This is a genomic window from Streptomyces sp. NPDC044002 (assembly GCF_056434525.1).
In genome coordinates this window covers 1-109,739 of the sequence record NZ_JBWKEZ010000009.1, presented here as the reverse complement: position 1 = coordinate 109,739, position 109,739 = coordinate 1, and the positions used below count along the sequence as shown (strand labels likewise).

At 73.6% G+C, this 109,739-nt stretch carries 109 protein-coding genes (1 of these 109 running past the window's edge); 54 read left to right on the top strand and 55 right to left on the bottom strand.

The window, feature by feature from the left end:
- Positions 1–62, bottom strand: partial view of a MarR family winged helix-turn-helix transcriptional regulator gene (locus AC07A6_RS09835; protein WP_478776730.1) — the beginning only. It extends 448 nt beyond the left edge of the window; the window shows 62 of its 510 coding nt (coding positions 1–62); its start codon is at positions 60–62; its stop codon lies off the left edge, out of view.
- A gap of 103 nt (positions 63–165) precedes the next feature.
- On the opposite strand from AC07A6_RS09835, the gene AC07A6_RS09830 reads away from it, so the two are divergent.
- A complete protein-coding gene (locus tag AC07A6_RS09830) occupies positions 166–1,116 on the top strand; it encodes an SDR family oxidoreductase (RefSeq protein WP_478776729.1) in 951 nt (316 codons plus the stop codon).
- Here AC07A6_RS09830 and AC07A6_RS09825 read toward each other — a convergent pair.
- The 3 genes from AC07A6_RS09825 to AC07A6_RS09815 are packed head-to-tail and all read right to left on the bottom strand — an operon-like array spanning position 1,107 to position 4,038.
- Positions 1,107–2,153: a helix-turn-helix transcriptional regulator gene (locus tag AC07A6_RS09825; protein WP_478776728.1), complete on the bottom strand. Its 1,047-nt coding sequence runs from the start codon at positions 2,151–2,153 to the stop codon at positions 1,107–1,109. The two genes, AC07A6_RS09830 and AC07A6_RS09825, sit on opposite strands and share 10 nt — an antisense overlap.
- Positions 2,135–3,145 carry an N-acetylglucosamine kinase gene (locus AC07A6_RS09820; RefSeq protein ID WP_478776727.1) on the bottom strand — a complete coding sequence of 337 codons (1,011 nt, stop codon included), beginning with the start codon at positions 3,143–3,145 and terminating at the stop codon, positions 2,135–2,137. The genes AC07A6_RS09825 and AC07A6_RS09820 overlap by 19 nt, the downstream gene beginning before the upstream one ends.
- On the bottom strand, positions 3,142–4,038 hold the full coding sequence (locus AC07A6_RS09815; protein WP_478776726.1) for a MurR/RpiR family transcriptional regulator: 897 nt from the start codon (positions 4,036–4,038) through the stop codon (positions 3,142–3,144). Before AC07A6_RS09815 ends, AC07A6_RS09820 begins: the two co-directional genes overlap by 4 nt.
- Before the next feature lie 188 nt (positions 4,039–4,226).
- Here AC07A6_RS09815 and AC07A6_RS09810 point away from each other — a divergent pair, with 188 nt between their 5' ends.
- Complete coding sequence (locus AC07A6_RS09810; protein ID WP_478776725.1) at positions 4,227–5,624, top strand: chymotrypsin family serine protease; 1,398 nt, start codon at positions 4,227–4,229, stop codon at positions 5,622–5,624.
- Between the two features lie 89 nt (positions 5,625–5,713).
- Complete coding sequence (locus AC07A6_RS09805) at positions 5,714–7,225, top strand: phosphatidylinositol-specific phospholipase C domain-containing protein (protein ID WP_478776724.1); 1,512 nt, start codon at positions 5,714–5,716, stop codon at positions 7,223–7,225.
- An 84-nt stretch (positions 7,226–7,309) separates the two neighbouring features.
- Here the strand turns inward: AC07A6_RS09805 and AC07A6_RS09800 are convergent, their stop codons facing one another.
- On the bottom strand, positions 7,310–8,098 hold the full coding sequence (locus tag AC07A6_RS09800) for an MBL fold metallo-hydrolase (RefSeq protein ID WP_478776723.1): 789 nt from the start codon (positions 8,096–8,098) through the stop codon (positions 7,310–7,312).
- Positions 8,099–8,182: 84 nt separating this feature from the next.
- Between AC07A6_RS09800 and AC07A6_RS09795 the strand changes: the two genes are divergently transcribed.
- A complete protein-coding gene (locus AC07A6_RS09795; protein WP_478776722.1) occupies positions 8,183–8,782 on the top strand; it encodes a CGNR zinc finger domain-containing protein in 600 nt (199 codons plus the stop codon).
- Positions 8,783–8,989: 207 nt separating this feature from the next.
- Complete coding sequence (locus tag AC07A6_RS09790) at positions 8,990–9,685, top strand: scabin-related ADP-ribosyltransferase (protein ID WP_478776721.1); 696 nt, start codon at positions 8,990–8,992, stop codon at positions 9,683–9,685.
- Positions 9,686–9,706: 21 nt separating this feature from the next.
- On the opposite strand, the gene AC07A6_RS09785 is transcribed toward AC07A6_RS09790, so the two are convergent.
- On the bottom strand, positions 9,707–10,591 hold the full coding sequence (locus AC07A6_RS09785) for an AraC family transcriptional regulator (RefSeq protein WP_478776720.1): 885 nt from the start codon (positions 10,589–10,591) through the stop codon (positions 9,707–9,709).
- A gap of 110 nt (positions 10,592–10,701) precedes the next feature.
- On the opposite strand from AC07A6_RS09785, the gene AC07A6_RS09780 reads away from it, so the two are divergent.
- Positions 10,702–11,820, top strand: a complete 1,119-nt coding sequence (locus tag AC07A6_RS09780; protein WP_478776719.1) for a serine hydrolase domain-containing protein — start codon at positions 10,702–10,704, stop codon at positions 11,818–11,820.
- A gap of 51 nt (positions 11,821–11,871) precedes the next feature.
- On the opposite strand, the gene AC07A6_RS09775 is transcribed toward AC07A6_RS09780, so the two are convergent.
- Together AC07A6_RS09775 and AC07A6_RS09770 are read right to left on the bottom strand one after the other, a co-directional pair.
- Complete coding sequence (locus AC07A6_RS09775) at positions 11,872–12,861, bottom strand: hypothetical protein (protein WP_478776718.1); 990 nt, start codon at positions 12,859–12,861, stop codon at positions 11,872–11,874.
- A gap of 103 nt (positions 12,862–12,964) precedes the next feature.
- Positions 12,965–13,414, bottom strand: a complete 450-nt coding sequence (locus tag AC07A6_RS09770) for a peptidase inhibitor family I36 protein (protein ID WP_125812901.1) — start codon at positions 13,412–13,414, stop codon at positions 12,965–12,967.
- Positions 13,415–13,624: 210 nt separating this feature from the next.
- Here AC07A6_RS09770 and AC07A6_RS09765 point away from each other — a divergent pair, with 210 nt between their 5' ends.
- On the top strand, positions 13,625–17,461 hold the full coding sequence (locus tag AC07A6_RS09765; RefSeq protein WP_478776717.1) for an nSTAND1 domain-containing NTPase: 3,837 nt from the start codon (positions 13,625–13,627) through the stop codon (positions 17,459–17,461).
- An 11-nt stretch (positions 17,462–17,472) separates the two neighbouring features.
- Here AC07A6_RS09765 and AC07A6_RS09760 read toward each other — a convergent pair whose 3' ends face one another.
- The 3 genes from AC07A6_RS09760 to AC07A6_RS09750 form a co-directional block, all read right to left on the bottom strand.
- Complete coding sequence (locus AC07A6_RS09760; protein WP_478776716.1) at positions 17,473–18,090, bottom strand: nucleoside/nucleotide kinase family protein; 618 nt, start codon at positions 18,088–18,090, stop codon at positions 17,473–17,475.
- Between the two features lie 31 nt (positions 18,091–18,121).
- Positions 18,122–19,444 carry a UDP-glucose dehydrogenase family protein gene (locus AC07A6_RS09755; RefSeq protein WP_478776782.1) on the bottom strand — a complete coding sequence of 441 codons (1,323 nt, stop codon included), beginning with the start codon at positions 19,442–19,444 and terminating at the stop codon, positions 18,122–18,124.
- Between the two features lie 87 nt (positions 19,445–19,531).
- Entirely contained in the window at positions 19,532–19,819 is a 288-nt protein-coding gene (locus tag AC07A6_RS09750; RefSeq protein ID WP_478776715.1) for a hypothetical protein, read from the bottom strand.
- 120 nt (positions 19,820–19,939) lie between these two features.
- On the opposite strand from AC07A6_RS09750, the gene AC07A6_RS09745 reads away from it, so the two are divergent.
- The 9 genes from AC07A6_RS09745 to AC07A6_RS09705 all read left to right on the top strand — a co-directional run bounded on the left by AC07A6_RS09745 (position 19,940) and on the right by AC07A6_RS09705 (position 28,188).
- A complete protein-coding gene (locus AC07A6_RS09745) occupies positions 19,940–21,193 on the top strand; it encodes a helix-turn-helix transcriptional regulator (protein WP_478776714.1) in 1,254 nt (417 codons plus the stop codon).
- Between the two features lie 136 nt (positions 21,194–21,329).
- Positions 21,330–21,743 carry a recombinase family protein gene (locus tag AC07A6_RS09740; protein WP_478776713.1) on the top strand — a complete coding sequence of 138 codons (414 nt, stop codon included), beginning with the start codon at positions 21,330–21,332 and terminating at the stop codon, positions 21,741–21,743.
- A 162-nt stretch (positions 21,744–21,905) separates the two neighbouring features.
- Positions 21,906–22,118, top strand: a complete 213-nt coding sequence (locus tag AC07A6_RS09735; RefSeq protein WP_362457409.1) for a hypothetical protein — start codon at positions 21,906–21,908, stop codon at positions 22,116–22,118.
- A gap of 562 nt (positions 22,119–22,680) precedes the next feature.
- The gene (locus AC07A6_RS09730) at positions 22,681–23,925 is read left to right on the top strand and encodes a TfuA-like protein (protein WP_478776712.1); all 1,245 of its coding nucleotides are present in this window, start codon (positions 22,681–22,683) and stop codon (positions 23,923–23,925) included.
- Between the two features lie 4 nt (positions 23,926–23,929).
- Entirely contained in the window at positions 23,930–25,060 is a 1,131-nt protein-coding gene (locus tag AC07A6_RS09725; RefSeq protein ID WP_478776711.1) for a YcaO-like family protein, read from the top strand.
- Positions 25,057–25,902, top strand: a complete 846-nt coding sequence (locus tag AC07A6_RS09720; RefSeq protein WP_478776710.1) for a class I SAM-dependent methyltransferase — start codon at positions 25,057–25,059, stop codon at positions 25,900–25,902. The genes AC07A6_RS09725 and AC07A6_RS09720 overlap by 4 nt, the downstream gene beginning before the upstream one ends.
- Positions 25,899–26,909 carry an NAD(P)H-dependent glycerol-3-phosphate dehydrogenase gene (locus AC07A6_RS09715; RefSeq protein WP_478776709.1) on the top strand — a complete coding sequence of 337 codons (1,011 nt, stop codon included), beginning with the start codon at positions 25,899–25,901 and terminating at the stop codon, positions 26,907–26,909. Before AC07A6_RS09720 ends, AC07A6_RS09715 begins: the two co-directional genes overlap by 4 nt.
- Before the next feature lie 75 nt (positions 26,910–26,984).
- Positions 26,985–27,341 (top strand): hypothetical protein, encoded by a 357-nt coding sequence (locus AC07A6_RS09710; RefSeq protein WP_362457394.1) that lies wholly within the window; start codon positions 26,985–26,987, stop codon positions 27,339–27,341.
- Positions 27,328–28,188, top strand: a complete 861-nt coding sequence (locus AC07A6_RS09705) for a hypothetical protein (protein WP_478776708.1) — start codon at positions 27,328–27,330, stop codon at positions 28,186–28,188. The genes AC07A6_RS09710 and AC07A6_RS09705 overlap by 14 nt, the downstream gene beginning before the upstream one ends.
- 304 nt (positions 28,189–28,492) lie before the next feature.
- On the opposite strand, the gene AC07A6_RS09700 is transcribed toward AC07A6_RS09705, so the two are convergent.
- The 6 genes from AC07A6_RS09700 to AC07A6_RS09675 all read right to left on the bottom strand — a co-directional run bounded on the left by AC07A6_RS09700 (position 28,493) and on the right by AC07A6_RS09675 (position 37,219).
- Positions 28,493–31,069 carry an acyl-CoA reductase gene (locus tag AC07A6_RS09700; RefSeq protein WP_478776707.1) on the bottom strand — a complete coding sequence of 859 codons (2,577 nt, stop codon included), beginning with the start codon at positions 31,067–31,069 and terminating at the stop codon, positions 28,493–28,495.
- Between the two features lie 2 nt (positions 31,070–31,071).
- Positions 31,072–32,232: a LuxE/PaaK family acyltransferase gene (locus AC07A6_RS09695; protein WP_478776706.1), complete on the bottom strand. Its 1,161-nt coding sequence runs from the start codon at positions 32,230–32,232 to the stop codon at positions 31,072–31,074.
- The gene (locus AC07A6_RS09690; protein ID WP_478776705.1) at positions 32,229–33,374 is read right to left on the bottom strand and encodes a GNAT family N-acetyltransferase; all 1,146 of its coding nucleotides are present in this window, start codon (positions 33,372–33,374) and stop codon (positions 32,229–32,231) included. Before AC07A6_RS09690 ends, AC07A6_RS09695 begins: the two co-directional genes overlap by 4 nt.
- 5 nt (positions 33,375–33,379) lie before the next feature.
- Positions 33,380–34,783 (bottom strand): MFS transporter, encoded by a 1,404-nt coding sequence (locus tag AC07A6_RS09685; protein ID WP_478776704.1) that lies wholly within the window; start codon positions 34,781–34,783, stop codon positions 33,380–33,382.
- The gene (locus AC07A6_RS09680; RefSeq protein WP_362457379.1) at positions 34,780–36,045 is read right to left on the bottom strand and encodes a phenylacetate--CoA ligase family protein; all 1,266 of its coding nucleotides are present in this window, start codon (positions 36,043–36,045) and stop codon (positions 34,780–34,782) included. The genes AC07A6_RS09685 and AC07A6_RS09680 overlap by 4 nt, the downstream gene beginning before the upstream one ends.
- 241 nt (positions 36,046–36,286) lie before the next feature.
- The gene (locus AC07A6_RS09675; protein WP_478776703.1) at positions 36,287–37,219 is read right to left on the bottom strand and encodes an AraC family transcriptional regulator; all 933 of its coding nucleotides are present in this window, start codon (positions 37,217–37,219) and stop codon (positions 36,287–36,289) included.
- Positions 37,220–37,342: 123 nt separating this feature from the next.
- Here AC07A6_RS09675 and AC07A6_RS09670 point away from each other — a divergent pair, with 123 nt between their 5' ends.
- Positions 37,343–38,026 (top strand): NAD(P)H oxidoreductase, encoded by a 684-nt coding sequence (locus AC07A6_RS09670; protein ID WP_362457376.1) that lies wholly within the window; start codon positions 37,343–37,345, stop codon positions 38,024–38,026.
- 96 nt (positions 38,027–38,122) lie between these two features.
- On the top strand, positions 38,123–39,349 hold the full coding sequence (locus AC07A6_RS09665) for a HEAT repeat domain-containing protein (RefSeq protein WP_478776702.1): 1,227 nt from the start codon (positions 38,123–38,125) through the stop codon (positions 39,347–39,349).
- Here AC07A6_RS09665 and AC07A6_RS09660 read toward each other — a convergent pair.
- The 7 genes from AC07A6_RS09660 to AC07A6_RS09630 all read right to left on the bottom strand — a co-directional run bounded on the left by AC07A6_RS09660 (position 39,335) and on the right by AC07A6_RS09630 (position 46,859).
- Positions 39,335–39,613: a hypothetical protein gene (locus AC07A6_RS09660; protein WP_478776701.1), complete on the bottom strand. Its 279-nt coding sequence runs from the start codon at positions 39,611–39,613 to the stop codon at positions 39,335–39,337. The genes AC07A6_RS09665 and AC07A6_RS09660 overlap by 15 nt on opposite strands.
- Positions 39,614–39,741: 128 nt before the next feature.
- On the bottom strand, positions 39,742–41,016 hold the full coding sequence (locus AC07A6_RS09655) for a vWA domain-containing protein (RefSeq protein ID WP_362457498.1): 1,275 nt from the start codon (positions 41,014–41,016) through the stop codon (positions 39,742–39,744).
- Between the two features lie 65 nt (positions 41,017–41,081).
- Positions 41,082–42,413: an AAA family ATPase gene (locus tag AC07A6_RS09650; protein WP_478776700.1), complete on the bottom strand. Its 1,332-nt coding sequence runs from the start codon at positions 42,411–42,413 to the stop codon at positions 41,082–41,084.
- A 154-nt stretch (positions 42,414–42,567) separates the two neighbouring features.
- Entirely contained in the window at positions 42,568–43,953 is a 1,386-nt protein-coding gene (locus AC07A6_RS09645; RefSeq protein WP_478776699.1) for a hypothetical protein, read from the bottom strand.
- Positions 43,954–44,084: 131 nt separating this feature from the next.
- Positions 44,085–44,924, bottom strand: coding sequence for a bestrophin-like domain (locus tag AC07A6_RS09640; RefSeq protein ID WP_386270879.1), 840 nt, complete (start codon positions 44,922–44,924; stop codon positions 44,085–44,087).
- 320 nt (positions 44,925–45,244) lie between these two features.
- Positions 45,245–45,550 carry a hypothetical protein gene (locus AC07A6_RS09635; protein WP_478776698.1) on the bottom strand — a complete coding sequence of 102 codons (306 nt, stop codon included), beginning with the start codon at positions 45,548–45,550 and terminating at the stop codon, positions 45,245–45,247.
- 151 nt (positions 45,551–45,701) lie between these two features.
- Entirely contained in the window at positions 45,702–46,859 is a 1,158-nt protein-coding gene (locus AC07A6_RS09630) for an acyltransferase family protein (RefSeq protein ID WP_478776697.1), read from the bottom strand.
- A gap of 188 nt (positions 46,860–47,047) precedes the next feature.
- On the opposite strand from AC07A6_RS09630, the gene AC07A6_RS09625 reads away from it, so the two are divergent.
- The 3 genes from AC07A6_RS09625 to AC07A6_RS09615 all read left to right on the top strand — a co-directional run bounded on the left by AC07A6_RS09625 (position 47,048) and on the right by AC07A6_RS09615 (position 49,446).
- Positions 47,048–48,301, top strand: coding sequence for an MFS transporter (locus AC07A6_RS09625; protein ID WP_478776696.1), 1,254 nt, complete (start codon positions 47,048–47,050; stop codon positions 48,299–48,301).
- 12 nt (positions 48,302–48,313) lie between these two features.
- Positions 48,314–48,976 (top strand): hypothetical protein, encoded by a 663-nt coding sequence (locus AC07A6_RS09620; protein WP_478776695.1) that lies wholly within the window; start codon positions 48,314–48,316, stop codon positions 48,974–48,976.
- 71 nt (positions 48,977–49,047) lie between these two features.
- Positions 49,048–49,446 (top strand): hypothetical protein, encoded by a 399-nt coding sequence (locus AC07A6_RS09615; RefSeq protein WP_478776694.1) that lies wholly within the window; start codon positions 49,048–49,050, stop codon positions 49,444–49,446.
- Positions 49,447–49,578: 132 nt separating this feature from the next.
- Here AC07A6_RS09615 and AC07A6_RS09610 read toward each other — a convergent pair whose 3' ends face one another.
- Positions 49,579–50,070, bottom strand: coding sequence for a metallophosphoesterase family protein (locus AC07A6_RS09610; RefSeq protein WP_478776693.1), 492 nt, complete (start codon positions 50,068–50,070; stop codon positions 49,579–49,581).
- A gap of 9 nt (positions 50,071–50,079) precedes the next feature.
- Entirely contained in the window at positions 50,080–50,754 is a 675-nt protein-coding gene (locus AC07A6_RS09605) for a TetR/AcrR family transcriptional regulator (protein WP_362457343.1), read from the bottom strand.
- A 164-nt stretch (positions 50,755–50,918) separates the two neighbouring features.
- Between AC07A6_RS09605 and AC07A6_RS09600 the strand changes: the two genes are divergently transcribed.
- Positions 50,919–52,127: an NAD(P)/FAD-dependent oxidoreductase gene (locus AC07A6_RS09600; RefSeq protein WP_362457340.1), complete on the top strand. Its 1,209-nt coding sequence runs from the start codon at positions 50,919–50,921 to the stop codon at positions 52,125–52,127.
- A 16-nt stretch (positions 52,128–52,143) separates the two neighbouring features.
- Here the strand turns inward: AC07A6_RS09600 and AC07A6_RS09595 are convergent, their stop codons facing one another.
- Together AC07A6_RS09595 and AC07A6_RS09590 are read right to left on the bottom strand one after the other, a co-directional pair.
- Entirely contained in the window at positions 52,144–52,851 is a 708-nt protein-coding gene (locus AC07A6_RS09595) for an SDR family oxidoreductase (RefSeq protein ID WP_478776692.1), read from the bottom strand.
- 166 nt (positions 52,852–53,017) lie between these two features.
- Positions 53,018–54,451 (bottom strand): alpha/beta fold hydrolase, encoded by a 1,434-nt coding sequence (locus AC07A6_RS09590; RefSeq protein ID WP_478776691.1) that lies wholly within the window; start codon positions 54,449–54,451, stop codon positions 53,018–53,020.
- Between the two features lie 198 nt (positions 54,452–54,649).
- Here AC07A6_RS09590 and AC07A6_RS09585 point away from each other — a divergent pair, with 198 nt between their 5' ends.
- Together AC07A6_RS09585 and AC07A6_RS09580 are read left to right on the top strand one after the other, a co-directional pair.
- Positions 54,650–55,006 (top strand): hypothetical protein, encoded by a 357-nt coding sequence (locus tag AC07A6_RS09585; protein ID WP_478776690.1) that lies wholly within the window; start codon positions 54,650–54,652, stop codon positions 55,004–55,006.
- Between the two features lie 113 nt (positions 55,007–55,119).
- The gene (locus AC07A6_RS09580; RefSeq protein WP_478776689.1) at positions 55,120–55,557 is read left to right on the top strand and encodes a DUF4259 domain-containing protein; all 438 of its coding nucleotides are present in this window, start codon (positions 55,120–55,122) and stop codon (positions 55,555–55,557) included.
- 187 nt (positions 55,558–55,744) lie between these two features.
- Here AC07A6_RS09580 and AC07A6_RS09575 read toward each other — a convergent pair whose 3' ends face one another.
- Positions 55,745–56,185: a YybH family protein gene (locus tag AC07A6_RS09575; RefSeq protein ID WP_478776688.1), complete on the bottom strand. Its 441-nt coding sequence runs from the start codon at positions 56,183–56,185 to the stop codon at positions 55,745–55,747.
- Positions 56,186–56,247: 62 nt separating this feature from the next.
- On the opposite strand from AC07A6_RS09575, the gene AC07A6_RS09570 reads away from it, so the two are divergent.
- On the top strand, positions 56,248–56,685 hold the full coding sequence (locus AC07A6_RS09570; protein WP_386270872.1) for a winged helix-turn-helix transcriptional regulator: 438 nt from the start codon (positions 56,248–56,250) through the stop codon (positions 56,683–56,685).
- 10 nt (positions 56,686–56,695) lie between these two features.
- Here AC07A6_RS09570 and AC07A6_RS09565 read toward each other — a convergent pair whose 3' ends face one another.
- Both AC07A6_RS09565 and AC07A6_RS09560 read right to left on the bottom strand, forming a co-directional pair.
- Positions 56,696–57,196: a nuclear transport factor 2 family protein gene (locus AC07A6_RS09565; protein ID WP_478776687.1), complete on the bottom strand. Its 501-nt coding sequence runs from the start codon at positions 57,194–57,196 to the stop codon at positions 56,696–56,698.
- Between the two features lie 7 nt (positions 57,197–57,203).
- The gene (locus tag AC07A6_RS09560; RefSeq protein ID WP_478776686.1) at positions 57,204–57,941 is read right to left on the bottom strand and encodes an SDR family oxidoreductase; all 738 of its coding nucleotides are present in this window, start codon (positions 57,939–57,941) and stop codon (positions 57,204–57,206) included.
- A 152-nt stretch (positions 57,942–58,093) separates the two neighbouring features.
- Between AC07A6_RS09560 and AC07A6_RS09555 the strand changes: the two genes are divergently transcribed.
- Positions 58,094–58,921 carry a helix-turn-helix transcriptional regulator gene (locus AC07A6_RS09555; RefSeq protein ID WP_478776685.1) on the top strand — a complete coding sequence of 276 codons (828 nt, stop codon included), beginning with the start codon at positions 58,094–58,096 and terminating at the stop codon, positions 58,919–58,921.
- A gap of 42 nt (positions 58,922–58,963) precedes the next feature.
- Here the strand turns inward: AC07A6_RS09555 and AC07A6_RS09550 are convergent, their stop codons facing one another.
- Together AC07A6_RS09550 and AC07A6_RS09545 are read right to left on the bottom strand one after the other, a co-directional pair.
- Complete coding sequence (locus tag AC07A6_RS09550) at positions 58,964–59,449, bottom strand: protein phosphatase (RefSeq protein WP_478776684.1); 486 nt, start codon at positions 59,447–59,449, stop codon at positions 58,964–58,966.
- A 292-nt stretch (positions 59,450–59,741) separates the two neighbouring features.
- On the bottom strand, positions 59,742–60,599 hold the full coding sequence (locus tag AC07A6_RS09545) for an SMI1/KNR4 family protein (RefSeq protein ID WP_478776683.1): 858 nt from the start codon (positions 60,597–60,599) through the stop codon (positions 59,742–59,744).
- Positions 60,600–60,658: 59 nt separating this feature from the next.
- On the opposite strand from AC07A6_RS09545, the gene AC07A6_RS09540 reads away from it, so the two are divergent.
- Entirely contained in the window at positions 60,659–61,078 is a 420-nt protein-coding gene (locus tag AC07A6_RS09540) for an SgcJ/EcaC family oxidoreductase (protein ID WP_478776682.1), read from the top strand.
- Positions 61,079–61,152: 74 nt separating this feature from the next.
- Here AC07A6_RS09540 and AC07A6_RS09535 read toward each other — a convergent pair whose 3' ends face one another.
- The gene (locus tag AC07A6_RS09535; protein ID WP_478776681.1) at positions 61,153–61,716 is read right to left on the bottom strand and encodes a hypothetical protein; all 564 of its coding nucleotides are present in this window, start codon (positions 61,714–61,716) and stop codon (positions 61,153–61,155) included.
- 134 nt (positions 61,717–61,850) lie between these two features.
- On the opposite strand from AC07A6_RS09535, the gene AC07A6_RS09530 reads away from it, so the two are divergent.
- Positions 61,851–62,579: a DUF2625 family protein gene (locus tag AC07A6_RS09530; RefSeq protein WP_478776680.1), complete on the top strand. Its 729-nt coding sequence runs from the start codon at positions 61,851–61,853 to the stop codon at positions 62,577–62,579.
- Between the two features lie 23 nt (positions 62,580–62,602).
- Here AC07A6_RS09530 and AC07A6_RS09525 read toward each other — a convergent pair whose 3' ends face one another.
- The 3 genes from AC07A6_RS09525 to AC07A6_RS09515 form a co-directional block, all read right to left on the bottom strand.
- Entirely contained in the window at positions 62,603–63,499 is an 897-nt protein-coding gene (locus AC07A6_RS09525; protein WP_478776679.1) for a hypothetical protein, read from the bottom strand.
- A gap of 101 nt (positions 63,500–63,600) precedes the next feature.
- Positions 63,601–65,058, bottom strand: a complete 1,458-nt coding sequence (locus tag AC07A6_RS09520) for a nucleobase:cation symporter-2 family protein (protein ID WP_478776678.1) — start codon at positions 65,056–65,058, stop codon at positions 63,601–63,603.
- A 371-nt stretch (positions 65,059–65,429) separates the two neighbouring features.
- On the bottom strand, positions 65,430–66,020 hold the full coding sequence (locus AC07A6_RS09515) for an XRE family transcriptional regulator (protein ID WP_478776677.1): 591 nt from the start codon (positions 66,018–66,020) through the stop codon (positions 65,430–65,432).
- Positions 66,021–66,729: 709 nt separating this feature from the next.
- Here AC07A6_RS09515 and AC07A6_RS09510 point away from each other — a divergent pair.
- The gene (locus AC07A6_RS09510; protein ID WP_478776676.1) at positions 66,730–68,391 is read left to right on the top strand and encodes a nucleobase:cation symporter-2 family protein; all 1,662 of its coding nucleotides are present in this window, start codon (positions 66,730–66,732) and stop codon (positions 68,389–68,391) included.
- A 132-nt stretch (positions 68,392–68,523) separates the two neighbouring features.
- Here the strand turns inward: AC07A6_RS09510 and AC07A6_RS09505 are convergent, their stop codons facing one another.
- A complete protein-coding gene (locus AC07A6_RS09505) occupies positions 68,524–69,516 on the bottom strand; it encodes an Lrp/AsnC family transcriptional regulator (RefSeq protein ID WP_478776675.1) in 993 nt (330 codons plus the stop codon).
- 417 nt (positions 69,517–69,933) lie between these two features.
- Here AC07A6_RS09505 and AC07A6_RS09500 point away from each other — a divergent pair, with 417 nt between their 5' ends.
- The gene (locus AC07A6_RS09500; protein ID WP_478776674.1) at positions 69,934–70,458 is read left to right on the top strand and encodes a carbonic anhydrase; all 525 of its coding nucleotides are present in this window, start codon (positions 69,934–69,936) and stop codon (positions 70,456–70,458) included.
- A 20-nt stretch (positions 70,459–70,478) separates the two neighbouring features.
- Here AC07A6_RS09500 and AC07A6_RS09495 read toward each other — a convergent pair whose 3' ends face one another.
- Positions 70,479–71,096, bottom strand: a complete 618-nt coding sequence (locus AC07A6_RS09495) for a TetR/AcrR family transcriptional regulator (RefSeq protein WP_478776673.1) — start codon at positions 71,094–71,096, stop codon at positions 70,479–70,481.
- 82 nt (positions 71,097–71,178) lie between these two features.
- Here AC07A6_RS09495 and AC07A6_RS09490 point away from each other — a divergent pair, with 82 nt between their 5' ends.
- On the top strand, positions 71,179–71,610 hold the full coding sequence (locus AC07A6_RS09490) for a DUF4345 domain-containing protein (protein ID WP_478776672.1): 432 nt from the start codon (positions 71,179–71,181) through the stop codon (positions 71,608–71,610).
- Between the two features lie 20 nt (positions 71,611–71,630).
- Here the strand turns inward: AC07A6_RS09490 and AC07A6_RS09485 are convergent, their stop codons facing one another.
- Positions 71,631–72,869 carry a GNAT family N-acetyltransferase gene (locus AC07A6_RS09485; RefSeq protein ID WP_478776671.1) on the bottom strand — a complete coding sequence of 413 codons (1,239 nt, stop codon included), beginning with the start codon at positions 72,867–72,869 and terminating at the stop codon, positions 71,631–71,633.
- Between the two features lie 371 nt (positions 72,870–73,240).
- Between AC07A6_RS09485 and rph the strand changes: the two genes are divergently transcribed.
- From rph to AC07A6_RS09465, 4 genes are all read left to right on the top strand, one after another.
- The gene (rph, locus tag AC07A6_RS09480) at positions 73,241–75,841 is read left to right on the top strand and encodes a rifamycin-inactivating phosphotransferase (protein ID WP_478776670.1); all 2,601 of its coding nucleotides are present in this window, start codon (positions 73,241–73,243) and stop codon (positions 75,839–75,841) included.
- A 298-nt stretch (positions 75,842–76,139) separates the two neighbouring features.
- The gene (locus tag AC07A6_RS09475) at positions 76,140–76,613 is read left to right on the top strand and encodes a hypothetical protein (RefSeq protein WP_478776669.1); all 474 of its coding nucleotides are present in this window, start codon (positions 76,140–76,142) and stop codon (positions 76,611–76,613) included.
- A 132-nt stretch (positions 76,614–76,745) separates the two neighbouring features.
- A complete protein-coding gene (locus AC07A6_RS09470) occupies positions 76,746–77,270 on the top strand; it encodes a hypothetical protein (RefSeq protein ID WP_478776668.1) in 525 nt (174 codons plus the stop codon).
- Between the two features lie 52 nt (positions 77,271–77,322).
- Positions 77,323–78,885: a hypothetical protein gene (locus AC07A6_RS09465; protein ID WP_478776667.1), complete on the top strand. Its 1,563-nt coding sequence runs from the start codon at positions 77,323–77,325 to the stop codon at positions 78,883–78,885.
- 7 nt (positions 78,886–78,892) lie between these two features.
- On the opposite strand, the gene AC07A6_RS09460 is transcribed toward AC07A6_RS09465, so the two are convergent.
- Complete coding sequence (locus AC07A6_RS09460; RefSeq protein ID WP_478776781.1) at positions 78,893–79,288, bottom strand: hypothetical protein; 396 nt, start codon at positions 79,286–79,288, stop codon at positions 78,893–78,895.
- Positions 79,289–79,386: 98 nt separating this feature from the next.
- Between AC07A6_RS09460 and AC07A6_RS09455 the strand changes: the two genes are divergently transcribed.
- Complete coding sequence (locus AC07A6_RS09455; protein WP_362457268.1) at positions 79,387–80,007, top strand: TetR/AcrR family transcriptional regulator; 621 nt, start codon at positions 79,387–79,389, stop codon at positions 80,005–80,007.
- A 26-nt stretch (positions 80,008–80,033) separates the two neighbouring features.
- On the opposite strand, the gene AC07A6_RS09450 is transcribed toward AC07A6_RS09455, so the two are convergent.
- Together AC07A6_RS09450 and AC07A6_RS09445 are read right to left on the bottom strand one after the other, a co-directional pair.
- Complete coding sequence (locus AC07A6_RS09450) at positions 80,034–80,582, bottom strand: DoxX family protein (protein WP_478776666.1); 549 nt, start codon at positions 80,580–80,582, stop codon at positions 80,034–80,036.
- Between the two features lie 124 nt (positions 80,583–80,706).
- Positions 80,707–81,315: a peroxiredoxin-like family protein gene (locus tag AC07A6_RS09445; protein WP_478776665.1), complete on the bottom strand. Its 609-nt coding sequence runs from the start codon at positions 81,313–81,315 to the stop codon at positions 80,707–80,709.
- Between the two features lie 75 nt (positions 81,316–81,390).
- Between AC07A6_RS09445 and AC07A6_RS09440 the strand changes: the two genes are divergently transcribed.
- A complete protein-coding gene (locus AC07A6_RS09440; RefSeq protein ID WP_386270854.1) occupies positions 81,391–82,008 on the top strand; it encodes a TetR/AcrR family transcriptional regulator in 618 nt (205 codons plus the stop codon).
- A 39-nt stretch (positions 82,009–82,047) separates the two neighbouring features.
- Here the strand turns inward: AC07A6_RS09440 and AC07A6_RS09435 are convergent, their stop codons facing one another.
- From AC07A6_RS09435 to AC07A6_RS09425, 3 genes are all read right to left on the bottom strand, one after another.
- Complete coding sequence (locus AC07A6_RS09435) at positions 82,048–83,871, bottom strand: vWA domain-containing protein (RefSeq protein ID WP_478776664.1); 1,824 nt, start codon at positions 83,869–83,871, stop codon at positions 82,048–82,050.
- Positions 83,868–84,929: an ATP-binding protein gene (locus AC07A6_RS09430; protein WP_362457254.1), complete on the bottom strand. Its 1,062-nt coding sequence runs from the start codon at positions 84,927–84,929 to the stop codon at positions 83,868–83,870. The genes AC07A6_RS09435 and AC07A6_RS09430 overlap by 4 nt, the downstream gene beginning before the upstream one ends.
- 106 nt (positions 84,930–85,035) lie before the next feature.
- Positions 85,036–85,614 (bottom strand): TetR/AcrR family transcriptional regulator, encoded by a 579-nt coding sequence (locus AC07A6_RS09425; protein ID WP_478776663.1) that lies wholly within the window; start codon positions 85,612–85,614, stop codon positions 85,036–85,038.
- Between the two features lie 108 nt (positions 85,615–85,722).
- On the opposite strand from AC07A6_RS09425, the gene AC07A6_RS09420 reads away from it, so the two are divergent.
- Both AC07A6_RS09420 and AC07A6_RS09415 read left to right on the top strand, forming a co-directional pair.
- Positions 85,723–86,034, top strand: coding sequence for an NAD(P)H-dependent oxidoreductase (locus AC07A6_RS09420; RefSeq protein ID WP_478776662.1), 312 nt, complete (start codon positions 85,723–85,725; stop codon positions 86,032–86,034).
- Complete coding sequence (locus AC07A6_RS09415; protein WP_362457246.1) at positions 86,031–86,354, top strand: DMT family transporter; 324 nt, start codon at positions 86,031–86,033, stop codon at positions 86,352–86,354. Before AC07A6_RS09420 ends, AC07A6_RS09415 begins: the two co-directional genes overlap by 4 nt.
- 89 nt (positions 86,355–86,443) lie before the next feature.
- Here AC07A6_RS09415 and AC07A6_RS09410 read toward each other — a convergent pair whose 3' ends face one another.
- Positions 86,444–86,800, bottom strand: a complete 357-nt coding sequence (locus AC07A6_RS09410; RefSeq protein WP_478776661.1) for a hypothetical protein — start codon at positions 86,798–86,800, stop codon at positions 86,444–86,446.
- 304 nt (positions 86,801–87,104) lie between these two features.
- On the opposite strand from AC07A6_RS09410, the gene AC07A6_RS09405 reads away from it, so the two are divergent.
- From AC07A6_RS09405 to AC07A6_RS09395, 3 genes are all read left to right on the top strand, one after another.
- Complete coding sequence (locus AC07A6_RS09405; protein WP_478776660.1) at positions 87,105–87,929, top strand: S1 family peptidase; 825 nt, start codon at positions 87,105–87,107, stop codon at positions 87,927–87,929.
- 167 nt (positions 87,930–88,096) lie between these two features.
- On the top strand, positions 88,097–88,993 hold the full coding sequence (locus tag AC07A6_RS09400) for a hypothetical protein (protein WP_478776659.1): 897 nt from the start codon (positions 88,097–88,099) through the stop codon (positions 88,991–88,993).
- Positions 88,994–89,226: 233 nt separating this feature from the next.
- Entirely contained in the window at positions 89,227–90,759 is a 1,533-nt protein-coding gene (locus tag AC07A6_RS09395; RefSeq protein WP_478776658.1) for an NHL domain-containing protein, read from the top strand.
- Positions 90,760–90,925: 166 nt separating this feature from the next.
- Here AC07A6_RS09395 and AC07A6_RS09390 read toward each other — a convergent pair whose 3' ends face one another.
- Together AC07A6_RS09390 and AC07A6_RS09385 are read right to left on the bottom strand one after the other, a co-directional pair.
- A complete protein-coding gene (locus tag AC07A6_RS09390) occupies positions 90,926–91,444 on the bottom strand; it encodes a hypothetical protein (protein WP_478776780.1) in 519 nt (172 codons plus the stop codon).
- 13 nt (positions 91,445–91,457) lie between these two features.
- Positions 91,458–92,606 carry a hypothetical protein gene (locus tag AC07A6_RS09385; RefSeq protein ID WP_478776657.1) on the bottom strand — a complete coding sequence of 383 codons (1,149 nt, stop codon included), beginning with the start codon at positions 92,604–92,606 and terminating at the stop codon, positions 91,458–91,460.
- A 409-nt stretch (positions 92,607–93,015) separates the two neighbouring features.
- Here AC07A6_RS09385 and AC07A6_RS09380 point away from each other — a divergent pair, with 409 nt between their 5' ends.
- Positions 93,016–93,735, top strand: coding sequence for a hypothetical protein (locus AC07A6_RS09380; RefSeq protein WP_385758152.1), 720 nt, complete (start codon positions 93,016–93,018; stop codon positions 93,733–93,735).
- Between the two features lie 70 nt (positions 93,736–93,805).
- Positions 93,806–95,656 carry an FG-GAP-like repeat-containing protein gene (locus AC07A6_RS09375; RefSeq protein ID WP_478776656.1) on the top strand — a complete coding sequence of 617 codons (1,851 nt, stop codon included), beginning with the start codon at positions 93,806–93,808 and terminating at the stop codon, positions 95,654–95,656.
- A 205-nt stretch (positions 95,657–95,861) separates the two neighbouring features.
- On the opposite strand, the gene AC07A6_RS09370 is transcribed toward AC07A6_RS09375, so the two are convergent.
- Together AC07A6_RS09370 and AC07A6_RS09365 are read right to left on the bottom strand one after the other, a co-directional pair.
- On the bottom strand, positions 95,862–96,530 hold the full coding sequence (locus tag AC07A6_RS09370; protein WP_478776655.1) for a response regulator: 669 nt from the start codon (positions 96,528–96,530) through the stop codon (positions 95,862–95,864).
- The gene (locus AC07A6_RS09365) at positions 96,527–97,630 is read right to left on the bottom strand and encodes a sensor histidine kinase (protein ID WP_386271149.1); all 1,104 of its coding nucleotides are present in this window, start codon (positions 97,628–97,630) and stop codon (positions 96,527–96,529) included. Before AC07A6_RS09365 ends, AC07A6_RS09370 begins: the two co-directional genes overlap by 4 nt.
- A 112-nt stretch (positions 97,631–97,742) precedes the next feature.
- Here AC07A6_RS09365 and AC07A6_RS09360 point away from each other — a divergent pair, with 112 nt between their 5' ends.
- Together AC07A6_RS09360 and AC07A6_RS09355 are read left to right on the top strand one after the other, a co-directional pair.
- Positions 97,743–98,453, top strand: coding sequence for an ABC transporter ATP-binding protein (locus AC07A6_RS09360; RefSeq protein ID WP_478776654.1), 711 nt, complete (start codon positions 97,743–97,745; stop codon positions 98,451–98,453).
- Positions 98,450–99,178, top strand: a complete 729-nt coding sequence (locus AC07A6_RS09355) for a hypothetical protein (RefSeq protein ID WP_478776653.1) — start codon at positions 98,450–98,452, stop codon at positions 99,176–99,178. The genes AC07A6_RS09360 and AC07A6_RS09355 overlap by 4 nt, the downstream gene beginning before the upstream one ends.
- Positions 99,179–99,213: 35 nt before the next feature.
- Here AC07A6_RS09355 and AC07A6_RS09350 read toward each other — a convergent pair whose 3' ends face one another.
- Entirely contained in the window at positions 99,214–99,774 is a 561-nt protein-coding gene (locus AC07A6_RS09350) for a TetR/AcrR family transcriptional regulator (RefSeq protein WP_362457211.1), read from the bottom strand.
- 153 nt (positions 99,775–99,927) lie between these two features.
- Here AC07A6_RS09350 and AC07A6_RS09345 point away from each other — a divergent pair, with 153 nt between their 5' ends.
- Complete coding sequence (locus tag AC07A6_RS09345; RefSeq protein WP_478776652.1) at positions 99,928–100,824, top strand: SCO6745 family protein; 897 nt, start codon at positions 99,928–99,930, stop codon at positions 100,822–100,824.
- A 71-nt stretch (positions 100,825–100,895) separates the two neighbouring features.
- Here AC07A6_RS09345 and AC07A6_RS09340 read toward each other — a convergent pair whose 3' ends face one another.
- A complete protein-coding gene (locus tag AC07A6_RS09340; protein WP_478776651.1) occupies positions 100,896–101,906 on the bottom strand; it encodes a quinone oxidoreductase family protein in 1,011 nt (336 codons plus the stop codon).
- A gap of 139 nt (positions 101,907–102,045) precedes the next feature.
- Positions 102,046–102,591 (bottom strand): helix-turn-helix domain-containing protein, encoded by a 546-nt coding sequence (locus AC07A6_RS09335; RefSeq protein ID WP_478776650.1) that lies wholly within the window; start codon positions 102,589–102,591, stop codon positions 102,046–102,048.
- Between the two features lie 132 nt (positions 102,592–102,723).
- On the opposite strand from AC07A6_RS09335, the gene AC07A6_RS09330 reads away from it, so the two are divergent.
- From AC07A6_RS09330 to AC07A6_RS09320, 3 genes are all read left to right on the top strand, one after another.
- A complete protein-coding gene (locus tag AC07A6_RS09330) occupies positions 102,724–103,221 on the top strand; it encodes a YbaK/EbsC family protein (RefSeq protein WP_478776649.1) in 498 nt (165 codons plus the stop codon).
- Entirely contained in the window at positions 103,218–103,997 is a 780-nt protein-coding gene (locus tag AC07A6_RS09325) for an SDR family NAD(P)-dependent oxidoreductase (protein ID WP_478776648.1), read from the top strand. The genes AC07A6_RS09330 and AC07A6_RS09325 overlap by 4 nt, the downstream gene beginning before the upstream one ends.
- A 115-nt stretch (positions 103,998–104,112) precedes the next feature.
- Positions 104,113–104,946, top strand: coding sequence for an NAD(P)H-binding protein (locus AC07A6_RS09320; protein WP_478776647.1), 834 nt, complete (start codon positions 104,113–104,115; stop codon positions 104,944–104,946).
- Positions 104,947–104,974: 28 nt separating this feature from the next.
- On the opposite strand, the gene AC07A6_RS09315 is transcribed toward AC07A6_RS09320, so the two are convergent.
- Positions 104,975–105,154, bottom strand: a complete 180-nt coding sequence (locus tag AC07A6_RS09315; protein WP_478776646.1) for a hypothetical protein — start codon at positions 105,152–105,154, stop codon at positions 104,975–104,977.
- A 70-nt stretch (positions 105,155–105,224) separates the two neighbouring features.
- Here AC07A6_RS09315 and AC07A6_RS09310 point away from each other — a divergent pair, with 70 nt between their 5' ends.
- The 4 genes from AC07A6_RS09310 to AC07A6_RS09295 all read left to right on the top strand — a co-directional run bounded on the left by AC07A6_RS09310 (position 105,225) and on the right by AC07A6_RS09295 (position 109,565).
- Complete coding sequence (locus AC07A6_RS09310) at positions 105,225–105,659, top strand: pyridoxamine 5'-phosphate oxidase family protein (RefSeq protein WP_478776645.1); 435 nt, start codon at positions 105,225–105,227, stop codon at positions 105,657–105,659.
- A gap of 111 nt (positions 105,660–105,770) precedes the next feature.
- Complete coding sequence (locus AC07A6_RS09305) at positions 105,771–106,295, top strand: protease inhibitor I42 family protein (RefSeq protein WP_478776644.1); 525 nt, start codon at positions 105,771–105,773, stop codon at positions 106,293–106,295.
- Positions 106,296–106,463: 168 nt separating this feature from the next.
- Positions 106,464–108,530, top strand: a complete 2,067-nt coding sequence (locus AC07A6_RS09300; protein ID WP_478776779.1) for a transglycosylase domain-containing protein — start codon at positions 106,464–106,466, stop codon at positions 108,528–108,530.
- Between the two features lie 99 nt (positions 108,531–108,629).
- Entirely contained in the window at positions 108,630–109,565 is a 936-nt protein-coding gene (locus AC07A6_RS09295; protein ID WP_478776643.1) for an alpha/beta hydrolase, read from the top strand.
- Positions 109,566–109,739 lie beyond the last annotated feature (174 nt).

Here is a 109,739-nt window from a genome sequence, read left to right as displayed (position 1 = left end):
TGCCAGGGATCGGGCAGGGCGGTGGGGTCCGTGATGTTCGGGGGGTTCGGGGAAGATGTCACAGCGCTAATATAACAGCGCTGTGATAAATCGAAGGTCCGCGGGAGCCGGAAGCCGGAAGAAAGGGTGACGGGAACTGTCACCTTTGGCGGGCACCGTGAAGTCATGGACAACGACACCCCCACCCAGGCCCCCACCCCGCTCACCGGCCGGATCGCCCTCGTCGCTGGAGCCACGCGCGGCGCCGGCCGCGCCCTCGCCGTGGAACTCGGCCGTGCCGGCGCCACCGTCTACGTCACCGGCCGCACCACCCGCGAACGCGTCAGCGAGGTCGGCCGCACGACGGAGACCATCGAGGAGACGGCCGAACTCGTCACCGCTGCCGGCGGCACCGGTATCGCCGTGCCCACCGACCACCTGGAGGAGGACCAGGTACGCGCGCTCGTCAGCCGGATCGACCGCGACCACGGCAGGCTCGACATCCTCGTCAACGACCTCTGGGGCGGCGAGCACCTGATCGCCGGCTCCGTCTTCGGCAAGAAGAGCTGGGAGACGCCCCTCGCCGACGGCCTGCGCATCCTGGAACTGGGGGTCCGCTCACACGTGATCACCGCGGCGCTCGCCCTCCCCCTCCTGATCCGCTCGGACGCGCCGCTGCACGTGGAGGTCACCGACGGGACCGAGCGCTCCAACCGCCGCTACCGCGAGAACCTCTACTACGACCTCGCGAAGAACGCACCGATCCGCATCGCCTTCGGGCTGGGCCAGGAGCTGGCGGAGTACGGCGGCACGGCCGTCGCCGTCACACCGGGCTTCCTGCGCTCCGAGCAGATGCTCGCCCACTTCGGCGTGACGGAGCGGAACTGGCGCGACGCCGCCGCCCAGGACCCGCACTTCGCCATCGCCGAGTCACCGCACTACCTCGCCCGCGGCGTCGCCGCACTCGCCGCCGACCCGGGCCGGGCGGCCCGCTGGAACGGCAGGTCCGCCTCCAGCGCGGACCTCGCCGAGGCCTACGGCGTACGCGACGTCGACGGCAGCCGGCCGGACGCCTGGGCCTACTTCGAGGACGCCGTGTACGGGGGCAAGGACGTCTCCGCGGACGACTACCGCTGACCCTCCTCCGCCCCGTACAGGGCGGCCAGGGCCTGCGCACGTTCGCGGAAGCGGGCGCGCAGGCCCGGCGGGGCCAGCACCTCGGCCTCCGCGCCCAGCACGCTCAACTGCTCGAAGGCGACCTCCTCCGACTCCACCGGCAGTTCGAGCGTGACGCGCCCGGCGGCGTCCGGCGCGCCCGCGGACGCCAGCGCCTCGCCCGCACCCGCCGGATCCACCACGGCCGGCAGGCGCCGCAGACCCGGCTCCGTCACCCGTACGGTGACGCTCGTACGCAGCAGCGCGCGGGCGAAGGCGGCGGAGTGCTCCTCCCAGTACGCGGCCAGGTCGAACGACGGGTCGCGGACGAAGGGCTCCTCGGCACCGGGAGCCGGCGACAACGCCGTGACGCGGTCGACCCGGTACGTCCGCCAGGTGCCGGCCCGGCCCGCCGCAGGTCCGCCCGCCGCAGGTCCGCCCGCCGCCGGTCCGCCCGGCACCCGGCCCACGAGGTACCACACCCCGGCCTTCAGGACGAGCCCGTACGGCTCCACCCGCCGCTCCACCTCCCGGCCGGGCCGCGCGTACGCCAGCAGGACGGTGCGGTCGGCCCAGACGGCACGCGCCAGTTCCGGCAGCAACTCCGGTGCCGACGGCTCGCGGAACCAGGCCGGGGCGTCGAGGTGGAAGCGGTGCACCGACGCCTCGGCCGCCGCCCGCAGCGAGGGCAGCAGCGTGGCCGACAGCTTCAGCCGTGCCGCGTCCGCCGCCCCCGACAGCCCCAGATCCCGCAGGGCGGCCGGCATGCCCGAGAGGTACAGGGTCTCCGCCTCGGCCGGCCGCAGCGTGGTCAGCCGCGTCCGGTACCCCGGCGCCAGCCGGTAGCCGCCGGTGCGCCCGCGCTCGGACCGGATGGGAACCCCGGCCTCCTGCAAGGCCTGCGCGTCCCGGATCACCGTACGCTCGGACACCCCCAACTCCAGGGCCAGGGAGGCGGCGGTCAGTCCAGGGCTCGACTGGACGAGGAGCGCCATACGGATCAGGCGGGCGGCACGCATCCCCCCATCCTCCCGGACCCGGCCGCGGGGTTCGCCCTCGCGCGGGCCAGGGCGAGGGCGCCCGGCAGGCCGTCGGCGACCGGGTACGGGGTCAGGGCCCAGGCGGAGAGGCGGGTGGTGAGGCGGGGCAGGAGCGGGCCTTCGGGGCCGATCAGGCCGCCCACCGTCACCAGCGGTTCGCCGCGCCGGGGGCGGAGCGCGGCGGCGCTCCCGGCCAGCAGGCCGGCGGCTTCGTCGAGGATCCCCTCCGCGACGGGGTCGCCGTCCGCGGCCGCGTCGAACACCACGGGGCAGAGCCGGGCCAGCCGGGCGGGTTCGGACGCGGCGCGCGCGCCGTCGATCAGGACGTAGCGCAGGGCGTACGGGTCCGCCGGTGCGGGCCCGGCGCCGAACGCGGCGGCCAGCCGGGGCAGCAGGACGGTGGCGGGCCCGCGCCCGTCCAGGCCGCGCAGGGCACGGCGCAGGCCCTCCCGGGCGATCCAGAAGCCGCTGCCGTCGTCGCCGGTGAGCCAGCCGCAGCCGTCCGCGGTGGCGGCCAGCGCGTGCCCGCGGATCCGGACCGCGGCCGCGCCCGTCCCGGCGACCAGTACCAGGCCGTCCGGCGGGGTCCCCGGAGCCGCGGCGAAGGCCACCTCGGAGTCGGCCATGACCTGCACGTCCGCGGCCCGTACGCCGTGCCGCGCGAGTGCGGCGTCCAGGGCCCGGCGCGCCGTGCCGTGTCCGCCGTCGCCCGGAGTGCCCGGGATGCCCGCTCCGGCGAAGCCCGCGACCACGCACCGCACCCGGGCCGCCCGGCCGCCGGCCAGGACCTCGCCGACGGCGTGCGCCAGGCGTTCCTCCAGGAGCCGTTCCGGGACGGAGCGCGCGTTGCCCGCACCGGCCGACGCCGTGGCGAGCGGCGGGCCGGCGTCCGCCGCGGCGACGGCCGCCCGCAGCCCGCTGCCCCCCGCGTCGATGCCCAGCACCAGCGAAGTCGGCGATGTGCGCGTCATCCGCCGGGTACCTCCTCCTGGGGCCGGGCGCGGTAGGGCCGGACGGCTTCCTGGGTGGCCGCCATCGCCTCGGTGGTACGAGCGTAGGTGCGCTGCGCCACCGCTATGTAGAGGACGTCGAGGACGGTCATCTGGGCGTGCCGTGCGAGGACGGCTTCGGCGCGGAGCCCGGAGGCCCGTACGCAGGTGGCGAGGGTGAGTTCGGCCTGGGCGGCCACGGGCGACTCGGGGTCGTTGGTGACGGCGATGGTGGTGGCGCCCCGGGAGGCGGCCTCGGCCAGCACCTCGCGTGCCTCGCGGGTCCCGCCGCTGTGGGAGAGGACGAGCGCCACGTCCCCCCGGCCGAGCACGGCGGCGCCGGTGAGCGCCACGTGCGTGTCGCTCCAGGACCAGACGGGCAGGCCGATCCGGTACAGCCGCTGCTGGAACTCGGTGGCCATGGTGGCGCTGCCGCCCACCCCGAACAGTTCGATCCGGCGGGCGGTGGCGATCCTTCCGGCGGCGACTTCCAGCACGGCCGGATCCAGGTCCTCGGCGGTGCGCGCCACGACGCCCGCCACCGACCGGGCCACCGCGGCGGCCACGCGCTCGATCGGGTCGTGCTCGTCTATGTCGGAGCCGATGTCGTCCCGCCACGTCCCCTGGGCGTCCCGGGCCTCCCGCGCACCCTTCTCCGCGGCGAGGGCGAGGCGGAGCTGCGAGTAGCCGGCCAGACCCAGCGTGCGGCACAGGCGGGTGATGCTCCCGGTGGAGACCCCCACCGCCTCGGACAGTTCGAGGATGGTCCGGGCCGAGGCGGCCGCCGGATCGTCGAGGATGAAGACGGCGAGGGCCCGCTGCGCTTCGGGAAGCGAGGCTTCCAGAGAGCGGATCCGGTCAACTATCTGGTCCATGAAGAAGAATCCTTCACCAGCGTGGCCTGTTCCTGTCAAGTCAGCCTTGACGTCCGGGAGTTCGGGCGCCCAGATTGCTCCCGCGGCGAGGAAAAATTGTTCGCCGCAGAAAGGGTCCTTCTGCTGCCGGCCGCACCGGTCGTGCAGAACTCTTCTCCATCCACCTCCGGAAGGCAGGGAGAAAGAACATGCCCTCACGAACTCCGTCCACGGCCCGCGGGCCCTGGCGCCACGGCCTGCGCGCCGGGGCCGTGGCCGTCGCCCTCTGCTCCGTGCTCGTCACGCCCGCCGGGGCCCAGAGCGCCCCGGTTCCGGCGCGCGCCGACGGCCCCCCGCCCGTTCCCGGCGCGCTGTCACGCGCGGACGCGGTACCGGGTGAAGGCTCCGCGGCCACCCCCGCAGGCCGCATGGCACGCTCCCTGGAGCGGCTCGCCGTACGCTCGTACGCCGACACCTTCAGCGGGGTCCAGGTGGACGCGGAGCACTCCGCGGTCACCCTGTACGTCACCCGGCCCGAGCGCGCGACCGCCCTGGTGGAGGAGGCCGGGCGCGAGGCCCCGGCCGGGGAGCGGGCCGGCGTACGGGTCGTCGTGAAGGCCGCCAAGTACAGCCGTGGGCAGCTGGCGGCGGCGATGGACCGGATCAAGGGCTCGGCCGAGGCCTGGCGCCGGTCCGGTGAGGTCGCCATCGACGAGTTCGGCCCGCTCGACGGCGGGGCCGGCCTGCGGGTCACGGCCGACCGGCCGGCGGTGGCGGCCGCACTGGTCGGGCGGCTGCTCGGCGAGCGCCGGAGCCCCGGCGAGACCCACTCGTACGCATCCGCCGTGACGGACGTCCGCTTCGAGGAGGCCCACCCCGCCCCCGGCCGCGACGACCCGCGGCGCACCGCGGGCGGCCGGGCGGCCGCCCCCTCCGGCCCCGGCGCGCAGGCCGCCCCGCGCAGCGACGCCACCCCTTCCCGCTGGAACGACAACGCCCCGCACTACGGCGGCGCCATCCTGAGCAAGACGCGCCACGAGTTCTGGTGCACCAGCGGCTTCGCGATGGACGTGCCGGGCTGGGGGCGGTACATGGTCACGTCAGGCCGCTGCGGCTCGCCGGGTACGTACCTCTACAGCGGCTTCAACGACGTGGGGCAGATCGTCAACGAGCTGCCGGACATCGACACGGCCATCATCGACACCGCACCCACGGGCGGGTCCGTCGGCAGGCTGTGGAGGCTGGACGACCAGAAGGACTACGTGGGCTGGCTGACGTCCCAGCCCGGTGACCAGGTGTGCCAGACCGGCGTACGGACCGGGTACCGGTGCGGGATGTACGTCGGCCAGCCGCAGCGGAAGTGGGTCAACGGCGCGTACGTCACGCTGACTCCCGCGTGCACCCGCGACGGATCCGCCGCGTACGCGGCCGACGACGAGGGCGGCCCGGTCTTCAGCTGGGCCTCCGCGTACGGGGTGAACAGCCACGGGATGATCAGTTCCGGGATGGGCACCTGGGACTCCTCCGGAACAGCCGCCACCTGCGTCGGCTACGTCCCGACGGGCACGATCCTGGGCGCGTGGGGGGCGCGGATGACCGCCCCGTAGCCGGGGGCGTAAGCGGAACGTCAGCGGAACGATAGGGGCGGCGGCCAGGGTGGGGTCCGCACCGCCGCCCGTACTCGCACTGGAGTGACATGTCCCGCACAACCCCCCATCCCGCCGGCGTCCGCCCGCGCCGGCGGTCCCGCCGGCTGGCGTCCCTGATGACGGCCTGCGTCGCGCTGGGCGCCGCACTGCTCGCGCCCGGGGCCGCCGAGGCGGCCGGGTCGACGCCCGAACACGCCTACCGCAACATCGGGCAGGCGGACCGGGCCGAGTGGATGTGGGGCATCGCGAGCGACACCCCGCTTTCGGCGATGTCCATCCCCGGGACCCACGACACGCTCTCCATCCACAACGGCCCCAACGTGCAGACGCAGGAGGACTGGGGCGACAGCGCGGCCACGCTGACGGCGCAGCTGGAGCGCGGCATCCGGGCCATCGACATCCGGGCCCGGGCCATCGGCGGCAGCTTCACGATCCACCACGCCGTGTACTACCAGAACGCCAACTTCGACGACGTCCTGACGAAGGCGCAGGCCTTCCTCCGTGCGCACCCGACCGAGTCGATCGTGATGCGGCTGAAGGCCGAGTGCCCGTACTCGGACGTCGGCACCTTCGACTGCGCGAACGAGCCGAAGTCGGTGACCCCGGAGCAGATGCGCTCGATGTTCGCCGGGTACGTGGCCAAGTACCCCGGCCTGTTCTACGCCCCTTCGGTGACGGGCAACGGCCGGGCGAACGTGCCGACGCTGGGCCAGGTCCGGGGCAAGCTGGTCCTGGGCAGCTTCGACAGCGTCGAGAGCGACGGCTACGGCATCAAGGGCTTCAACGACCGGAAGGAGGACCACTGGGCGCCGGACTCGGCCGCGCAGAAGTGGGACTACGTCAAGGCCAACGTCAACAAGGCGATCACCGGCTCCGCCAATGACATGTACGTGACGTACTCCTCGGCGTCCAAGGCCCCCTTCGGCCCGCTGCCGTCCGACTTCGCCGCGAGCGTCAACTACCAGCTGATGAAGCACCTCAACAGCAGCGCCGGCCGCGTGGGCGTCATCATGACGGACTTCCCGGGCTGGGGCCTGGTGAACGCGATCATCGACCACAACGACGACAACATGGTCAAGGGCGGCCAGCGGTCCATCTGGCTGGTCAACGCCGACAAGACGTACTCCAACAGCCAGTACCAGGGCCGGTGCATGGTGCGCGGACCGGAGTTCGGCTCAGGGGACGGTGGCCTGGTCACCCAGCGCGCGTGCCAGTCGAGCCCGCCCAGCAGCCACCAGTGGACCGCCACGAAGCCGGACACCTTCGACGGCAAGGGCTACTTCTGGATCAAGGCCGGCAACGGCCAGTGCCTGACGATGCCGTACAACAACGGCACCGCGCCGGCCGCCGGCACCCAGCTGTTCTGGTGGCCCTGCGAGACCCGCTGGTTCTCCGGCAGCCAGATGTGGAACGTCATGCCGACCAAGCTCGCCACCTCGACCGGCTCCCGTCCGGCCTACTACTTCGTCAACAACTGGACCGGCCTGTGCCTGTCCATGGACCCGGCCACGGCGTCCGCCTCGGGCGGCAAGGTGACCCAGGACGCCTGCCCGAGGTAGCACGAAGCAGCCCGAAGCAGTACGCCCCTTCCTTCCCGCCCACCGGCCGGGCGGCCTCCTCCCGGGGCCGCCCGGCCGCCGGCGTCAGCCCCGTTCGCCCAGGTCCAGGCGGTCGAGCAGTCCGGCGTCGGTGAACGCGGCGACCAGTTCGTCCCGTCCTTCGGTGAAGTGCCCCCAGCTGTCGTAGTGGACGGGCACCACCCGGCGGGCGCCGAGGAGCTTCGCGGCTTCGGCGGTCTGGGCGCTGTCGAGGACGATCAGCGCCCCGTCGAAGAGGCGGGTGAACCGGGGGGCCCCGGCGAACAGGACGGCGGTGTCCACCGGCCCGAACCGCTCGGCGACCTGCCCGACCAGTTCGAGGGAGGCGTTGTCGCCGCTGACGTAGACCGTGGGCAGGTCCTGCCCGGTGAGGACGAAGCCGACGACCTGGCCGGTGAACGGTTCGACCTCCTCGCGCACGCCCGGCCCGTGCAGGGCGGGCACGCCCGTGACCGTGACGGTGCCGCCGCCGGGACGGTCGAGGTCGACCGACTCCCAGTCGGCGAGCCCCCTGGCCCCCGCGCCCAGGCGCTCGCCGCCCCCGGGCGTGGTCAGGGTCAGGGGGACGCCGGCGAGCAGGGCGCGGCCGGACTCGTCGAGGTTGTCGGGGTGTTGGTCGTGGGAGAGCAGGACCACGTCTATCCGGCCGAGGTCGGCCGGGGCGGCCGCGGCGGGGGCCGTCTTGGTCAGCAGGCCGCCCGGCACGGGGTACTCGCGCGGTGCGTCGAAGGTGGGGTCGGTCAGGAAGCGCAGGCCGCCGTACTCGAAGAGAGCGGTCGGGCCGCCGAAGACGCGGACGGGCATGGACTCAACGGGCGTGCTGGTGTCAGCCATCTGAACCTCACGGATGAGTTGTTGGTTATCCGTGATGATCATAGGGGTGTCTCACGGATGCGCGCAACGCTTAACATGAGGTCCATGAGTGAGATCCCGGTCGGCGCATCCGTGCCAACGCCCGCGCCGGGGGCGGAGGAACACCTCGCCCTCGACTTCGTCAACAGCGCCGTCGCGCAGCCCGGAGGGCAGTTCACCGACCTGCTCGGCACTCCCGGGAGCGCGAACCGGTGGCTGACCGCACACGGCCTCGCGCCCGCCGACGCCGGGGTGCGGGAGATGTGCGCGGCGCAGCTGCGCTCGATGCGCGAGCACCTCAGGTCGCTGTTCGCCGCCCGGGCCGAGGGTCTCCCTCCCCTGCCCGCCGCGCTGGCCGCCGTCAACGACGCGTTGGGCAAGGCCCCCACGGCGGCCCTGCTGCACTGGGACGAGAAGAACGGCCCCTACCGCTCGACCCCCTGCCCCACCAGCGAGATCCTCGACCGCGCCCTCGCGGCCCTCGCCGCCGACGCGGCGGACCTCCTCACCGGCCCCGACGCCGAACGCCTCACCGCCTGCGCCTCCCCGCCCTGCAACCGCTACCTGCTGCGCCACGGCCGCCGCCACTGGTGCTCCACCCGCTGCGGCGACCGCGCCCGCGCAGCCCGCGCCTACGCCCGGCGCACCCAGCCGAAGGCAGGATGACGAACCGGCCGAAGACCGGATGACGAACCCGGCCGAACGTCGGACGACGAACCCGGCCGAACGCCCCGCGGCGCAGAAGCCTTTACCCGGTACGACTGATCCACCCGCACGGGTGGATCACCGTTCCGCGGCGGTCCGGCGGCGGATCCCCCGTCTATAAAGAGGGGGTTTCGCCCCCTGGCCGTTCGACTGATGGGTCGTCATCCAATGCCGCACGCCGTTCTGCGCCTCGCCGCCGCCACCGCCTTCCTCCTGTCCGCCGCCGTCACCCCGTCCGCCGTGGCCGCGCCCGCGGCGGACGACGACACCAGCGCCCCGTGCGGCCCGGTCGTGGAGTACCGGGCCTGGGACTGGTGGCGCACCACGACGAACACGGAGATCGCCCGCACCGTGGCCGCCACCTCCTCCAGCGAGCGCTGGCAGTGGCGCGAGGACGTCAACACCCTGTGGCGCGGCGACACGCGGGAGAACGTCGAGGAGATCTTCCGGACCGGCTTCACCCCGCGCGGCGACCAGCTCATCCCGCTCGCCGAGTACATCGTCAAGGGCGGCGGCCAGCAGAGCGCCCACCTCAGCACCAGCTGCGACCAGAGCGTCGCCAAGCGGTTCGCGACGTACGGGGCGGAGAAGACCGGCTGGGTCTACGAGATCTACGCGCCGGGCGGCATCGACGTGAACGCCACCGCGGCGGTGAACAACTACCAGTCGCCGTACCTCTGGAACAAGGAGATCGACTTCCCCGGAGGCGTGCGGGGCAACTACATCAAGGGCGCGTGCAAGTACCGCCTGACGGGCACCGACCCGGTGACCAACGAGAAGACCTGGCAGCAGCTCGGCTGCAAGGACAACGCCGACTTCGCGCCCTACAAGACCGCGCCGGCCGCGTACAAGCTGGCGAGCTGACGGCCCCGTTCACGCCTCCGTTCACGCCCCCGCGCCCCAGCCGGTCCGCTCCACCGGGATCCACAGCTCGGAGCGGGGCTCCCCGCCGGCCGCCACGGGCCCGGTCCGCAGGAGTTCCGGGCCCGGGCGGCTCGTGTACGGGTTCGAGGGGAACCACTGCGTGAACACGTCCCGCCACAGTTCCTGGAGCGCCCCCGGAAGGGGCCCCCGGCTCTCGAAGACCGCCCAGGTCCCGGCCGGCACGTCGAGGACGTCGAGTTCCCCGGCGGCCGTGCCGGCGGCGGCCAGCACGCCGATCCAGTAGTCCGCGAGGGCGCCCTCCTCCCGGCTGTCGGTCAGGTACACCGCCGCCGACAGGACCCCCTCCGGCTCCAGGCCGCCGGACAGCTCCTTCATCCGCAGGACCGCCCGCTCGTCCAAGCCCTCCAGGTGCGCGGCGGCGGCCTCGTTGGCCCCTTCGTGGACGAGCGGCACCCGGGCCTTCCTCCCGACGAACCGGAACGACTCCTTCTGCACGATCCGGTACCGCATGGCCGTACTGCCCTCGACCACGACGCGGAAGGACATGCGCGGCTGCGCCGTGAGCACCGCGCCCGTGCGCCGGGCCTCGCCGGGCCCGATGCCGTGCACCGACCGGAACGCCCGGGCGAACGCCTCGGCCGACCCGTACCCGTACCGCACCGCGATGTCGAGCAGCGTCGGCTCCCCGGCCGTCACCTCGGCCCCCGCGAGCGTCATCCGGCGGCGCCGCACGTAGACCGGGAGCGGCATCCCGGCGAGCGCCGAGAACAGCCGCCGGAAGTGGTACTCCGACACCGCGGCGATCCGGGCCGCCCCCGCCACGTCGACCTCCTGGTCGAGACGGGCCTCCAGATGGTCCAGCGCCTGGTTCAGCCGCTCCAGCACGCGTCCGCGTCCTTGTCCTCGTCGCAGAAAGAGTGTGACCGGCCCGCCCGACAGAACCGGTACGGGAACTGTCGGGTGCGAAGCCCCCGCGTTGCCGGAGGCTTCCCGCCATGACTGATGATGTTAGGGGAACCTGCCAGCCGCGGTTCGCCGCGGTGCGCGCCGCCTTCGCCGCCTCGCTCGCCCGGCACGACGTGGGCGCCTCGGTCGCCGTCCGCCTCGACGGCGAACCGGTGGTCGACCTCTGGGGAGGTCACGCCGACGCGGACCGCTCCGTCCGCTGGGAGCGCGACACCCTCACCGCCGTGAACTCGACGACCAAGAACATGACCGCCCTGTGCGCCCTCGTCCTGGCCGACCGGGGCCTGCTCGACCTGGCCGCGCCGGTCGCCGCCTACTGGCCCGAGTTCGCCGCGGCCGGCAAGGAGGGCGTGCTCGTACGGCACGTGCTGTCGCACAGCGCCGGGCTTCCCGCCCTGCCCGGGACGGCCTCGGCGCAGGACCTGTACGACTGGGACCGCGTCACGGCGCGGCTGGCCGCGCTGGCCCCCGCGTGGGAGCCCGGGACGGCCGCCGGATACCACGCGCTCACCTTCGGGTACCTCATCGGTGAGATCGTCCGCCGCGTCACCGGCCGCACCCTCGGCGCGTTCTTCGCCGAGGAGGTGGCCGGGCCGCTGGGCGCGGACTTCCACATCGGGCTCCCCGCCCGGCACGACCACCGCGTCGCACCGCTCCTGCCGCCGCCCGCGCTGACCGACGAGTACGCCGCCACCGCACCACCGGGAGCGGACGGCGTGCCCCGGGAGGCCGCCGGCCCGGTGGTCCGGGTCAAGGACGTCAACTCGGTGCCCTGGCGCCGTGCGCAGATCCCCGCGGTGAACGGCTTCGGCAACGCCCGCTCCGTCGCCCTCCTGCACTCGGTCCTGGCGAACGGCGGCACGGCCGGCGGGGTGCGGCTGCTGTCCGCCCCGGGGTGCGAGCCCGCCTGGCAGGAGCTGTTCCGCGGCGAGGACCGCGTCCTCGGGACACCGATGTGCTGGACGGCGGGCTTCGGCCGGTTCGGCGACACCTTCGGCTGGGGCGGCTGGGGCGGCTCGCTCGTGGTGAGCGACCCGGGCTCGCGGCTGACGGTGGCCTACGTCATGAACCGGATGATCGACCGGGACCGGCAGGAGGACGACCGCGGCATGGAGCTCGTCATGGCCGCCTTCGGCGCACTGTACTGACGGGGGCGGGGTGGGCGGGGACGGGCTGGGCGGGGCGGGGACGGGCCCGGGTCACGGCCGGCCCGCCGCCAGCTCCCTCAGGCGCCCGCGCTCCGCCTCCAGCTGCCGCCGTACGGTCTCCAGCTCGGCGGCCCGCCCCGCCATCGCGGTGTTCTCGTACTCCGACTCCACCGCGAACCACACCCCGAGGAGGTTCACGTCCCGTTTGCACTCCATGTCGGCCACCGCCGTGGCGCGTTCGTCCGGCCCCGCCTCCTGCGTGGCGTCCGGGCGCCAGCGGGCCGTGTCGCCCGCCGCCCCGAGCGGGTCGGCGTAGTCGTGGCCCTTGGCCTTCATGCACGCGGACCAGCGGGTGAAGGCCTCCCGGACCCGGGGGTCGCGGCGGGACCGCTCGTAGCCCTGCCGCTCGATGACGTTGACCGTCCCCCCGAACGCCCCCGCCCGCGACCCGTCGTTGAGAAGCGCACGGTCGGCCTCGCCGTAGCAGCCGCCGTCCGGCACCGGCCGTCCGCCGAAGCGCGGCCGTTCCCCGGACGCCGACGGCTGCCCGGGCCTGCGGTCGGCGACCCCCGTCAGCAGACCGCGCTCCTCGGCGGTCCGGGCGGGGGCGGCGGCGCCGGAAGTGCCGTCCACCCGCGCCTCGCGGTGGGCCGGGTCCACCCGGTACCCGTACCGGCGGGCCGTCTCCATGTCGCCGACGCCGTACCGGCGCGCCATGTTCAGCGGGTCGTACGCGGCGGGCGGCGGGGCCCCGCCGGTGACGGCCGGGTCCATGAACGAGGCGCCGTGGCGGCGCACGCAGTCGCGGACCAGGAGCCCGCGCAGGTACTCGGACAGGGCCCTTTCGGTGTCGGTGGGCAGATAGGCGCCGATGGGCAGGCGCAGACCGACGACGGTGCCGGCCGTCGGCGTCGGGACCGGCTCGGCCCGCACCCCGTCGGACGGCGCGGCCGTGCAGCCCGCGGCGGTCAGGGCGAGGGGGAACAGGACGGTCAGGACGGTCAGGGCGGACGCGCGCGGGCGTCGTCGGGAACGGGGCATGGGCACGGCTCTCCGGAAGGCGGTCGGGAGCCGGCCGCCCGCACGTGGGGCGCGGGCGGCCGGCCCGTTCAGGTGGTGCGGTGCCGGGTCGTCAGACCGGGCGTCAGCGGACCTCGTAGGAGGAGACCGTGTTGCGCATCCCGACGGCGCCCAGGTTCCCGCCGTACCACGCGGGGGTCCAGGCCACGGAGCCCGTCATGTTGGCGCCCGTGTACGTGTACAGGGTGTACGCCGTGTTGTTCTCCTGCGAGGCGGCGTTGTCGTTCACGCTCTGACCGCTGCCGGCCGAACCGTACTGGTCGCTCCAGAAACGGTTGTCGGACAGGTTGTAGTCCGTGAACGAGGTCTTGGCCCAGATGGCGCCCTCGGCACCGGGGCTGTAGTAGAGGCAGACGTCGCCGGTGCAGCGGTACGGGGACGTGGACACCTTCCAGCCCTGCACCTTCCCGCCGGCGGCGGCCGCGGGAGAGGTGGCGACTCCCGCCAGCGCCAGCCCCGCGGCGGCGACCGCGGCGGCCGTGGCCATCCGCCGCGACAGCTTCCCTCGTGACATGTGCGTTCCCTTCGTCGTCGGTTGCCCGCCGGCCTCCGTGGTCGGCCGGGCCCGCTTCCGATCCGACTCCAGCAGGGGCGGGATTGTTCATCACCCCTGTTCCGGGCCCCCGAACAATTCCGCCGGAGCTGACGCGAAGCCGCCTTGCCGCCCCCGCGGCGGCCTCCCTAGCGTGGAGGGACAGCGCGGGCCACGAGGGGGAGGACAACGGTGGGGCGCCCGGAGAACCCGGTGGATCCCGGCGAGGGACCGGTCCAGGGATTCGCCCACGAACTGCGTCTGCTGCGGCAGAAGGCGGGCGGCCCCTCCTACCGGGCCATGGCACGGGAGACCGGCCTGTCCGTCACCGTGCTCTCCCAGGCCGCCGCCGGCCGGCGCCTGCCGTCCCTGCCCGTCCTGACCGCGTACGTACGCTGCTGCGCCGGCGACGAGGCGGTGTGGCGCACCCGGTGGCAGGAGGTGTCGGCCGTCCTCGCGGCCGCCGTACCGGCCGGGGACGACGACACCGACGCCCCCTACCGGGGACTGCTGCGCTTCGAACCCTCCGACGAGCACCTCTTCTTCGGACGGGACCGCCTGGTCACCGGCCTGCTCGCCCTCACCGCCCGCCACCGCCTCGTCGTCCTCCTCGGACCGTCCGGCAGCGGCAAGTCCTCCCTCATCCGGGCGGGACTGGTGCCCCGCCTCAGACGCGCCGGACCGGGCGGACCCGACGGACCGGGCCGGCCGGCCGCCCTGCGCCTGCTCACACCCGGCGCCGGCCCGCTCCGCGACCACGCGCACCTGCTCGAACCCGCCCCGGGCGCAGGGGACACCTGGCTGATCGTGGACCAGTTCGAGGAGGTCTTCACCCTGTGCGCCGACCCGGACGAGCGCACCGGGTTCCTCGACGCCCTCGCCCGCGCCACCCGCCCGGACAGCCGCCTGCGCGTCCTGCTCGTCCTGCGCGCCGACTTCTACGCGCACTGCCTGCGCCACCCCCTGCTCGCCGAGGCCCTGCGGGAGGCCGGCCTGCCCATCGGCGCGATGCGCCCCGCCGAGCTGCGCGAGGCCGTCGTCGGACCCGCCGCCGCGGCCGGCCTCATCGTGGAGCGGGCGCTGACCGCCCGCCTGGTCGAGGAGGCGGCCGCCGAGCCGGGCAGCCTCCCGCTGCTGTCCCACGCCCTGCTGGAGACCTGGCGCCGCCGCCGGGGCCGAACGCTCACCGTCGAGGCGTACGACGCCGCGGGCGGCCTGCACGGAGCCGTCGCCCAGACCGCGGAAGCGGTCCACCGCGCACTGCCGCCCCGCCAGGCCGACCTCGCCCGGCGGATCCTGCTGCGGCTGGTCGCCCCCGGCGAGGGGACCCCCGACACCCGGCGACCCGGCACCCTGGCCGAGGTACAGGGCCCGTACGGCGTCGACCGCGACCGCGCACGAGCCCTCGAAGCCCTCGTCTCGGCACGCCTGGTCACCGTCGACGACCAGCGGGTCGACCTCGCGCACGAGGCGCTCATCACCGGCTGGCCCCGGCTGGCCCAGTGGGTGGACGCGGGCCGCGAGCGGCTGCGTCTCCAGCGCGACCTCACCCAGGCCGCGCACAGCTGGGAACGCGCGGGCCACGACGACGGCGCCCTGTACCGGGGCGCCCTGCTCACGGCCGCCGCGCGGGCCTTTGACGGCTTCGGGCAGCGCGCCGACCTCAGCCCCCTGGAACGGCGTTTCCTCGACGCCGGCCTGGCCGCCCGCGCCCGCGAGGAGCACCGGGCCCGGCGCGCGGCACGGCGGACGCGTGCCTTCACCGGAGCCCTGGTCGTCCTCCTCGTCCTGGCCGTGACCGCGGCCGCGACGGCATGGCAGCAGAACCGGTCGAGCGCCCGGGAGCAGGCACGCGGCGCGGCGCACCGGCTCGTGCACACGGCGGAGGGCCTGCGGTACTCCGACCCCAGGACGGCCCGGCTCCTGAGCATCGCGGCCTGGCGGATCGCCGACGCCCCCGAGACACGGTCCGCGCTCGCGGCCGCCGCCGCCCAGCCGGTCACCGACTCCTTCGCGGACCCCTACGCCGACGCCGGCCACGAGGTGTCGCTCGGCCGTGAGGGCGAGACCGTGACGACCGTCGACAGCACCCGGGTCCGGGTCTGGAACCTGGGCGGACACCGGCTGACCGGCACCTACCGGGCCGACGGCATCCGTCCGCCGGCGCCCGGCGCGTTCGCCGTCAGCCCGGACGCCAGGATGCTGGCCGTCGCCGCCGAGGGCCCCGCGGCCGGGATCCGGCTGTGGGACATCGCCGCCGAGCGGGCGGAGGGCGGGCCGCTGCCGGCCCCCACCCGGCGCGTCCCCGCGTTCGGCGCGGGCGGCCGGCTGCTGACCGCGGCGGGAGGGGGCCGCGCCCAGGTGTGGGAAGTGGGCCCGCGCCGCCTCGTCGTGGAACGGCCCGCGCCCGGCGACCTGCTGCCGGTGACCAGCCCGGACGGGCGGCTCGCCGTCTTCTGCGGCCCGGCCGGTACCGCGGAACTGTGGGACCTCACCGAAGGACGCGCCGTGCCCGCCCCCTGGCAGCCCGGGGACACCGCCCGGCACTGCACCCGCGGTCCCGGGCAGACCGGGCTCGCCTTCGGCCCCGACTCGCGGACCCTCGCCCTGAGCACCGGCAGCGAGCTGCTGCGCTGGGACCTCACCACGGGCGCGGCTCTGCCACGGCTGCGGGGAAACGACCTGGGCGAGCCGGTGTTCAGCGCGGACGGCCGCTTCCTGGCCGCCTCCGCCCCCGGCGAACTCCTCGTGTGGCGGCTGTCCCGTCCGGACCGCCCGGTGTGGCGGTACCGGCACCCCGGAGCCGTGTCGGAGCTGAGGTTCGACGCCGCCGGCCGGTTCCTGAGGTTCCTCGCCGGTGCCCGGTCCACCGACCGGGCGATGCCGGTCAAGACCGCCGACCTGCGGGCCGTGGCCGGGGCGGCCTGGGAGCCGGACCCGGCGGACGCCGCGCAACTGAGCGCCGACGGAAGGCGGCTGGCGCGCGCCCGCACGCAGGACGGCCGGGGCGTGTTCGAGATCCTCGACGCCGGGGACGCCGGGGACGCCGGCGGTGACGGCGGCGGAGATCGTGCCGCCGGCGGCCGCGTCATCGCCCGGCCGCCACCCCCGCCGAGGGGAACCACCGGGAGCGGACCCGACGGCCCCACCGAGGTGCTGTCGCTGAGCGCCGACGGGACCACCCTCGCCTACGGATACGGAACCCGCGACCCGTTCACGCCCGGCCCGACCGGGCCGCTGCGGATCTGGAGCGCGGCCGCCGCCCCCGGCGACACCGGTGAACTGCCCGTCCGGGCGGCCGTGTCGGGCATCCGGCTTACCCCCGACGCCCGGACCCTGCTGGTGGCCTCCACGGTGGACGGGGTACAGGCGTGGGACGTAGCCGGGCGCGCCCCGGCGCGTACGGTCGTCCCCGGCTCGGGCGAAACCGTCGTACCCGCCGACATCGCCGTACGGCCCGACGGCAAGCTGCTCGTCACCTCGCCCGACGAGACGACCGACCTGGAATCGGGGCGCGGCGTCCGGGCGGGACACGGCCGCTCGGACCGGCTCCGCTTCGCCTTCAGCCCGTCCGGCGGGATGCTGGCGAAGGCCGCCTCACCGGACGAGGTCGAGCTGTGGAACAGCCACGGCACCCGGATGACGGGCCGGCTGACCGGCCCGGACGACGCCGGGCGGGACGGACAGGACGCGGAACGCGTGACCGCGCTCGCCTTCTCACCGGACGGCCGCCTCCTCGCCGTCGCCGGCGAGGACGGCAGCCTGCGCCTGTGGGACGTCGCCGCCCGGCTGGAGCTGAGCGGGGCGTTCGCGCCGGCCGGCGACGGCATCCTGTCCCTCGCCTTCACCGCCGACGGCTCCGCGCTCGTCGTCGCCGGACGGCACGTCCCCCTCCGGCACGTCCCGGTCGCACCCCCCGCCCTCGCCGCGCGGCTGTGCGACGCGCTGCGCCCGGCGGCCGGCACCGCCCTGTCCCCGGACCAGTGGCGCGCGTACGTACCGGAGCTGGCGTACCGCGACATCTGCTGACGCGGCCCACCTCACCCGGGGTCGACGACGAGGTCGGCGCGGTGGCGGCCGCGGGCGACCAGCGCGGCGTTGGCCTCGTCCGACCGCGCCACCCACGCGCGCGCCCGCGCCGGGTCCTTGCCGTGGCGCACGTGCCGGCCGACGAGCCGGTCCACCCGCACGGCGTCGTCCGGGGCGAGGTACCAGGCCTCGTCCAGGAGGGCCCGTACCGGCGCCCAGCCCTCCGCGTCGTGCAGCAGGTAGTTCCCCTCGGTGATCACCAGCGGTACGGCCGGCCCGACGGGGATGCTGCCGGCGACGGGCTCCTCCAGCGAGCGGTCGAAGGCGGGCGCGTACACCACGCCCTCCCCGGGGGAGCGCAGCCGGCGCAGCAGGCAGACGTAGCCGGCCGCGTCGAAGGTGTCCGGGGCCCCCTTGCGGCCGGCCCGCCCCAGCCGGTCCAGCTCGGCCTGCGCGAGGTGGAACCCGTCCATCGGCACCACCATGGCCCGCTCCGGCCCGAGCGCCGCGGCGACCAGCCCCGCCAGCGTCGACTTCCCGGCCCCCGGCGGCCCGGCGACCCCGAGGATCCGCCGCCCGCCCCTGGCGGCCAGCGCACCGGCCCTCATGACAAGCTCCGTCGTCTGCACGCCCCCATCCTGCCCCGCGGGGCGGCCCGTTCTACTGGCCGGGGCGTCCGAGCTGGTGGACGCTCCAGCCGGCCGCGCGCCAGGCCTCGGGGTCGAGGGTGGTGCGGCAGTCGACGATCAGGGGGTCGGCGGGGCGGCCCACGAGGGCGTGGGGGCTGGCCTGCTGGTACTCGGGCCATTCGGTGGCCAGGACGACGAGGTCGGCGCCGTCCAGGGATGCGGGCAGGTCGTCGGCGTAGTCGAGTTCCGGGTTGCGGATCACGGCGGTGGCCACGGCCTGCGGGTCGTGGACGGTGACGGTGGCGCCGGCCTGCTGGAGGGCGTGTGCGAGGGCCAGGGCCGGGGATTCGCGGACGTCGTTCGTGCCCGGCTTGAACGCCGCACCCCACACCGTGACCCGAGCGCCCTTGACGGGGCGGTGGGTCAGGGCACGGGTGATCAGGTCCATGGCGACGTCGGTTCGGTTCTCGTTGATCTTCTCGGCGGCGCGCAGGAGTTCGGCGGCCCGGGTGGCGCCGAGCTGGCGGGCGGAGGCGGTGAAGGCGCGGACGTCCTTGGGAAGGCAGCCGCCGCCGTAGCCGATGCCGGGCCGCATGCCGCCGCTGCCGATGCGGGGGTCGATGCCGAGGATGTCGACGATCTGCGAGATGTCGCCGCCGGCGGCCTCGCACATGTCGGCGACGGCGTTGATGTAGGAGATCTTCAGGCCGAGGAAGGTGTTCGCCGCGCCCTTGGCGAGTTCGGCGGTCTGGGGGTCGGTGACGAAGAGGGGGACCCCGGCGTCCAGGATGGGGGCGTAGACCGTGCGGATCGCCTTTTCCGCCGAGGTGGTGGTCAGGCCGGCGATGAGGCGGTCCGGGCGCAGGGTGTCCTGCACCGCGTGGCCCTCGCGGAGGAACTCCGGGTTCCACACGACGTCCACCGCGTTGCCCGCCGGGGCCAGGCGCTGGGCGAGGGTGGTGACCTGGGCGGTGGTGCCGACCGTGACCGTGGACTTCCCGACGATCGTGCAGGCCGCGGTGAGGTGGGGGGCGAGCTGGCGGATCGCGCCGTAGACCTGGCCGGTGTCGTAGGAGCGGCCGTCGGCGTCGATGGGGGTGCCGACGCCGATGAAGTGGAGCTCCGCGAAGCCGGCGGCCTCGCGGATGTCGGTGGTGAACCGCAGGCGGCCGCCTGCGGTGTGGGCGGCCAGGAGCTCCGGGAGGCCGGTCTCGTAGATGGGACAGTCGCCGGCGTTGAGCCGGTCGACCTTGGCCTGGTCGACGTCCACACCGATGACTTCGTGGCCGAGTTCGGCCATCGCGGCCGCGTGCGGGATGCCGAGGTGCCCGCAGCCGATCACTGAAACGCGTATTCCTTGACTCTCATCCGGGGAGGGGCCCTGAGGAGCGGGGCCGGGGAGCAGGCACCAGAGGCTAGCGCCGTTCCCCGGCCCCGGAGTTCACGAGTTGTCGGCGCTGGGGTTCAGCAGCCGCTCCAGCTCGCCGATCGCGGTGGCAGCCGTCTGGCGTACGACGACGTCACCGGTCTGCGGTGCCTCCAGCGGGTAGGCGAACCAGGAACCGTCCGGACGGGGGAACCCCTCCGGGTCGACGAGGAACACCTTGAGCCCGGCCGCGCGGGCCCGCTTGGCCACCCAGCGCCGGTCGGCGTGGAGCCCGATCACGACCAGGGCCTTCGCGTCGGGGTGGAAGGAGACCGGCGGGATCCGCTGGTCGTAGCGGCGCATGAACTGCTCCTCGAACCCGGCGCGGGCGCCGAGCGCGGGAGAGGCTCATTTTCGTTCCCCTACACCGGTTCCCGGCCATACGCTGTGGAGATCGCTGTGGTCCAGAACGGAGCCTCGCCCATGCCCTCGTGGTCCTCGTACAGCACCGGCGAACGCATCAAAATCCTTCGGGGGAAGCGAATCTCCCAGGAGCAGCTCGCCGCCATGACCGGTCTTGCGCCGGCCACCATCCAAGCCGCCGAGCAGGACCGGCGACTTACCCTCCAGACCCTCATGAAAATCTCTGCGGCCCTCGGAGCGGACATCTCCGTCATTGAAGGCCAGCAGCCGCCCCGCCGCGCGATGGACGCGGACGACAGGATGATGATCCGCGCCCTTTCGGCAGCGGTCCACGACACGGCCGCCGGGATCCTGCCGAACGCCGCCGAACCCGCCACCCTCGAAGACCTCCGTCAGGCAACCGAGCGGTGCTGGGCGCTGTACTGGGACGGCCTCTACACGGAAGCCGGCGCCACGGTGACGCCGCTCTTGGTCGCTGCTGCGGCAACCCTGAGAGACCGGCCCGTTGACCAGCAGAGCGTCACGTGGGGCGCTGTCTCGGACGCGTACCGGATCGCTGCCTACGTGGCCAACCTGGTCGGCGTCCGTGACCTCGCGTACGCCGCGATCGGCCATGCCCGCGCGGCAGCGGAGAAGGGCCCGGACGGCCTCAGGTCGGCGCTGGTGGACTCCGGTCGGGCATGGGTTTACCTGCGTGACGCCCGGCTGGAGGATGCGGCGCGGCTGGCCGAGAAGGCTGCGGTGGACATCGAGCCGCGGTTTTCCAGCGCGACTCCAGAGGAGCTGGCAGTGTACGGCAGCCACGTGAACTTCGCTGCGGTAGTCGCCTCTCGTGCAGGAAACAAGGAGCGCGCGGGCGACTTCCTCTCCCAGTCCACCGCAACGGGGGCCCGCATGGGGGCCGAGCACCGTGCTCACGGCACGCTATTCGGCCCTGTCACCGCGATGACTCAGGCGGTGGACATCAACGTCGCGATGGGTCAGTCCGGCAAGGCACTGACTCTGATCGGCTCCATCACCGAGGGCGAGGAGGGGCATACCGCCCAGCTCAGCCAGGCCGCCCGGAACCGGTACTCCATGGCCAAGGCGATGGCCCAGGCCGACGCGAAGATGTGGGACGCGTCCCTCACGACGCTGGAGGACGCGCTCAGGGCTGCCCCGGAGTGGGCCCGCCACCAGACCTTGCCCGGTGTGATCGCGGAGAAGGTCGGGCGCCATTCGACGGCGCGCCTGGCCAGGGTTTCGAGGTTGATCGGCATCCGGCCACCTGTGGACGCCGGGTTCGCGGCGGCTGACCGCCGAACCGCCCTGTAATCCAGCGAACCGTACGGCCACACCCGGTCAGAGTTTCAACAGTCCTACGTCCCGTACGAGTTGGACGCAGCCATGTCGCGCAAGTCGTACGGGACGATTCTGTTGCTGACCGCCCGTCGGCGAGACCCTTTTGGGCATGAACCGAAGTCCTCAGACCCGCGAGCGGCGCCGGAACATCGCGGACGGCGCCCTCGGCCTCACCTGCGTCAGTGTGGCCGTATACGCCAACCTCACCAGCGCCTCCGAGCCATCCCCCTACAGGGTCCTCGACGCGCTCCGCCGGTACGCCGAAGCCAGCGACTGGACGGTGCGGCCCGACGCCGTCCTCTACGACATGGTCTCCGCCACCACACCACGTGAGAAGCGCTCGGCCTGGCCGGCCCTCGCCCAGCTCATCGAGGACCGGCAGGTGTCCGGGCTCATTGTCCCCGCCATCTCCCACCTGGCCTCCGGCGCGGCTGCGCAAAACAGTTGGCGGAACTGGCAGGATCGAAACGGCATCTTCGTCGTGGTCCTTCCGGACGTCCTGACGGCAAGGACCGACTCGTGACGGGGCGCGAGACTCGGGACGTGCTGTGCCTCGATATCCCTAACGGACCCGGACCCGGACCCGGACCCGGGCTCGCCGAGGTTCCGCAGCCCAGCGCCGACCTTCTCGCACGTGCGCTGGCTGGCTGGCAGCGTTTCCTCCTCACCACTCGGGAGGCGTCCGATGAGTGAGTGCTACGAGTACGTGCCGCACCGCCTGCTGCGCAAGCGCGTCCGCGACATCGCGTCCGGTGTGGAAGGCGAACTGATGGCGGTAATCAACGAGAACGTCTCCGACACCGGGATCGAACGCTGGGTGGAGCTGGCCTACATCCGCGGGGGATCCGGCCGGGAGTTCACCACCGACGTCGGCAACGTCGAGCCGGCTGGCCGATGACCACCGCACACCGGTCATTCTCCGCCGAGACCCGCCCGGCCGGCTGAGCGAGGGCGCCGCGTTCGTCGACGAAGGCGGCCACAGCCACCGAGGCATCGTGCAGTTCACCGCAGAGGGGAAACCCGCCCCCGTCAACCTTCACTCCGTGCGTGATCTTTGCGTCCCCGAGAGCGGCGTCATGGAATGGATCGTCGCCGACCACCGCGCTCTCAGCAACGGTTGGCACAGGCTTCTCGCCCCGGCCAGGGGCGGGCAGGTGGGCTCCTGGCCCGCGGCACCACCGGATACGGGCAGTCGGCCCGCACCGTTGTAGATCGGCAAAGGAGAATCCCGTGGAGCAGTCCAAGTCCGGCATCGCCGCCGCCAGCACCTCGGCGTCGGTAGAGGGGACCGAGGAGATCACCGGGCCCGTAGTGATCGCCGTCGACGTCGAGGACGAGGAGTAGTCCTCTCTCGCGTTCGCGTCCCGACTCGGGTGTCCCTCCCTTCTCGTCGGTCCCGTTTGGGTCTGGGGGAGGGGCGCCCCTCGCGTTTGCCCCGCCTGGAGGTTGCAGTGATTCACGTGTACGTCGGGCCTACGCTGTCGGCATCCGAGCCCGTGCTCGCCGCGCCGGGCGTGCGGGTGCTGCCGCCGGCGCGGCACGGAGACCTGTTCGACACCGCGATCCGCTGTGGCGACACGGTGGTGCTCATCGACGGGGTGTACCACCAGGCGCCGGCGCTGAGACACAAGGAGCTCCTGGCCACGATGGGCCGGGGCGTCGACGTGATCGGGGCGGCGAGTATCGGCGCGCTACGGGCGGCCGAACTGGCGCCGTACGGGATGCTGGGCGTCGGCAACATCTACAACGCCTTCGTGCGCGGGGAGATCGACGGCGACGACGAGGTGGCAGTCGGGCAGGCACCGGACGGCGCGTGGGACGCGCTTACCTGGCCGTTGGTCAACGTCCGGCACACCCTGGGGCTTGCACGGTCGGCCGGCGTCCTCGACAGTGAGCGGGCCTGCGGGCTCCTGGCGGCTCTGCGCGCGGTCTACTACCCGCAGCGCACGTGGGCCGCGGTGCGGGCGGTGTGCCGCCGCCAAGGCGAGGCGGAGCTCGCTGCATGGCTGACCGAACAGCGTGAGCGAGATCGGCACTTCGGTGACCTCAAACGCACCGACGCGCTGATCGCCGTACGCACCGCGCTCGACGGCATCGCAGCGAAGAAGCGGGCCGTCATCGAGCCGCAGGTGTGGGAGACGGCCTACTTCCGCCGCTGGTCCAACGCCGCCGCACGCGAGTGTGTAGACGGCCAGGTGCTGTCCACCGAGGACCGCCTCGTCTACCAGCAGGTCTTCGACCCCGCGTTCCGCCAGAGATGGGCGGCCTATCTCGAACACCTCTCCTGGCATCCCGCCGACGGCGGGCCGGGGCTACCGCTGGCCGAGCGGCTGGCCCAGGTCACCGGCGGCGACCTACCCGCTGACCGCGTATTCCACCCCACGGTCGACCTGCGCGACGGGCAGACCGTGGCGCTGCTGCTGGCCGGCGAGAGTGCGCAGGACCGGCAGGCGGTCGCCCGGTACGCCGATGCCCTCGCCAGGGCTCGCCGTAGCCGGCCCGGATTCTCCATGGAGGCGGTGCGTGACGAGGTGACCCGCGAGCTCCTGTTGCGGGTGTGGCGGTGTCCGGAGCGGGAGCTCGACGCGCAGGCGTCCGCGCGTGGGCTGGTCGGCGGGGCGCGTGCTGTCCAGGCGGCCAAGCGGCTCGTGCCCGGGTTCCTTGAAGAGATCGAGAAGACGGAGGCGGCCCATGGCGGGGGTTGATGAGATGGTGGTGCTGCCGGGCACGGTTCGCGCCCGCACGCCGGAGGAGACGTGGGACGCGCTCGCCGGACGGCTGCCGCAGTTCGGGATTACCCGGGTCGCGGACCTGACCGGTCTGGACTGCATCGGGCTTCCGGTTTTCACGGCGATCCGGCCCGCATCACTGACCCTGAGCACCTCGCAGGGCAAGGGCGCTACACCCCTGCTGGCGAAGCTTTCGGCGGTGATGGAGGCGATCGAGCTGTGGCACGCTGAGCAGCCGCTGCCCGTTGACGCGTACGGCCCGGCTATCGAGGTCGCCCCCGACTGCCCCGTGGCCGCGCTGCCGATGACCGCCGCGTACCCAGACCAGGCGCTGGCCCGGATGGTGTGGGAGTGGGCGGCCGGTACCGGCCTGGTGAGCGGGGCGAGAGTGCTGCTGCCGGTCGACCTGGTCCGCCGCCGCGGGCACCGGCCCCAGTGGGCCCCGGAAGTGCTGCGCGCGACCAGCACCGGCCTGGCATGCGGCAACAGCCGCGACGAGGCGCTGCTGCACGGCTTGTTCGAGGTGGTGGAACGCGATGTGCTGTATCGGGACGGGCAGGCGGGCGGGCTGCGGCGCACACTGCTTGACCCACAGACGGTCGACGACCCGCACGGTCGGGACGTGATCGACCGGATAGCGGCAGCGGGCATGGCGCTGGAGGTCGCGCTGGTGGACGGCCCGTACAGCCTGCCGGTGTGCGTGGCTTACCTGTGGTCGGAGGACTATCCGGTCGTCTTCGCCGGCGGCGGCTGCCACAACCTTCCGGGGATCGCGCTGACCCGGGCGGTGACCGAGGCCGCCCAGTCCCGGCTGACCGCCATCGCCGGGACCCGGGATGACCTCCCCAGCGACCCGGGCAGCTTCGACACCCCACCCTTTCACCCGCCGCAGACCGCGGGGCTCGCGCCATGGCCGGAGACGACGGCCCGCTTTACTCCGGCCCGCGGCGGCTTCGCCGACCAGGTCCGAACCGTGGCCCGGCAGCTCGCGTACGTCACCGGACATGAACCGGCGGCCCTGGACCTGTCCGCCCCGAACGGCCCCGTCCACGCCGTACAGGTCGCCTGCCCCGGAACCCGCTCACGGATCAGAAGGTCGATGCCCCGATGAACACCACCACCAAGGCCATGAGGGCGGCCGAGTACGACGCCTTCCACACCGCCCGCGCCCGCACCGATCTGGTCGCCCGCCTGTACGCCGAAGCGATGGGCGAGGACTACCCGGCCGAGGTCGCCGCCTCCAGCTCCTGCGACTGGCCCTTACTGGGACTCCTGGCCGGGCGACTGCGGATGCGTCCGGGCCAGCTCCTCGTGGACGCCGGATGCGGCGCAGGAGGCATCGGCTTATGGCTGGCCCGCGCCCTCGCTGTCCGCCTGGATGCCTTCGACCTCTCGCCCGTCGCCATCGCCCAAGCCACTTCCCGCCGCGCCCACTTCCTCGGCCCGGCCGCCGACCGCGCCCTCTTCCGCGTCGCCGAGCTGGAGGACACGGGCCTACCGCCCAGCCACGCCCACGGCATCGTGTGCGTAGACGCCCTCGGACGCGCCATCGACAGGGACGCGGCGGTTCGCGAGCTCGGCCGTGTCCTTGCCCCGGGCGGTCGCCTGCTCCTGACCCGGTCGTTGCGGCTCGGCGCCAAACCGGCCTGGGAAGAACAGGCCCGTGCCGCCGGGCTCACTGTGGAGCACGTGGACGAGCGACTTGCTGAGCCCGCGGCGTGGGAACGGGTCTACAGGCTGTGGATCACCCACGCCGATCGGCTGCGGCGCGAGCTGGGTGAGGCCCCGGCCGAGAACATGCTCCGCGAGGCACACCAGGTGCTCCCCACCCTGCGCGGGCGACGGGCCGTCCTGCTGACCCTGCGGCGCCCCGCGGATGCCCGTGCGGCACCCGACACGGCCGATACGATGACCGGGCCCGGCCGCCACCTTGACGTAAGGACCCCGCAGTGAAGCAGCACCACGTCCGTGCGGCAGTGTTCTCGGCCGGGTCCTGGGGAACCGCCGTGGGCAAGATCATGGCGGACGCCGGCACCCGCGTGACCATGCACGCCCGCCGCGGTGAGATCGCCGACACGATCAATATGACGCACCGCAACCCCGGGTACTTTCCGGACATCGAGCTGCCCCACAACCTGACGGCCACCACGGACCCGGCCGCCGCGCTGAATGGCGCGGACTTCCTCGTGCTGTCCATCCCCGCGCAGTCCCTGCGGGCGAGCCTCGCCGCCTGGACCCCGTACATCGGCCCGGACACCGTCATCGTCTCGCTGATGAAGGGCATCGAGATCGGCTCCGGCTTGCGGGCGAGCCAGGTCATCACCGAGGTGACCGGCATCCCCGCCGACCGGGTCGCCGTGCTCTCCGGCCCCAACCTCGCCGGGGAGATCATGAACGGCCAGCCCGCCGCCGCCACCATCGCCTGTCCTGACGAGGACGTCGCCCACCGTGTCCAGCACGCCTGCCACACCGCATACTTCCGGCCCTACACCAGCACCGATGTGACCGGATGCGAGCTGGGGGGAGCGGTCAAGAACGTCATCGCCCTCGCCGTCGGCATCGCCTCCGGCATGGGCATGGGCCACAACGCGCAGGCCATGCTCATCACCCGCGGCCTGGCGGAGACCACCCGGCTCGCGACCGCCATGGGCGCCCACCCGGCTACCCTCGCGGGGCTTGCCGGCCTGGGCGACCTGGTGGCGACATGCTCCTCCCCGCTCTCCCGCAACCGCACCTTCGGCACCCACCTCGGTCATGGCCTGAGCGTCGAGCAGGCGACGGCCGCCACTCGCACGACCACCGAGGGCGTCAAGAGCGCCGAGGCGATCCTCGCCCTGGCCCACACCCACGACGTCGAGATGCCGATCACGGAAGTCATCTCCGCCCTGCTGCACGAGAAGGTCACCCTTGACCAGGCTGCGGCCGCGCTGATGCAGCGGCCCCCCAAGCCCGAGCGCTGACCTCCGCGGACCCCGGCCACCGGGCCTCCGCCACCACGCACCTTCACCCTCCCCTGACACGGAGGTCCCTCGCCCATGCACGGATCCGTGCTGTCCGCCGTCCAGATCGCCGTCACCTGCGCCCTGGTGGCGTGGATGATCACCGGCTTCACCCGCCTGCCCGGCCGCTGGCTGCGCTGGAAGATGTTCTGCCGGGCCACCTTCACGATCATCACGCTCGCCGGCACCACCAAGGACGGGCGCACCGAACCCGTCAACGTCTACGACTACCTCTCCCCGGGCAGCTTCATCCTCGGACCGCCCCAGCTCCAGACGATCATCAACCACCTCACCCGCAGTGGCCGCTACGACCGGATCGACGGCCAAGGCCGCCTGCTGTCCGTGCACGGCGAGCAGCCCCTGGAGGTGGCGGACAGCCGTGTGGTTCTTTGACGCCCTCACCTCCGGATTCCAGCAGCCCACCGACCCCGGACGACTCCAGTGGTTCCGGATCATCTTCGGCACCGTGTGCACCCTGCGCTTCGCGCTCGCCCTCGGCCAAGGCGGCTGGGACCGCTTCGCCGCAGGCTCCCTCAGTGCCCACCTTGCCGAACGGCGTCTCGGCCCGGCCCGCGCCGGGCTCCTGATCACCCTCTACCGGCCCGCGCTCGTCGTCCGTGCGGCCGGTGCCCTCACCCTGGCTTTCGGCCTTGCCCCGCGGCCGGCGCTCCTGTTGGTCCTGGCCGGCGCCGCCATGGAACTCCTCTACCTCAAGAGTCCCAATGCCATCCGCTACACCCTGCTGACCGGTACCTGTCTGCTGTTCGCCGGCAACCTGGGCCACGGCCTGCACATCGAGCACGGCCCCAGCACGGCGAACACCTGGGCACAGTGCCTCCTCGTGCTGATCACCACTGACATCTACTGGAACAGTGCCTGGCAAAAACTCCGCAGCCGGCAGTTTCGCAGCGGTCTCTACCTCGCCCAGTGGATCCACACCTACACCGAGGTCAAAGAGCGGCTCCCTCACCAGCGCTTCCAGTACGCCGTCCCCACCTTCGTCCGTCGCCATGCGGGCAACCTCACGACCCGGGACATCAGCCTCTGGCGCGCAGCCGCAGCCGTCGTCATCACAGCGGAGATCGTGCTGCCACCCTCCCTGCTCATCCCGCAGACGATGCCGTACGCCGTCGCCGCCGGCATCGGGATGCATGCGGCCTTCACCTGCCTCAAGCCACGTCAGCTCATCACGTTCTCCGGCCTTACCCTCGGCACCTACACTGCCTTCGCCGCTGCCTAGCGTGGTGCCGACTCCGCTGAGGGCCGCCCGTACCCGAGAGGCCGCCCCTGGCTCCACCAGGACACACCCGGATCCTCGCAGGCCCGCCGAACTGGCCATGAAGCACACCGATGACCCGTGGAGAGAGCATCTCGATCAAGACCGCCTGCAGCCCATGGAGTACCCGACGTGGCCAACGTTGATGGATGGCCTCGTCCTGCACGGCGGCCACGACACTCGGTTCGGCGAGAGTGCGTGCCGGGCGTCGCGGGGCTGCGGGCACCTCCCCCAGCGGTGGCTGGGGGAGGGACCTTGTGGACGCCCCCTAGCGGCGCGCGTCCACCACCGCGAGGAGTTTGCCGCTGGTCGGGCTGCGGTCCAGGGAGGGGCCGGCGACCGCCTCGACCACCAGGTCCAGCAGCTGCTCCGAGACCGCCGAGCGGAGCTCCGGGTAGCCGGCCAGGAAGACCTCGCGCAGCCGCTCCGGATCCGTCGCCGGAGCCTGCTCCACCCGTACGGTCAGCCGCTCGCGCACGTCCGTGCGGTCGAGCCTGATCTGCATCTCGCCCCGCAGGCCACCCTGTTCCCCGGCCAGGGCCAGGAAGCGGCGGTGGTTGAGGAAGTACGTCGCCACCCGCATCACGTCCCCCGTACGCCCCATCAGCTCGAAGCGCGGCGCGTGCCGCCCGCACGGGCAGCGGCCCGGGACCTCCCGGCCGAGGTCGCCTATCAGGTACCGGCCCAGCTGCTGGCCGCGCCGGGCGTGCGTGCTGAAGACCAGCCGGCCCGTCTCGCCCGGGGCCGCCGGCCGGTCCTCGGCCAGGTCCACGATCTCCATCGTGTGCAGGTCGGCGTGCAGGTGGTGGACGCCGCCGGAGCTCTCCGCGCACTGGTAGCCCAGCGGGCCGAGGTCGGTGCTGCCGTAGGTGATCGAGCGGATGACCTCGATGCCGAACTCGGCCTCCAGCGTGCGCCGCTGCTCCTCGGTGAAGTGCTCGCCGCCGTAGAAGACCTTGCGCAGGCCCCCGTACGCGCGCAGCACGTCCGCCTCCGCGTGCAGCAGCTGCCACAGGTAGGAGGGCATGCCGAAGAGGGTGTCGGCCTTGTGGTCGACGATCGCCCGCGCCGTCGCCCGGTGATCGGGGCCCGCCGCCAGGGGGAGCTGGACCCCGCCGAGCCGTTCGAGTACGGAGAAGAAGCTGATGAAGCTGCCGTACATGCCGCCGCAGTAGAAGAGGTTCGCGGTGCGGTCCCCGACCGGGTCGTAGCCGGCGGCGAGCAGGCCCCGGGCGGCGGCGTGCATCTGGGTGTCGTAGTCGTCGTAGCTGAACACCGACAGGGCGGGGGCGCCCGTGCTGCCGCCGCTGCGGAAGTACAGCTCGGCGTCGGCCCGGCCCAGCTCCCGGGCCGGCGCCTGCACGTCCTCCTTGCCCAGCAGCGGGCCCGCCGGCGGCGGCAGAACGACGGGCCGCGCCAGGTCGTCGAGGCAGGCGGTGGTGGCGAAGAGGGCCGGGTCGGCCTGGACCGCGACGCGGCGGCTGTAGCGCTGGAGGGCGTAGACCCCGTCGTGCGGCTCGCCCGCGTAGCTCTCCAGCATGGCGCCGACCGGCGTGACGCGGGTGACGCCCGCGGCCAGTGCCGTGCGGGACAGCTCGGCGATGTCGGACGGGCTGCCCGCGAGGCCCGCCGTCTGCAGGTAGCGGCGCATCGGGCGCAGGGTGGCGATCAGCCGCTCGCGGGGCAGCGGCTTGACCCACACGCTGCGGTGCAGCGGCGAGGCGGTGAGCGGCGACCGGGTGTCGGCCATGACCCGCCAGGAGCCGTCGGGCGCGGCGAACACCCGGGTCAGGCCGAGGTGTTCCTCCAGCCGGGCCACCAGCTCGGTGGTGGTCACCTCGGCGGCCTCGGCGGGATCCGGCTCGCCCGGGGCGGCGTCGGCCGCGGCCGGCGGGCGGGCCGCGAGGACCGCGGCGAGGCGCTCGGCGAACGCGAACACCTCCCCCTCGTCCTCGGTGTCGAGGTAGACCACCTGGGGGCTGGAACAGGCCTGCTGCTCGTGCAGGCACACGTCGTCCGCGAGGGCGTCGAGCGTGCCGGCGTCCGGCCAGGCGTCGGCCGTCAGGTACGCGAAGGAGATCCGGTGTCCCCACTCCACCAGCCGGCACCCGGCCGGCACGTGCGCCGCGACCCCTTCGACGGCGCCCTCCCCGCCCCAGACGGCGACGGCGTCCGCGGGCGCGCACATCAGGCGCAGCCAGTCCTGCCGGGAGGACGGGAAGCGCAGCACGATCACCCGCGCGGCCAGCGCGCCGGTGGGGTCGAGGGCAGCGAGCTCGGCCATCAGGTGCTGGGTGAAGAGGCCGTCGGCACTGCTGGTCTTGAGGACGTTGACGTTCCCGGCGAGCAGCCCCTCGACGATGCTCAGCGGCGCGACCGTCGCGGCGTTGCCGGGGGCGATGTGCGCTACCAGGCCGACGGGTGCCCACGCCTCGTAGACCGTCTCGCGCGGATCGGCCCGGTCCAGCCGGCCGGGGGTCGCGCTGCCCAGCTCGCGGCGCAGCTTGCGGGTCAGCTCCCGCCGGTCCAGCAGGCCGCCGAGCTCGGCCAGGACGGCCGGGTCCTCCCCGGCGGGCAGCTGAGCGGCGAGCCGGGCGCGCACCGGGTGGGCCGGGTCGCGCAGGGCGCCGGCGAGGGCGTCGCAGGCGGCCAGCACGGTCTCGGTCTCCAGTACCGCGGCCAGTGCGGCCCCGACGGCGGCCGGCAGGGCGGCCAGGCGCCGCCCGGCCTCCTCGTCGCCGATGAAGTCGCCCTGCCAGTAGTGGTGGTGGTGCGCGCTGTCGTCGCCGTGTCCGTGTCCGTGTCCGGCGTGCACCGTGGCGTTCTCGGTCGTGGTCTGCGTCATGGTCACGCCATGCCCTTCATCAGTTCCGCTGCGGCCACCGCGCAGCTGCGGTTGCGGCTCACCCCGGCACGGCCGTGGACGGTGAACCAGGGGGTCTCCAGCTCGCAGCCGCAGGCGTCGCCCGGCCGGAGGGAGGCGAGGTCGCCCATGACCACGCTCTGCGCCGGCACCGAGGTGATGTACGGGGACACGAGGTGCAGGTAGCCCCGCTCCCCGTACGGCAGCGGTTCGAGCGTGCGCGTGGAGCGGATCGTCACCCGGGACCACACGGGGGCGTGCAGCCGGTGGTGGTCGCACTCGATGTACGGGATGCAGTGCTCCACCGACCCGAAGGTGTCCCGGATCCGCTCGCCCGGGATGCCGAGCTGCTCGGTGACACGGGCGTACAGCTCCTCCTTCTCGATGCGCCGGTCGGAGTGCCCCTTCCAGCCGCCGCCGAGGACGACGAGGGAGCCCTCGGGCAGGCGCAGCGGGGGCAGCCCCATGGCCCGCATCCGCTCCAGGGTGAAGAAGAGGAAGGCCGGGAAGCCGAGGATGCGGACCGGGGCGTCCTCCCGCTCGAAGCGGCGCAGCGCGGCGATGCAGCCGAAGGGGTCGAACTCGTGGTCGCCGCCGGTGTTGCGCAGGGCGTACTCGACGCTGCGGGCCGGGGCGAAGTCGCACAGGTAGTTGTCGGTGAAGGCGGTCCCGAGGTTGAGGGAGGGAGCCGGTTCGTAGCTGTAGAGGAGGTAGTTGACGTCCTGGCCAGGGGTGATCCAGCCGTTGCGCTCGAAGATCCGGGCGACCATGCGCTGGGCGGAGCGGATGGTCCAGTGGTCGAAGAACATCTGCGACTTCTGGCCGGTGGTGCCGGAGGAGGTCAGGTGCAGTTCGACGTCCTCGCGCGGGACGGAGAGCACCTCGTGCCGCTTGAAGAAGTTCGCGTGGACGAGCGGCGTCCGGTACGGCGCCGCCGGGGGAGACGCCGGGGGAGTCGCCTCGTACAGGGAGCGGAAGAAGGGGGAGCGCTCGGCGTGCCAGGCGTTGGTCTCCGCCATGGCGGCGGCGAACAGCTCGTCCTCCGCGGGCCCGAAGGCGTACGGGTCGGTCAGGTCGCACAGCTGCTGCACGTGCGGCAGGAGGGCCGGGTCGGGTACGGCGACCGGCGCGAGATGGGGGTTCATGGGGCAACCTCGGGAGTGGTGGGCAGGTGCGTCGACGCCCAGGCCGACAGGTAGCAGTCCAGATAGGGCTGGAGGGGCGGTTCGACGGCGACGCCGCGGAAGTCGATGCGCTCGCCGGAGCGGGACAGGACGGCGTAGTCGTGGAAGCCGTCGCCGTCCGCGCGCATCGCCGGGTAGACGGCCCCGGCGACGAATCCCTCGGCCAGGAACGCCGAGAGGACCTCGTGGTGCGCGAGCGGCACCAGGGCCTCGACGTAGCCGGCGCCCGCGCGGGCCAGGGCCCGGGTGACGGGTTCGAGGCAGGCGGCCGCGGCGGCCGGGTCGGGGTGGGCGGTCAGCAGGGAGCAGTACCCTCCGGCGCGGTTGAGGTACGCGTAGACCTCGAACCGGCCGTCCTCGGGGGTGAGCAGCACGTTCGGGGTGTGCAGCGGGTAGAACCACCCCTCGGCGCCCGGGAACCGCTCGCGGAAGCGGCGTCGTACGAAGGCGGGCGCCTCGATCATCTCCAGCCGGTCGGAGGCGGCCCGCGGCACGCGCTCCGCCGCTGCCGGAACGCCCCGCACCCCGGGGTAGCCGATGCCCAGCGCGGCCTCGGCGGTGCGCAGCAACGGCAGGAGCGGGGCGGGCACTTCGGTGACGGGGATCCGGCGGTCCAGCACCCCGGCGGAGTGACGCGCGTAGAGTGCGAGGCTCTCGCGGCTGCGGAGATCCACCGCGTTGGGCAGGATGCCCAGCGGGCGGAAGCCGTTGCGCGCGACCACCCGCTGCGGGCCGGCGCTGACGGTGCGCACGGTCGCGTACACCGAGTCCAGCCGCCCCGTGTCCAGCATGCCCGCGCACAGGGCCCCGGTCAGGGCGGCGGCCAGACCGCCCGAGCGGTGCTCGGGGTGCACGGCGATGCCCTCCAGGCGGCCGATGCGGCTGCCGGCCTCGCCGTGGATGGCGGCGGACGCGGTCAGGGCCCCAGTGGCGGGGCAGCGGCCGACGAGCCACAGGGAGTACGGGTCCTCGATGAGCCGGGCCATCTCGGCCGGGTCGGTGCCGAGGGCCACGGGGTAGTGCGGTCCGTACACGGCGTAGTAGAGCTGGCGCAGTTCGGCGATGTCCGAGCGGGCGGCGGGGGTGATGAGGGGAGTGGTCACGGTGCTCACCGCCCACCTCCGGCGGGACTGGCCGCGGGGGACTTCAGCAGGGCCAGGGCGCAGGCCGCGGGGACCAGGCCGGCGCCCTGCACCAGGCACAGGGTCCGCGGGGAGAGGAAGTCGCCGGCGAAGCCGAACGCCAGGGACGCCACCGGCAGGGAGGCGCCCAGCACGGCCTGCATCACGGCGAAGAAGCCGGGCTTGTCGGCCGGCGGCACCAGCCGCTGGAACAGGGCCACGAAGCGGACGCTGACGGCCCCGGCGCACCAGCCGGCCACGGCCAGGCAGCCCGCGGCGACCGGCCGGTGCGCGAACAGCCCCGGCAGCGCGAGGGCGAGGGCCATCAGGCCCAGGCACCAGGCGCCGGCGACCGTGGGACGCCCCGGTACGCGGGCGCCGGTGAAGGCGCCGGCCAGCGCGCCGGTGCCCAGGGAGGCCTCCAGCAGGGCCACGGTGCCGCCGCCGCCCGCGAGGACCGAGCGGGTGTAGAGGGGGATGACGACGAACACGGCGGCGGTGAACAGGTTCGCCGCGGTGAAGCAGACCAGGATCCGCCGTACGTACGGGAGTTCCCCGAGGATGCCGCGCAGCGTGCGCCGCCGCCGGGACGGGTCCGGCGCGTCGGCTCCGGCGTCCGGCGCGGCGGTGCGGAAGCGGGCGGCGGTGACGAGGAGGGCGGCGCCGAGGTAGGCGGCCGCACAGCCGGCGGCCAGCCCGGCCACGCCGGCCCGGTCGACGGTCAGGGCGCCGAGCAGCGCCCCGCCGAGGCCGGCCAGGGACTGGGTGGACAGCTCGAAGCCGGTGGCGGTCTCGATGTCGGCGTCGTCGACGAGTTCGGGCACCGAGGTGGTCAGGCAGGGGTCGAAGAACGCCTGGCAGGTCGCCAGGGCGAGACCGGCGGCGTACACGGCGGCGAGCGGCGGGCCGTCGGCGTACGCCCACAGCGCCAGGGCGCCGGAGGAGGTCCCGGCGAGGGCGGCGGCGGTCCGCAGCACCGAGCGGTGCGCGAAGCGGGCGACCGCCGCGGCCACCACGGGCGCCAGTGCCACGGCGGGCAGGGTGCAGGCGGCCATGAACAGCCCGGAGGCGAGCCCCCCGGCGTCCTGCACGGCGTGGGCGACGATCCACCAGGACACGCCGACCTGGAACATCCGTACGGCGGCCTGGGTGAGGACCTGGCCGAGCCACACGGCACCGAAGGCGCGGTTGCGCAGGACCAGCGGAAGGCGCCGCGGGCCGGCCCCGGTCGCGGTCTCCGTCACGGTCGCGGTCTCCGTCACGGTCCCGGTGACGGTCTCCGTCCTGGTCTCCGTCACGGTCCCGGTCGCGGCCCCCGTCTCGGTCACGGTCGCGGTCTCCGTCCCGGTCACGGTCCCGGTCTCCGTCACGGGCTGGGCGGTGGCGGTCATGCGGTCGGCCTCTCGTCGAGGACCCGGACGAGCTTGCCCGAGCGCGGGTTGACGGCGAGGTCGCGGTGGCGCACCCACTCCACGGACAGCGGGTGCACGAACCCGGCGCGCACGCTGTCCGGATACAGCGGCCGGACGTTCTCCAACTCCGCGACGACGGCCCCGGCCAGCTCCTCCCGGCCGTGCCGCTCCCCGGGGGCGGCCGCCAGCCGCAGGACCAGCCCGTCGCGGCCGTCCCAGCGGCGGACGACGAGCTGCATGCCGACCACGTCCCCCGCGGTGTCCGCCGCGGCGACGGCGTCCTGGGCGTCCTGGGTGTAGAGGGAGACGGGGCCCACCCGTACGCCCTCCTCGGCGCGGCCGAGTATCCGGAAGTGGCCGGGCCCGGTGCCGGTCCACTCGGCCCGGTCGCCCGCGGGGTAGCGGATGATCGGCATGAGGCGGCGGAACAGGCTGGTGACGACGACCCGGCCGGGCCGGCCCGGTTCGGTGACGGGCTCGCCGGTGGAGTCGTCGAGGATCTCGACGACCGAGTACGGCGTGAACGCGCGGTGCACCCGGGCGTCGGGGCCGGGCACGGGGCGGCCGAGCAGGCCCGCGTCGACGCTCGCGTACCCGACGGAACGGGCCTCGGCGCCGGGGAACGCGGTGGCCAGCAGGCGCCGCTGGTCGTCGAAGAGCGCCTCGCCGCCGAAGAGGAGCAACTCCACCGAGTCGAGCCGGACACCGGACGACACGACCTGCTCGGCGAGGCGGCACAGCGTGGTCGGCGTCCCGGCCAGGACCTGCGCGGAGAGGTCGCGCAGGGTGGGGATCGTGGACTCCGGCGGCGCGCCGCCGCCGATGGGCAGGCGGACGTTGTCCACGGGCGCGTGGGCGAGCGAGTCGAGGACGAAGAGGAAGCTGGCGTACAGCTCTCCGGCGTAGAAGAGGTCGGCGACGCGGTGTCCCGGGCGCAGACCCGCGTCCACGAGTCCCTGGCCGAAGGCGGTGACGAACGTGCGCCACTCGTCACGCGTGTAGACGGAGAACTTGGGGGACCCGGTGGTGCCGCCGGTCTTGTAGACCGTGGCCTCGCCGAGCGGGCCGGTCAGGACGCGGCTGCCGGGCAGGGTGTTGGCCGCCCAGAACTCCTGCTGGTCGACCACCGGCAGGTCGGTGAGGCGGTCGACGCCGGGCGGCAGGGACGCGTAGAGCTCCTGGTAGAAGGGCGAGTTGTGACGGGCGAAACGTATGAGGTCCGAGAGCTGCTGGGCGGACATGTGCCTTTGCCTAGGTGACGGGAGCGGGAAGGGAGCCACGGCCCACGGCGGGGTGCGGTGGGCGTGGTGGGCGCGGTGGGCGCGAGAACGGGGGACCCCCCGGCGCCCCGTCTCCTCACTGCGCGTCAGAACATGACGCGCAGTCACGATGATGAAACATCAGTGCAGCTGTCACCAAATTGAGCAAGGATTTCCGGCCAGCACGGCCATATCCATAAAAATTTCAAGCAACTGCCGGAACTCAAGCCGCCGCGGCGGCCCGGAACGTGCGCGGGCTCAGACCCCGGTGGCGCTTGAACGCGGCACTGAAGCCGAAGGCGTCGGCGTAGCCGACCGCCCTTCCGATCTGGGCGATGCTGAGGTCGGTGTCGGCCAGGAGCGCCTCGGCCTCGTCCATGCGGCAGGCGGTGAGGTAGGCGAGGGGCGGGCTTCCCATCAGCAGGGTGAACCGCTTGGCGAACAGCGCCCGGGAGACGCCGGCCCGCGTGGCCAGCGACGCCACCGTCCACGCCTCGGCCGGCCGGTCGTGGAAGGCCTGCAGGGCGGGGCCCAGGACCGGGTCGGCGAGGCCCCGGTACCAGCTGGGCGCGTCGGCGCCGGCCCGGTCGAACCAGTTGCGCAACGTGCACACCAGGGCCCAGTCGAGGAGCCGGTCCATCAGCGCCTGCGAACCGGCCGAGAGCTGCGCGGCGTCGGCGGCGGCCGTCTCCAGCCAGGCGCAGACCTCGGCGTCCTCCTTCACCACCAGGACGGGCGGCAGGGCCCGCAGCAGCCGCTCGTGCCGGTGGCCCGAGGCGCGGTAGGCGCCCACGATCAGCGCGGTCGCCTCCTGCGAATCCGCCCCCCAGCGGATGCCGCCGAGTTCCTCGCCGTCGCACTCGGCGCGCGGGCCGAAGCAGGCGATCTCGTACGCGGCCCGGTCGCCGGGGGCGCCGCCGGGACCGTCCGCGAGGTGGAACGGCGCGGAACCGTTCACGATGGCCGTGTCACCCGCGCCGACCGCCCGCTCGGTGCCGTCGGGCAGCAGCAGCGTGCCGCCGCCGCGCAGCACGCTGATCATCGTGAGCGGCGCGCCGTCGGCGAAGCGGATGGTCCAGGGCGCCGTCAGTACGGCGTGGCTGACGACCGAGCCCTCGGCCCGGATGCCATTCAGCAGAGAACTCAGAGGGTCCACGCAGCGCAGCGTAGACGATCTCCTATGTTCCGGAGCGTTTCTCCCATGGATCATCCACATCCCCGCGGCTGTACTGGACGTGTCCGAACGGAACACCCCCGCACCGAAGTTCAGGAGAACACCGTGACGCAGCAGCACGGCGGCGACGCCAGGACGGCCCTCGTGGTCGTCGCCCACCACCGCACCGACTCCCTCACCGCGCACACGGCCCGCCGGGCCGCCGAACGGCTCGAAGCCGCCGGGTACCGCATCGACCTGCTCGACCTGCACGCCGAGGGGTTCGACCCCCGGATGAACGTCTCGGACCAGCCGGACTGGGGCGACAGGGAGAAGGCGTACTCGGAAGAGACGCACGCCCACATGCGGCGCATCCTCGACGCCGACGTCGTCGTCGCCGTCTTCCCGGTGTACTGGCAGCACGTGCCCGCGATCCTCAAGGGCTGGATCGACCGCGTGTGGAACTACGGCTTCGCCTACGGCCGCAGCAAGCCCCGCCTCGCCGGCAAGCGCATGCTGTGGCTGGGCCTGGCCGGCGCCACCTCCGACGACCCCGTGGTGGACGGCATGCGGACCCTCCTCGAAACCAACCTGAGCGAGGGCATCGCCTACTACTGCGGCTTCTCCCGCTCCACCGTCGGCCTGCTCACCGACGCGGAGGAGCGCGCGCAGCGCTTCGACGCCGACGGCACCCTGCTGGTCGGCGAAGCGGTCGCGGGCGCCGAGCGGGAGGCCCAGTACGCCGACCTCGACCGGCGCGCCGGGGAGATCGTGGAACGGTTCGCCGCCGAGGAACTCGTGACGGCCTGAGCCTTCCCGATTCCCGCCGCGGCGCCGATGATGCGGGGCCGGCGTCGGCGCCGGCGGGGCGGGGGTGGTGCTGCGATGGAGTCCGGGCGGGAACCCGTGGATCTCGTGGACGCGGTCCGGCGGGGCGACGCGGAGGCCGTGCGCGCGCTGCTGGAGGCGGGAGCGGATCCGGACGCGCTCACCGGCGACGGCCTGCCCGTCCTGTGCCTGGCGGTCCGCGCCTACGACACCGCCGTCGCGGCCGCGCTGGCCGGCGGCGGCGCGGACCCGCACCGCGCCCTGCCGGACGGTACGACGCCCCTCGCGCGGGCCGTCGCCGGCGGCTCGCCGGCGATGACCAGGGCCCTGCTCGGGCAGCACCCGCCGCGGCTCCCCGGAGCCGGGCGGGAGCGGCTGCTCGCCTCGGCCCGGCACTGGCACCGCCGGGGCGCGGAGGAGGGCCTGCGCGCCGGGACGGCGGAGTACGGCCCCGTGCACGAGCGGTACGTCGCCGACGGCGACGGCGACGACGATGGCAAGGACGGGTACGTGGCCCAGCTGACGCTCGGCGGCCACACGGTCCGTGCCGGGCACGGCGCGGTCCTCACGGAGCTGGAGCGCGCCTTCGGCGTTCCGACGCCCGTGGGCGAACTGGCCGACAGGGCACTGGAGTACGGCGACGACTGGGGCCACGTCGCCTGGCGGTCCGCCGTGTCGGCCGTCGCCGTCCGCCGCGACCCGCAGACGTTCCTGGCGGTCACCGCCCTCCGCCGCGACCCGGACCCGCTCCGCCGCGAGTTCGTCCTCACCGTCTTCGACGCCTACCGGGCGCAGTTCGGCCGGAACATCCGGTCCCGGCAGATCGCCTTCAGCGGGGAGACGGCGGACGTCCTCGCCGCCTGGGCCACGGACGGCGACGCGGAACCCCACCTCCTGGCCTGGGTCCTCTCCTCCCTGGGCAACTTCAGTCACCCGGAACTGGAAGCCGTGGGACTGCGGCACGCAGCCCACCCGAGCCCGGACGTCCGGGCCGAGGTCCCCGACCTCGTCTTCGACTGGGCCGCCTGGCGCGTTCCCTCGGCCGCGGCCATGGACGCCCTGCTGCGCCTCGCCGCGGACGAGGACCCGCGCGTGCGCCGCAGGGCCGGCACCGCACTGACCGTCGGCGACGACGGCAGCGGCGCGTTCACCGACGCCCTCGTCGCCCTGCTCCACGACCCCGACCCGGAAGTCCGCGAAGACGTGGCGTCCGGCCTCACAACCCTCGGCGGCGCCCCCCGCACCCCGGCGGTGACCGCCGCCCTCGCGGCCCTACGGGACGGGACCGCTTCACCCGACGGCTGACGGCCCGGACATCGCGATGAGCTGGACGTCCAGCGCGTCCGCCTGGGCGTCCAGGACGTCCGCGACCGCGCGCAGGGTGGCCCCGTCCAGGGGAAGCGGGGCCGGCCGGTCGTCCGGCCGGGGGGCCTCGTCGGCGCCCGCCTGTAAGGCGAACGCCCGCGCCAGGTCGCGGAGCAGCGCGGTGACGTCCTGTGCCGCCATGTACAGCTGCCCGTCCGTGCCCCGCCGTACGAGGGTCTCCGCGTCCGTGTGCCGCCCGCCCATCCGCCCTCTCCCCACTGAGATCACGCCCCGCGAGGCGGTGTGTTCCCCGTCCGGTCCCATCCTGCTCCTGGCGGCGCCCTCGGCGAAGGGGTTCGGCGGGCGAGTCACACCCTCGGGTCGTCGCGGGCCTACCCGATGGGGACGACGCGTGCCCAGGCGGGCGGGCCCTCGGGGACGTAGTCCGGGTCGTCCTCGTACACGGCGCGGGCGGGGCGCGGGAAGAGGCCGACGACCGTGCGGCAGGGCGGCGGCGCGGACGGCCACGGCGTCTGACCGTCCGTCAGGGCGACGATCACGTCCGGGCGGGACCGGGAGCGCAGCGCCCGGGCGAAGCCGGACCGCAGGTCCGTACCGCCGCCGCCGATCAGTTCGAGGTTCTCGGCACGGCACAGCGGTACGGCGACCCCCGCCGCCGCGTCACAGGAGATCACCGAGACCAGGTCCCGCCGCCCGCCCACCGCCCGGGAGATCGCCGCCACCTCCAGCAGCGCGCTGCCCAGCTCCGCGTCGCTCACCGACCCGGACGTGTCGATGACGACGCACACCCGGGGCGGCATCCGGCGCAGGCTCGGCAGCACGACGCCGGGGACGCCGGCCGAACGCCGGGACGGGCGCCGGTAGCTGTGGTTCTCGCCCGCGCCCGGCGCGCCCGCGGCCGCGCGGACCGCCGCACCGAGCAACTGCCGCCACGGCTGCGGGGGATGGAACGCCTCGTCCGCCCACCGGCGCCACCCCTCCGGAGCCTCCCCGGGCCGGCCGGTGATCGCCTCGGACACGCGGAAGCGCACGGCGTCGCGCTGCTGCCGGCTCAGCGCGTGCGCCCCGTCGGGCCCCAGCTCCCAGGGCCGCGGCTGCCCGTCCGCACCACTGCCGCAGTCCAGCCAGGCCAGCCGCGGGGTGCGGCCCGCCATCGAGAACCTCCGCAGGTACTCCTCCATCAGCAGCCCGTCCGGCAGGTCCAGCATCGACGGCCGAACCGCCCCCGCCGGCATCGGCAGGCCGTCGCCGTAGATGTCGTCGTTGATCTCGAAGTCCGCCGCGACGTTCTGCCGGAGCCGCGGCTCGGGCCCGTGCTCCCGCGCGTACCGCTCGCTCCGCCCGTGATGGTCCCGCAGCAGGTGGGAGACCTCGTGCACCCACACCCCCGCCAGCTGCTCCAGCGGGGTCCGCGCCACGAACAGCGGGGAGACGTAGCAGCGCCAGTACGCGTCCACCGCCATCGTCGGCACCGACCGGTCCTCCACCACGTGCAGGGCGAACAGCGCACTGGCCAGGTACGGCCGGACCGAGACCGCGTACAGGCGGGCGGCCAGCAGCTTCTCCGTGTCCAGCGGCACGACGGGCCCCGGCGGCGGGCCCGGCTCGTCGGCCCGCACCGGCCGCGGCGGCGGGGGCGGGGCCATCGGACGGGGCAGCGGGCGCGCCCGCGCCGGCACCGGGCGCGGCTCCGGCCGCCGCACGGCCCCGGTCACGCGCGCCCGCCCGCCGCGCGCCCGGCGCCGGCGGCCGCCGCGGTCCGGGCCCCCGGGTTCCGGGACACCGAGTCCTCCGCCCGCCGGGCCAGGCCGATCACCGGGGAGAGGCGTTCCACCGCATCCGGCACCTCCCACCCGTCGCGCCGCAGCGCGGCCAGCGCCTTCGCCGGGCCCACCAGCAGATCCGGCGCACCGGTCTCCATCGCCCGGACCAGCACCTTCCAGGCCGCCTCCCAGCGCTCCCGCTCCGGGCGCGCGCCGACGGCGGCCACCACCGCCTCCAGCGTCGCCTGGCGCAGGTCGCCGCGCTCGGGCAGTTCGGCCGCGCCGGGATCGGCCAGCAGCACGTCCGGATCGGGCAGCTCCATCCGGTCCATGTGGGCGAGCAGTTCGAGGCCGGGCCCGTCCCCGACCGCGCCCCGCACCAGCAGCGCCAGCACGTCCCGGGACACGGAGGCGGCCGTGCCGAAGGCGAGCAGCGTCATCGCGGCCTCCCAGCTGCGGGGCGAAGGCCAGGCACCACCGCGCCGGGTCTCGGTGGTGGGCAGCCGGTGGATCAGCGTCGGCCGGGTGTTCAGGAACCCGCACACCGCGCGGCGGGCGAACGCCACCGCGTCCGGCAGGCCGGCCGCGTCCAGCCGGGGCAGCTCCGCGCGGGGCCAGACCCCGCCGAGACCGCGCACCACCACCTCCCGGTCGTGCACCCAGTACAGGTGCACGAACCGGTTCGCCAGCGGCGGGCTCAGCTCCCAGCCGTCCGCGGCCGACGCGCGGGGATTGGCGGCGGCCACGATCCGTACGCCGGGCGGCAGTTGCAGCGCGCCGACCCGCCGCTCCAGGACCACGCGCAGCAGCGCGGCCTGGACGGCGGGGGTGGCGGTGGACAGCTCGTCCAGGAAGAGCAGCCCCCGTCCGGCGCGCACCAGTTCAACGGCCCACTGCGGCGGGGCCATGGGCACCCCGTTGACCGCCGGGTCCTCGCCCAGGACGGGCAGCCCGGAGAAGTCGGTCGGCTCGTGGACGCTCGCGATCACCGTGGTCAGCGGCAGGTCGAGGGAGGCGGCGAGCTGGGTCAGCGCGGCGGTCTTGCCGATGCCGGGCTCGCCCCACAGGAGCACGGGCAGGTCCGCCGCGACGGCGAGGGCCAGCGCCTCCAACTGCTCGTCGGGGCGCGGCTCGGTGGTGGTCGTCCGCAGGAGCGCCAGGAGGTCCTCGGCGAGGCCGAGCTGGGGCCGGTCGTCCGCCGGCGGCACGGGGACGGGGTCGGGCACGGGTGCGGATACGGATACGGATACGGGCGCGGAGAGGAGGGTGCTGGAGGTCATGGGCATCACCTGGATGGTCGGTTTCGTGGATACGGGTACGGGAGACCCGTCGTGGTCAAGGGGCGTACGACGTGCACGGCGCGCACGGCGCGGTACGCGTACGCGGGCGCCCGGCGGGGTGCTGCGAGCTGCGGGGCCCTGCCGCCGGGGGTGTTCAGGCGGGCAAGCCGGTCCGCGGCCGGGTACGGCTCCCGCGCTTGCGGCGCAGATCCCGCGGCAGACGCCGGTCGGGCCGGGGCCGGTGGCCGTCGTCCCAGCCCCCCGCCACGTCCGCGGCGGGGTGCACGGGTACCAGGCCCGAGCGGAAGAGCCCGTGACCCAGGCGGCCGGACACCGCGTCCTCCAGGGCGTCCCGCAGGGGCCCCTCGCGCAGGACCGCGCCGGGGCCGAGCAGCCCCTCGACCACGGCCAGGGCCCCGGTCACGTCCCCGTGGCGGAGCCGCTCGCGGACCGCGGGCAGCGCCTCGGGGCTGTGGTGCACCGCGTCGATCGCCCGCAGGCAGGGCAGCCCCGGCCCGCCCAGCGCCATGAGGAGGGCCTCACGGGCCAGCTCGGCCGGGTCGTGGTCGACGGCCGCGAGCACCCCGTCCCGCAGCGCGATCCGGTGCACCCGCCCCAGGCACTCGACCCGGTGCGGGTCGGCGGCCCCGTGGTCCGGGCCCGCGTCCGGTCCGGGCACGCCGGCCGGCGGCGGGGACGGCGGCAGTGCCGCCGCGACCAGCGGGTGGAGCCGCTCCGCGCGGAACAGCCCGGCGCGCAGGAGTTCCAGGTCCGGGAGGGTCCGCGCCGCGGCCTCCGGCAGCACCGGGAGCTCCGCGATCCGCTGCGGCGACAGCACGTCCCGTACCGGCCGGAGCGCGGGGGCGTGGCTGTCGTCGGGGGCGACGAGTTCGAGCACGGCGCGGCTGCGCGTGCCGAGCCGTACGGTCAGGGCGCCGCGGGAGCGGCCCTCGGCCCGCAGCAGCAGCTCCGCCTCCGCCGCCCAGCGGCCGGCGGCGTCCGCCCCGCACCGCTGCGCCAGTTCGGCACTGCGGGTGCCGTCCCAGAGGTGACGGTGCAGATCGAGCCGGAAGCGCCGGTCGGGGTGGGGGTGCGGATGGTGCCTGGGCGCGTCCGCCCGGGATTCCTCCCAGAGCGCCAGGGACATCCGCTGGCCCGCGTCCGCCCAGGCCGGCGGGGTCCGCACGACGAGGTGCGGCGCCGCGCCGCCCGGGCCGCCGTAACGGGCCAACGACAGGGTGAGCCCGGGCCGGAGCCGCCCGTCGGGGGCGATCCGGGGCATGTGCCAGCGCAGCAGGTCCGGCGCGAGCCGGCGCAGGTCCGCCCGGAGGCGGGTGACGAGTTCGGTGCCGTGGCGGACGCGCACGGCGCGCAGATCGATGTCGACGTCGACACGGGCGACGGCGCAGGCTCCCGCCCAGTCGCCGTTCGCACGGCGGGCGGTCGCGATTTCGATCATGGACGGTGGCACGGCGTACTCACGTACGCGCTGCCACATCAACAGGCGGGCGGGAACCGGTTCCGCGAAGTGAACTGCCATCAGCAGTCACCTTGCGCGGACGATTCCCCCAATCCGAGAAAGGAGGAGTTCTTCATCGGCGGCATCATAGGCACCTCCGGGACGATCTGTCAGCCGCGTATCGCGGAGCCCGGCCTGCGCGGGGGCGCGGGCTACCCGCGGGGCGCGGCCTGACCGCGGATCCGGGCGCCGTGCCGGTCGCAGGGCAGGGCGCGCCCCGGGTGGTCCACGGAGTAGTCCTCGCCGATGTCCTCGGCCGTGGCCGCCATCGCCTCGCTGGTGATCTTGATCGCTCCGGAGAACGGCCTGTCGATGTCCTCGATCAGCAGCAGCGACCCCGTGAACAGCCCCGCCAGCACGAACAGCAGCACGAAGTGCGCCGGCCCGCGCTTGCGCGGCAGCCCGAAGGCGAAGGCGCCGATGGTCGCGGCGAGGGACAGCACCATGAACCAGTACACGACCGCCGGGATCGCCGGACTCGCCTCGGACAGCCGGGCCTGCCGGGCCACGGACCGCTGGTCGTCCGCCTCCACCAGCAGCGCGAAGCTGCTGTCGTCCTTGTGGGCCAGCGCCTTGAAGTGCCGGCGGAAGTCGGTCGACCAGACGGACGCCTCGGGGGCCTTGGTCCCCGAAGCCTCCATCCTGGGCCACTCGTACGTCATGATCGCGCGGGAGTAGCAGACCGCCGCCGCCTGCATCCGCTCGCGCTGGGGCTCGGGCGCGTAGTCCGCCACCTCGTACAGCTGGTCCACCCGGTGGGCCTCCGCGCCCACCGCGTTGCCGGCCTCACCGTACGACTCGGCCGCGACGACGATCACGAACGCGACCAGCAGCACGGCCAGCGTTTCGAGCGGGCTGACCAGATCGCTGACCGACGCCTCGTCGGCGTCCCCGCCCGGCTCCCCGGCCTGCTGACGGCGCCGCAACTGGTTCGCCAGCAGGCCGCCGAGGAGGGCGGCGGCGATCAGTGCGACGGTGATGGCTGTGGACATGGGCGGCCCCGGGTCGGCGGTCGTTCTGTTCCGCGCCCCACCCCACCACAACAGGCCCGCCCCGACCCACCGGGCACGCCGCAGCCCACCCGGACGCGCACAGCGGCTTCTCCACGATCAGGTCGGCGTCCCGGTCGAGGGCGCAGACCGTGCCGAGCACGGTGGCGTGGGCCGCGGTGTGCACGCACACGTCCCACAGGTCCGGGGCCGCACCGAACGCCCCCGCCACGGAGCCGCCGACGGCCGGCCCGACCGCCGCCCCCGGGCCCGTTGCAGCCACCGGCCAGGGCCCCGGGCGTCGTGCCCCCCGGTGGCGGTCTTCAGGCCTCCGGTGTCCCTTCCCCGTCCGGGACCGGACTCACCGCGGCCCACCAGGCGATCAGCCGGTCGGCCATCGCATCGGTCCGGTGGCCGACGGGGTCCAGCTCGAAGTGGTCCTCCAGCTCGTACCAGAGGAACTCACCGATCTCCGCCCGGGTGGTGCCCCGGTGGAGGCGCTGGAACAAGGGGACGAGCATGCAGTCGTACTCGTCCTGAGCGAGGTCGGCGACGCCCATCGGATCCCACTCGTTGAGCAGGTACCGCAGGTTGTCGAAGAGCACGGGCGAGGGGGTCCAGGCGGGCATCGGCCCAGACTGCCACCCAGGGAACACCTGCCGCTGCCGAATATCGCGGTCGGGCAGAACGCCGGGCGGAGCCGGCCCGATGCCCGTTGTCAGTGCCGGGTGGCAGGCTCTGCCCCATGGACAACCCTCTACCTGGAGTGAAGGCTCAGGCTCAGCGGCCGCGGGCGGGGAGCCGTTCCGCCTCGGGCGCCGTGGGCTGCGCGGGCACCCGGTGGAGGGTGGGCCGGGCCGGGGTGCCCGCCCGGATGTCCTCGATCCCGCGGCGGAGTCCGGTGGCCAGCCGCCGCCCCAGCGGGCGTTCGACGAAGCGGTGGACGGCCCAGGCGACCACCAGCATGCCGGCGGTGGTGGCGAAGGCGAGGGGCACGGGTGCGACGCGGTCGCGGAAGTGGTGGATGACCGTCAGCCCCACCATCATGTGGATCAGGTAGAGGGGGTAGGTGACCGCGCCCGCGTGGCGGAGCCAGCGCCACCGGATGCCGTCCAGGGCACCGAGCGCGAGGGCGGCCATCACGGCGAAGCCGATCAGGATGACCACGTGGGCCGGCCAGGACGGCGTCTGCTCGGCGGCTGCCCGGCCGAGGCTGGAGATCATGCGGTCGCGCACGTAGTGCTGCGCGAGGAGGTACTGGACGCCGACAACGGCCCACAGTACGGCGTTCGGCCCGAAGCGGCGCATGAGGTGGAAGGCGATGCCGGCGATGAAGTACGGGGACGAGGACGGTATCGCGAAGAAGGACAGCACCCCGTTGTCGATGGCCGGGGCCACCGCCCCGGCCAGGGTCCAGACCCCGCAGAAGAGCACGCAGTTGCGGTACGTCACCCCGCGCATGACGACGAGCGCGAACAGGGCGTAGAACTTGAGCTCCACGAACAGGGTCCAGTACGCGTCGTCGATGTGCGGGACCCCGAGGCCGCCCTGGAGCATCGACAGGTTCACCACGACATCGGTGAACCGCGCGATCGACCGCACCTCGGGCCAGGCGTACAGCACCAGCGAGGTCAGGACGACGGCCGTCCAGTAGGCGGGGAAGAGCCGCGCCACCCGGGACACCGCGAAGTCGCCCACGCTGCGGCCCCAGGCGCTCATGCAGATGACGAACCCGCTCACGAGGAAGAAGACCTCGACGCCGAGCCAGCCGTAGACGGCGAACCGGCGGGCCACCGGGAAGACGTCGGTGGTCGACCGGCCCCACGCGCTGGCCAGGACCACGTAGTGGTAGAAGAGCACGGCCAGCGCGGCCAGGACCCGTATGCCGTCGAGGACGGCCAAGCGCTGGGGCTCGCCGCCCGGTCCACGCGTTCTCATCCTTCGTCCGCCCCCTCGCCCGCACCGCACTCCGGTTACCGCCACGTAAAGATCAGCGGAACAGTACAGCGTGCACACGTCAGCGGGAGTCCGCTGACGGGACGGCGGCGAGCGGAGCGCCGGGCACGCCCGTCTCGTATGTCGATACGGCCATCTCGGAATGTGGTGCCCCTCGATAGGGTCGATCCATGAAGCGGCCCCGGACACCCCGCAGTTGGCTGATGCTCACCCTGGGCACCGCCGGCCAGACCGCCAGTACGACGGCCCTCTACGGGCTGATGTACCTGCTGCCCGCGTTCCAGCGGGAGCTCGGGCTGTCGCTGGCGGCCGCCGGCTTGCTCGTCGCCTGCCCGATCGCCGGGATCCTGCTCGGCCTGATCGGCTGGGGCGCGGTCGCCGACCTGTACGGGGAGCGGGTGGCGCTGTCCGCCGGGCTGCCGGTCGCCGCCGGGGCGATGGCCGCGGCGGCGGCCGTGCCGGGGGTGTGGGCACTGGGCGCGCTGCTCGTAGTGGCCGGCATCGGCGGGTCCTCCGTCCATTCGGCCTCCGGCCGCCTGGTCATCGGCTGGTTCCCGCCCGGCCGGCGCGGCGTCGCGATGGGGGTGCGGCAGGCCTCGCAGCCGCTCGGCACCGCGCTGGCGGCGGCCGTGCTGCCGCAGGCCGCCCAGCACTTCGGGCTGTCCGCGGCCTTCGGCGTGTGCGCCGCGCTGTGCGGGGTGACGGGCGTGGCCATCGCCCTGTTCGCCGTCGATCCGCCGCGCGTCGGACGGCCGACGGGCGAGCCCGCGCCGTCCCCGTACGGGGAGGACGGCGGCTACCTGTGGCGGCTGCACGCGGTGGCCGCGGTGCTGTGCGTGCCGCAGTTCGTGGTGACCGGCTTCGCCCTGGTCTTCCTCACCGGGGCACGCGGATGGTCCGCCGCCGCTGCCGGTGCGGTGCTGGCCGCCGCCAACCTGTCCGGCGCGGCCGTGCGCCTGCTGGCCGGCTGGTGGTCCGACGCCCTGGGCTCGCGCGTCCGGCCGATGCGGCTGCTGGCCGCGGCCACAGCGGCGGACCTGGTCCTGCTCACGGCCGGCGCCGCCTGGCACTCCCCGGCCGGCACGGCGGCCCTGCTGCTGGCCACCGGCCTGACCGTCAGCACCAACGGCCTGCACAACACGGCGGTCGCCGAGTTCGCGGGCCCCGCCTGGGCGGGCCGCGCGCTGGGGGTGCACGGGATGGGGCAGCACGCCGCGGTGGCCCTGGTCCCGCCCCTGGCCGGGGCCCTGATCACCGAACGGGGATACACCCCGGTCTTTGGAGCGGCGGCGGCCGCCACGGTCCTGGCGCTGGCCCTGCTCCCGCCGTCCGACCGCACCGCCCGCCGGGCCGCCGCATGGACCCCGCCGCCCCCCGACCGCCGCCGTGCGGCAGAATCGGGCCGACTGGACAGCCGACGGTGAGGGGTGGGGCACGTGGGGCTTTTCGGCCGGCGAAGCCGGGGCAAGGGCATACCGGACGATCCGGGGCTGCTGGCCGCGGCTGCGGCGAATCCCGGCGGCAGCGTCGCCGAGATCGACAGGACGTACGTCGACGACCCGAACGGATACGTTCCTCCCGAGGCGATCCGCGGCGCGTGGCTGGTGGACGGCAGCGGCAAGCTGACGGGGGAGTACCAGGAGAACCCGCGTCACGGGGTCCCGCAGGACGACTTCGGCAAACTGACCGACCCCGACCACTGGCTCGGCTGGATGGGCGACGACCCCGCGGCCGCCGTCCGCACCGGCATTGAGGAGTCCTTGACCGCCCAGGTGGCGGACGCGGTGGTCGAGTGGGTCAAGATCCTCGAAACGCCCCGCTTCCTCACGGCCGGGCGCCGCTCCGAGGACGGACAGACCCTGCTGGTCACCCGCGCGGCCATCGCCGTACCGTTCGCGCTGTCCGTGCGCGCGACGCAGCACGGGCGCTCCGTCCTCCTCGGCGTCTTCTCCTGGGCGGCGGTGAACCTGGCACCGCCCGAGCCCCGCAGGGACCGGCACTGGTTCGACCGGAACGTCGGCCTGGACTGGGCCGAGGAACGGCTCAAGGAGCGGATCTACGCACGGGACACCGGGGCCGGCGGCTCCGCCGGACGGTAGGGCGGCCTGACGAGCCTCGCAGCGATGCGAATCCTGTGGCGACGCCTGCGTCCCGTCCCTACAGTCGCCACATGGCCACGGAGAACGAGAATCCAAGTCAGCCCGACATCACCGTGATGCTCAAGGACCAGACCAGTGCCTGCAAGGCAGCACGCGACGCCATCGCCGCCAACGGTGAGGTGATGCTCTACGACGGACAGCCGCCGGTGTGGATGGTCCTCGGCATCGCTGCGACGAGGCTGAGGCGGTCGTTGAGGATCGGCCTGACGACCCTCGGCCTCGATGAGACCGTTGAGATCCTCAGAGCTCGGCACAGCGACGATCGACTCCGTACCGGCAACATCATCGCCGCAGACCGGTCCTGGTTCTTCACCCTGTACTTCAACGCCACCGGGACCGAGCTCCTGGCCTGCAGCGGTCTGAAGCGCGAGGGACTCACGCAGGCAGGTGGTCAGGAACTCCAGCTGTAGAGGCCTCAGCCCCGGCTCACCGCAACGACCATGAGCCGGGCGACGCCGTTCGCGGCCCACCCCCGGCCCCCGGCCCGGCTGGAGCGCTGCCGCGCGCATGCGGCTGCCGGCACCGGGAAACAGGACCGATCCCTACAGGCGGTGCAGCCGGACCTCGCTGAGCCGCCCGTCCGCGGCCCGGGCCGTCATGTACGTGCAGTACGGCTGGCGGCGCCGGTCGGTCGGGGAGCCCGGGTTCAGCAGCCGCAGCCGGCCCTCCGCCGTCGTGTCCCACGGGATGTGGCTGTGGCCGAAGACCAGCACGTCCACGTCCGGGAACCGCGCGGCGCAGCGCTGCTCGCGCCCCTTGGCCGGGCCCGTCTCGTGCACCACGGCGAACCGCAGCCCGCCGAGTTCCGCGTACGCGACCTCGGGCAGCCGGGCCCGCAGCAGCGGCCCGTCGTTGTTCCCGTACACGGCGACCAGCCGGCGCGCCCGCTGTTGGAGCAGGTCGAGCGTGGCCGTGTCGGTCCAGTCCCCGGCGTGGATGACGGCGTCCGCGCGCGGGACGCGTTCCAGCAGCTCCGCCGGCAGCACCCCGGCCCGCGCGGGAACGTGCGTGTCCGACACCAGCAGCAGCTCCACGGCCCCACGCTAGCGCGGGGCTTCGGCGTGTTCCCTGATCGCCGCCTCCACCAGGGCCCGTGCCGCCCAGGTGATGGCCTCCTCCTCGGCCTGCGGGTCGAGGCCGCGGACGTCGCGCAGGACGATCTGGGCTTCCCAGCCGACCACGATGGCCAGCGCCGAGATCAGCCGCTGGTACGCCTCCTCGCTCAGGGTGCCGCGGAGGGATTCGCAGGCCTGCTCCAGCCATTCGATCCGGCGCTGGGTGCGGCGCGGGGCCGGGGCGGCGCCCGGAGTGGCGGCCTGCGCGGCGGCCGGCTCCGGGGCCTCGGAGACCGGTTGGTCGACGGTCAGGCGGATCAGCCGCCGCCCGAGGGGGAGCGACTGCGGTGAGTACTTCAACAGCGTCCTTATGAGGGCGTCCACCCGGGCCGCGGGGTCGCCCGCGATGGCGGGATCGGTCAGCGCCTGCTCGACGGGGGGCTCGTTGAGCGCGCCGAGGGTCGCGTCGATCAGCAGGTGGTCGAGGCTCGGGAAGTACGCGTAGACCGTGCGCCGCGATACGTCGGCGGCGGCCGCGATCTCGTCGATGGACGGCGTCGCCCCGTCGGCGCTCAGCCGGGCCGCCGCCTCGACGATCGCCTTGCGGGTGCGGCGGCGCTGCGCTTCCCGGCCGCCGCGGCGGGCCGGTTCGTCACTGGTCATCGTGATCGTGTCGCTCCCGGGTCAAGTCGAGCCGATTCAGGTCCGGTTCGGGTCGGCGGGGGCTTGACGCCCCCTCAGGCCATAAGTATATCTTCATGCAGTCGCTGCACAGAAGTGCAGTGAGCGCATGAAGGTGCAGCAACAGTCGAAGCGGAGGGCACACCATGAACGAGAACACCGAAGTGGTCGTGATCGGCGGCGGGTACGCGGGCGTCATGGCGGCCAACCGCCTCACGCAGCGCCCCGACGTGACGGTGACGCTGGTCAACCCGCGCCCGGACTTCGTCCACCGGATCCGCCTCCACCAGCTGGTGGGCGGGACGGACGGCGCGGTCGTCGACTACCGGGACGTCCTGGCCGAGGGCGTACGGCTGGTGGTCGACACCGTCACCCGCATCGACGCGGCCGGGCGCGGCCTGGAACTGGCGTCGGGCGGCACGCTCGGCTACGACTACCTGGTCTACGCGGTCGGCAGCGGGAGCGCCGACCCGAGCGTGCCCGGGGCGGCCGAGCACGCGTACCCGATCGGCACCTTCGAGGAGGCCCGGCGGCTGCGTCCGGTCCTGGACGCGGCTCCCGCGACGGCCCCGGTGACGGTGGTGGGAGCCGGGCCGACGGGCATCGAGACCGCCGCCGAGCTCGCGGAGGCGGGTCGCGCCGTGACGCTGGTCTGCGGCGGGGTGCTCGGCCCGTACCTGCACCCCCGCGGCCGCCGCTCGGTCGCCAAGCGGCTGGCCAGACTCGGGGTGACGGTCCTCGACGGCCCCGACACCAAGGTGACCGCCGTGACCCCTGACGCCGTACGGCTCAGCGGGGGCCGCGAGCTGCCGAGCGCGGTGACGATCTGGACCGCCGGCTTCGGCGTACCGGACCTGGCCGTGCGGAGCGGGCTGAGCACGGACGCGCTGGGCCGCCTGCTCACGGACGAGACGCTGACCAGCGTCGACGACGACCGCGTCTTCGCGGCGGGGGACTCGGCGGCGCCGTCGGGCCTGCCGCTGCGGATGAGCTGCCAGGCGGCGATGCCGATGGGTGCGCGGGTCGCCGACACGGTGCTCAGCGTGATCGGGGGCGAGCGGCCCGAGACCCTCAACCAGTCGTTCGCCGCCCAGTGCATCAGCCTGGGCCGGGGCGACGGCATCTTCCAGTTCGCCAGCCGGTCCGACGTCGCCGTGTGGTTCAAGATCGACGGCCGCCTCGGCGCGAAGCTCAAGGAGCTCGTGTGCACGAGCGTCGTCAAGCACCTGGCCGACGAGGCGGGCAAGCCCGGCGCGTACCGCCTCCACCGCGGCTCGGGAGGCCCCGCGCGCCGGCAGCAGCTGGAGCAGGCCGGGCGCGCCGAGGCGCCGGCTCCTGCCGGCCGGGTCGCCTGACGGGCAGGACGCGGGTCTACCAGGCGAGCGGCTTCCCGTCCCGGAAGAAGCCGCCGGTGGGCCCGGAGTCGGGGAGGGTGGCGGCCCAGACGACGCCGGCGGCGCCCTCCGCCACGGGTCCGCCGCCCGGCCCGCCCATGTCCGTCGCGATCCAGCCCGGGCACACGGCGTTGACGAGGATCCCCTCGGCGCGCACCTCGTCGGCGAGCTTGCGGGTCAGGGCGTTGAGGGCGGCCTTCGAGACCCCGTAGGCGGGGGTCCCGCCCGACATGGCCTCCAGGGATCCGGACTCGCTGGAGACGTTCACCAGACGGGGGTGGGGCGAGCGGCGCAGCAGCGGCAGGAACGCCTGCGCCGTCCGCCACGGGCCGAAGAGGTTGGTCCGCAGCGTGTGCTCGACCTCGTCGAGGTCGACGGAGACGGCGCGCCGGGAGGTGTCGTAGTTGACGGCCGCGTTGTTGACGAGCACGTCGAGGCGCCCGAACTCCGCCTCCACGTCGCGGGCGAGGGCGCGGACGTCCCCGTCCTCGGTCACGTCCAGCCGGCGCGGCAGCAGCGTGCCGGACACGCCGGGGGCCAGGCCGGCGGCGGCCCGCTCGGCGTCCTCCGGGCGGCGGGCGCACAGCAGTACGGTGTGGCCCAGCGCGGCCAGCCGGCGCGCGGTCTCCAGGCCGATGCCGCGGTTGGCGCCGGTGACCAGGGATACCGGCGTGATGGTGCTCATGACTCCTCCTCGGTGCGGACGACGTGATCCGCTCAGTCCGTCAGTCCGTCAGTCCGTCAGTCAGCAGGCTGGCACGCTATGCCGTGGAGCCGGACCTGCGGATCGGACCCGGGTCGCAGCCGGTCTGCGGCCATGGTCGTAGTCCTGCCCCGGGAGGCTCACCGGCTCAGCGGCCCGCGCCGCCCCCGCTCCATGCCTCCGGGCTGCGGTAGTGATTGCGGTGCCCGGCGGCGAGCACCCGCCGCAGCGAGGCCCGGTGCTCGGTGCCGGCGGGGAGGTCCAGCCGGTCCAACAGGGCGAGCGCGGGCTCCGGTTCGAGCTGCCCGTACACGTCGTGGTAGCTCGCCAGCACGGCCCTGAAGACGGCCGGGTGCAGCTCGGGCACCCGGGCCGCCGCCCCGTAGGTGGCGGCCTTGGCCTCCCACGGCACCGGGCCCGACACCTTCAGGACCCGGCGCGCCCGGCGCAGCAACGGCTCCGGGGCGCCGGGCCGCAGCAGGTCGCGGTCGTTGCCGAGCACCTCGGCGAAGGCCTCCGCGGAGGTCTGCCAGACCTCGAACCAGTCGAACCAGAGCGAGTCGGCGATCGCCGGGTACTCCCGGACGGCTTCGAGTCTGCTGCGGTAGCCGCCCCAGAGGAGCCCCGCCGGCAGCGGCCCCTCGGGCCCGAGATGGGCCGAGTGGATCTGCCAGGTCACCAGGGGGTGACCGCCGAGCAGGTCCATCAGCCCGAGCGCCACCCGCAACCGGCCCGCCAGATCGAGCGCTTCGTCGGTGAAGGCCATCGAACCGAGCCCGTTGCACAGGTCCTCCCCGGTGAGGGTCTGTACCGGCGGGTCCGCGTCGTACCAGGCGTCGGGGCCGGTCTGCGTGATGCCGTCCTCGGCCAGCCAGCGCCGGGCGACCTCCCCGTCCGGTACGCGGGCCAGGAAGGCGGTGACCGCCCCGGTGAACTCCTCTGGGGCGGCGGCGTGCACCAGGTGGCCGACCGGGATCGTCGTGAGCCGGGCGTCCGGGATCCGGCGGGCGAGCTCGGCGAGCGCCTCCTGCGGGACGTGGCTGTCCGGCCCGCCCGCCACCACCAGCGTCGGGGCCGTGATCCGGGAGAGGCCCTCCAGCCAGGACGGGTCGGGGCGGTCCAGCTGGGCCCGGACCGCGAGCACCATCGCCCAGTCGAAGGCCGGCTCCCCCTCGGGCCGCACCGGGGTGCGCGGCTCGCGGGGGAAGGGCGGCGGGGCGTCCTCCAGCACCAGCCGGACCACCCGCCACGGGCTGTGCTGCGCCACCAGGAACGCGACCGCGCCGCCCATCGAGTGCCCGACGAGGTCCACCCGGTCCAGGCCGACGGCGTCCAGGAAACCCAGCACGTCGTCCCGCATCAGCTCCAGCGAGTACGGCCCGGCCCACTCGCTGCGGCCATGGCCCCGCAGGTCCAGGGCGTACACCCGGCGCTCCCGCGCGAGCACGTCCCGTACGGCGGCCCAGTCGTCCGCGGTCTCGCCCAGCGCCGGCAACAGGAGCAGCGGGTCACCGCCGGAAGGCCCGGCCACCTGGTACGCCAGCCGGACGCCGTTCACCGTGAGGGTGTGGTGCTCTGTCATCCGGCCGACACTACCCGGGGGCCGCCGCGCCACGTAGTGCGCCGTATGCCGGGCCTGGATTCCCGGCGGGCCGGAGTGTTGGATGACGGCAAGGTAAGCGGTAACCGGTAACCGGTAACCGGTAACCGGTAAGCGGTTCGAACGGGAGAGGTCTCAGCGTTGGCGGTCGTATTCAGGTGCCGGTCGTGCACAGCCCCCTTGTCGAACCCGCTGGAGCAGCGCACGTGGACGCCGCGGCCGTCGGTGAGCGGCCGGGAGCACTACACGTACGGCCCGTCGACCGTGCCGGTCGGCTCCTTCTCCGGCGACCCGGATCCGTACCGCCCCGCGGGCTCGGTCGCCACCTGGGTCATCAACCCGCTGGACGGAGTGCTGCTGCGGCCCCACCTGGACCCGTCCCGGCTCTACGGGTGCTGCCGGCGGGACGGGCTGGGCGGACCGAACCTGCTCTGCGCCCGCTGCGGCAGCGAGGTCGGCGTCGAGATCTCCGACTGCTGGACCGAGTACGACATCCGGCTGCTGAGCACAGCGGTGTCGCAGAGCCCTCAGGACTGACGCCGACGACGATTCCCGGCAGGGCCACCAGGGAGTGGTGACCCGCTGCCACGCCCCGTTGTCGGTGGCTGATGCGATGATCGGCGCCCCGCACCCAGGACGAGGAGGCCGGCATGGGGACTTGGGACGTCGGCCCGTTCGACAACGACGAGGCCGCCGACTTCGCCCACGCCTTGGACGGGACAGCCCCGGACGAACGGGAGGAGCTCGTGCGGGCGGCCCTCGACCGTGCAGTCCGGGTCCTGGACTGCCTCGAAAGCCACCACGGCCAAGAAGCCGTCGGGGCCGCCGCCCTCGTCGCGGCGCAGTACCCGGGCGGCGAACGCATCAGCATGAACTACGGGCCTGAAGAAGCGCTGCCGCCCTTCGCCGCGGCCCTTCAGCCGCTGGCCGTCGAAGCGCTCGACCGCGTCCTCGCCGAGGACTCCGAGCTCGCCGAACTCTGGCGCGACGCACCCGACGGCAGGAAGTGGCGGCAGGGCATCGTCCTCCTCCGCACCGTCCTCGCACCCGACTCGGTCCCCCAGAAGGAAACCCTCTTCGACCTCTGACCGGCCCCCCGGAGCGACCGGCTCACGAAACCGGTGTAACGCGGACCGCCGGATCCCCGTCCTCCTGCCCTGGAAGGGTCAGCGTCCTCGCCGCCCGGCGGGGCCCTCGCCACCGAACCCCGAGCTCCCCAGGCTCCGGACAAGCCCGCCCTCGTCGGCGATGTGCAGGCCGGGCGGGCCCGCGCCATCAGGGCGCGGTCCGACCGGAACCCGTCCGTCCCGAGGCGTCCGCATCGACGGCGCCCTGCGCCGCACCGGCACCGAAGGGGTTGTCGATGACGTACCGCCACCGGCCGTCCGGCCCCCGCCGGGCCACGTCGGTGGCCGTGCCCGCCACGTGCACGGCCGCGCCGTGGCGGCCGGTGCCGTCGATGACCCAGTCCACGACGAGGAGCGCCAGGTCCCCGTTGCGGTACACGTGCCGCGGGCGGACCGATATGGGAACCCCCAGGTCCTGCAGGCGGCCGTTGGCGGCGAGCAGCTCCGCGCCCGTCACCGGCGCGCCGGGCCGCGCGACCAGCACCGCCCCGTCCTCGTACACCTCCGCGAGCGCGGCGGCGTCGCCGCTGTTGAACCGTTCGGCGAACACCGCGGGCACTTCTTCGGGCCGTTCGGCCAGTTCTCGCATGATCGGGGGACGTCCTTCCGCTGGAGGGAGAATGGCTGCTCCACACGCTAGGAGGCGATCTCGTGACTCACCGAACGGTTGGTCACCCGGCAGGACTGCCCGACGAGCCGCACGCGCACGTCGGGGCGCCCACCCCCGCCTGCCCGGTGGAGATCGCGCTGGCGGCCCTCCACGGCCGCTGGACGACGCTGGTGGTCCGCGAGCTGCTGCGCGGCGACCGCTCCTACAGCGAGCTGCGCGCTGCCCTGCCCACCCTGTCCGACAAGGTGCTGTCGGACCGGCTGGCACAGCTCGGCGAGGCCGGAGTCGTCGAACGCGACCGCCGCCCGGGCTGGCCGCCGCGCGTGCGCTACGCGCTCACCCCGCGCGGGCACCGGCTCGGCCCGGTCCTCCAGGCCCTGTGGGACTGGGGAGCGGCGGAGACCGGCCCCGGGCCGGCGGGGGAGGAGGACCGGCCCCGGCCGTCCGCCCGGGCGGGCCACCCCGCCCCGTTGCGGTAGCCGCCGGCCGTCATCCCGTTCCGAAGACCTCCGGGGCGGCGCCCCGGCCGGCGGTGGTGCCGGCGGTGGTGCCGGTGGTCCACCAGACGCCGAGCCGCTGCCGGACCACGAGCCAGCCGCGCCGCGGGTCCCGGCGGAACTCCCAGTCATAGGGCCCGCCCATGGAAGAGGGGGCGGCGGCCGCACCGGGGGCGGTGACGGCCACGAACCACATGTAGCCGCTGCCGACGGCCCGGGAACCGGTCCCGGTCACCTCGACGTGCAGGTTGAGGATGTGGTGCTGCATGCTCTCGAAGGACGCCTCGGCCTCCTCCACCCGCGCCCGGATCGCCTCCCTCCCCCGGACCGGCCCCCACGGGCCGAAGTCCAGCTCGGCGTCCTCGGCCCAGCAGGCGGCCCAGGTGGCCCAGTCCTTGCGGTCCAGGGCCCGCCACCCGCGCAGCAGCAGGCTGCGGAGCGCCTTCTCGTCCTCCAGCACCCGCAAGCGGCGCGACAGGTCCTCGTACGTCATGCCCGGGTCACTGCGCACTGGCGGCGGGACGGATCACGAGTTCGTTCACGTCGACACCCGCCGGCTGGGAGACGGCGTACGCGATCGCGTCGGCGACGGCCGCGGCCGGCAGGGCCACGGCCCGGTAGGCCTTCATCGCCTCCCGGGCCGTCGGGTCGCCGATGGAGTCGGCGAGTTCGGACTCGGTCACCCCGGGGGAGACGAGGGTGACCCGGATGCGGCCGTCCCCGCATTCCTGGCGCAGCCCCTCGGAGATCGCGCGGACGGCGAACTTGCTCGCGCAGTAGACGGCCGCCGTCGGCGAGACCTCGTAGGCCCCGACGGAGGCGATGTTCACCAGGTGGCCGCCGCCCTGGGCGCGCATCACCGGCAGCGCGGCCGCGATCCCGTGCAGCACTCCGCGGACGTTGACGTCGAGGATCCGGTCCCACTCCTCGACCCGGAGCGCGGCCAGGGGCGAGAGCGGCATCACCCCCGCGTTGTTGACCATCACGTCCAGCCGGCCGAAGCGCTCGCGGGCAGCCGCCACGAAGCCGTGCACGTCCGCCGCGCCGGTGACGTCCAGGGAGCGGAAGGCCGCGCTCCCGCCCTGCGCGGTGATCTCGCGGACCAGCGCGCCGAGCCGGTCGGTCCGCCTGGCACCGAGGAACACGTGATGGCCGTCGGCCGCGAGGCGACGGGCGGTCGCCTCACCGATCCCGCTGCTCGCACCGGTGATCGCGACGACCTTGGCTGTCTCTGTCATGTGCTGTCTCCTTCTCGACGACGGGGCGTGGCCGGCCCGGACCGGGCCGGCGTCACCGAGTCTGGGCAGCCGGCAGCCCGCCTGCCAGGACGGGTGTTGCCTGGGTACACCGCACCCAGGCAACCCCCGTCCCGACCGCCTAACCTGACCGCATGCCCGACAACCAGCTGGGAGAGTTCCTGCGCGCCCGCCGCGCGGCGCTGAGCCCCGAAGCCGCCGCCCTGCCCAGCCACGGCAGGCGCCGGGTCAGCGGGCTGCGCCGCGAAGAGGTCGCCTTCCTGGCCCGCATGAGCGCCGACTACTACACCCGGCTCGAACAGGGACGTGAACGCCGCCCCTCCCCCCAGCTCCTCGACGCCCTCGCCCGCGCCCTCCGCCTGGAACCCGACGCCCGCACCCACCTGCACCAGCTGGCCGGAACCACCCTGCCCGGACCGCCCGCCCCCGTGGACCGCCGGCAGATCAGCCCCTTCCTGCGCCAGATGCTCGACGGCTACACCGCCGCCCCCGCACTGGTGATCAACGGGACCCTGGACGTCCTGGCCGCCAACGCCCTGGCCCAGGCCCTCTACGCACCCTTCACACCGGCCGACAACCTGGCCCGCATGGTCTTCCTCGATCCCGCGGCACAGCACTTCCACACCCGGTGGGCCGACACGGCGGAGGCCGTCGCGGCCCACCTCCGCCACACGGCGGGCCTGGCCCCCGACAGCGAACCCCTGCGCCACCTCGTCCGCGAACTCACCGCCCGGAGCCCGCACTTCGCGCACCTGTGGACCACCCACACCGTCCGGGGCAAGACGTCCGCCACCAAGCACTTCCACCACCCCGAGGCGGGCCCCCTCACCTTCGCCTACCAGGCCTTCGACGTGTGCGCCTCCCCCGGCCTGCAACTCGTCGTCTACCAGCCCGCCCCCGCCACCTCCACCACCCGGGGCCTCGCCCTCCTCACCGCCCGGCACCACTCCACGACGGGGTGACGTGCCGACAGGAAAGGACCGGTCAGGTCCGGTCAGGTCAGGTCAGGCGGGCGTGTCCAAGCCGCTGAGGAGCTGGGCGACATCCAGCCCTGTGGTGAGGTACTCCTCGAAGATCCGGTTGTTCAGGGCCATGGGGGACCGTCTCCTCCGGATGGCCTCGACAGCTGTCGTCGTCTCCCAGCCCAGCTCGACGAGGGCTTGGGCCACGACGAGGCCGGAGCGGTTGTAGCCGGAGTGGCACCGGACCAGGACGGTGCGCCCGGCGCGGACCGCCCGGGCGGCGGTCCGGGCGAGCTGCTGGACGGTGTGGATCTGCCCGGCCGTCAGCGGGGCGTCGGGCATCTCGGCGAGCAAGTGCTCGACACCTGGGCCGGGTCCGTGACCGGGACGGCTGAACAAGCTGATGACCAGCCCGAACTCGGCGCCGACGACCGCGGCGTGACCGTTGCCCAGGGCATCGGTCCAGTGGTGACCGCCCATCCACAGTCCTGCTGTGATCTCGTTCCAGGGGGCATCGGGATCGGGCACCCCCCGGTCCTTCTGGCGTGTCTTCAACGTGACTCCCCTCCCGACGGGGCGGGCGAGGAGGCCGGCCCCCGGCCCGTGTTCCCCGGCCCGAGACGGTCATCGAACGCGACCGGGAGCCAGGGCACAAGCACGAGTTCAGGCCTTCAGCAGCCTGTCGCGCACCGGAATCCACCCCAGCAGCTCGGCCGCCCGGTCGCTCCTATGAACTCCCGCCGCCCGCGGACGAGGTTGTCGAGGAATCACGGGGGTGATGCCCGCGTCCAGGCATGCCGAGGCGACGGTGCTGCCGATGTCAGCCGCAGTCGTCGGTGGGCAGGCCCCAGGCGGTCAGGGGAGTCCCGTCCGCCGTGCTGATCGCGAGGATGTCGCAGCCCATGCGGTGGACGGCGGCGGTCAGGTCCCGCCGGGCCCGCTCGTGGTCGTGGGGCGGGTAGGCGACGCGGATCTGGTGGGGGCCGGCCATGTCGTAGGTCAGCTGCCAGTCGCCGTCGACGGTCGCGAAGTGGTCCTGCCCCGACCGGCCGTCCTCCGCCCGCCAGGTTCCGCGGTCGACGGTGGGGGCCAGGGCGTCGCGGAGGATGCGCAGGCGTTCGACGTGGGGGAGGGGGCCTTCGGACAGGCGCAGGCACCGGTTGGTGCGGGGGTGGTAGGTGGTGAACCAGGGTGCGAGGTCCGGCTCCATGCCGCCCAGGAGGTGGGATCGGAGCCGCGCGCCGCTCCAGCCTTCGAGGAACCCGGACGCGCTCTCGGGGATGGTCTCGTAGTCGCCGTCCCGGCTCCAGATCACGACGGGCCAGCTGCGCGGATCGCCGGCGGTCGGCCAGCACAGCCGGTCCGCGTCCATCGTCGTGCCCCAGACGAGGAGACCTCCCGGTTCGGGGTGCAGCGGGTAGGGGTAGCGCTCCTGCCCGTCCCATCGGGGAGGGGCCGACGGGTCTCCGCTCTGCCACTCCAGGCCGTTGTACGGGCTGTCGCCGAAGGGCGTGCGCAGGTAGAGGAAGTCGCAGAACTCCCCCCACCCGTACGTCCCGACGAGGGCCTTGTAGTCCCCCGGCAGCCGTACGCCGAGTTCCCGTTCGACGGCCGACCAGTCCCCGCGGGCGTCGAGGGGCTCGGGCGGCGGGGGTATGAGTCGTGTCAGAGAGTCCACACCGGATGGTACGGGTGAGGGTTGATCTCAAGTGCGGTTGAGGTTCCATGATGATCGGCATGGAGACGACAGCGATGGACCAGCAGACGCGCGCGGCCGAGATCGAGGCGATCAGGGAGGTGATCGCCAGACTCGAGCATTCGCAGCAGAACGAGCTGCCCGAGGAGTTCGTCGGCCTGTTCCGGGCCGACGCGATCTGGACGACGGGCCACGGCAAGCGCCTGACCGGTCGCGACGAGATCTCGTCCTTCACCCATCAGGTGCTGCCGGGCGCCATGACGGACGCGACCGCGACCTACGACGTGGTGGACGTGCTGTTCATCCGCCCCGACGTCGCCGCAGTCAAGGCGCACGCGCAGTACCTCACGCTGGGAGGGGAGCCGATCGGGAACGCGGGCACCCCCCTCTACGTGATGGCGAAGGAGGACGGGCAGTGGCTCCTGGTGGCCTGCCAGAACACGGAGGTGCTCGACCGGTGACGTGAGTGAGCCGGGCGAGCCGCGGGCCGAGCCCGGGCCGCCGACCGGCGGTGGGGGTTCGGGGCCGCGTCCGGTCAGGTCGGGCCGAGTCCGGCGGCCCGGAGCAGGGAGTCGCGTTCTTCCTGGAGCAGCGGCTCGCCCTCCGGGAGTCGATCGTCGGCCAGCAGCCGGCGCACCCATGCCGCGTCGGCCTCGAACGCCGTTCGGCACAGGGCCCGCTCAGGGTGTTCTTCCTCATGACCGTTCATGGCCAGATCCCGCGGATCGCCGGGGTCGACCGGCTCCGAGAGCGCCGCGGCCACCAGTACGAGGTCGAAGTGCCTGCCTCGACGGGGCACTTCGGGGTCGGCCGCCAGGCGGAGCACGTACGGCAGGATCGCCGGCATCGCGGCGCTGATGCGCATCGGTCCGGCCATCACCAGCAGGCCCAGCACCCGTCCGGCGGCCTCGGCGGCGTCGCGGTCGACGAGGCCGTACAACAGCGCCGGGACCCCGTCCGTACAACCGGGCAGCTCCGACCAGACGACCTCCTCGCAGCCCGCCAGTGCGGGATGCGGGGAAGGATCCGCCGCCAGGCGCGGATGCGCGGCCACCAGCTCCGCGATCGCGGCCGCCGCCGCCCGGCTCACCGTGCACACACCACAGCCTCCGTCCGCTGCCGCACCCGCAGCCGCGCGACCTCGCGCTCGGGCGCTCCTTCTGCGTGATCATGCCATGTTCCCCGGTCAGGTCCGGGACGTGTGCCGCTTCGCGGTGGTGCGAGGATGCGGGGATGCGCGAGGTCCATGAGCTGGTCGACGTCGATGATCCGGCCTGGCCGGTCCTCCTTGAGGAGCTGTCCGGTAGCGGCGTTCCCGTCGAGGTGCTGCCCGGTGATGCCGAGGCGGGCCGGGCGGGCCTGCGGCAGCTGCAGGTCTCCGCCCGGTCGAACCTGGGCGGGATCGTGCTGAACTGCGGCGGTCTGCTCGTGGACGGCGGATGGCTGCGGATCTTCGGAAGTCCGGGCGTCTCCGACGCCGAGGGGCTGCCCGGCCTGGCCGAGGTCAACGCGATGCCCTCGGTCTTCGACCCCGCATGGCGGCCGGGGGCGGGCCTGGTGGTCGCACACGATGTGCTGGGCGGAGTCTTCGCCCTCAACGGCGGCGATCCCGGTGCGGCCGGCCGGCCCGGCGAGCCGGGCGAGGTCGTCTACTTCGCTCCCGAAGCCCCCGGCTGGGAGGCCCTGGGTGCCGGCCACTCGGCCTGGCTGTCCTGGATCCTCGCCGGGGGACTGGAGGAGTTCTACGGGGACCTGCGGTGGGACGGCTGGCGCGGTGAGGTTTCCGCGCTGAACGGGCGGCAGGGGCTGTCGTTCTTTCCGCCGCTGTGGTCGGCGGAGGCCCGCCAGGACCTGCCGGCGACCAGCCGTCGTGCGGTGCCCATGGCGGAACTCCTGGGCCTCGGCCGCGACTCGTGCCTCCGGTTCCACGGCGCCGACCCGGGTTTCCTCGGCGCCGTATGAAGGCGAGGAGGTGCCGCGTACGTCTAAAGGCCGGCACGGGCGAGGAGGTCTTCCGCCTGTTCTCGCGTGAGCCTGGGCGGAGCCGCCGCAGGGGGAGGGCACGGGTGGGTGTTCCGACGGAAGGACAGCAGCCAGTCGGCAACGGGGTTGTCGGTCGTCAGGGTGGCCACGATGCTGTCGCGCAGCGTCTCGGGCGTGTCCGCGCGGGCCGCGATCTCGTTCCGGACGAAGAGGTCCCGGTCACCCGCGAGCAGGTCTCGCAGCTCGGCGGAGAGGTCCGGATGGGCGGCCACAGCCCCGCGCACCGCGGCATCCGGGTCGGCTGCCAGCTCCGCGGACGGGCCGGCGTACCTGACGGCGGCGGCACGGGTCTGCGGATCGGCGAGGAGGGCGGGCAGGAGGTCCGCGGGCGGTGAGTACACCGAAGCGGCACCCGAGCGGATCTGCGGATCAGGGTCCGTGAGCAGGGCCCGGCGCACCGGCTCGGGTGCGTGCCGGCAGTGACTGACGAGCGAGGCGCGCACGCTCGGCTCCGGATCCTTGGCCAGCACCGCCAACAGCCCGGGCGGCAGATGCTCGTTCATCGCGAGGAACACCCGCACGGCCGGATCCGGATCGGCCGCCAGGCGTGCCAGCAGCCCGGGCGGCTCGTCGGTGATGCTCGCCGCGACCGCAGCCCGGACCAGAGGCTCCGGACTTTCCGCGAAACGGGCCCTGCGCACGGCGGGCACGAAGCCGTTGGCGGCGAGAGTACGGGCGGATCCGAGCCGGACGATCTCCTCCATCAGCTCCGGAGTCAGGTCCTTGCGCAGAAGGGCCGCCGAGCGCCGGGCCTCCGGATGCCCGAGCAGACGCCACACGAGGTCGGCGGGGAGGTCCTCTTGGACGGCAAGAGCCGTCAGTTCGGCATCCAGGGTCATGGACCTCAGGCTAAGCCGCGGTACGGGTACGTTCGCCGGCTTTACCCGGCCACCCGGGCCGTCACGGCCGGGACGGGGTGCCGTCCCGGCCGTGACGGGGTTCAGTGGTGTGCGGGTGTGGGCAGGGCGGGGGACGGGGCGGCCGGCGGCTTCGTGCCGAGGTGGTTGAACGCCAGGTTCAGGAGGACCGCTACGACGCAGCCGGTGCTGATGCCGGAGTCGAGGACGATCCGGGCGCTCTCCGGGAAGGAGTGGTAGAAGTCGGGGGCGGCGATGGGGATGATGCCGGCGCCGAGGGAGATGGCGACGATCAGGATGTTGTCGCCTCGTTCGAGGGCGGCTCCGGTGAGGGTCTGGATGCCGCTGGCGGCGACCGTGCCGAAGAGGGCGATGCCCACGCCGCCGAGGACGGGCTGGGGGATCAGGGCGACCACGGACGCCAGGACGGGGCAGAGGCCCAGCAGGATGAGGATGCCGCCCGCGGCGGCGACGACGAAGCGGCTGCGGACCTTGGTGATGGCGACCAGGCCGACGTTCTGGGCGAAGGCGCTGGCGGCGAACCCGTTGAACAGCGGGCTGATGGCGGTGCCGAGGCCGTCCGCGCGCAGGGCGGCGGCGAGGGTCCTCTCGTCGGCGGGCTTCTCGACGATCTCGCCGAGCGCGAGGACGTCGGCGGTGGACTCGGTCATCGACACCAGCATCACGATGCACATGGAAATGATCGCGGCGGCCGCGAACTGCGGGGCGCCGAAGTGGAACGGGGTGGGGATGCCCACGATGTCCGCGTCGCCGACGGCGCTGAAGTCCGCCACTCCCAGGGGCAGCGCGATGAGCGTGCCGGCGACGAGCCCGAGCAGGATGGCTATCTGCTTGAGGAATCCCCGCAGCAGCCGGCGCAGGGCCACGGTGACGAGCAGGGTGGCCGTGGCCAGGCCGATGTACTTGAGGCTGCCGTAGTCGGGCGCCTGCCGGTTGCCGCCCTGGGCCCAGTTGAAGGCGACGGGCAGCAGCGAGACGCCGATGAGGGTGATGACCGTTCCGGTGACGACCGGGGGGAAGAAGCGGATGAGCTTGCAGAACCACGGCGCGAGGAGGAACCCGAAGACCCCCGCCACGATCACGGCGCCGTAGATGACGGGCAGGGCGTCCGCGGGGCTTTCGGCCTTTGCGATCGCGAGCATGGGGGCGACGCCCGCGAAGGAGACGCCGTTGACGAACGGGAGCCGTGCCCCGACCTTCCAGAAGCCGAGGGTCTGCAGCAGGGTGGCGATGCCGGAGGTGAACAGGCTCGCGCTCATGAGGAACGCGATCTCGGCGGTGGAGAGTCCGACGCCGATGCCCACGACGAGAGGGGGCGCGACGACACCGGCGTACATGGCGGCTACGTGCTGGAGGCCGGCGCCGAAGAGCTTCAGCGGGGGCAGCATCTGGTCGACCGGGTGCCGGGCGGGCGCCGTGGCGGTGGTGCCGTCGTCGGGACAGGAGCCGGATGCGGCGGTCCGTGCCGTGTCCGGGTCCTGGGCAGGGGGAACGTGGGGAGCCTGGGGAACGTCGGGCATGGGGAAGTCTCCTTCTGCCGGCGGCTGGTGGAGGGTGCGCGCGCGGCGGTGGTGAAAGCGGTGGCGCTCGGCTTGCGGTTCTGCGGCGAGCAGGTGGGTGGGGTGCTGCGGCAGCGGTGGCGGCAGTGGCAGCGGCGCTACGGACGGCCTGGGGCCGTGCGGGCGGCGGCTGCGGTGCCGGACAGCGGCGGGGAGCGTGGAGCGGGCGAGGGGCGGGGAAGCGCGGGGGCGGAGGGGGATCGTGTCCCCGGCGCCCGGGCTCCCGGAGTTCGTACGGGCCCTCAGGGGCCCGCGGCACATCCGTCCACGATGTGCGCCGGGCCGCTCCGTCCGGCGAAGCCGGACCAGTTGCTCATGGTGGGGCTTCGGTGTCAAGAGGTGCCGGGGTCCGGGCGCGCGGTCGCGGCGCGGACCCCTTCCCACAGGTGCAGGTCGATGCGTTCGAGGAAGTCCGCGGCCAGTGCCTCGGCCGCGGCGGAGCCGTCGAGCTCCTGGTAGGCGAGGTGGAGCCGCTCCAGGACGCGGCCGACGACCTCGGGTTCGAGGGGCACGATGCGGCTGATGGGGGAGGTGTAGTTGGGCCACCAGCCGGTGACGGCCTCGCGGAGCAGGAGCCGCAGCCGCCCGGTGGTGCCGCAGGCGGTGACGAAGCAGGCCGGCGGCGGGCGCAGGGTCCGCAGGAGGGCGGCGGTCTGCGCGGGGTTGCCCTGCCAGCGGTTGCGGCGCTCGGCCGACTCCCAGCGGGCCTGGGTCAGCCCGACCGCGGCGGCGGTCTGACCGAGGGAGAGCCCGGCGATGGTGCGGCACTGGCCGAGGGTCGCGGCTTCCGTGACGAGGTCGACCGGGGAGCACCACAGGGCGGCGGCCAGTGCCCTGACCTGGGTGTCGTCCGGTGCGGCGACGCCGGCCTCCCAGGCGTACACCGCCGAGGGGTGCGTGGGTTCACCGCGGTAGGCGGTCACGGCGGCGGCGACCTGATCGAGCGTCAGACCCAGCAGGGTACGGACCGCGACGGCTCGGGCAGGGGCGAACGGGGGCAGGCCGGAACGGGGCGGGCCTGAACGGGACGGGGCGGGAGGCGGAGGCGGGGGAGGAGCGGGCGGGGCGGATGGATCTTCACGGGAAGACATAGCGGCACACCGTAGGGACCCATCGGGATTTGGCCAAGGGGTCAACCGGCCGTGAGCGGCACCGGATCCGGCTCCGGGTGGTCGTACGCCCCTTGCCGTACGACGGCGACTTTGTCGGAAATCACGGGCCTCGGAACGCCCTGACCACGTCTTTTCCAGAACGGGGCCGGGTCCGGAGCGGTGGTCCGAACTCCTCGGTACTGGCAGTTCATCCAAAGTCTGTGCCGAAGTGGCCGCCCCGCTTGGGGGAGTTGACGAATGACGGGACCGCTACCTAGAGTCCCGTCCCGTCCACAGCGGAAAAACATTTCCGCGATACGAAAGCGGCGGCGGTGGCCGAATGCTGCCCACCCCTTGCAGCACACGCACCTGCCGCCACTCCATGCCCCGGCCCGGGCCGTCCCCCGGCGCCGGTCGCCCCGCCCCCCGTACGCCCCCGTACGCCCCACCCGTACGCATCCTCCGTACGCCCCACCCGTACGCCCCCATCCGTACGCCCCCGGCAGCCCCATGCCGACGGGCGGTCTCCCTAGGACGTGCCGTGTCGCCCCGCGCCCCTGCCCGAACCACGACCACGACTACGACCACGACCACGGGTGCGCCCCCGCACCCGGTCGACGAGATCCTCCCGGTCCGCCGCCTGGTACCGGCCGCACTCCAGCACGTGGCCGGCATGTACGCCGGCCTGACCGCACCACCACTGATCATCGGCAGTGCCCTCGGTCTGACCGGCGGCCAGCTCTCGGCCCTGCTCGCCGCCGCCTTCCTGGTCGCCGGAATCGGCACCGTCGCCCAGACCGTCGGCGCGTTCGGCATCGGAGCCCGGCTCCCCCTGACCAACGGCGTCTCCTTCGCCGTGGTCTCACCGACCCTGGCCACCGTCGCCGCCGACGGCCGGGACGGCGCCCTGCCCGCGGTCTTCGGAGCCACCCTCGTCGCGGGCCTCGTCTGCCTCCTGCTGGCACCGGCCTTCTGCCGGCTGGTCAGGTTCTTCCCGCCGGTCGTCAGCGGCTGCGTCATCACCCTGGTCGGGATCTCGCTCCTGCCGGTGGCCAGCGTCTGGGCCCGTGGCGGCGACACCCGGGCCCCCGACTACGGCTCGCCCGCCAACCTGGCCCTGGCCGCGGCCACCCTCGCCATCACCCTGGCCATCCACCGGATGCTCTCCGGCCGGTTCCTCGGCCGCATCGCCGTCCTGCTGGGCATGATCGCCGGCACGCTGCTCGCCGTACCCCTGGGCAAGGCCGGCCTCGACCCCCTCACCCAGGCGCCCCTGTTCGCGCTGCCCGAGCCGTTCGCGTTCGGAGCACCGAGGTTCGTGCCCACCGTGATCGCCACCGCCGTGGTGGTGATGCTCGTCTCCATGACCGAATCCACCGCCTCCCTGCTCGCGCTGGGCGCCGTCACCGGACGGCCCGCCCAGGACCGCACCATCACGGGGAGCCTGCGCGCCCAAGGCCTGGCGACCGCCCTCGGCGGCGTCCTCGGCGCGTTCACCAGCACCGCGTACGCGCAGAACGTCGGCCTGGTGGCCCTCAGCCGGATACGCAGCCGCTACGTCGTCACCCTCTGCGGCGCCGTCCTGGTCCTGATGGGCCTCGTGCCCGTACTGGGCTCCCTGGTCGCGCTCGTCCCGATGCCCGTGCTCGGCGGCGCCGGCGTGGTCTTCTTCAGCTCCGTCGCCGTCGCGGGCATCCGCACCCTGGCCAAGGCCTCCCTCGGCACCGGCCACAACGGCGTCACCGTGTCCGTCACCCTGGCCTTCGGCCTCTTCCCCATCGCGAGCCCCGGCTTCTACGACCGCCTGCCGGACCCGCTCGCGACCATCCTGGGGTCCGGGGTCACCGCCGGCTGCCTGGTCGCGGTCCTGCTGAACTACCTCCTCAACCACCTCGGCCGGGGCACCGAAGCCGACCCCGACCCCGACACGATCGCCGCCGAACAGATCACGGCACTCGACGGCGTCGGCGGCACACGCCCGGCCCCCCGCTCGGCCCCCCACCAGGGGCCACCCCTCCAGGCAACCCCCGGCTACCCGCCGCCCGTTCCGCACCGCACGCACACACCCCCGGCCCCGGCTCCCGACCCGGCCCACGCGCCGGCCACCCCCACGGGCGTCACCTTCCCCGGCCCCCTGCACCCCCTCCACCACCGGGCCCGGCAGCACCCGCAGCCCCCGGCCGCCACCCCTGACCAGCCCTGACGACGACTCCCACGACCACCGGCTCCGACAGGCCGGTCCGGCCGGCAGAGCGCCTCCCCACAGCAGCATCCCGGGAGGCGCTCTGCCGGCATGACGGCATGCCGCCATGCCGCCATGCCGTCACCGGGCCGCTCACTCCCCGGCCGGCAACCCCGCCCGCTTGTACGACTTCATGATCAGCCCGGTGTCGGCCGCCGTCACGGCGTCGAGCGCGGTGAACACCCGCGCGGTGAAACGGTGGAAGTCCCGCACCGTCCGGTGGCTGGAGTAGCCCAGCACGCTCATCTGCCCGGACGTCACCATCAGGTAGCGCACCGCCGGCTCCGCCGCGACCAGCCGCACCACCTCCTCCTGCCGGCTGGGCGGAACCCCCAGCCGGAACCGCGCCTCCACCGGATAACCGAGGAACGCCGGCTCCACCCTCAGCCGCAGGTGCAGGACGTGCGAGTCCATCAGCCGCGCCAGGCGGCGGCGCGCCGTGGTCTCCCCGACGTTCAGCTCCCTCGCCAGCTGCGCCGTGGACATCCGCGCGTCGCGATACAGCAACTCCGCCAGGCTCCGGTCCAGTTCGTCGACCTCGACCGGCTCGGGCAGCGGACGGCCCTCCATGGCGTACCGTCGCACCTTCGTCGGCTCGTCGTCGTACGGGGCCCAGTCGCTGGCCGTCAGGACCAGCCGCTGCATCAGCGAGGTGTGGATGTCGACGACGCCCTCGATCCGGCCCAGCACCCCGTCCACCAGGCGCAGGAGCGCCTCGTGGCCGGGCACGACCAACTCGGTGAACACGTCCAGGGAACCGGTGGAGACCTCCACGGACCACGCCTCCCGCAGGGCCGACACGGCCACGGCGACATCGTGGAGACGGCCGGGCAGGCAGCGCACCGCCACCTCCGCCGTGATCCCCTCACCCAGGTAGTCGGGGACCAGCCCGGCGAGGAACGCCACCTGGCCGGCTCCGGTCATCCGCTCCAGCCGGCGCGCCACCGTCCGCTCGTGCACCCCCAGGGCCTGCGCCACGTCGGCGAACGACGCCCGCGGCGCGCGGTGCAGGACGCGCAGGATGCCGTGGTCGAGGACATCCAGCCGCGCTCCCGCGTCTGGTGCTCCCGGGACTGGACGGGGCATGGGAAGGCTCCTCGGTGCAAAGGGTCGCGCCACGCGTAGGACGTGAAGACGGTACGGCGCCACCGGCGCGGGCCGCGGAAGGCGCCAGCTCCCGCCGTTGGCGGCGGACGCGCGCACCCGATCCGCCACGGCGGGCCCTCCAGCGCCAGGATCCCCCGACCTGCCCGGTGGCCCTTGCCGTGATCACTGCCCAGCGGACACATTGGGGCGCGGATTCCACCCCCGGCGGCCGCCAGGCCGCACTGACAGCGGGGGTGGATCCGCACTCCCCCGCCCCGCACCGCGCACCGCCCTGCCCCGCACCGCACTTTCGCACCGCCCAGAGAGCCCAGCCGTCATGCACCGCACCCGCCCGCCGCACCCGACCCCCGCGACCGAACGCCCCGGCGACGGCAACCGCCCCGGCCGGCGGCGGCGGTGACCGAGCAGAGACGGGGCCGCCGCCAGTCCTACGCCATGCAGCGCATCACCGCCGGCGCCCGGAGCTACCGGGCCCGCGCCGTGGCCGCAGGCGCGTACCTGCCGGGCCTGGCCCGCCGCCCACGGCCCGACGTACTCCTCATCTGCTGCTCCGACCCGCGCCTGCACCCCGGCCTCATCACCGGTTCCCTCCCCGGCCAGATGCTCGAACTCCGCACCCCCGGCGCCTCCGTCGAGCCGGCCGGCACGTCCGTCCTCACCCGGGCCCTGGCCTTCCCCTCGCTCAGGGACATCGTGGTGATGGGCCACTCCGACTGCGAAGCCGCAGACCCCGACCCGCGCCAGGCGGCCGAGGACGGACGCGGCCTGGTCGCCCGGCAACTCGCCGCCCTGGCCGGCCACCCCGCCGTCGAAGCCCGCCTCGCCGCCAGACAGCTGCGCCTGCACGGCTGGTACCACGACCTCGCCACGGGAACGACCACCCGCTACCAGCCCGGAACCGGCACCTTCACCACCCTCTGACTCCCGCCCGCCCGCCCGGCCTAGCGCGGCCAGTCGGGCGCGGGGTCCTCGTCGAGGAGGGGCCGGATCGCCCCGATGAGGGCGCCGACGCAGACGTCCCGGAGTTCGGCGCGGGTGCAGTTCTGCTGCGTCAGCCAGTCCACGCACAGCACTTGGACGAAGACCAGCCAGCTCTTGAGGATCCCCGACACGGCGGCCCGGCGGGCCGCGCCGTCGGTGAGCGGGAGGACGCAGAGGAGGCGCTCGCGCAGCGCGTCGAGTTCACCGGTGATGATCGTCTGGACGACGGGGTCGCCCGCGAGGACGCGGTTCGCGGCGAGGACGGTGTTGCGGTTCTCCGCGAAGTACGCGATGTGCGCGTCCAGGCCCTGGGTGAGCTGTTCCACCAGGGTGTCGGCGGGATCGAGCCGGGTCTCGGCGAGCAGCTGGTCGGCGACCTGCGCGTAGAGGGCGGCGAAGAGGTCCCGCTTGCCCGGGAAGTGCTGGTAGAGCAGGGCGCGGGAGACCCCGGCGTGCTCGGCGACGTGCTCCATCAGCACCTCGTCGTAGGGCCGTGCGGCGAAGAGCCGCGCGGCGACGCCGAGGAGTTGGGTCCGGCGTTCGGCGGGACCGAGTCGCTTGCGGGGAGCGGGAGGCATTTCGACAGCTTACTTGACACGCGTCCAGTAGTGGCGGCTAGCTTGATGGACACGTGTCCAGTAGATGGAGGGGTGATCAGCCATGACCAAGGCCAGGATCCTGCGGTGGCTCGCGCAGGCGATGGGGTACGCCTGTCTCGCGATCGGGCTCGCGCACGTACTGCTCGGCAACCTGTCCGTCCCGGGCGCCGGTTCGGCCGGCCCCACCATCGACAGCCTCGGCCGCTTCTTCGGGGCGGTCTTCGCCGGATACGGCCTGGCCTGGCTCTGGGCGGCTCGGCAGGAACGCGTGCCCGCGCCGGCCGTCCGCGCACTGGCCGGGGTGTTCCTGCTGGGGGCGATCGGCCGGCTGCTCTCCCTCGCCGTGGCCGGGTGGCCGCACTGGTTCCAGGTGGCGCTGACGGTCCTCGAACTGGCGCTGGCACCGCTGCTCTTCTGGCTGGCGGACGCGGACGCGGACACGGCCACGGACACGGACACGGACACCGAGGAGAAGGCGGCCGCGGCCCGCTGACGACCCGGGAGGCGGCCCCGTCAGAACCAGTGCAGGCAGTGCGGCGAACGCTCGGTCCGGAACAGGGCGTCGGCGAGGGCGGCCGCGCCCGGGTGGTGGGCCCTGATGTGGCCGGCGCGCACGAGGGTGCTCGGGGCGGTACCCCCGAGGTAGACCGAGGCCAGGTCGCTCACGTCCAGGGACAGGTCGGGCTCCCGGTCCGTCGGGACGCAGTCGGCCTTGCCGTCCCGGACGGTCAGCAGGTGGCGGCCGTGCTCCCCGAGGAACCGGTCCTCGACGTCGAGGACGATCTCGCCGTCCGCGAACCAGCCGCGCGCGGTCAGCGCCCCCGGGACGTCCAGCAGCCGCACCCAGAGCCAGTCGCCGGCTCCCGTCACCTCGCCGCCCCGGAAGTCCTCGAACTGCCAGCGCAGCGGATGGTCGGTCGGGACGTGCTTGAAGGAAACCTGGCTGACGAGGTCGTGTTCGAGCAGGAAGCGGGCCAGGGCCGTGTGGACGGCGTCGTCGGCGGTGACGATCTCGTCGACCTTCATCGTCCTGGAGGCTCCGGGCTCGATCGTGTAGCTCGCGTACCCGTCCGGGACGCCGTCGGCGTCCCGGTGCACGGCGACGTACCGCGGTGCGGGAGAGATCGGGGGCTGTCCCGCGCGCAGCGACCACCAGCGGTGCGGGCGGGACAGCGCACCGGGCTGGGAGCGGCGGTACCGGTCGTAGACCTCCTCCAGGACCTCGCCGCAGTCGCTGCTCCGCACCACCTCGACCGAGCCGCTCGCCACGCCGATGACCGGCTGGTCGTTCCCTCCGCGCGCCCGGGGAACGGCGAATGCCGCCCGGTGGCGCGGCACCGTCAGCCCTGCCGTGTACGTCGCCGGTCCGTAGCCGAACCTGCGGTAGATCAGGGCCTCGGAGGCCAGCAGCACGGAGAGGAACTCCCCCCGGGCGCGCAGCTCGGCGAGCTGATGCCGCATCAGCGCACTGAGCGCGCCCTGGCGCCGGTGGGAGGGCAGTACGCCGACGGCGGTCACCCCGGAGACCGGTACGAGCACCTCGCCGGGCAGGGTGAGCTCGAAGGAGTACGCACCGGCGGTGCCGACGCGCTTCCCGTCCGCCGCCACGGCGAACAGGCACCGGTCCATTTCGAGCGCCGACCACCACTGCCCGCCACCGTCGACCGGGGGTTCCGGGTAGAGCCCGAACGCGGTGAGCATCGTGCTGACGAAGACGTCGAAGTCCTGGCCGGTCGTCTGACGGATCTCCACGTACCCCGCTGCCTTCCCCTGATGCCCGCACCGCCGCTCGCGGTGCCCCGCCACAGTGCAGCGCCGACCCGCGGCCGGGTCAACCGAATTACGCCCGGGCCGGCCGTCAGGGGGGCCGGGGGGCGGCGGAAAAGCGAAAGGCAGGGAGAGCCCTCTCCCTGCCACTACCAAGCTATAGCGCACCGGGGGGCTTGCCGCAAGGCCCCCGTGCAGGCGCAGAATCGTCGGCCGGAGCAGCGAACCGCGAAGAACGGGGCCCACGAAGTGCGAGTACTGCCGTTGTCCACGAACGGGGCGGGCGGGGCCGTCAGGCCGGTCGCAGGAACCGCGGTGCGGTTGCGGCCACGGGCGCTCGGCGCGGAGGCGTCGCGATGAACGAACGGTACGTGCTGGACCTCCGGGAGGCCCGCGCCGCGCAGGTCGCCGTCATCGGCGGCAAGGCCGCGCACCTGGGCGAGCTGTCGCGGATCGAGGGCGTCCGCGTCCCCGACGGCTTCTGCGTGACGACGGACGCGTTCCGGCGGATCCTGGCGGAAGCACCGGCCGTCGAAGACGGGATCGACCGGCTGCGGCGGGTGCCCCCGGGCGATCGGGAAGCCGTCCGCACGCTCAGCGGGGAGGTGCGCCGGGCCATCGAAGGGATCGCCGTCCCGGACGGCGTCGCGGCGCGGATCACCGACGCGCTCGCCCGGTTCGGCGAGCGGGGCGCCTACGCCGTGCGGTCCAGCGCGACGGCGGAGGACATGCCGTCCGCCTCCTTCGCCGGCCAGCAGGACACGTACCTCGACGTCGTGGGGCCGGCGGCCGTCCTCCGGCACATCAGCCGCTGCTGGGCCTCGCTGTTCACCGAGCGGGCCGTGACGTACCGCCAGAGCAACGGCATCGACCACCGTACGGTCCACATGGCCGTGGTCGTGCAGCGGATGGTCCTTCCGCAGGCGGCCGGTGTGCTGTTCACGGCCGACCCCCTCACGGGCGACCGGAGGGCCGCCAGGGTGGAGGCGGGCCCCGGTCTCGGCGAGGCCCTGGTGTCCGGCCTGGTGAACCCGGACGTCTTCGAGGTGCGGCACGGCGAAGTCGTGGCCAAGGCGTTCGACGCGCAGCGGCAGGAGCAGCCGGTGCTGACGGACGCGCAGGCCGTGCGGCTCGTCCGGCTCGGGCGGCGGATCGAAGCGCACTTCGGGCGGCCGCAGGACATCGAATGGTGCCTGGCCGGCGGCGACTTCCACATCGTCCAGAGCCGGCCGATCACCACGCTCTACCCCGTGCCCGTCCCCGTGCCTGTCCCCGTCCCCGTTCCCGGGACCGGCGGCCGGCACGGGAACCGCGTCTACGTCTCCGTGGGCCACCAGCAGATGATGACCGACGCCATGAAGCCGCTGGGGCTGTCGGTGTGGCAGCTGACGGCCATGGCGCCGATGCACGAGGCCGGCGGCCGGCTGTTCGTCGACGTCACCGAACGCCTGGCCTCGCCCGCGAGCCGCGCCGGCCTCCTGGACGTGATCGGTCGCGGCGATCCGCTGGTCAGGGACGCCCTGGAGACCGTCCTCGACCGCGACGGCTTCCTCCCGTCGCCCCCCGAGCCCCCCGACGCCGCCCCCGGCGGCCCGCCGGCCGGCCGTGCGGCCCACCGTGCGCCCGCCCCGCTCGAAACCGATCCGGCCGTCGTCACCGGGCTGGTCGAGCGCAGCCGGCGGTCCCTCGCCGCCCTGGAACGGGACATCCGGACGAAGAGCGGACCGGAGTTGTTCGACTTCCTGTCGGAGGCCTTCCAAGAGCACAAGCGGCTCCTCGCCGATCCGCTGAGCCTCCAGGTCGTCATGGCGGGGATGGAGGCCACCTGGTGGCTCAACGACAACCTGCGGGCCTGGCTGGGCGAGAAGAACGCTGCCGACACGCTGACGCTGTCCGCCCCCGGCAACGTCACGTCGGAGATGGGACTGGCGCTGCTCGACGTCGCGGACGTGATCCGGCCGTGGCCGGAGGTGGTGGGGTTCCTGCAGGGCGTCGGGGAAGCCGGGGACGACGGCTTCCTGGACGGGCTGGCGAAGCTCCCGGGCGGCTCCGAGGCACGCGCGGCCATCGAGGACTACCTCGGCCGGTACGGCATGCGCTGCGTCGGCGAGATCGACATCACCCGGCCGCGCTGGCGCGAGCGCCCCGCCGCGCTCGTCCCCGCGATCCTCGACAACGTCAGGAACTTCCGGCCGGGCGCCGCCGGACGCCGCTTCGAGCAGGGCCTGCGGGCGGCGCGGGAGAAGGAGCGGGAGGTGCTGTCGCGACTGCGGGCACTGCCGGACGGGGAGCGGAAGGCCGACGAGACCAAGCGGATGATCGACCGGGTCAGAACGTTCATCGGGTACCGGGAGTACCCGAAGTACGACATCGTCAGCCGCTCCTCCGTCTACAAGCGGGCCCTGGTGGAGGAGGCCGGGCGGCTCGTGCGGGCCGGCGTGCTCGCCGAGCGGGAGGACGCCTTCCACCTCACGTTCCAGGAGCTGCGCGAGGTCGTGCGTACGCACCGGGTGGACGACCGGCTCGTCCGGCAGCGCAAGGACGAGTTCCGGTCGTACCAGGCGCTCACACCGCCCCGTGTGCTCACCTCGGACGGCGAGGCCCTCACCGGGTCGTACCGGCGCGACGACGTACCGGCCGGCGCCCTCGTCGGCCTGCCCGTCTCCGCAGGGACCGTCGAGGGACGGGCGCGCGTCGTCCTCGACATGGCCGACGCCGACGTCGAGGCCGGCGACATCCTGGTCACGGTCTTCACGGACCCCGGCTGGTCGCCGCTGTTCGTCGGCATCGCGGCCATGGTGACGGAGGTGGGCGGGCTCATGACCCACGGCGCGGTGATCGCCCGGGAGTACGGCCTGCCGGCCGTCGTGGGCGTGGCGCAGGCCACCCGGCTGATCCGGGACGGGCAGCGGATCCGCGTCCACGGAACCGACGGCTACGTCGAGCTCCTGGACTGACGGCAGCCCGGCGGCACCCGGCCGGCCGCGGCCGCGGGCCGGTCGGAAAAACTTGCCGCGGAGGCCGTGACCTCCCGGCAGGGAAATCGTTTCTCCTTTTGTCGCACGGCATGCATACCGCTCCCCCGCGGTACCGCGACGCCGGGCCCGGGAAGACGTCCCCCGACTTCCCGGGCCACGGGTGACGGCCACGGGTGACGGCCGTGCCCGTGCCGCGGCCACGGGCACAATCCGGGGGTGCCTTCCTCCATCCCCCCCCGCAGGAGAGCGCCTTCGTGGGCGCTGCCGCCTGGTCGGCGTGTTCGCGCTGACCGCGTCGGGAAGGCTGGACGAGGCCGGCCGGGCGGCGGAGCTGCTGCGGGCCGAATGCGAAGGCCGGGGCGAGTACTGGACCCGGGCCTATGCCGACCACCAGCTGGCACTGGCCGCCCTGCTGAGCGGGCGCCCGGCGGAAGCCACCACCTGCGCCCGCCGCATGATCGCCGGCAAACACGCCCTCGGGGACTCCTTCGGAGTGGCCCTCGGCCTGGACCTCCTAGCCGCACAGGGCCGCGCGAACGAGGCCGCCACCGTGAACGGGACCGCCTTCGCGTGCTGGAGGACGGTGGGCCACCCCCAGCGCGGCACCCCCGAGCCGGCCCCCCTGCGCGAACGCGCCGAGCGCACCGCCCGCGCACGGATCGGGGACCGGGGATACGAGCGCGCGTTCCGGGCGGGCGCGCACGGCGCCCCGGCAGCCCGGGTCCGCCTGATCCTGGCGGCGGGCCCCTGACCGCCTGCCCCGGACGCCCGCCCCGGCTGGCAGACGGCCCGGCAGCAGGCGAGCATCGAACGGCCTGGCCCGCGACGTCCGAAGAGCGCGCGGGCCGGACCACCCGAAAGCCGCCTGCCGGAAGGACGTCCCATGAACAGCACCTCGTTCGACAGGATCGATGCCATGGTCGGCGAGGGCAAGGTCGTCATGTCGGCGGACGACAGCGCGGTCGTGGCGGTCGTACAGGACGCCCTGAGGGCCGGCCGATCGATGACCTTCTACCTGTCCCGGAAGCAGGCCGAAGCGTTCAAGGCGTGGTACTGGAGCCCCCAGCGGATCAAGGACCGCGGCATGGAACCCGTATCGCGGGAGGAGCGGAAGAGGATCACCTCGAAGCTGGGGGTCAAGGACATCGGGCCCGCCTACTCCAACCGCATCGACTGCGCCTGCGGGGCCCAGTACGGCGCCTTCGAGTTCATCGAGCAGGGCATCGGCGAGCACGGCAGGGAGACCGTGGACGCCGTCCTGGCGCTGGAGAACACCTACGTCCTGCGGGTGAACCCCCCGACGCGTACCGTCTGCTCCGTCTGCCGCACGGTCGTCCTGGTCAGCCACGAGTACGACATGACGGGCAGGTACGGATGCAGCCGCTCCGAGCCGTCGGTCGTCATGTAGCGCCGGGACCGTCCGCCGAGCGGTGTCGGGGGCGGCTGTTACCGTCCGGGTCATGACACACCCCGACCACGCACTCGCCGTCCTGCGCCGGAACGCCGACCTGGCGGGGCTGGCCGCGGGAACCTTCGATTTTGACCTTGAGCGGGCCGAGCACGGCGAAGAGGTCCGTCTGGCGAGCGGAGCGCCGCTGACGGCCGTGGCGGGCGACGACACCGGCGGAACGTACTTCGTGTGTGCCGGCGGGGCCGTGCTGTACGCGAGCTCCGAGGGCGAAGCGGGCCTCATCGGCGCCGGCCTGGACGAGGCCCTGGAGATCCTCTTCGGTCTGCCGGGCTGGCGCGACCACATCGACCTCGACCTCACGGCCGGCGGCGACGAGCTGGAGGCGGTGTTCGACCAGACTGAGGACGGGATCCGGGACTCCTACGGCCCCGGGCTGGACGCCGACCGCGCCACGCTGCTCAGCGGGCTGGGCCTGCGCCGGCTCCCCAGACGCGAGCTGCTGCGCAGGCTCCAGGAGTCCCTGCTGCGGACCGAGCCGGAGTTCCTGCTGCTGAACGCGTACGAAGGCTGCGCGTACGAGCCGCTGGACCGCCTGCCGCGGCCGCCGCTGTGGCGGACGGTCCTCGCTCCGGGCCGGGCCGACCTGGCCCGGATACGGGCGGACCACGGCCACCGGGACGCGATCGCGGGCGATCCCGTGCGGCGGGCCACCGTCCTGCGCGCGGCCCAGTACGACCGGCAGCCCGGGGACCTGCGGCTCCTGCGCATGCTCCTGCGGGACGAAGCCCGCCGCGGCCCCACCGAGGAGCTCCGCCTCGCCGCGGTCCTGGTCGCCCTGCACGGCGAGCCCGAGGACCACACGTGGCTGCGGTCCCTGCGGGAGTCCGACCCCGACTTCCACTTCCTGCTCGGCGGTTTCCCGGATTCCGCACCAGCCCTCGCCCGGTGGGCGGCCGAGGTCGACGAGTCGGACTTCGGCCAGGACCCCGACGAAGAGCACGAACTCACCTGGACGGCCCTGGCCCGCCGCCAGGGGCGGACCGAACCGGCCCGCGCCGCCCTCATCCGCATGCTCGACGGCACGGGCCCGCGCGACGAGGCCCTGCTCGGATGCCTGGCCCGCGAGTTCGAAGCCCTCGCGGACCTCGGGCAGGCGATCCGGGCGCGCCGCCTGCACGCGTCCCTGCAGGACGACGCCGACAGGCGCGGCACGGCCCTCGTCGCCCTCGCCTCCCTGCAACGCCGCCACGGCGAGGCAGAGGCGGCCCGGCAGTCCCTCGAGCGCGCGGTCACGGTCCTCGACGGCCCGCCGCCACCGACGTCGCCGACGCCGCCGGCCGATCAGCCGGAGCTGGATCTCGGTCTCGCCCTGCCGGAGCCGTCCTGCCAGACCCTCGCATGGCGGGAACTCGGCCTGGGGGCGAGGGTCACCGAGGAGTACCTCCGCACCGCACGGGCCGCCGCGCAGCTCGGCCTCCACGAGACGGCCCGGTCGGCACTGCGGTCGGGCAGGGACATGCTCGACGCCCTGCCCCACCCCACCGGGAACCTGCGCCGGGCCGCCGAGGCCGCCGAGGCCGCGCAGACGCCCGCAGCACCCCGCCCCGCCTGAGAGGCCGTCAATCCGAGCCCGCCCGTGCGGGGGCAGGGGCAGGGGCAGGGGCGGCAGCGGCCAGCAGTGCGGCGAACGCGAGGGGGGCGACCGCCTGGTAGCCCATCCAGACCTCGCCGCCGGCGCCGCTGCCCTGCCACGCCATCACCAGGCCGGCCAGGGCCGCCACCACCCACCCGCCGTCGTAGGCGACCATGAGCCGCGTGTAAGCGCGCATCGACCGGCTGCGCACGTAACCGATCCCGGCGCCACCGCCGATCAGCAGGGCCGCGCCCGAGACGGCCATCAGCCAGGCCGGCGTACCGAGCAGCCGGCCGAGCGGGGCGGCGCCCGCGATGCAGACAGCGCCGAGCAACACCTTGAAGGCGCCATCGGCGATGGCCCCCACCTTCTGGCGGGACATCCGCCGTGCCACGACGACCTCAGTCATGAACGTTCCCCCTCGAAGCCCATCCCGACTTGGTTCCATAATGAGATTACGGCAATAATCAAATTATGAGAATGACGAGAGCAGAGGCCAAGGAACGCAACCGCCGTGCCCTGCTGGACGCTGCGTTCGAGGTCGTGTCCCGGGACGGGTACCGCGCGAAGCTCGAAGAGATCGCCGAACGCGCCGACCTGACCACCGGCGCCGTCTACTCGCTGTTCGGGAGCAAGAACGGCCTGGTGGTGGCCCTGGTCGCCGACCACCTGCGGCCCTACTACGAGGAGATCGAGCAGGCCGTTCCCGCCGGGCTCGATCTGCTGGAAGCCGTCGACGCCTTCGCCCGGTACTACCGGCGCGGCTGTGACGCCCCGGACGCGCTGTCCCGCATGTCGCTCCAGATCACCCTGCTGGACATGGCCCTGCACGACCCGGAGCTGGGGAGCAGGCTCGCCACGTCGATCCGGTCGCAGGAGGAGCATCTGGTCGCGCTGTTCACCGGTAGGCCGCACGGCGGGCGCGCCGTGACGGCGCATCAGGCGCAACGCCTGACCACCGCGCTCAGGGCGCTCTTCGTCGGCCTCAGCCAGGGCGTCACCCTCGGCCTCGCCCCCGGCGCCGACGAGCAGTACTTCGCCGCCGCCGCACGCGCCCTGGCGTCCGGCATGTCCCGGGATCCGGAAGAGCCGGCGCCCTGAACCCGACGCCCGCCGTCGCCGCGCGCTCAGTCCCTGAGGAAGAACACGACGAAGCCCGCGACGACCCCGGCCCCCACGCCGATCAGGGCGTGGCGGGCCCGGGACTCGCGCAGCACCGGAAGGACGTGGTCGGCGGAGAAGCGGCCCGGCCCGGTCAACGTGAGCGCGACCACCGCGGCGAACAGCACCGTCTCCAGTTCGACGCCCTTCGGAGGGAAGTACGCGCTCAGGCCCCGGACGTCGAGGACGTTGACGAAGACGCCGATGAGGGCCGCGCCCGCGAGCGGGGTGAGCAGGCCGAGGGCGAGGCCGAGGCCGCCCAGGGTCTCGGAGAGACCGGACATGACGGCCATGGCCCGCCCGGCCGGGTAGCCGGCCGCCGTGAAGCCCTTGCCGGTCGCATCGAGGCCCGGACCCCCGAACCAGCCGAAGAGCTTCATCGTCCCGTGGCCGGTCATGCTGAGCCCGACCACGAGCCGGAGCAGCAGCAGGCCGGCGTCGTGGACGGGAGTGGGGGTCAGCGTGGCCGGGACCGGCCCGTAGAGCCTGCGGAGGTCCCCTCGTTCATGCACCATCACCATCAGCGTCCGTTCGTCCGTCGCCCGTGAGCGACGGCCACCCTAAGACGCACATCCGCGATGTCCGGCCCGCAACGGCGGCGGGTCCGGCCCTCGCCCCGTTCGGACGCGGTACTCGCCCTCACCCGGACGCATGCCGGCCCCGCCCGGCGAAGTCCCCGCGCACCTCCCGCGCCAGAGCCAGCAGCTTGTCCACCGGCCACTGGTCGTCGACGTGCTCCCCGTACCCGGCGGCCAGGACCCGCCCGTCCGGCCCGATCAGGAAGTCCGCCGGGAGCCCGTAGCGCCCGCCGTCCGGGAAGAACGACGGCGCCTTCGCCCGGCCGCGTGCCACCTCGACGGTGCTGTGGGCGAGTGCCCGCAGCACCGGCCCCCAGGCGCGGGGGCTGAGCAGCGAGCGGTAGGACGACTCGACACCGTAGTCGGCGTACAGCCGCTTGCCGGGGTCCGCGACGACGGCGAACGGGAAGTCCGCGACGTGCTCGCGCAGTTCCTCGGCGGTCGAGTGGAAGACGACGACCTCCCGGATCCCGGCCGCCTCGATCTCGGCGTGGCGGCGCACGACGGAGCGCAGGTGCAGGTGGCAGACGGGACAGCCCGCGAACCGGCGGAACTGGAGGTGGATCAGCCGGTCGGGTCCGGCACCCGGGTCGGGGACGGCGACGGGCGTGCCGTCCCCGACCGCGGTCAGGGTGCGGGCGGGTACTGCGGAACCTACGGAGAGCTTCATCGGAGCTGGACCCCCTGGTTAGGTGTATGCCGTACACCTACCAGCGTAGGCGTATGCCGTACGCTGTCAACCACCATGCCCCGACCTCGCTCGCACACCCCGGCCCGGCTGGCCGCCGCGGCCCTCGCCGTCATCGACCGCGACGGACTCACCGGACTGTCGATGCGCGCCGTCGCCGTCGAACTCGGCATCAGCACGATGGCCCTGTACCGCTACGTCCAGGACCGCGAGGAACTCGAAGCCCTCGTCGTGGAACTGGTCCTCAGCGCGGTGGACTCCACCCCGCCGGCCCCCGGCCCCCCATGGCGGGACCGGGTGAGCGAGCTCGTCGCCCGCCTCCGCGGCGCGGTCGCCGCGCACCCGGCCGTCCTGCCACTGGTCCTCACCCACCGCCACCGCTCGCCGAGCGTGATGGGCTGGGGCGAAACGCTGCTGGGGGTGCTCACCGAGGCCGGCATCGGCCCCGAGCAGCGGATCATCGCCCTGCGGGCCCTGCTGGCCTACGTGATCGGCGCCGTCCAGCAGGAACACCTCGGCGCCCTCTCCGGCGCGGGTACGGCCGCCATCGCCGAACTCCCGCCGGACCGCTTCCCGTACCTCACCGAGGCCGCCAGGGCAGCCCCGTCCCTCACCCCGGACCGGGAGTTCGACGGCGGCCTGACACTGCTGCTGCGCGGCCTGGGCCCGGCCTAGGCAAACGGTCGAGCAGTCCGGCGCGGGGGGCAGGTCAGGTCAGGCCAGGCGGAAGACCGGGCCCCTCGGGGTGAAGGGGAGACCGGCGCCCTGGGGGATCAGGTACGCGTGCTCGCGGCGGATCCGCAGGGTGTCGCACCAGCCGTCGGTGATCACCAGGAGCGGTGCCGCGGGCGGGAAGTCCTCGGCGCGCTGGAGCAGGTCGATGCCGGGCTGGAGCGCCGTGCCGCCCCGGCCGCGGACCCGGACCCGGCCCGCGATCTCGGCCGGCGGGACGTAGCCCGCGTCGTACGGGGCCGCGTCGCAGAAGACGACCCGCGCCGCCGGCACGTCGCGGGCCTCGGCGTACGAGGCGATCGCGCCCAGCGCCTTGCCGAGCAGGGCGGCGTTCATCGACCCGGAGGTGTCGAGCACCACGCCGAAGGTGCAGCGGGCGGTCTCCTCGGGCGGGAAGTACCGGCCCGCGCGCGGGATGTCCGGGGTCGAGGCCTGGCGGCGCGCCGGGCGCGCGTAGGACCGTACGGCCTCCGGCCTCGGCACGTACTCGTCGAACCAGCGGGCGAGCCGGGCGTCCCAGGGCACCGGCGGGTGGGACAGGGCCCGGATCTCCTGGACGAGCCCGGCGGGCAGCAGGCCGCGCTCGCCGCGGACGTGCAGGTCGAAGCCCTGGACGAGGCCGCGCCGGTAGAACTCGTCGAGATCCGCGTACGGACGCCGCCGCGTGCCGTGCGCGAGGGGATCGCCCAGGATGTCCCCGGCGCCCCTGCCCCGCAGGGTGGCGAGCCGCCGCATCCGGCGCAGGTCGCCGGCGATCCGGTCGTACACCTCCTCGACGGAGAGCCCGCGCAGCGCCGGGTCGTGCAGCAGCCCCTCGGGCATGCTGCCGATCCGCATCTCCACCAGCCAGTCGTTGACGACGTAGTCCGCGGCGACGTTGTGGAGGTACGGGTCGCGGCCGCCGCGGCGCTCACCGTGGCGCAGGGCGGCGTGCAGCATCTCGTGGGCCAGGATGAACCGCCACTCGTCGTCCTCGAAGGTGCGCAGCGGGTTGACGTAGATCTCCCCGGCGGCGGCGCTGACGGCGGCGACGGAGATGTCCTGGGCGCGGGCCAGTTCGGCGTCGGCGACGACGGTCAGGCCGGCGGCGAGCCCGCCGAGCAGCGGGTACGAGGACACGAACCAGTTCAGGGCCCGGTCCCAGGGGCGCTGGGCGACGCGTTCGCCGGTGGTCCGGTCGCGGCGGCCGCCGGCCACGTCCATGGCGGCGGAGACGCTGCGGGTCAGGGCCGCGGCGAAGGCGGTCTGCCAGTCGGGGACGGCGGTGCCGTTCCAGGCCCGCCAGGTGGTCAGCACCTGGTCGGGGCCGTACCCGGCGGTGCCGCAGTGCTCGTAGGCGGGCGGGATGCCGTCGCGGCGCCAGCGGGCGGCGAGTTCGTCCTCGTCGCCGCCGGGGTACTCGGCGGGCAGGTGGTCGGGGGCGCGGCCGACGGGGAACGTCAGCAGGAAACGGTTGACGACCGCGCAGCGGGCGGCGAGGTCGAAGGGGTCCGGCTGGCCGCGGTCCTCGTCCTCGGAGGCCGGGACGTGGCCGAAGCCGAGGTGGAGCAGGGCGTGGGCGATGGCCCACGCCCACTCGCGGGGTTCGGCGCGGCGGGTGGGGTGGACGTGGACGACGCCGTTGGAGGTGACGGCCGCCAGGCCCCCGTCCGGGGCCTGCGGGCAGCCCGCCTCGCGGCAGATCTTGCCGTGGAGGGCGCCGAGGGCCGGGTTCCGCTTGACCAGGGCCAGGCCTTCGGCGAAGGCCTGGGCGGCCGGGTCGGGCTTGGCGGCGGCCTTCGCCCCGGCCTTGCCGCTCCGGCTCACCGGCGGGCCTCGACCAGCCGGGGCATGTCGCGGGCGGCCTCGATCAGGAACCATCCGGGCAGTACGGGCAGGCCGTCGGCGTCGTCGGCGATGACGGTCTGGGCGACCTCGACGGAGATCTCGGCGAGCTGGACGAGGAGCGACTTGAAGCGGTGGGTGTGCTGGCGCAGGGCGGGGGAGACGTGCTCCTTCTGCGCGGGCAGCTCCTTGAGCAGCCGGCCCCGGAAGGCGTCCGCGAGGTAGTAGAGCAGGTCGCGGTCCTGGAGCCGGCCGGGCCAGGAGGCGTCGCCCTTCAGGATGGCCTCGATGCCGAAGCTGTGCCGGACGATCTTGGCGTAGCCGCAGAAGGAGACGGCGTGCGCGGGGGTGAGGGTGCCGTGGGCGACCACCTTGAGGGTCTGCTCGTCGAGCTCGTCGCCGAAGGAGTGCAGGGCGTCGGAGAGCATGTGCCAGGAGCGCGGGGTGGAGAAGGGCTCCTCGGTCTTGGGCGGCTGCGACCAGAGGTGGTCGGGGCGGTCGGTGAGGTAGTCGGTGACCCACGGGTGGACGCCGTGCTCGCCGGCCCACACCAGCCAGTCCTGTGCGGACGCCTGGAGGTGGACGTGGGTGAGGCGGTTGACCAGGGCGGAGGCGATGGGCCGTGCGAGGGCGTTGTCCGTGGCGCGGTTGCCCGCGCCGATGACGATGGAGCCGGCGGGCAGTTCGTAGGAGCCGATCCGGCGGTCGAGGATCAGCGAGTAGAAGGCCTTCTGGACGTCCGGGCCGGCGGCGTTGAGCTCGTCGAGGAAGAGGCAGTACGGCTCGTCGCGGGCGATGGCCTCGGGCGGGCAGAACACCGAGCGGCCGTCGCGGATCTGCGGCACGCCGATCAGGTCCTCGGGGGCGAGCTGCGTGCCGAGGAGGCTGACGCACTCCAGGCCCAGGGAGTCGGCGAACTTCCTCACGAGCGAGGACTTCCCGATGCCGGGCGCCCCCCAGAGGAAAACGGGCCGCACGGTGGCGAGGCCGAGCAGCAGTTCGGGGATCTGGGCGGGGGTGACGGTGACGGCAGCCTGCACGGGCGGGAATGTCCTTAGGGGTGGGCGGCATGTGCTGCGGCCAGTGTGGCCACACCGCACACCACCCGGCACCCGGTTTTCCCGCGGGCGGTGCGCGGGCCCCGTCTCAGTCGGGGGCGGCGGGCGGCCCGCCCGCCAGCGCGGCCGCCAGCCGTCCCAGTGCCGCCTTGATCCGCTCGGGCGTCACCCCCTGTGCGCGCTGCCGGAGGAAGACCTCCGGTGCCAGGGGCGCGAGCAGGCCGTCCACGAGGGCTTCCGGGTCCGGGGTGCCGGACTCGCGCAGCAGGACGAGGACGTGGGCGCGCCAGAAGCCGTAGGCCCCGACGGTGAAGCGCTTCTCGCCCGTCTCGGCGCCCAGCACCAGGTGGCCGTGGGTGTCGAGCAGGTCGACCATGGCGGCGTAGAACGCGGTGAGCCGCGCCGGCGGCGGCGCGCCGGGGCCCAGCGGGGGAGCGCCGTGCAGCAGCTCTTCCTGCAGGCGGCGTTCGTGTGTGTCGAGGAGGGCCGCCGCGATGGAGGTGACGTCCGGGTAGCGGCGGTAGAGCGTGCCGCGGCCGATGCCGGCCGCCCGGGCGATGTCCTCCATGGTGACCGACCGCGGATCACCGGCGGCGAACAGCCCGGCGGCGGCGGAGAGCACCTTGGCCCGGTTGCGGGCGGCGTCCGCGCGTTCCCTCGTCTCCATGGGGCCCAGCCTACCGGAATAAGCGGACGCCCTGTCCGGTTGACCCCCTCGTCCGGTATAACTGGACGCCGTGTCCGGTTACCGTCCGCCCGCACGAGAGGTCCCACCATGCCCACACCACCCACACGGACAACGACGCTGCTGCACCTCGACGCCAGCGCCCGCCGCCGTTCCTTCAGCCGGGAGGCCGGCGACGCCGTCGCCGCCGCCTGGCGCGCGTCCCACCCGGGCGGGATCCACGTCCACCGCGACCTGGCCAGTACCCCGGTCCCGCAGATCGGCGAGGCCTGGACCGAGCTGTGCGACTACGTCCTGGAACACGAGATCACCGACCCCGCCCTCGCAGGCCGGCGGGACGCACACGCCGCCTCCCGGGCGGCCGCACTGGAGGCCGCACGCAAGACGGGGGAGTCCCTGTGAACTGGCTGCTCCTCGTCGCCGCCGGCCTGGTGGAGGTCGCCTGGTCGCAGAGCATCAAGCCGACGGCCGGCTTCACCCGCCCCCTGCCCACGCTGCTCTGCTTCGCGCTCGCCGCCGTCGCGGTCTACCTGCTGTCCCTGGCGATGAAGGACCTGCCGGTCGGCACGGCCTACGCCGTCTTCACCGGAATCGGCGCGGCCGGCGCCATCACCCTGGGCGTGCTGCTCCACAAGGACCCGGTCACCCCGGGCCGCCTCCTGGCCCTCGCCCTGATCATCGGCGGCGTGGCCCTGTCCCACGCGACCACCCAGCCCGGGTGACAAGCCCGAAGCCCGCCACGGGTGCGCGTGAACGCACGCGGCCGGAGCGCCCCGCCACGCCCCCGAGCCGAGGGTTCCGCACCAGGCCTTCAGACTCCGCGAGGAGCCTGGTAGGTGATGCCGACATCTCCGGCGGAGGTCGCGGCGAGGGCCACGACCTTCCACATCGCGACGGGAAGACCGGCCCTGGGGCCGTCGCAAGCGTCGTTCAGCAGATCCACGACCAGCACCACGGACTTGCCGTCCGGCGCCTTGGCCGAGAACTTGACCTTCTCCGCCATCCAGGGCCGCTCGTCGACAGAAGCGAACTTCACCTGGGCGTGATACGCCTCGAAGTCACAGCCGTTCTGGGTGAGGGTGAGAGTGCCTTCCCGAAGATGGACTCCGACGTCGACGTGGGTGTCCTCCTGCACGACGACGGGCTCGCCGATGGCGCTCAGATCCACGGTGGTCTCCAAAAGGGTGGAAGTGGGAGTTCAGCTGATCAGCATGTCAGCTGACCGCCTGTGAGGAGAAGGAACCCGTCACCTGCCCGTCAAGTCGGGCCACAAGCCGTACAGATGGTCTCGGGCGGGGGCTATCAACCGCTCCCGGGCCGCTGTGAAGGACTCCCGGTCCCGCTCCTGAGGCGCCCTGGAACCACGGCCGGGGGTTCTCCCCACCCCGGACGGGCCCGCTGGCCGGATGGATCGGTTCCTCTTGGTCGCGGAGGCTGAGCACGTCGCACCGGCCCGTCCGATCGGAGAAGCAGTGTCCAGCCCGAAGTCCCCGCGCCGCACGGTGGCGCGCACCGCCGCGGTGGTTCTGGCCGGAGCGGTGTGCGCCGCCATGGCGACCGGCACCGCCGAAGCCATCGTCAACGGGAAGGACTCCGCTCAGCGGTACCCGTCCATGGTGTCGATCCCGGTGACGGGCGTTGAGGACCCTGCCTTCAAGGGTGTCTGCGGGGGAGCGTTGATCGCCTCGAAGTGGGTGCTCACCGCCGCCCACTGCGTGGACCCGGCCCTCGTCACCCTGGACGGCACCGTCCGGATCGGCAGCGAGTGGAGGACCTCCGGGGGCACGGTCCGCTCCGTGGCGGAGACGGTGTCCCACCCGGACTACAGCAACGGCGGGGGCACCGGCCCCAACCGCAACGACATCGCACTGATCCGCCTGGACCACCCGGTCGCCGAGAAGCCCCTCCGCATGGCCGACGCACCAGGACGCCCCGGCACCCCGACCCGGCTCCTGGGCTTCGGCACCGTCGACGACGCACCCGACCCCGCCCAGTGGGTCTTCCCCGACAGGCTCCAGGAACTCGACACGCGCAGGGGTGCGGTCTCCGAGTGCGCGCCGGGCTACGCGGACGGCACCCGCCTGTGCACGGTCAGCCAGGTGCCCGGCGCCATGGCCTGCAACGGCGACTCCGGCGGCCCCCAGCTCCGGCGGGACCGGAAGGGGCGATGGGAACTCATCGGCATCACCTCGGGCCCCGGTGCCCCCGGCGTGCGCTGCAGCCAGGGCCCGGGGCTCTACACCAGCGCGCCCGCCCACTCCGGCTGGATCCGGGCGGCGATCGGCGGCACCGGCTGATCGCGGACGGGACCGCTCAGGACGGCACGGCCGGGGAGGTACCAGGGGCGCCGCACCGCGCGCCGGCAGCCGCCCGGCCGGCGGTTTCAGGGACGGTGTAGAAAGGGACCCCGCACGACCGGCGCCGACCGCCCGGTCCGACCCACACTTCCCAGGGGGGAACCACCATGCACACGCACGCGCTCCGAAGAACCCTCGTGTCCCTGCTCGTCGTCTCCGCCTCGGCGGCGGCCCTGGTCCCCGCCGCGGCCGCCCCCGCCGCGGCCGCTCCGGCCCAGTGCCGCGGACCGAAGAGCGGCGTCCTCGCGACGCTCAACCCGGGCCAGCGCCTGGACCCCGGCGCCCGCCTCGTGGACCACGTCAGCACCACCGAACTGGTCATGCAGCCCGACGGCAACCTGGTGCTCTACGCACTCGGCACCCCGGGCGGCTACAAGCTGCCCCTGTGGGCCAGCGGCACGCACGGGAACCCCGGCGCGTACGCCACCATGCAGGCGGACGGCAACTTCGTCGTCTACAAGAAGGACGGCGGCCACGGCAAGGGCGGCGCCCTCTGGCACTCGAACACCCACGGCAGCGGCCCGGGCACGGGCAGCGTCAAGGCCTCCCTCCTCGGCGGCGAGTTCCTCGTCGAGGGCCGCAGCGCCAACCCCCGCTGGTCCACCCGCAGCACGGAGCGGCAGGGCTGGTTCTGCTCCGAGTTCGCGACGGCCGCCGAGGGCTGGTGGACGGGCAACTGGGCCCAGTCCGCGACCGTGTGGCTGGTCCTCCAGCAGGACAACAACCTCGTCATCTACCGCAAGCGGGACGGCAAGGCCATCTGGAGCAGCGGCACGTACGGCGGCAGCCGCCGGGTGACCCTGCAGATGGCTCCGAAGGACCGCGGGGACCTGACGCTCGTCGAGGAGGGCCGCACCACGGCCCGCTGGCGGACGGGCACGGCGAACAACCCCGGTGCCTACGCGCTGCTCCAGGACGACGGCAACTTCGTCGTCTACAAGAAGGACGGCGGCCCCACCAAGGGCGGCGCCCTCTGGCACACCGGCACCTACAACAAGGTCTGACCGGTCCGCACGACGCACACCCCGGGGGCGGGCCGGCACGAGCCGCCCGCCCCTCGGGGCGCCGTGCCGTGGCACGAAGGCGACCCGTCGCCCGGATTCCCCCCTGGCCGGTTAAAGCGCCTCCCCCGTCGACGGCTCGAAGGGCACTTGCCATCCCGATTCCCGATGTGACTTTCTGAGGTCATATGACAACCGCTCGTATTGGGCGGTCGCCGAACGGTGAAGGGGTCATGATGAGCACTGCCAGCACGGCGACAACCGGCGGCGAGGGCACCGAGCCTCCGATCAGCACGGTCGCGGGAACCGGGGTCGCGGGGTTCAAGGGGGAGAACGAGCCCGCCGTCACGGCTCAGTTGAACCGTCCGTACGGGGTCGCGGTGGACAGCACCGGCACCCTCTACCTCTCCGACTACAACAACCACCGCGTCCGGAGGATCACGACCGACGGGAGGATCAGCACCGTCGCCGGGAACGGGGCCGCGGGCTTCAAGGGCGACGGCGGACCGGCCGCCGCCTCCCAGCTGAACTGCCCGCGCGAGATCGCGGTGGACGGCGCGGACAACCTCTACATCGTCGACGCCAACAACCATCGCGTCCGGAAGGTCGCGACCGACGGGACGATCAGCACCGTCGCGGGGAACGGGGCCGCGGGATTCGCCGGTGACGGCGGACCCGCGACCGCCGCCCGGCTGAACCTCCCGTTGGGGGTGGCGGCGGACCGCGCGGGCAACCTCTACATCGCCGAGTACCACAACAACCGGGTCCGGAAGGTCACCGTCGACGGGGTGATCAGCACGATCGCGGGGAACGGGACCGGGGGCTTCAAGGGGGACGGCGGACCGGCGGTCGCGGCCCAGCTCAACCACCCGTACTCGGTGGCCGTGGCCGTGGACGGCTCCGGCGACCTCTACATCGCCGACGCCGACAACAACCGGATCAGGAAGGTCGTGGCCGACGGGACGATCAGCACGGTCGCGGGCACGGGCGTCGGGGGCTTCGGCGGCGATGGCGGCCCGGCGGCCTCGGCCCAACTGAGCTTCCCCGTGGGCTTGGCAGTGGACAGTACCGGCGCCCTCCTCGTCACCGACTACCGCAACAACCGCGTCCGGAAGATCACGACGGACGGCAGGATCGGCACGGTCGCCGGCAACGGCACCGCCGGCTTCGGCGGTGACGACGGCCCGCCGGCCACGGCCCGGCTGAACTGCCCCTACGCCGTGGCCGTGGACTGCGTCGACACCCTCTACATCGCCGACCACGCCAACGACCGGATCCGGAGGATCGCCTCGCCGAAGATGGCCGGACTGCCCGCAGCCGGAACGGTGGTCTCCTGGGCCAGCGTCCGCAGCCGGCTGCGGATGGCGGTCCAGCGGGAGTCCGTCAAGGACGGGGCCGAGATCCACCAACTGCTCGCCGCCCCCAGGGACCACCAGCGGTGGCGGATGATCGTGGCGGGCCAGCACAACGGCGAGGTCCTGTACGCCATCGAGAACGTGCGCAGCGGCAAGGTCCTGGAGGTCGTCGGCGGGGGGTCGAGGAACGGGGCCCCGGTCGCGCAACGCGCCTACGAGGGCGGCGACGCGCACCACCAGCAGTGGCGGCTGATCCCGGTGGGCTCCGCGAGCGACACCCCCCGGGTCTACGAGATCGCGAACCGGAACAGCGGTCTCCTGCTGCGTGTGGACACCAACGCCCACACGGTGATCAAGCAGCACGGGGCGGAGGGCGATCACCGGGACCGGCAGTGGCAACTCCTCCCGGTGTGACGCCCGGCGTCACGGCGCCGGGCGTCACGGAGTCCGGCGTCATGGAGTCCGGCGTCACGGCGTCCGGCGCCTGACACACGAGTGGGCAGGGGCGGCACCGCCCCTGCCCACTCGCTCCGCTCACTCCACTCTCCCGGTCCGACCTCGGAAGTCTCTGCGCGAGGCGCTACTTGGGGTCGGAGGTCTTGTCCGCGGTCGGCTTGTCGGCGGACGGCTTGGACGCCTTCGGAGCTGCGGGCTCCGGGGCCTTGGGGGCCTTGGGCGGCTCGGAGAAGTCACTCTTCCTCGGCCGGCTCGTCAGGTCCGCGTCCTTCTGGAGGTCGCCGTGCCCGGTCACCGTCGTACTCGATTCCCTCATGCCGGCGGACGCCGCCGAGGCCACCGAGCCGGGGTTCCCGGCGAACTGGGACTGCTCACCCGCCGAGGACTGGGTGGTCTGGATGAAGGAGCCCAGGAAACCCAGGATGGCCCGCGCCTCGGGCGACTGCTCCTGCACCACCTTCGACCGGGAAGTGGCCCCGTGGATCGAGTTGTGGAACAGGCTGGCGCTCGTGTCGTCGTACGTGTCCTCGTCGGCGTCCTCGAAGTCGACGCCCGCCCCGGGCTGCGGCTTGGCCCCGTCCGTGGTCACGGAGAAGAGTCCCGCGCCCCTGCCCGCGAAGCCGAAGATGTTGTCGAACACCATGGTCGTCATCCCCTCAAGGCTGTTTGTGCAGCTCTCGATCGCTGCCGGTCAGGCTCTCGCTGTCGAACATCGTGTGGTGGACCTCCAGGGCGGACACGACCTCTGCCAGCCCCTTCATCCGGAAGCCGTTGCCGCCCGCCAGATCGATGTCGCCGATGTCGCGGGCGACCAACCGGTCGAGGCCGGGGTAGTCCCTGCTCTGCGGGGGCGCCAGGACCGCCACCGGTACGTCGTACATCACTGCGAGCAGGCCGGAGAAGGTCACCGGGATCTCGTAGGTGTACTCCTTGCGCGTACGCCGCTGAGTGGCGAGGGTCGCCATCCGGCTGAGGGGCGGAACCTGGCCGGTGATCTGCGACCTCGATGTCCAGCCGGTCGTCAGGGTGCCACCGACGGAAGCCGTGATGGCCAGCGCCAGCTGGGCGTTGAGCTGGGCGTTTCCGGAGGCGCTGCCCGTGGTGGTGAAGGCCAGCGAGTCCGTCACGGAGCCCGTCGCGGATGCCTGGCCCGAGGCCGACGCCCCGTTCGTCATCCCGTTCTTCATGCCGTTCTCGGTGGCGTTCGCGGTGTCGACGCCGATGTTGTCCTTGCTGTTCTGGTTGGTGACGGTGGTCGTGTTCTTGTTCTCCACGTCGTTCTGGAGCTGTGTCTGGAGCTGGGCCTGGACCTGTGTCTGGAGTTGGGCCTGGAGCTGCAGCTGGAGCTGGCTCTGCAACTGGAGCTGGAGTTCCGAGCTGACGCTGCCGCCGAAGGTGAGCTGGGACTGGCCCTGGAGCGACCAGGTGACCGCGTTCGACACGGAGAACTCGACCGAGTCGGTGAAGCTCATCTCGGACGCCAGACTGCGGTTGGCGTAGCTGCGCGAGGAGAACGTGTCGGGCGGCGGCTGCTCGACGTTGCGCCGCTCCTCGATCAGCGGCTCGCCGAGGTTCATGTAGGCGAGCCAGCCCAGCTTGTACGCGGAGCCGGGAAAGACCCCGAAACTCGACTTGTTCAGGGAGAACCCGACCGGCTTGTGACTCACCCCGTCGTCGTCGACGTAGACCAGACCGGGGTGATCCAGTATGGATTGCCAGTTCTGCTCGATGTTGAGTTCCCGCAGGTTCTTCTTCGTCAACGGTTGACGCTTGGCCCGCTCCAGGTTGTACGCGTTGGAAGGCATTTCCCGTCCTCGACCTCGACTGAAATTCGGCCGAACTGCGCCCGGTGAATTCAAGACAGACATTGCGCACGTTCCGGCAATCGAAGTTATCACGGGTCAAGTTGGGCGGAGAGCCCTTCAGGAAATCATCTCCGATCGACCGGTCAAAACTCGCCGACTGCCGTCACATTACAGCCATCGAACACTTGATCCATCTTCGATCACACGATCGAATCATTTCCGTCATTCTCCGACTACCCCGCTCTGAACTGGCCAGTTGCCATCAAACGAGCCATCCCCTCCGGTCATTCCCTGGCTTTCGAATTTATTTCGAGCAGGGCTGTCTGGTCCACGGTAATTCCGCGTGATAGACCACTGGACCGAGCGTCCGAAGCATTGTTCTCCAGGCCAAGAACAGGTGGTTTCCGCGATGTACACCCAAGAACGCACGGCGATGGCGAATTTGGTGGTCGGCGGCCCGGTGGCGGTGAACAGCTATGACAACGCGATCGTGGCGGCACTGCTGGAAAACCGGCCGGTCATGCTCGTCCACGCCTTCAACGGCGGGTACCTCCGGCCCGCCGAATTGAAGGAGGAGAGCCACGACAAGGGGGTCAAGCTGGCCACCGCGCTCGATCCGGCCACGAAGGAGGCGCAGGGACACCTCTGGTACATCACCCCTGGCGGCTTCTTCGGACAGCGGCCGCTGTATTTCATCGAGAGCGCCGCCGGCCAGGTGACGCCCAAGCCCGCCGGTGCCGGCTCGACCGGCGGCGGACTCGGGGACGACGGGCTGCCGAAGCCACAGCGGCGACGCATCACCGCCCACCAGGAAGCCCCGAAGAGCACCGCCGACACCCTCCAGGTCGGTCTCCCCGACAAGGTCGGCGACAAGTGGCGCGGCAAGAACGGCGCCCAGGAGGACACCCAGCTCTGGGTGGTCACGGTGACGCCGTGGGGCGGGATCACCTTCGTCCCGATCACCCACCCCGACGCGATCCTCGGGTTCAAGGACTTCGCGGTGACGGCCGACGCCGAGGCACGGCTGACCTACAACTGGGGCGGGGACTTCACCGGGACGGTCATCAACACCTTCTACCCGCGGCTGCCCAACGAGTGGAACGTCCCGTACCACCACGTCTTCACGTGATCCGCGGCCCCCGCCCCGCCCCGCCACCCGTCCCGAGCCATCGCCCGTACCGTCTGGAAGAGGCACCACGATGTCCCTGCCCACGGAAGAACTGAAGCTGGAGATCGTCAACGCCGCCACGGGAAAGCCCCTCGGCGCCAAGGCCTCGCCGAGCGCGGACGGGGCACTCGTCGTCCGCGACTTCCCCGATGACGGTCCGCGCCCGGAGCGGTGGCAGTTCACCCCCGTGCCGCCCGCGAAGGGTGGGCCGCCGGCGGCCGAGCAGGAGCAGGCGTACGTGATCCGCAACGCCACCGGCGGCAAGGTGCTCGACAACCCCGCCACCGCCGATCGCGGCGTCCGCCAGGGGGACGCCGTCGCCGGCCGGAAGAGCCAGCAGTGGCACCTCGTGCCCGTCCCGGGCGAGCCGGGCCTCTATTTCATCGAGGGACTGGCCGACGGCTCCATCCTCGACCTCGGCGAGCCCGGCGAGGCCGACACCCGGGTCGTGCTGAGCGCACACGACGAGAACGCGGCGAGCCAGCGGTGGCGGCTGGTCCCGACCGAGCCCGAGCGAAGCAGTGACGCCGTGCTCCGGTGGGCGCCGCTGAGCCACTGGAACGGCCGCAGGTCCTGGCGGCTCGACTACTCGACCGCGCTGCGGCCCACGACCGACGCGACCCCCTCCTTCAGCGACATGCTGCTGGTTCTCGAAGCGTTCGGGAGTGACGAGAGGGCCGGTGGCTGGAAGAGCGAGGGGGCGGCCGGCAGCCCCGGGCAGCCGAGTTGGTGGGCCGGGCCCGGCGCGCGGTTCCTCGTCGGGACCACGAGCGAGGGGCGCCACGACATCGTGGGGCTGCGGCCCGCGAAGGGGGCCGTGGCCGCGACCGGCCGGGGCGACGGCACCTTCGTCGAGGAGGAGCGCGTCCTGGTCGCTCCCGTTCCCTCTCCGAACCCCGCCGACCTGTGGACCTTCGCGGACATCACGGGCGACGGACGGGCCGACGCGATCGTGCTCGCCGCCGACGGGGTCCGGGTGTCCCTTCAGGGGGAGGACGGGAAGTTCGCGCCGGCCGGCGGCGAGGTCGTCCTCAAGTCCTTCGGGCACGGCAAGGCGGCCGGTGGCTGGCTCGCCGAGAAGCACCCCCGCTTCCTCGTCGACACCACCGGCGACGGACGCGTCGACATCGTCGGCTGCCACGACGACGGCGTCCGTGTGTCGCTCCAGGACGAGAAGGGGAAGTTCGCGCCGCTCGCCGAGGAGCCCGTCCTCCGAGCCTTCGGGCACGGGGAGAAGGCGGGTGGCTGGCTCGTCGACGAGCATCCCCGCTTCCTCGTGGACACCACCGGCGACGGACGCGCCGACATCGTCGGCTGCCACGCCAACGGCGTCTGGGTGTCCCTCCAGGACGAGGAGGGTGTCTTCGCCGACCCCCTCTACGTCATGGACGAGTTCGGGGTCGACCAGGGGTGGACCTCGGTCGCGGAGCACCCCCGGTTCCTGCTCCGGACCACCACGGACAAGGCAGCCGACCTGGTCGGCTTCGGCCCGCGGGGAGTGGTGGTGTCACGCGGACGCGGGGACGGCACCTTCGAGCCCGCCCGGCTTGTCCTGAACGACTTCGGACAGGCCCAGGGCTGGACGGGCAAGAAGCACCTCCGGTTCCTCGCCGACCTCACCGGCGACGGCAACCAGGACATCGTCGGCTTCGGCGACGAGGGGGTGTGGGTGTCGCACGGCCGCGGCGACGGTCGTTTCGACCGGGCCCAGTTGGTGTGCCGGGGGTTCGGGTACAACGAGGACGCCGGCGGCTGGCGGGTCGACCGCCATCCCCGCTTCCTCGCCGACGTCACCGGTGACGGACGCGTCGACATCGTGGGCTTCGGCGGTCCGGGCGTGTACGTGGCCCGCAACCTCTTCCGCCGCTTCCGTACCCGCTGACCCACGCCCCACCGGCCCTCCGCCCGACCACCGCGGGCCCCCGGGAAGCCCGCCCGCTTCCGGGGGCCCGCGGCATGCCCCGGCACCCGACGGCAGCGGCTCGGCCCGTTCTCATCGGCGCCGTCCTCGCCGAACCACTCCCGGTACCGGGCGCTCGGCACACCCCCCGTCGCCGCACATCGCCAGGAGGTGGTCAAGCCCCTCCTCAGCGGCCCGGGCCGGCCGTGTGCGGGGTGACCAGGCCCGTCTCGTAGGCGGTGATGACCAGCTGGGCCCGGTCCCGGGCTCCGAGCTTGGCCAGCAGCCGGCCGATGTGGGTCTTCACCGTGCCCCGGCTCAGCGTCAGGTGTTCGGCGAGTTCCGTGTTCGACAGGCCCTGCGCGATCAGCAGCAGCACCTCGCGCTCCCGCCCGGTCAGCTCGCCCAGGCCCTCCGCCACCACCGCGCCGTGCGGGCGCCGCGCGAACTCGGACACCAGCCGCCGGGTCACCGAGGGGGCCAGCAGGGCCTCGCCCGCGGCCACCACGTGGATCGCGTCCAGCAGCGCGGCCGGCGGAGTGTCCTTCAGCAGGAAGCCGCTGGCCCCGGCGCGCAGCGCCGCGTACACGTACTCGTCCAGGTCGAAGGTGGTCAGGATCAGCACCCGGACCTCCGGCCGGGCCGCGACGATCCGGCGGGTCGCCTCGATGCCGTCCATCTCCGGCATCCGGACGTCCATGAGGACCACGTCGGGCCGTCCCGCGGCGGCCAGCTCCACCGCCTCGACCCCGTTCGACGCCTCACCGGTCACGCTCAGCCCGGGCGCCGTCTCCACCAGCACCCGGAAGCTCCCGCGCAGCAGCGCCTGGTCGTCGACGATCAGCACCCGCGTCATGCGCCGGCCCCCAACGGCAGCCGGGCCGAGACCCGGAAGCCTCCCCCGGGCCGGGGACCGGCGGTGAACTCGCCCTGGTACATGGCCACCCTCTCGCGGATTCCGGTGAGGCCGTGGCCCGGTGTGTGACCGGACAGCACCTCACCCTCGTTGACGACCGTGATGCGCAGATCGCGCGTCACCGTGACCCGGCAGGCGGTCGGGGCCGCGTGCTTGATCACATTGGTGACCGCCTCCTGCACGATCCGGTACGCCGCCAGCTCCAGCCCCGGGGCGAGCGGCGGCAGTTCGGCGAGGTCCAGGGTGACCTCGACCCCGGCCCGGGCCGCGTGGTCGGCGACCGCGGCCAGATCGGACAGGCCCGGCGCGGGACCGGTCCCGGCCCCGGCCCCGGTCCCGGCCCCCGTCTCCGCCCGGCCCTCCGGGGTCCGGAGCACGGCCAGGGTGCTGCGCATCTCGGCGAGGGCCTGGCGGCCCGTCTCCTCGATGTGCCGCAGCGCCTCCTGGGTCTCCTGCGGCCGTACGGCGGCCACGTGTCCGGCGATCGCCGCCTTCACCGTGATGACCGACAGGCTGTGGGCCACGATGTCGTGCATCTCCCGGGCGATGCGCAGCCGTTCCTCGGACACCGCCCGCTCGGCCAGCTGGAGCGCCGTCCGCTCGGCGAACGCCCGCCGCTCGCGGACGTAGAAGCCGATGCCCCCCGGCGCCGCGAGCGCGAGCAGCACCAGGGGCCACGGACCCACGTCCCGGGCGACGAGCAGCCCCGCGGCAGCCGAAGCCGCCAAGGGCTCCCACCGGCCGCCGAGCACCGCCGTGTAGAGGACCGGCGCCAGGCACGCGTACGGCGCCGGGCTCGCGTAGTCCGGGACCGTTCCGGTGGCGAAGGCGACGACGACCGCGGCGAGCACCACGGCGAAGGCGGACAGCGGGTACACCCGCCGCACGGCTACCGGCCCGCCCATCGCCACGGCCAGCGCCCAGGACGCCACGACCGGTTCCGGCGAGGGCGGCTCCCGGACCGCCAGGTGGGCGGCGAAGACCAGAGCGGGCGCGAACACCGCGTCGGCCGCGATCAAGCGCTGTCGGCTGAGGATCATCCCGCCGACGGTAGCCGACCGGCCGCGGCCGCGGATCGGACCAGGGGCCGATGCCGAAGACCCGACCGTGCTCCGATGTGCCGCCCCCCGCCCCGGCGACAGGCTTCGGCCCATGATCTCCGTCAACGCACTGACCAAGAGGTACGGCGGCACGCTCGCCGTCGACCGGCTGTCCTTCGAGGTGGAGCCGGGCCGGGTGACGGGCTTCCTGGGTCCCAACGGCTCCGGCAAGTCCACCACCATGCGGGCGGTCCTCGGCCTCGACGCCCCCACCTCGGGCGAGGCCCTGGTCAACGGGCGCCCCTTCGCCACCTCGTCCTCCCCGATGCGCGAGGTGGGCGCCCTGCTCGACGCCGGAGCCGTCCACGGCGGACGCCGGGCCGCCGACCACCTGCGCTGCCTGGCATGGAGCAACGCGATCGCGCCCTCACGGGTCCCGGAGGTGCTGGAGCAGGTCGGGCTGGGAGGAGCGGGCCGCAAGCGGGTCAAGGGCTTCTCGCTCGGGATGAAGCAGCGCCTGGGCGTGGCCGCCGCCTTGCTCGGCGACCCGGGGATCCTCGTCTTCGACGAGCCCGTCAACGGCCTGGACCCGGACGGGATCCGGTGGATCCGCGGCCTGATGCGCTCGCTCGCCGCCGAGGGGCGGACCGTGCTGATGTCCAGCCACCTGATCACCGAGATGGCCCTCACCGCCGACCACGTCGTGGTCATCGGCCGGGGCCGGCTGATCGACTCCGCGCCGGTGGCCGAACTGGCCCGGCGCTTCGGCTCCCTGGAAGACGCCTACGTCCGCCTCACCGAGACCAGCGTGGAGTACCGATGAAGACCGTGTCCCTCAGCAGCGTCGTCGCGTCCGAGTGGCTGAAGCTGCGCACCGTCCGCTCCACCTACGCCCTGCTCGGCGCCGGCGCCGGGATCCTGCTCCCGGCGGCCGGCATCTCCGCCGCGATGATCGCCGACTGGGACGGCTCCACCGCCGAGGCGCGGGCGCTGTTCGCCGCCGCCGACCCGGGCGTGCTGGTCATGCCGTTCGCGCAGTTCTGCCTGGCGGCGCTGGGCGCGCTGGCGATCACCTCGGAGCACGCCACCGGGATGATCCGCACGAGCTCGGTGGCCGTCCCGGGCCGGCGCCGGCTGTTCGCGGCCAAGGCGGTGGTCGTCGCCGCCCTGGGCCTGGCGGCCGGGCAGTTCATCGCGCTGGCCTCCATGGCGGCCGGCCACCTCCTGACGGGGGACCGGCCCGCTCCCATCGCCGCCGGCACGGGCCTCGCCGACGCCGTCCTGCAGGGGCTGCTGCTGGCAGCCTCCGCCCTGGTGGGGCTGGGGCTGGGGGCGCTGATCCGGTCCACGGCCGGGACGTTCACGGCCCTGGCGGCACTGCTCTTCGTACTGCCGGCGCTCGCGGCGTTCCTGCCCTGGGACGTGACGGCGTACATGCTCCCCGACCTGGCCGCACTGGACGCCGGGCCGGCCCTGCTCGCGATGGCCGGGTACGGCGGAGCCGCGCTGGCGGCCGGGGCGGCGGCGGGCCGGCACCGCGACGTGTGAGGCGGCGAGCCCGTCCGGCGCCCGCCCGCGTCCCGTCACCTGAACAGCAGCCCGGTGAGCGACCGGAAGACCTCCTCGGGGTCCTGGTCGTCCACCGGGCCGTTCAGGTTCCGGCTCAGCAGCAGGGTGGCGAAACCGTGGGCCAGGCTCCAGGCCGCGACCCCCGCCAGCCGGGCGTCGTCCCCCCGTCCCGCATCGGGCAGCCGGGCGACCCCCATGCGCAGTTGCTCGCCGGCACGCTGCCTGGCGGCCGTCAGGTCCGGGTCGTCCTCGCGCAGCAGTTCCGGCTGGAACATCACCTGGAAGTGCGCCGGATGCGTCATGGCGAACCGCACGTAGCGCACGCCCCGTTCCCGCAGTTCCGACGCGTCCGCGAGGGCTTCGGCGAGCAGGCCGTAGCCCTCCGCCGCGATCGCGGTGAGCAGGCCCGTCCGGTCCTTGAAGTGGTGCGCCGGCGCGGCGTGCGAGACGCCGGCCCGGCGGGCGAGGTCGCGCAGGCTCAGGGCGCCGGGGCCCTCGGCGGCGATGACGTCGAGGGCCGCGGTCAGGACGGCGTGGCGCAGATCGCCGTGGTGGTAGGTGCGCTGGCTTGTCACGGTGAACAGACTACGCCGGATCTAGTCGTTGACAAGTTGGGGCGGCGCGAGCAATCTAGTCATCGTCAAGTTCAAGGCGGCCGAGTCCCGGCCGAGTCCCGGCCGAGTCCGGCCGAGGCCCCGATGGACCGGCGAACCTGCTGAGGAGACGTCATGACGCACCAGAACCCCGTGTCGAACGGAATCGAGCTCGGTCGCGTACGCCACGTGTGGCAGCTGCTCGAACCGCTGCACGCCGTGCTCTACTTCGCGCCGGAGGCCCTCGAAGAAGCGGCCGCCCTGGGCTTGGAGACCGGTGAGCGGTGGCCGAGCTACTTCGCCTGGCGGGCCGCACCGCTGGGGGCGGCCGGGCCCGATCGGGTGGGGTCCGCGTTCTACAGCTTCAGCCCGGAGATGGTCGGGCGCTACATCCCCGCCGCCTGGGACGTGGCGTCCCCCGAAGCCGTCCTGGCCGCCCGCGGGCGCGCCGTCGACCGTGCCTACCGTGCGCTCCTGGGAGACCGCGTCGACAGCCCCGAGCTGGCCGAGGCCGCGAGCCTGGCCCGCCGTGCGGCCGAGGCGGCCGACGTCGAGGGCCGCCCGCTCGCCGCCGCCAACGCGGCCCTGGCGTGGCCGAGCGCCCCGCACCTCGTGCTCTGGCATGCCGCGACGATCCTGCGCGAACACCGCGGCGACGGCCACGTCGCGGCGCTCCGTGCCGCGGGGCTCGACCCGGTGGAGGCGCTCGTGTCGTTCGCCGCGATCGGGGCGGCGCCGGAGGAGACCTTCCAGAGCCGGCGGTGGAGCGCCCCGGACTGGGCCGCCGCGCGCGAGCGCCTCGTACGACGGGGCCTGCTGGAGCCCGACGGCCCCGTGACGGCCACCGAGGCCGGCCGCGCGCTGCGCGCGGAGGTCGAACGGCGTACGGACGAACTCGCCGCCGGGCCGTGCGAGGCGCTGGGCTCCGAGGACCTGGCCCGGCTCGCGACGCTGCTCGGCGACTTCTGGCTCGCGGCGATCGGCTCGGGGCTGCTGCCCATGACCACCACGCTGGGAATCGGCAAGGCCTGACCGCCTCGTGGGCCCGCCCTCCCCAAAGCCGCGCCCCAGCTGTTCTGTCCCGGGAGGTCGTGGACGGGCGATCAGCTCTGCGTCTCCTCGCGGCGTTCAACAGCGGCCGCATCGGGTACGAGGAGCAGCTTGCCGGTGGTGCGCCGAGCCTCCAGATCGCTGTGGGCCCGGGCGGCCTCGGACAATGCGTAGCGGCCCGTCACGGTGACCTCAAGAGCCTTGGAGCGCACCCACTCGAACACATCGGCGGCCCGTCGGAGCAGTTCGGACCGATCGGCGATGAAGTGCCCGAGGCTGGGCCGGATCAGGGTCAGCGAACCGCCGTGGGCGAGCCGCATCGGATCGAACGGCGGCACGGCACCACTTGCCGCGCCGAAGAGCACGAGATGGCCGCGGGGCCGCAGGCTGGCGAGGCTCGCATCGAAGGTGTGCGCGCCGACGCCGTCGAAGACGACCGGCAGCCCCTGACCGCCGTTGAGCCGCCTCACCTCGGCTGCGAGATCGTCGACCGCGGAGGAGAGGATCACCTCAGCGGCCCCGGCACGCTTCGCAAGCTCGGCCTTCGCCGTGGTCGACGTCGTGCCGATCACCCTGCCGCCGAGATGGGTGATGAGCTGGGTCAAAAGCAGCCCCATGCCACCGGCGGCCGCATGCACGAGCACCGTGTCGCCCCCCTGAACCGGGTAGGCGTCCTTGACGAGATAGTGCGCGGTCATGCCTTGGAGGAGCACAGCGGCGGCTGTCTCGAAGCCGATGTCGTCGGGCAGCGGCACCAGCCGGGAGGAGTTCACGACGGCCCGCTCGGCATACGTGCCGGGAATCTCCACCCAGCCGACCCGGTCCCCGACTGCGACGTCAACGACGCCGGGTCCGACTTCGACGACCGTGCCGGCGCCCTCAGCGCCCGGGGTGAAGGGCAGCGGGAGGCTGTACCGGCCCTCGCGGTGGTAGACGTCGAGGAAGTTGACCCCGGATGCGGCGACCTCCACGACCGCCGCGCCCGGACCCGGCCGCGGCTGGTCCACCTCGGCCTCCTGCAGCACCTCGGGACCGCCCACTTCGTACACCTGAATCGCTCGCATGACCCTCCAATTGACTGCTCATCCACCGCCAACCCCGTTGAAGGCGGTCCGATTCCCGGCAAACGCAAGCAGCAGGGCCGGCTGATCTCCATCCGCGTCCATCCGCAAGCCGCGTCCCCAACCCGACGAGGCAATACGGCTAGCGCGGGTAGCGGACCACCAGGAGGGCTTCGACGTCCTCCGCCACCGCCTCGTACAGGTGCGGGACATCGGCCGGCCAGTGCGCGTGCCCGCCCGGGCCGACGACCGGGCCGGGGGCGTGGGCCGGGCCGACCCGGGCGTGGCCGGTGAGGACGATGATGTGCTCCGTGGTCCCCGGGGCGTGAGCGGCGGACTCCTGCGCCGTGCCGGCCCGGATCCGGATCCGGTAGGTCTCGGTGACCGCGGCCGGGTCCTCGAAGCGCTCGGTGAGGACCGCGTCCACGGCCCGGCCGGAGACCTCCTCGGGGGACGGGGCGGGGAGTCGCGGGGCGGTGGCGTGCAGCACGCTGCTCAGCGGCACGCCGAGCGCGGTCGCCAGGGCGTAGAGGGTTTCGAGGGTCGGGTTGCGCCGCCCGGCTTCGAGTTCGGACAGGGTGCCCTTGCCGACAGCGGAACGGCGGGCCAGCTCGGACAGCGAGAGCCCGCGCGCCTCCCGCAGTTCCCGGAGCCGTGATCCGACACGGCCGGCCATGTCCGCGTCCATGCCTTCTCCCGTCCCTTCCTTTCCTTGATTCTGTCGTCCCGCACGGCCTATCGTTCCATAAACAGAACGTTCTGTATACGGAACGATCGAGCGCCGGCACCGGCACTCGATGCCCTGGAGCGGAGAAGCCAGATGAAGTCCCAGAACGACACACCCCTGCCCCTGCCCGACCGGTGCGCTCCGGTGGCCGAGGTCCTCGCGGCCGCCGGCCTGCCGGACCGGATCCGCGTGCTCGACGCATCCGCCCGCACGGCGGCCGAGGCGGCGGCGGCCCTCGGTTGCGCGGTGGGAGCCATCGCCAACAGCCTGGTGTTCCACTCGGGCGGTGAGCCCGTGCTCGTCATGACCAGCGGCGGACACCGGGTGGACACCGCCGCGCTCGCCGCGCGGTGGGGACGCCCCGAACTGCGGCGCGCCACACCGGAAGAGGTGCGCGCTGCCACCGGCCAGGCGATCGGGGGCGTCGCGCCCGTGGGCCATCCCCGGCAGCTGCCGACGGTGGTCGACGAGTCCCTCGGCGGCCACGACCGGATCTGGGCCGCGGCGGGCACACCTCACACGGTGTTCTCCACGACCGCGGCCGAACTGCTCCTGCTCACGGGCGGCCGGCTGCTGCCCGTCGGCCCGTGACGAGTACGTCCGTCGGCCGGGGGCCGGACCTGACCGGACAGGTGGCGGTGGTCACGGGCGGCTCGGCCGGACTGGGGCAGGCCATCGCCGAGGGGCTCTCGGCGGCCGGCTGCACGGTGGTGCTGGCCGGGCGGCGGGAGGACGCCTGCCGCCGCGCAGCGGCCCGGATCGCCGGCCGGACGGAGGGCTCCGCCCTGGGACTGGCCTGCGACGTGACCGACGAGGCCGGGGTGCGCCGCCTGGCCGGCACCGTACTCGCGGAGTACGGGCGCCTGGACGTCCTCGTGACCAGCGCCGGGATCCAGGCGCGCGGGGAGCTGGAGGCGCTCGACGCGGCCACGTTGCGGCACTGCCTGGACGTGAACGTCGTCGGCACCTTCCTCGCCTGCCAGGCCGTCGTACCGGCGATGCGGGAGGCCGGGTACGGCCGGATCGTCACCCTGGCCAGCGCGCTCGGCCTCGTCGGGGCCGCGGGCCGGGCCGGCTACGCGGCGAGCAAGGGCGCCGTGGTCCAGCTCACCCGCAGCCTCGGCGCCGAACTCGCGGGCACCGGCATCTGCGTGAACGCACTGGCCCCGGGACCGTTCCGGACTCCGATGAACGAAGGCGCCGACGACGACCCCCGCGTCCGCGAATTCCTCCGTCACCAGGTCCCGATGGGACGCTGGGCCGAGCCCGGCGAACTCGTCGGCGCAGCCCTCCTGCTCGCCTCCCCGCAGGCCTCGTACCTCACGGGCGCCGTCCTGCCGGTCGACGGCGGCTGGACGGCGCACTGAGCGGGGGCGGAACCCGAAAGCGGAGGCGCGCCGTCGGCAAGAGCTTGATCTGAAGCGCGATTGAGGTTCTATTGTGGCGTCTAAATGATCATCGGATGAGAGGGGGGTGTGCCCCATGATCCTCGTGACCGGAGCCACCGGAAACATAGGAAGTGCCCTGCTGAAGGAGCTGCACGCGCACGGTGCGGGGCCGCTGAGGGGGCTCACCCGGGATGCCGCAAAGGCCGTCTTCCCCGATGGGGTCGAGGCCGTGGAGGGCGACTTGGCGGAGCCGGCGACGTTGGAGCCCGCGCTGAAGGGGGTGCGCTCGCTGTTCCTCGTATCGCGTCTGGGCCCGGACGCCGACGTACTCGACGCCGCGCGGCAGGCGGGCGTGGAGCACGTCGTGCTGGTGTCGTCCATCACCGTCCAGACCCACCCGCACCTCGGCCCCGCCGGCGAGAACCTGGCGGTGGAGGAACTGCTCAAGGCGAGCGGCATGGCCTGGACGATCCTGCGGCCGACGCAGTTCGCCTCGAACACCCTGATGTGGGCGGCTTCCGTCCGCGGCCACGAGACCGTCCGCGCGCCGTACGCAGAGACCGCGCTGCCGACCATCCACCCCGCGGACATCGCGGCGGTGGCGCGGGTGGCACTGACCGAGCCCGGCCACCGCGGGCACACGTACGCCCTGACCGGTCCGGAGCCGGTGTCCGCCCGGCAGCAGGTCGAGGCCATCGGGGCGGCGCTGGGCCGGGAGGTCTCCTTCGCCGAGATCACTCGCGCGCAGGCCCACGCACAGATGGCCGCGGTCTTCGGCGAGGAGGCTGCGGACGCGGTGCTCGACGTCACGGGCGGAGACGTGAACGAGGAGCTGCTGATGGTGCGGGACACGGTCCCACAGCTCACCGGAGCGCCCGCCCGCCCGTTCCGGCAGTGGGCCGAGGAGAACGCCGCCGCCTTCCGCTGAACCGCCTGGGCGGCGCTGCGCCGTGGCGTCACCCCACCTCGTGCCATGGATCGTCCGGCGGCGTGGAGTTCCCCGGGGGGAGTCCGGCGGCCGGGTGCTCCTCGTCCTCCTCCGAAGGCAGCGAGTCCCATTCCGTCCAGGCGCCGTCACGCGGCACCATGAACAGCGGGCGCGATCGGAGGGCCTCCCCGACCGGTTGCGCGCGCATGACAGTGGCGGTGCGGTGCGGTGGAGCCGACACGGCGTCAGCGCGTCCCTCCGTGGCTAGACTGCCGGTCATGCGTCCCATGACCCAAGAGGAACGAGAGGCCTTCCTCGCGGAACCGTATGTGGGCATCCTGAGCGTCACGGCCGAACCGGAACGTGCCCCCCTGACCACCCCGATCTGGTACGAGTACCAGCCGGGCGGGTTCGTCAAGGTGATCACGGCCCCCGGCGCGCGCAAGACCCGGCTCATCGAGGAGGCGGGCCGGTTCGCGTTGTGTGCGCAGGTGGCCGAGATCGAGGACTACCGCTACGTGTCCGTGGAAGGTCCGGTGACCGAGGTCCGGCCGACCTCGAAGCAGGAGCGTTTCGACATGGCCGCGCGCTACATGGGCGCCGCCGCCGCCGACTACGTGAACGCGACGGAGGAGTCCGCGGCCGACTACGTCGCGATCCACATGCGGCCCGAACGGTGGAACACCTTCGACTTCCGGAGGCTGCCCGACTGACCGCCGTCGCCCGGGAGGGTGACATGATTGAGCCGTCGAAGCGGCCCGGGCACCCGGGTCGTCCGGTCCAGGACGACTTCACCAACGGCTGCATGGGCAGGGCTTTCCACAGTGATCCCCCGAACGCGTACCGCGGACGCTCTCCGTGGCAGCAGGAGCGGGGCGGCGGTCGGCGCGGTCGCGGCGGCCGCGGTCCTCGCTCTCGCCACCGGCTGTGGCTCCGGCTCGGACGCATCGGGCGTCCGCGCCACGAGCCGCCCGGTGAAGGACACCGGCATCACCGCCGAGCCGGGCGAGCGCTTCACGCTCACCGTCGGCCAGAACGCCTCCACCCGCGAGTACTGGTACCTGGTCGACCCGGAGCCCGACGGTTCCGTGCTGCTCAGCCGCGGCCAGGTCTACGCGGCGGCCTCCGGCGGCGGCGCCGGTGCCGGAGGCCGGCTCACCTTCACCTTCGAGGCCAAGGGCAAGGGAACCACGCAGTTCACCCTGCTGCACTGCACGTTCACCACCTGTCAGGGCAACAACGCCTCCCTGCCCCCCGCGACGACCGGGCCCTCGGCCATGCCCACCACGGCAGCGGCACCCCCCGCGCAAGCACCCGAGCGCATCACCTACACCGTGACCGTCCGCTGAGCCGGTCCAGCGCGAACGACCGCGCCGCGCCGGCGCGCCCCGCGCCGGGTCATCTGTGAAGATTCCGCGAACGACCCAACCCGCGCCAACAGTCTGATCATCTTCCCGGCCGAGTCCGTCCCGCCACCCCCGAAGTGACGGCTCGTGACCGAGGAGATCCGCATCCCCATGAAGCTCCCCCACAAACGCCGCGCGGAACGCACCGACGCCACCGCAAGCCCGGAGCAGCGCCGAGAGCCGCAGCGCGCCCTGCGCCCCCGGCGGCGTCCCGGGCGGCGCCGGGCCAAGAGCCGCGGCAGGGCCGTCCGGAAGGCCCGTCGCCCCCTCGTCGACTTCCCCCGGCGCGGCCGGCGGGGCCTGCGGCGCTGGACGCCCTCCTGGAAGCTGGCCTCCGGCCTGTTACTGCTCTTCGCCGCCGGCCTCGCCGGCCTCTTCGCCGCCGTCTACGCACAGGTCGAGATCCCGGACCCGCACGACTCCGCGAGCCGCCAGGGCACCGTCTACTACTGGGCGGACGGCAGCCGGATGGTGAGCGTCGGCGATGTGAACCGGCAGGACGTGAAGCTCTCCCAGGTGCCCGAATCCGTCCAGCGCGCCGTCATCGCGGCGGAGAACGCGGACTTCTACAGCGACTCGGGCGTCTCGCTGGCGGGCATCGGCCGCGCCGCCGTCAACATCGTCAAGGGCGAGGAGACCCAGGGCGGCTCGACGATCACCCAGCAGTACGTGAAGAACACCTACCTGAGCCAGGAGCAGACCGTCCAACGGAAGATCAAGGAGCTCTTCCTCTCCCTCAAGGTCAGCAACCAGCGGCCCAAGACGGAGATCCTGGAGGGGTACCTCAACACCTCCTGGTTCGGACGCGACGCGTACGGCGTCCAGGCAGCCGCGTACGCGTACTACGGAATCCCCGCCAAGGACCTGAACCCCAGTCAGGGCGCGCTGCTCGCCGCCGTCCTCAAAGGGGCCGAGAGCTTCGACCCGTCGCTCGGCCCCGGCAACCGCCAACGCGCCGAGGACCGCTGGAAGTGGATCCTGGACCGCCAGGTCGCCACGGGCTCGATGAGCGCCGCGGAACGCGCGAAGCACACGGAATTCCCCGAGCCGAAGCCCCCCGTCAAGCCGACCAGCCAGGCCGGGCAGACGGGCTACCTCGTCGACATCGCCAACAAGTACCTCAAGAGCCGCGCGGGCATCACCGGCAAGGACCTGGCCGCCGGCGGCTACAGCATCCACACCACCTTCGAGAAGGACAAGGTGCAGGCGCTGGCCAAAGCCGTCGAGCAGGTGCGCGCGGAGCGACTGGACCCGACGAAGCGCCCCGAGGACCAGGACGTCCAGGTCGGTGCCGCCTCGATACGCACCGGGGACGGCGCGATCGTCGCGGTCTACGGAGGCTCCGACGCGGTCGAGCACTTCACCAACAACGCGGACACCTCGGGCGTGCCCGCGGCCTCGGCGTTCAAACCCTTCGTCTACGCCGCCGCTCTGGAGCAGGAGCCCGACGGCGGGAAGCGCCCCGCCGAGAGCGCCGCCCCGGACTCCCCGACGCCGACGCCGACGCCGACGCCCGCGCCCACCGGACCGGCGACGGAATCCGCGAAGCTCCACGCGGGGCTCGTCGACTCCGACCACGCACCGTTCGTGGAGAGCGGCAAGAAGACCGGCCTGAAGAAGGTCAGGGACATCGCGGTCGCGACGGGACTGCGCGAGGACAGCATGGCCAAGCTGGAGCCGACCTTCTCCATCGGCACCTCCACCCCCAGCGCCGTCCGGCTGGCCGGGGCCTACACGGCCTTCGTCAACCAGGGCCGGGCCACCGAACCCCACTCGGTGACCAGGGCCGAGCGGAACGACGTCGCGGTGGGCGGCCTGGACCGGCCCAGACCGCGCCGGGCGATGAGCCCCGAGACGGCCGCGACGGTCGGCGCGGCGCTCCGCCAGGTGAGCTGGAGCACCCTCGGCCCCCCGCAGGACCAGCGGAACCGGCTTCCCTCCTGGGCGGGCAAGACCGGTCCGAACGACCGCATGAACTCCGCCTGGTTCATCGGCGCGACCCCGGAACTGAGCACGTCGGTCGCGATGTTCCGCACGAAGCCCGACGTCCCGCAACTGCTGCCCATGCAGGGCGTGGGCGGCCCCGACTCCGATCGGGGCAGCGCCTTCCCACCGCTGATCTGGAAGGCCTACAACGAGTCCGCGGCGCCCGCGGAGGCCCCCCGGGACCACCCGTGAGCAGCTCGCGGCGTACGCGCCTGCGCCGCCGGTCCGGCGTACCGTGGCGGTCGGCGGAGAGGACGCGTGCGTCGGGCACCGGACCGGAAGGACGCGCTGATGCCCCTGAACCCCATCGACCCGCAGATCACGGCCCTGCTGGAGCAGTTCGGGCTGTCCGGGCCGCCACCCGCCACCCCGCCCACGGTGGAGCAGATGCGGGCCGGCAACCGCATGCTGTCGCTCGCCGTGGCACCGGACCCGCCGATCGAGGTGGCCTCGGTCCGGGACGACCGTCTGGCCGGCGTGCCCGTGCGGATCTACCGGCCCGAGGCGGCCGGGCCGGTACCCACGGTCGTCTTCATCCACGGCGGCGGGTTCGTCGTCGGTGACCTCGACACCCACGACGGGGTCTGCCGCCGCCTGTGCAGGGACCTGGGCGCGGTCGTGGCCGGCCCCGACTACCGCCTCGCCCCCGAGCACCCCTTCCCCGCCGCGTACGAGGACTGCCTGGCCGTGGCCCGCCACGTCGCCGACCACCCGGCCGGCTTCGGCGGCGGTCCCCTCGCCGTCGCCGGAGACAGCGCCGGGGCGAACCTGGCCGCCGGGGTGGCCCTCGCCTTCCGGGACGAGGGCCGGCCCCTGGCCGCACAACTGCTCGCCTACCCCGCCACGGACCTGCGGACCGGCATCGGCCACCCCTCCCGGAGCGAGTGCGCCACCGGCTACCTGCTGACCACGGCCGAATGCGAGAACGACATCCGCCTCTACCTCGCCGACGACCCCACCGCAGGCACCCGCGCACCGGCCTCACCCCTGCTCGCCGAGGACCTGACGGGCCTGGCCCCCGCCATCGTCGGATGCGGCGAGCTCGACCCGCTGCGGGACGAGGGCCTGGCCTACGCCGACGCACTCGCCGCCGCCGGCGTACCGGTCGCCAGGCACGTCTACCCCGGCCTGATCCACGGGTTCATCAACTACGACACCCGCTCCCGGGCGGCCGACGCGGCCGTCACACAGATGTACACGGAGCTGGGCCGGCTGCTGCGCCCGTGACCGGCGGCGAGCGGAGCCCGCCCGCCGGCGTGGCCCCGGCCCCACTTCCGTGGTCCCGTGAACATCTGGGACGCGGCGGTGCTACCGGTGACTTGGCCAGTGCACCGGGCTTCAGCCCGGTGGTGAAGGCCATCCTCGGCCCGGAGGCGCGCAGCGCCGGAGTTCGCTCCGCCT

What these genes read in the sequence shown, in the direction of transcription:
- AC07A6_RS09830 (WP_478776729.1), top strand. Translation starts at nt 166, where the DNA reads ATGGACAACGACACCCCCACCCAGGCCCCCACCCCGCTCACCGGCCGG.
- AC07A6_RS09825 (WP_478776728.1), bottom strand. Translation starts at nt 2,153, where the DNA reads ATGCGTGCCGCCCGCCTGATCCGTATGGCGCTCCTCGTCCAGTCGAGC.
- AC07A6_RS09820 (WP_478776727.1), bottom strand. Translation starts at nt 3,145, where the DNA reads ATGACGCGCACATCGCCGACTTCGCTGGTGCTGGGCATCGACGCGGGG.
- AC07A6_RS09815 (WP_478776726.1), bottom strand. Translation starts at nt 4,038, where the DNA reads ATGGACCAGATAGTTGACCGGATCCGCTCTCTGGAAGCCTCGCTTCCC.
- AC07A6_RS09810 (WP_478776725.1), top strand. Translation starts at nt 4,227, where the DNA reads ATGCCCTCACGAACTCCGTCCACGGCCCGCGGGCCCTGGCGCCACGGC.
- AC07A6_RS09805 (WP_478776724.1), top strand. Translation starts at nt 5,714, where the DNA reads ATGTCCCGCACAACCCCCCATCCCGCCGGCGTCCGCCCGCGCCGGCGG.
- AC07A6_RS09800 (WP_478776723.1), bottom strand. Translation starts at nt 8,098, where the DNA reads ATGGCTGACACCAGCACGCCCGTTGAGTCCATGCCCGTCCGCGTCTTC.
- AC07A6_RS09795 (WP_478776722.1), top strand. Translation starts at nt 8,183, where the DNA reads ATGAGTGAGATCCCGGTCGGCGCATCCGTGCCAACGCCCGCGCCGGGG.
- AC07A6_RS09790 (WP_478776721.1), top strand. Translation starts at nt 8,990, where the DNA reads ATGCCGCACGCCGTTCTGCGCCTCGCCGCCGCCACCGCCTTCCTCCTG.
- AC07A6_RS09780 (WP_478776719.1), top strand. Translation starts at nt 10,702, where the DNA reads ATGACTGATGATGTTAGGGGAACCTGCCAGCCGCGGTTCGCCGCGGTG.
- AC07A6_RS09775 (WP_478776718.1), bottom strand. Translation starts at nt 12,861, where the DNA reads ATGCCCCGTTCCCGACGACGCCCGCGCGCGTCCGCCCTGACCGTCCTG.
- AC07A6_RS09770 (WP_125812901.1), bottom strand. Translation starts at nt 13,414, where the DNA reads ATGTCACGAGGGAAGCTGTCGCGGCGGATGGCCACGGCCGCCGCGGTC.
- AC07A6_RS09750 (WP_478776715.1), bottom strand. Translation starts at nt 19,819, where the DNA reads ATGCGCCGCTACGACCAGCGGATCCCGCCGGTCTCCTTCCACCCCGAC.
- AC07A6_RS09745 (WP_478776714.1), top strand. Translation starts at nt 19,940, where the DNA reads ATGCCCTCGTGGTCCTCGTACAGCACCGGCGAACGCATCAAAATCCTT.
- AC07A6_RS09740 (WP_478776713.1), top strand. Translation starts at nt 21,330, where the DNA reads ATGAACCGAAGTCCTCAGACCCGCGAGCGGCGCCGGAACATCGCGGAC.
- AC07A6_RS09735 (WP_362457409.1), top strand. Translation starts at nt 21,906, where the DNA reads ATGAGTGAGTGCTACGAGTACGTGCCGCACCGCCTGCTGCGCAAGCGC.
- AC07A6_RS09725 (WP_478776711.1), top strand. Translation starts at nt 23,930, where the DNA reads ATGGTGGTGCTGCCGGGCACGGTTCGCGCCCGCACGCCGGAGGAGACG.
- AC07A6_RS09720 (WP_478776710.1), top strand. Translation starts at nt 25,057, where the DNA reads ATGAACACCACCACCAAGGCCATGAGGGCGGCCGAGTACGACGCCTTC.
- AC07A6_RS09710 (WP_362457394.1), top strand. Translation starts at nt 26,985, where the DNA reads ATGCACGGATCCGTGCTGTCCGCCGTCCAGATCGCCGTCACCTGCGCC.
- AC07A6_RS09700 (WP_478776707.1), bottom strand. Translation starts at nt 31,069, where the DNA reads ATGACGCAGACCACGACCGAGAACGCCACGGTGCACGCCGGACACGGA.
- AC07A6_RS09695 (WP_478776706.1), bottom strand. Translation starts at nt 32,232, where the DNA reads ATGAACCCCCATCTCGCGCCGGTCGCCGTACCCGACCCGGCCCTCCTG.
- AC07A6_RS09685 (WP_478776704.1), bottom strand. Translation starts at nt 34,783, where the DNA reads ATGACCGCCACCGCCCAGCCCGTGACGGAGACCGGGACCGTGACCGGG.
- AC07A6_RS09680 (WP_362457379.1), bottom strand. Translation starts at nt 36,045, where the DNA reads ATGTCCGCCCAGCAGCTCTCGGACCTCATACGTTTCGCCCGTCACAAC.
- AC07A6_RS09660 (WP_478776701.1), bottom strand. Translation starts at nt 39,613, where the DNA reads ATGGGCGGGCGGCACACGGACGCGGAGACCCTCGTACGGCGGGGCACG.
- AC07A6_RS09655 (WP_362457498.1), bottom strand. Translation starts at nt 41,016, where the DNA reads ATGGCCCCGCCCCCGCCGCCGCGGCCGGTGCGGGCCGACGAGCCGGGC.
- AC07A6_RS09650 (WP_478776700.1), bottom strand. Translation starts at nt 42,413, where the DNA reads ATGACCTCCAGCACCCTCCTCTCCGCGCCCGTATCCGTATCCGTATCC.
- AC07A6_RS09645 (WP_478776699.1), bottom strand. Translation starts at nt 43,953, where the DNA reads ATGGCAGTTCACTTCGCGGAACCGGTTCCCGCCCGCCTGTTGATGTGG.
- AC07A6_RS09640 (WP_386270879.1), bottom strand. Translation starts at nt 44,924, where the DNA reads ATGTCCACAGCCATCACCGTCGCACTGATCGCCGCCGCCCTCCTCGGC.
- AC07A6_RS09635 (WP_478776698.1), bottom strand. Translation starts at nt 45,550, where the DNA reads ATGCCCGCCTGGACCCCCTCGCCCGTGCTCTTCGACAACCTGCGGTAC.
- AC07A6_RS09630 (WP_478776697.1), bottom strand. Translation starts at nt 46,859, where the DNA reads ATGAGAACGCGTGGACCGGGCGGCGAGCCCCAGCGCTTGGCCGTCCTC.
- AC07A6_RS09625 (WP_478776696.1), top strand. Translation starts at nt 47,048, where the DNA reads ATGAAGCGGCCCCGGACACCCCGCAGTTGGCTGATGCTCACCCTGGGC.
- AC07A6_RS09615 (WP_478776694.1), top strand. Translation starts at nt 49,048, where the DNA reads ATGGCCACGGAGAACGAGAATCCAAGTCAGCCCGACATCACCGTGATG.
- AC07A6_RS09605 (WP_362457343.1), bottom strand. Translation starts at nt 50,754, where the DNA reads ATGACCAGTGACGAACCGGCCCGCCGCGGCGGCCGGGAAGCGCAGCGC.
- AC07A6_RS09600 (WP_362457340.1), top strand. Translation starts at nt 50,919, where the DNA reads ATGAACGAGAACACCGAAGTGGTCGTGATCGGCGGCGGGTACGCGGGC.
- AC07A6_RS09595 (WP_478776692.1), bottom strand. Translation starts at nt 52,851, where the DNA reads ATGAGCACCATCACGCCGGTATCCCTGGTCACCGGCGCCAACCGCGGC.
- AC07A6_RS09590 (WP_478776691.1), bottom strand. Translation starts at nt 54,451, where the DNA reads ATGACAGAGCACCACACCCTCACGGTGAACGGCGTCCGGCTGGCGTAC.
- AC07A6_RS09580 (WP_478776689.1), top strand. Translation starts at nt 55,120, where the DNA reads ATGGGGACTTGGGACGTCGGCCCGTTCGACAACGACGAGGCCGCCGAC.
- AC07A6_RS09575 (WP_478776688.1), bottom strand. Translation starts at nt 56,185, where the DNA reads ATGCGAGAACTGGCCGAACGGCCCGAAGAAGTGCCCGCGGTGTTCGCC.
- AC07A6_RS09565 (WP_478776687.1), bottom strand. Translation starts at nt 57,196, where the DNA reads ATGACGTACGAGGACCTGTCGCGCCGCTTGCGGGTGCTGGAGGACGAG.
- AC07A6_RS09560 (WP_478776686.1), bottom strand. Translation starts at nt 57,941, where the DNA reads ATGACAGAGACAGCCAAGGTCGTCGCGATCACCGGTGCGAGCAGCGGG.
- AC07A6_RS09555 (WP_478776685.1), top strand. Translation starts at nt 58,094, where the DNA reads ATGCCCGACAACCAGCTGGGAGAGTTCCTGCGCGCCCGCCGCGCGGCG.
- AC07A6_RS09540 (WP_478776682.1), top strand. Translation starts at nt 60,659, where the DNA reads ATGGAGACGACAGCGATGGACCAGCAGACGCGCGCGGCCGAGATCGAG.
- AC07A6_RS09530 (WP_478776680.1), top strand. Translation starts at nt 61,851, where the DNA reads ATGCGCGAGGTCCATGAGCTGGTCGACGTCGATGATCCGGCCTGGCCG.
- AC07A6_RS09525 (WP_478776679.1), bottom strand. Translation starts at nt 63,499, where the DNA reads ATGACCCTGGATGCCGAACTGACGGCTCTTGCCGTCCAAGAGGACCTC.
- AC07A6_RS09520 (WP_478776678.1), bottom strand. Translation starts at nt 65,058, where the DNA reads ATGCCCGACGTTCCCCAGGCTCCCCACGTTCCCCCTGCCCAGGACCCG.
- AC07A6_RS09505 (WP_478776675.1), bottom strand. Translation starts at nt 69,516, where the DNA reads ATGCCCCGTCCAGTCCCGGGAGCACCAGACGCGGGAGCGCGGCTGGAT.
- AC07A6_RS09495 (WP_478776673.1), bottom strand. Translation starts at nt 71,096, where the DNA reads ATGCCTCCCGCTCCCCGCAAGCGACTCGGTCCCGCCGAACGCCGGACC.
- AC07A6_RS09490 (WP_478776672.1), top strand. Translation starts at nt 71,179, where the DNA reads ATGACCAAGGCCAGGATCCTGCGGTGGCTCGCGCAGGCGATGGGGTAC.
- rph (WP_478776670.1), top strand. Translation starts at nt 73,241, where the DNA reads ATGAACGAACGGTACGTGCTGGACCTCCGGGAGGCCCGCGCCGCGCAG.
- AC07A6_RS09470 (WP_478776668.1), top strand. Translation starts at nt 76,746, where the DNA reads ATGAACAGCACCTCGTTCGACAGGATCGATGCCATGGTCGGCGAGGGC.
- AC07A6_RS09465 (WP_478776667.1), top strand. Translation starts at nt 77,323, where the DNA reads ATGACACACCCCGACCACGCACTCGCCGTCCTGCGCCGGAACGCCGAC.
- AC07A6_RS09460 (WP_478776781.1), bottom strand. Translation starts at nt 79,288, where the DNA reads ATGTCCCGCCAGAAGGTGGGGGCCATCGCCGATGGCGCCTTCAAGGTG.
- AC07A6_RS09455 (WP_362457268.1), top strand. Translation starts at nt 79,387, where the DNA reads ATGACGAGAGCAGAGGCCAAGGAACGCAACCGCCGTGCCCTGCTGGAC.
- AC07A6_RS09450 (WP_478776666.1), bottom strand. Translation starts at nt 80,582, where the DNA reads ATGGTGCATGAACGAGGGGACCTCCGCAGGCTCTACGGGCCGGTCCCG.
- AC07A6_RS09445 (WP_478776665.1), bottom strand. Translation starts at nt 81,315, where the DNA reads ATGAAGCTCTCCGTAGGTTCCGCAGTACCCGCCCGCACCCTGACCGCG.
- AC07A6_RS09440 (WP_386270854.1), top strand. Translation starts at nt 81,391, where the DNA reads ATGCCCCGACCTCGCTCGCACACCCCGGCCCGGCTGGCCGCCGCGGCC.
- AC07A6_RS09425 (WP_478776663.1), bottom strand. Translation starts at nt 85,614, where the DNA reads ATGGAGACGAGGGAACGCGCGGACGCCGCCCGCAACCGGGCCAAGGTG.
- AC07A6_RS09420 (WP_478776662.1), top strand. Translation starts at nt 85,723, where the DNA reads ATGCCCACACCACCCACACGGACAACGACGCTGCTGCACCTCGACGCC.
- AC07A6_RS09400 (WP_478776659.1), top strand. Translation starts at nt 88,097, where the DNA reads ATGCACACGCACGCGCTCCGAAGAACCCTCGTGTCCCTGCTCGTCGTC.
- AC07A6_RS09395 (WP_478776658.1), top strand. Translation starts at nt 89,227, where the DNA reads ATGAGCACTGCCAGCACGGCGACAACCGGCGGCGAGGGCACCGAGCCT.
- AC07A6_RS09390 (WP_478776780.1), bottom strand. Translation starts at nt 91,444, where the DNA reads ATGGTGTTCGACAACATCTTCGGCTTCGCGGGCAGGGGCGCGGGACTC.
- AC07A6_RS09385 (WP_478776657.1), bottom strand. Translation starts at nt 92,606, where the DNA reads ATGCCTTCCAACGCGTACAACCTGGAGCGGGCCAAGCGTCAACCGTTG.
- AC07A6_RS09380 (WP_385758152.1), top strand. Translation starts at nt 93,016, where the DNA reads ATGTACACCCAAGAACGCACGGCGATGGCGAATTTGGTGGTCGGCGGC.
- AC07A6_RS09375 (WP_478776656.1), top strand. Translation starts at nt 93,806, where the DNA reads ATGTCCCTGCCCACGGAAGAACTGAAGCTGGAGATCGTCAACGCCGCC.
- AC07A6_RS09370 (WP_478776655.1), bottom strand. Translation starts at nt 96,530, where the DNA reads ATGACGCGGGTGCTGATCGTCGACGACCAGGCGCTGCTGCGCGGGAGC.
- AC07A6_RS09365 (WP_386271149.1), bottom strand. Translation starts at nt 97,630, where the DNA reads ATGATCCTCAGCCGACAGCGCTTGATCGCGGCCGACGCGGTGTTCGCG.
- AC07A6_RS09360 (WP_478776654.1), top strand. Translation starts at nt 97,743, where the DNA reads ATGATCTCCGTCAACGCACTGACCAAGAGGTACGGCGGCACGCTCGCC.
- AC07A6_RS09355 (WP_478776653.1), top strand. Translation starts at nt 98,450, where the DNA reads ATGAAGACCGTGTCCCTCAGCAGCGTCGTCGCGTCCGAGTGGCTGAAG.
- AC07A6_RS09345 (WP_478776652.1), top strand. Translation starts at nt 99,928, where the DNA reads ATGACGCACCAGAACCCCGTGTCGAACGGAATCGAGCTCGGTCGCGTA.
- AC07A6_RS09340 (WP_478776651.1), bottom strand. Translation starts at nt 101,906, where the DNA reads ATGCGAGCGATTCAGGTGTACGAAGTGGGCGGTCCCGAGGTGCTGCAG.
- AC07A6_RS09335 (WP_478776650.1), bottom strand. Translation starts at nt 102,591, where the DNA reads ATGGACGCGGACATGGCCGGCCGTGTCGGATCACGGCTCCGGGAACTG.
- AC07A6_RS09330 (WP_478776649.1), top strand. Translation starts at nt 102,724, where the DNA reads ATGAAGTCCCAGAACGACACACCCCTGCCCCTGCCCGACCGGTGCGCT.
- AC07A6_RS09320 (WP_478776647.1), top strand. Translation starts at nt 104,113, where the DNA reads ATGATCCTCGTGACCGGAGCCACCGGAAACATAGGAAGTGCCCTGCTG.
- AC07A6_RS09315 (WP_478776646.1), bottom strand. Translation starts at nt 105,154, where the DNA reads ATGCGCGCGCAACCGGTCGGGGAGGCCCTCCGATCGCGCCCGCTGTTC.
- AC07A6_RS09310 (WP_478776645.1), top strand. Translation starts at nt 105,225, where the DNA reads ATGCGTCCCATGACCCAAGAGGAACGAGAGGCCTTCCTCGCGGAACCG.
- AC07A6_RS09300 (WP_478776779.1), top strand. Translation starts at nt 106,464, where the DNA reads ATGAAGCTCCCCCACAAACGCCGCGCGGAACGCACCGACGCCACCGCA.
- AC07A6_RS09295 (WP_478776643.1), top strand. Translation starts at nt 108,630, where the DNA reads ATGCCCCTGAACCCCATCGACCCGCAGATCACGGCCCTGCTGGAGCAG.